Consider the following 111,315-nt stretch of genomic DNA (forward strand, 5'->3'; position numbering starts at 1 on the left):
CGCAGCCAGTGCCTGTACAGCACCTCGAAGTCGGCTGTCTCGCTGGGCCGGAAGACCTCAGCCGGATGATGTCCGTCCATCTGCGACTCCCCTGTTTCCGCCGACACTGATGCAACCCGCTGGCTGATAGCCGACTCGATCAAGGAAAGGCCCAGGTAATATGTTATTAGACAATTGCGCGTAACGCGGGCGTCGCGCAAGTCCCGCACTCCGGTTTCTCGATCTTTTCCACGGGTTCTCCCGTTTCCATCTCTCCGGTCGCCATCGGGTGGCCCGGAGGATGCCCGGAGCCGACGGTCGCGCCGCCCGGGGCACCGTCATGCACACGGTCCGGGACAGGCATGCCGGAAGCCCGCCGCTCCGCCGCGGTTTCCTGAACTCCCACAATTCTACACTTTCTTTCAAGTGCTTGGCCGCAGGCACCGGCTCTCCGGCGGCGCCGGTCCGGCCGTTGCGGGCAGGCAGCGCACCGCCCCCGGGAGCCGGCACGCTCGATTTGCGCCGCCGCCGGTGCTATGCCCTCCGCCGGCGTGTGTGTTAACGGATTATGGCAACGCGCAGGGCCTGATCGGTCACGGTCGTTGTTGTCAGTCGCGCATGCCTTCGTATTCTATGGCTCCTTGAGGCAGAGGTTCTGCGGCGTGCGGACAGCGACTGTCGGGACGGAACGGTCACCGCTGCGGCGGATTGCGCTGGTCACCGTGGCCTGCCTGCTGGCATTCGGTGCCGGCACCTGGGTTGCCGCCCGGCATGACGCCGGGCTGGACCTGATCCGCAGCGATGCCGACCGGGCCGCCACCATCGAGCGGACCATCTCCGCCATGCGTGAGGCCTTGCGCGACCTGGAAACGGGAGAGCGCGGCTATCTCGGCTCGCTCGATCCCTCCCGGCTGGAACTGGCTCGACGCGGCCATGAAACGCTCGACGCCCTGGCAGCCGACCTGGAAGCCAGCCTCGACGGCCGGCCGGGGCAGCAGGAGCAGGCGGCCGAGATCCCTGTTCTGACCGACCGGCAGGCCGCGGTGTTCGAAGCCGCGGCCGCGCTTGCCCGGGCCGGCCGGCTGACGGACGCGCTGGCCACGTTCGACGGGGAGGGTGACCGATCCTCGATCCACGCCATCCATGGCCGGCTGGACAGCCTGCTGGCGGACGCGCACGAGCACCTGCGCAACCGCCAGACGGAGGCGGTGACCTATGCGGAACTGCTGGTGGACTGGCTGTCGGCCGGGGTCGCCCTCTCCGGCCTGGGCTTCGCCGTCGCTGTCGCCGTGCTCCTGACGGCCAGACGGCAGGGCCGCGAGCTGGCCGCCGCGCAGCGCCGTGCCGCGGAGGCGGAGGAGCGGCTGCGTGCGGCCCTTGACGCCATGCCGGACGGCTTCGTCGTCTATGACGCCGAGGACCGGCTGGTGACCTGGAACGACCGCTTCCTGGAGCGCTATCCCAGCCTGCGCGGCGTGCCGGCGCTCAAGGGTATGCGGTTCGAGGATCTGCTGCGCATCTTCATCGCCAACCGGGAGATCGGAGACCCGGAGGCCTATGACGACACGGAGCGCTGGATCGCGGAGCGGCTCGCCTGGCGCCGGTCGGCCGACGGCCGGGCCTTCGAACGCCTGACGGCGCATGGACACTGGCTGCGGGTCAGCGAACACCCGATCTCCACCGGCGGCGTGCTGAGCCTCGCCACCGACATCACCGCGCAGAAGATGCGCGAGGAGGAGCTGCGCCGCGCCCTGGAGGATGTGGACGAGGCGCGCCGAGAGGCCGAACTGCAGGCGGCCGAGATGGTCGCCCTGGCCGAGGAACTGGCCGCGGCGCGCACCCGCGCGGATGAGGCCCGCGCGGAATCCGAAGCGGCCAACCGGGCCAAGTCCGATTTCGTGGCGGTGATGAGCCATGAGGTGAGGACGCCGCTGAACGCGCTGCTGGGCTTTGCCGACCTTCTGCTGCAGACCCCGTTGACGGCGGAACAGCGCGAATGGGTGACGCTCCAGCGCGAAGCGGGGGAGGCCCTGCTGACCGTCGTTTCCGACGTGCTGGATTTCTCCAAGCTGGAGGCCGGCCGGCTGGAGGTGGACCCGCATCCGTTCCAGCTCGCCCGGCTGGCCCGCAGCACTTCCGATCTCGTCCGCCCCACCGCGGAGGAGCGCGGCCTCGCGCTCCGCGTCGCGGTCGATCCGCGCCTGCCCGAGGTGGTGCAGGGCGATGCCAAGCGGGTGCGGCAGGTGCTGCTGAACCTGCTGAACAATGCGGTGAAGTTCACCGAGCGGGGGCATGTCGCGCTGGCCGTCTTCCCCGTGGCGGACGGGCGCGTGCGTTTCGAGGTGCTGGACACCGGCATCGGCATCGCGCCCGAGCAGCAGGAGCGGCTGTTCCAGGAGTTCGTGCAGGCCGACCGGGCCACGGCCCGGCGCTATGGCGGCACGGGTCTGGGGCTGGCGATCTGCCGCCGGCTGGTGGACCTGATGGGGGGCGCCATCGGGGTGGAGAGCGCGCCCGGCCGCGGCTCACTGTTCTGGTTCGAGCTGCCCCTGCCGGCCGACGAGTCCAGCCGGCCGCCGCCCTGTGCGCCGGAGCCCGTCCGGTCGGTGGACAGCGCCCGTATCCTGCTGGCGGAGGATGTGAAGGCCAACCAGGCTCTGGCGGTGGCCCTGCTGACCAAGGCCGGCCACCGCGTCACGGTCGTCGCCAACGGGCTGGACGCCGTGCAGGCGGTGGCGGCCACGCCGTTCGATCTGGTGCTGATGGATGTCCGCATGCCGCGGCTGGGCGGGCTGGAGGCGACGCGGCGCATCCGTGCGCTGGGCGGCCCCCGCGGCGCCATCCCTGTTGTCGCCCTGACGGCCGAGGCCGGCGCGCGCGAACAGGCCGCCTGTCTGGAGGCCGGCATGGACGAGGTGCTGACCAAGCCGTTGCAGCCGGCCCTGCTGCTGGACGCCATCGCCCGGCTGGCCGGGCGTGCACAGGCGGGCGAGGTTCCCCTTGCCATCAGCCCGCTGCCCATCGTCAGCGCCGGCACCTGGCGGCGCTTGCAGCACTCCGTCGGCCGGGACGAGCTGGACAGCCTGGTCGGCGATCTGGTGCTGGACCTGCCGACCTGGATCGGGCGCCTGCGCGGCACCAGCGATCCGGAGGGGCTGGGCGATCTGGCGCACGAACTGATCTCGGTACTGGGAAATTTCGGTCTGGAGCGGGCCGCCGCCGCTGCCGCCCGTCTGGACAGTGCGATCCGCGGCGGAACCGACCTGCGTCCCGCGGCCGAGGCCCTGGCGACGGAACTGGAGCAGGCGGCGGGGGAACTGTCGCTCTGGCTCTCCCACAGCGCGGGCGATCCCGCCTGAGCCGGACCACGTGACCGAGATGCCGGTTCCCCTTCGGGAACTTTCGGTCAACCTTGAGCGAATATCCAATTAACTGAACCAGGGTGCTGCACGGGACGCTGCAGGTGGGCGAGAGGAAGGCAACTGAGAGTGTGAGCCAACGTGCTCGCGTTCAGATGCTGCCGTTCTCCCTGCACAACAGATGTTCAGGCAGCAGGCGCCCCTCGGTCGATCCAGGCCCGCGCCTCGCCTACGCTGTTGAATGTTCGTCCACGGACCCACGCGCGGCCGCTCGGATGATGATAGATGGAATAGTCACCGTATCGGGACATGTTGGGGAAGGTGCTGTCCGGTGGACGCGCATTCTTCAGGTTCTGAATCATGCTTGACTTCTCCGACACGTCGAGTGGCGAAGTTTCTGCTGCCGGACCAGCGAGAATGGCTTTCTTTACAGCATCTCCCGCGATGAAGATTGCTCCGGCAACGAATGCCGTGCAACCGGTCCAGATCAAGGCTCCCTTGATGAACAGAGCATGCAGATTGACCACCGAATGTGGCAGTTCCAACAGGGAAGAACTATAAGCGGTCGATACCTCCCGGCTTGCATCCATCCCAAGACCGAGGGCAATCAGGACGACTCCGGCGACCATCAGCGCAATCCCGTAAAACTGCATTGTGGCACCTCCACGCAACCGTGACGGAGCGATTATGCATGCTCCAGACTACCGTTACCACATTCGGTTTGGGTCCGATCGCGCAGGGTGTCTTTCTCTGGCAGTCATGCACGCGCTGCCTCGCTTGGGCTGCGGCAGGCGGCTTTCAAATGCGACCAATGTCCACGGCTATGCGCCTGTGTCTGGTGACTGACAGGTGACCGGTTGCCGGTCACGCCATCTGGAATCCCTGTGCATAAAAAATCAGCCGGTAAGTCAGGGACTTACCGGCCGAGTTGAACAGGGAGGCTTCACGTCTGGGAGACGCAGGGCCCGAAGGCCCAACCGGGGACGGGCATCCCCGGTGAAGTGTCCGATGCTGCGTCGCAGCAGCGAACGCCCAAAACTTAATCACTCGGCTGCCCGATTCCAGGCATATTTGCTGAATCCGGTCATGCGCCAACCGCATGGCTCGCCGGGAAGGTTTCCTGCACCTTCCGCACCAGGAAATCGCGGAACACCGCGATCCGCTTGGAATGGCGCAGCTCCTCGGCATAGACGAAGTAGGCGTCGATCCGCGGCCCGCTGACATCGGGCAGCACGCGCACGATGTCGGGATTGCCGTCCACCACGTAGTCGGGCAGCGATGCGATGCCCAGTCCGCTCTCCACCGCCCGGTACATGGCGTAGAGACTGTTCACGCGCAGCACGGTCTGGCGCTCGCCGCCCGGCGGGTCGCCGACATGCAGCAGCCAGTTGATGTTCGACACGGGCGCCCGCGTCTCGCCCGGGTAGGCGATGATGTCGTGGTGGTCCAGCTCGTCCAGCGACTGCGGCAGGCCCCGCTTCTCCGCATAGGCGCGGTGGGCGTAGATGTGGACCCGCACCGTCATCAGGTGGCGCTGGATCAGGTCGGGCTGGCGCGGCGCGGACATGCGGATGGCGATGTCCGCCTCACGCATGGACAGATCCAGTTCCGTGTCGTCCAGCAGCAGGCTGAGCTGGACGTCCGGGTACAGGCTCAGGAACTCGCGCACCCGCGGCGTCAGCCACGTCGAGCCGAAGGCCATCGTCGTCGTGACCTTGAGGGGGCCCTTCGGATGCTCCTTGCTCTCCGACAGCATCGCCTCGGTCATCGAGAGCTTGGCGAACACCTCCCGCGCCGTGCGGTACAGCAGCTCGCCCTGCTCGGTCAGGATCAGGCCGCGGGCGTGCCGGTGGAACAGCGGCACATGGAGGCTTTCCTCCAGCGCGCTGATCTGGCGGCTGACAGCCGACTGACTGAGGTTGAGAGTCTCGCCCGCATGCGTGAAGCTGCCGGCCTCGGCGACGGCGTGAAAGACGCGAAGCTTGTCCCAGTCCATGCCCGTCCCTTCGGGAAGTGCGGCCGCCCGGCACCGACCGCGATGACATTGGCCGGCCCCGGATATGGGCCGGCACGATGATGATATACGCTTGCGGACCAGGGCGCTACAGGTTGTAGGTCAAGCTGATCCGATGGCTATACCCGGTCGCCACGCCGTCCCTCCAGTAGAGAACAGCGTCATTCCCGGCAGCCGGCGCCGGAACGACCTGGAAAGCGTGGTTCTGACAGAGATTTCGTGATGGCCGGCCTGATCCCGGCGGTCCGGCCTGACGTAAGGTCTTCGCCGTTCCACTAGGGATCGACGCTCCGGCGCTCTGCGCGCCGGCCGTTTCCGCATCCCGCACGGACGGGCCGCCGGGGGATCGTGCCACCCCTGGCTGTGGCCCGGATCCCCGTCGTCACTCCCAGGCGCCGATCATGTCGGGACGGGACGCCTCGGCCGCCGCGTCGGCGGGGGAGCCCTCCAGCGTCGCCAGCCACTTCTCGGCCTCCAGTGCCGCCATGCAGCCCATGCCGGCGGCGGTCACGGCCTGACGGAACACCTTGTCCTTCACGTCGCCGGCGGCGAACACGCCGGGCACGTCCGTGCGGGTGCTGTCCGGCGCCGTCAGGATATAACCTTCGTCGTCCATGGCGACCTTGCCGCGGAACACCCGGGTGGCGGGGTCGTGGCCGATGGCGACGAAGACACCCTCCAGGGCGATCTCCCGGGTCTCTCCGGTCTGCGCGTGCTTCAGCCGCACGCCGGTGACGCGCTTGGGATTCTCGAAGCTCTCGCCGCCCTCGCCCAGGATCTCGTCCACCACATGGTTCCAGACGACCTCGATCTTCGGGTTCTTCAGCACCCGGTCCTGCAGGATCCGCTCGCCGCGGAAGCTGTCGCGGCGGTGGACCAGCGTCACCTTGGAGGCATGGTGGGTCAGGTACAGCGCCTCCTCCATGGCGGAGTTGCCGCCGCCGATCACGGCCACGGGGCGGCCGCGGAAGAAGAAGCCGTCGCAGGTGGCGCAGGCCGACACACCGGCGCCCTGGTAGTGCTGCTCGCCCGCCACGCCCAGCCAGCGCGCCTGGGCGCCGGTGGCGATGATGACGGCGTCGGCCACATATTCGTCGCCGCTGTCACCCTTGCAGACGAAGGGCCGGCGGCTGAAGTCCACGTCCACGATCAGGTCGCCGATCATCCGCGTGCCGACATGCTCGGCCTGCTTCTGCATCTGTTCCATCAGCCACGGCCCCTGAACCGCGTGCTCGAAGCCCGGATAGTTCTCCACGTCCGTGGTGATGGTGAGCTGCCCGCCCGGCTGCATGCCCTGCACCAGAAGCGGTTCCAGGTTGGCGCGCGCCGTGTAGATGGCGGCGGTATAGCCAGCCGGGCCGGCGCCGATGATCAGGACCTTGGTGCGGTGGGTGGCCATGGGACAGTCCTCGGATGGTCTGGAAGCGGGGCCGCGCGCCTCACGGCGGGCGGGACGCCGACGGGGCCGCGACCCTAGCCGCAGCCCGCGCCGCCTTCAATATCTGGGAAGGGTCCCCCGGACGCTCCAGGGTGCCGGGATGTGACATACCGTTTCCGCCGGCCGGTTCCCCCGGCCGGTCCAGACGGCCGGTCTGCCGGGGTGGCGGTCGGGCACGGCAGGGCCTACATTCCCCCGGTCCCTCTGGCCGTCCGTGATGCCGCCATGCCGCGTCTTGCCCTGCTGCTGCCGTTCGTCCTTCTGCTGGCCCTGGCCGTCGGGCTCCCGACTCCGGCGGCGGCGAATCCGGTCCGCACCGACCATGTGGAGGCCGACCTGCGCGCCGAGCTGCCGGCCGCCGTGCCGGGCGAGCCGCTCTGGCTGGCGGTCACGCAGCGCATCCGGCCGGGCTGGCACACCTACTGGAAGAACCCCGGCGACTCCGGCATCGCCACCGAGGTGACATGGACCCTGCCGCCGGGCTGGCAGGCCGGCCCCCTGGTCTGGCCGGCGCCGGAGCGTTTCCCGGTCGGGCCGCTGGTGAATTTCGGCTACAAGGACGAGGTGCATCTGCTGACGCGGGTGGATGTGCCGGCCGACGCCGCCCCCGGCGGCACGGTGACCATCGTCGCCCAGGCGGACTGGCTGGTCTGCGAAGACATATGTATTCCCGAGTCGGCCCGGCTGGAGCTGACCCTGCCGGTAGCCGCCGGTCCCGTCGCGCCGACGCCGGAGCGGGCGGCCCTGTTCGCGCAGGCGCGGCGGTCGCTGCCGGTGCCCAGCCCGTTTCCGGCGACCTTCCTGGCCGGGGAGACGGCGCACCAGCTCGTTCTCTCCACCGGCGACCTTGCCGGGGCGGAGCTGGCGGACGCCTTCTTCTTCCCCGAGCACTGGTCCGTCACCCCCGCCGCGGCGCCGCAGGAGCTGCGGCTGGACGCGGACGGGGTGCGCCTCGTGCTGCCCCGGTCCGGGGCGCTGCCCGCAGAATCGGTGAAGGGCGTGCTGCTGCTGACCGAGCGGCTGGAGGGGCGGGAGATCCGGCAGGCGCTGGAGATCGACGCCCCGATCGAAGCGGTGCCCGCGAGCGGCTCCCCGGCTCCCGGCCGGGCCGCCGCCGACACCGCCGCGCTCGGCGTCGGGCTGGCGCTGCTGCTGGCGCTGGCCGGCGGCGCCATCCTGAACCTGATGCCCTGTGTCTTCCCGGTCCTGTCCATCAAGGTGCTGGCGCTGGTCAGCCACGCGCCGGGCCGGGCGCCCGTCCACGGCGCCGCCTATGCCGCCGGGGTGCTGGCCACCTTCGCCGCCGTGGCCGGGCTGCTGCTGGCCCTGCGCGCCGGCGGGGCGCAGATCGGCTGGGGCTTCCAGTTGCAGGACCCGCTGGTCGTGGCCGTGCTGGCCTATGTGATGTTCCTGCTCGGCCTCTGGCTCTCCGGCGTCTACGAACTGGGCGGCGGCGCGCAGGGGCTGGGGCAGGGGCTGGCGGCCCGCGGCGGCTATGCCGGCAGCTTCTTCACCGGCGTGCTGGCGACGGTGGTGGCGACGCCCTGCACCGCCCCATTCATGGGCACGGCCGTCGGGTTCGCGCTGTTGCAGCCCTGGCCGCTGGCGCTTTCCGTCTTCCTGGCGCTGGGGCTGGGCATGGCGCTGCCCTTCCTGCTGCTGACGCTCAGCCCGGCACTGCTGCGCCGGATGCCGCGACCGGGCCTCTGGATGGAGCGGTTGAAGCAGGCGCTGGCCTTTCCGCTCTACGCCACCGCCGTCTGGCTGGTCTGGGTGCTGTCGATCCAGGCCGGTCCCGATGCCGTCGCCTGGGTCCTGGGCGGCATGGTCCTGGTGGCCTTCGCCGCCTGGCTCTATGGCGTGACCCGGAGCAGCGGCACCGGCTGGCGCCTGGGCGCCTCGGTGTTCGGCGTGCTGGCGCTCGCCGGGGCCGTGGCGATGGCGCGGGTGCCGGCCCTGGCCGGCCCCGCCGTGCCGCCGCCTCCGTCCGGGACGGCCGCCGCCGCCGGCGACTCCGTTCCCTTCGACGAAGCGGCGCTGGCGGCGCTGCGGGCGGAAGGACGGCCGGTCTTCGTGAACTTCACGGCGGCCTGGTGCATCACCTGCCTGGTGAACGAGCGCACCTCGCTGTCCGCCGACGCGGTGAAGCAGGCCATGGCGGCCAAGGGCGTGGCCTACCTGAAGGGCGACTGGACCAACCGCGACGCCGGCATCGCCCGCGTGCTGGAGGGGTTCGGGCGCAGCGGCGTGCCGCTCTACCTGCTCTACCGCCCGGGCGAGGCGGAGCCGGAGGTGCTGCCGCAGATCCTCACCCCCGGTCTGGTCCTGGAGGCGCTGGAGGCGCTGCCCGACCGCGCCCCCTGACGCGCGACCCGGCACCGGACAGTCCTGGCCGGACAGTCCTGAAAAATCCCCACGGAAAGCAGGTTTCCGGGCGGGTTTGACAGGACGGACCCGGCATCCCATCTCCCCGGAGCCATACGGCTCCAGAGGAGGCAGAGACCATGACGTCCCCCGTTTCCCGCCGCCGTTTCCTTTCCCGCACCGCCCTGGCCGCCACTGCCCTGGCCGCCACCGGCGGCGGCGGCCTGCTTTCCGTGCTGCTGCCGCGGCCGGCCCGGGCGGCCCCCGTCCTCGGCAAGGCGGCTCCCGACTTCAGCGCCACCGACATCGCGGGGCGGGCCGTCCGCCTCGCCGACCTGCGCGGCAACACCGTCGTCCTGGAGTGGACCAACCATCTCTGTCCCTTCGTCATGAAGCACTATGGCGGCGGCAACATGCAGGCGCTGCAACGCGACTACACGGGCAAGGGGGTGGTCTGGATCACCGTCGTCAGCTCCGCCGAGGGCCAGCAGGGCCATGTCACGCCGGCGGAGGCGCAGCGGATCGTGGATGAGGCGAAGGCCGCGCCGACGCACAAGATCCTTGATCCCAAGGGCACGATCGGCCGTGCCTACGCTGCCAAGACCACGCCGCACATGTTCGTGATCGATCCCGCGGGCGTGCTGGTCTACGACGGCGCCATCGACGATCGCCCGACGGCAAGGCTGGAGGATCTGGACGGCGCCACCAGCTACGTCCGCGCGGCGCTGGATGCCACCCTGGCCGGCCGACCCGTAGCGGTTCCCGCCAGCCAGCCCTACGGCTGCACGATCAAGTACGCCAAGGACGCGGTCTGACCGCGCGGGCGCCGGCGGGAGCGGTCCAGACCCATCGGGCTTGCCCGGGGGCTGAAAATGCGGAAACGTCTTCGCCTGTTGGTTCGCAACGATAGGGGAAGTCCGTGCAGCGTCCGCTCCGCCTGTTCCTGTCAACCCTGGCCGTCGGCACCATCCTGGCCGCCGGCTGGTCGCCGCCCGCAGCCCTGGCGAAGTCGAAGGACGGACCCGGGACCGCGACGGCGGCCCCGGTCTCGCTGCCGTTCGAGAAGTTCACCCTGGGCAACGGGCTTCGGGTCATCGTCCACACCGACCGCAAGGCGCCGGTGGTCGCGGTCGGCATCTGGTACCATGTCGGCTCCAAGGACGAGCGGCCGGGCCGCACGGGCTTCGCGCACCTGTTCGAGCACCTGATGTTCCAGGGCACGGAGAACTACAAGGGCGAGTGGTTCCAGCCCTTCGAGGAGGTCGGCGCCACCGACCAGAACGGCACCACCTGGTTCGACCGCACCAACTATTTCCAGACCGTGCCGACGACGGCGCTGGAGATGACGCTCTGGCTCGAATCCGACCGCATGGGCCACTTCATCGACTCCGTGGACCAGGCCAAGCTGGACGAGCAGCGGGAGGTGGTGAAGAACGAGAAGCGCCAGGGCGACAACCAGCCCTACGGCCGGACGGAGTATCTGACCCTGGCCGGGCTGTTTCCCGCCGGGCACCCGTACAGCTGGTCCACCATCGGGTCCATGGAGGATCTGGAAGCCGCCTCGCTGGCGGACGTGAAGGACTGGTTCCGCACCTGGTACGGCCCGGACAACGCCGTCCTGGTCCTGGCCGGCGATATCGACGCCGCCACGGCCCGGCCGCTGGTGGAGAAGTACTTCGGCGACATCGCGGCCGGACCGCCGCTGCCGCGGCGCGCGGCGGCCGTTCCCGACCGCACGACCAACACCCGCGACGTGCTGGAAGACCGCGTGCCGCAGCCCATGATGGACCGCAACTGGGCGGTGCCGGGCCGTAATGAGCGCGATGCCGCGTTGCTGATGCTGGCCTCGCGCGTGCTGGGCGGGGGCAAGACATCGCGCCTGTTCAAGACCCTGGTCTACGACCGGCAGGTGGCGACGACCGCCTCCGCCTCGATGATGCCGCTCCAGCTCGCCTCCATCTTCTCCGTCACGGCGATGCCGCGGCCGGGCCAGTCGCCCGCGGCGGTCGAGGCGGAGGTGGACAAGGTGGTCGCGGAGTTCCTCGCCAAGGGACCGACCGAGGAGGAACTGCGCAACGCCCGGACCAGCCTGCGCGCCCGCTTCGTCCGCGGGCTGGAGAAGGTGGGCGGCTTCGCCGGCAAGGCCACCACGCTGGCGGAAGGGGAGCTGTACCACGGCGATCCCGCCTTCTACGCCACCTGGCTGGACTGGATCGAGACGGCCACCCCGGCGGACGTGACCGCCGCGGCGAATCGCTGGCTGTCCAAGGGCTGGCATCAGGTGGACGTGGTGCCGGTGCCGGCCTACACGACCGTCGCCGCGGGAGCCGACCGCTCGGCCCTTCCCAAGGTGGAGAGCACGCCGGCGCTCACCTTCCCGGCGCTGGAGACGGGCACGCTCGCCAACGGCATTCCGGTCACGCTGGCCCGCCGCCAGGGCGTTCCCACGGTGGAGGTGGCCTTGCAGTTCGATGCCGGCTACGCCGCCGACAGTGCTGAAAGGCCCGGCGTTGCCAGCTTTGCCCTGGACATGATGGACGAGGGCACGACCAGCCGGTCGGCGCTGAGGATCGCGGACGAGATGGAGGGGCTGGGCGCGCAGATCTCCGGCACCTCCACGGTCGATACCTCGGTGCTGCGGCTGTCGGCGCTGTCCGACAGGCTGGGACCGTCGATGCAGCTCTTCGCGGACGTCGTGCGCAATCCCGCCTTCGCTCCGCAGGAGATGGAGCGGCTGCGGCCGCGCCGGCTGGCCGCGATCCAGCAGGAGAAGGCCGAGCCGCGGCTGCTGGCCCTGCGCGTGCTGCCGCCGGCGCTCTACGGGGCGGACCATGCCTACGGCAAGCCCTTCACCGGCAGCGGCACGGAAGCGTCCGTGAAGGCGATCACGGTGGACGACCTGAAGGCGTTCCATGCCGCCTGGTTCCGGCCGGACAATGTCCGCATCTTTGCCGCCGGCGACGTCACCCTGCCGGCGCTGGTGGAAGCCCTCAACAAGGCGTTCGGCGACTGGAAGCCCGGCAAGGCCGCCCGGCCGGCGAAGCAGATCGCGGAGGTGAAGCGGCAGGGCACCCGCGTCGCCCTGATCGACCGCCCGGATTCACCGCAGACCATGATCATGGCCGGCCGCCTCGCCCCGTCCAGCACGGTCGAGAACGATACCGCCATCGAAATGGCGAACGATGTCTTCGGCGGCATGTTCACCTCCCGCGTGAACATGAACCTGCGCGAGGCCAAGGGCTGGTCCTACGGCGCCTTCAGCTTCCTCAGCGATGCCCGCGGACAGCGGCCCTGGATCATCATGGCGCCGGTGCAGAGCGACCGGACGGCCGAGGCGCTCTCGGAGATCCGCCGGGAACTGACCGACTATGCCGGCAGTCGCCCGGCCGACGCGGCGGAGACGGCGCGGGCCACCCGCTCGGCCGTGCGCTCGCTGCCCGGACGGTTCGAGACCAACGGCGCCGTGCTCAGCCAGATGCTAGCCGACGCCCGGTTCGACCGGCCGGCCGACCATATCGAGCAATACCAGAAGTCCATCGCCGCCCTCGGCGCGAAGGACCTCCAGGCGGCGACCCGCGACTTCGTCTCGGGGGACGACCTGCTCTGGGTCGTCATCGGCGACCGCCGGAAGATCGAGCAGGGCGTGCGCGCGCTGAACCTCGGTCCCGTGGAGATCTGGGACGCCGACGGCGTCAGGCTTGAATAGCGATCAGAGTCAGTGTGGCGCCGGGTTTCCGGCGCCACATGAAGAAACCCACCCGGCTGAAAGACCGGGTGGGCTTCTGAAATAAGAAGACTTCGGGGTCGAAATCCAACTTCTGAGAATGGTTAACTTCTAGCCTCGCCGGCACTGCGCGGCAGCCCCGCAAAGTGTCGCACAATTTTGCGTAGAGTTGCGCTGTACGGAGCGGATTTCGCTTTCCCGGTGTGGACGGCCCGCCGGCCTTCCTGTGATGGCCCTTCACATTATGGATTGCCCCGGGGCGGTCCATCAGGTGAAGGGCCGCTCCTCCCACCAGGGAAAGGCGTCCGGCATGTCGGCGGACGGCCGCAGCGGGAAGCGGGCCGGGCGCTTCTCCAGGAAGCTCACGACCCCCTCCGCCGCGTCGGGGGAGCGGCCCGTCTGCTGGATCAGGCGGCTGTCAACCTTGTGCGCTTCCATCGGGTGGTCGGCCCCCAGCATCCGCCAGAGAAGCTGCCGGGCCAGCGCGACGGAGACCGCACTGGTGCCGTCGGCGATCTCGTGCGCCAGTTCGTAGGCACGGGGCAGCAGGCGCTCCGGCGGCACCACCTCCGACACCAGCCCGCCGGCCTGCGCCTCCGTCGCGTCGAAGACCCGGCCGGAGAGAACCCAGCGCAGGGCCTGGGCGATCCCCACCAGCCGGGGCAGGAACCAGCTCGACGCCGCCTCCGGCACGATGCCGCGGCGCGTGAAGACGAAGCCGAAGCGCGCCTCGGCCGATGCGATGCGGATGTCCATGGGCAGCAGCATCGTCGCCCCGATGCCCACGGCCGGCCCGTTCACGGCCGCGATGACCGGCTTCTTCATCTCGAACACGCGCAGAGCGACGCGGCCGCCGCTGTCGCGCATCCCGTCGTCGGGGGCGAGCCGCCCCTGGGCGGCATAGTCGAAGGTCTTCGCCCCCTCCGCCAGATCGGCCCCGGCGCAGAAGGCCCGTCCGGCGCCGGTGACGACCACGGCGCGCACGGTGTCGTCGGCGTCGGCCCGGTCGAAGGCGGCGATCAGGTCCGCCATCATGGTGCCGGTGAAGGCGTTCAGCCGGTCCGGCCGGTCGAGTGTGACGGTGGCGATGCCATCCGCCACCGCATAGCGCAGGGTCTCGAAATCCGGGTCCGCCATGGTCTTCCTCCCTGTTCCCGGCCTGTTGCCGGCCGGTCTGCCGGTCAGGGTGCGGGCGGGGAGGGGGCCCGGCAAGCGGGCGGAAGGGACGGGGCGGGACGTGCGGACGCCCTGTCCGCGTTGCGGTGGGAACAGGCGGCTACAGCGCCAGCCGGCCCTGCCCGTCGGGCCGCGGCAGCAGTTCCGGCACCGCTTCCGCGATCAGCTCGCGCGCCGCCTCGTCCAGCAGATCGTCCAGGGCGCTGCCCTGCACCTGCTCCCGCCCGATCTCCAGCAGCACCGGCACCGCCAGGGGGGAGATGCGGTCCAGGTCGCGGTGGACGATGCGGCCGCGCACCCGCGCCAGCATGTCGCCCAGCCGGCGCACGTCCGTCAGGCCGGCGGCCGCATCGGCCCGGGTGGCGCGCAGCAGCACATGTCCCGGCTCGTGCCGGCGCAGCACGTCGTAGATCAGATCGCTGCTGAAGGTGACCTGCCGGCCGCTCTTCTCCTGCCCCGGATGCCGGCGCTCGATCAGCCCGGCGATGACCGCGACGTTGCGGAAGGTCCGCTTCAGCATGGAGGATTCCTCCATCCATGCCTCCAGATCGTCGCCCAGCATGTCCTCGTCGAACAGGGCGGGGATGTCGCCTGCGGCGGGTGCTCTCAGCGACCAGGTGGCCAGCACGTAGTCGGTGGCGACGAAGCCCAGCGGTGCCAGCCCGGCGCGCTCCATCCGGCGGGTCAGCAGCATGCCCAGCGTCTGGTGGGCGTTGCGTCCCTCGAAGCAGTAGGCGACCAGGAACTGCTTGCCGGCGCGCGGGAAGGTCTCGACCAGCAGCGAGCGCCGGTCCGGCAGGACGGAGCGGCAGCGTTGCAGCCGCAGCCATTCCTGCACCGCTCCGGGCAGGGCGGCCCAGCGCGCCGGATCGGCCAGCAGGTCGCGCACCCGGTCGGCCAGATGGGTGGAGAGCGGCAGCCGCCCGCCGGCATAGGCGGGCACCTTCGGTTCGCCCTGGCCTCCCTTGGCGACCTGCACCTCCATCTCCCGCACGCCCAGGAACTTCAGGAGTTGGCCCGCGAAGACGAAGGTGTCGCCCGGCGTCAGGGTGTTGACGAAATACTCCTCGATCTCGCCCAGCAGCGCCCGCCCCAGCCGGACCCGCAGCACCGTCGCTTCCACGATGGTGCCGACGTTCAGCCGGTACTGCCGCGCGACCAGGGGCGAGGCGGCGGCCCAGCGCCCGTCCTCCGTCTCCGCCAGCCGGCGGAACCGCTCGTAGGTGCCCAGGGCGTAGCCGCCGGTGGCGACGAAGTCGAAGACATCGTCGAATTCGTCGCGCGACAGGTCGGCGTAGGGGGCGGCCCGCACCACCTCGGCATACAGGCGGTCGGCGTCGAACGGCCCGGCGCAGGCCGTGCCGGTGATGTGCTGCGCCAGCACGTCCAGCGCCCCGGCCCGCGGTGGGTCGCCGTCCAGCGTGCCCTCCGCGATGGCCTCCAGCGCCGCGCGGCACTCCAGCACCTCGAAGCGGTTGGCCGGCACCAGCAGCGCCCGCGACGGCGCGTCCAGCCGGTGGTTGGCACGGCCGATCCGTTGCAGCAGGCGGGAGACGCCCTTCGGCGCCCCGACCTGCACCACCAGATCCACGGCCGCCCAGTCGATGCCGAGATCCAGCGAGGAGGTCGCCACCACCGCCCGCAGCCGGCCGGCGGCCATCGCCGCCTCCACCTTGCGGCGCTGCTCCGCCGCGAGGCTGCCATGGTGCAGGGCGATGGGCAGGTTGTCCTCGTTCAGCCGCCACAGTTCCTGGAACACCAGTTCGGCCTGGGCGCGGGTGTTGACGAAGACCAGGGTGGTGCCGGCTTCCCGGATCCGGTGGTAGACCTCGCCCAGGGCATGCAGCGCCATGTGCCCGGCCCAGGGCAGGGGTGCCTCCGTCCTCAGGATCTCCACCTCCGCCCGCGCGCCGCTGCGGCCGCTGACCAGCCGCACGGCCGCGTCGCCCGGCGCGGCATCGGTGCGGCCGGTGGGCGACAGCCACGCCGCCAGCGCCGCGGGATGCGCCACCGTGGCCGACAGCCCGACCCGGCGCAGCCCCGGCGCCAGCGTGGACAGGCGTGTCAGCCCCAGCGCCAGCAGATCGCCGCGCTTGGTTCCGGCCAGGGCGTGCAGTTCGTCCACCACGACGCGGCGCAGGCCCCCGAAGATGGCCGGCGCCTCCGGGTAGGACAGCATCAGCGCCAGGCTCTCCACCGTCGTCAGCAGGATGTGCGGCGGGTGGGCGCGCTGGCGCTGGCGCTTCGCCTCGGGCGTGTCGCCGGTGCGGGTCTCGGCCCGGACCGGCAGCCGGAGCGCCGCCAGCGGCAGTTCCAGGTTCCGCTGGATGTCCACCGCCAGCGCCTTCAAGGGCGAGATGTAGAGCGTGTGCAGCCCCTCGCGCGGGCGCTCCGCCAGTTCGATCAGGCTGGGCAGGAAGCCGGCCAGGGTCTTGCCGCCGCCGGTCGGCGCGATCAGCAGGGCGTCCACGCCGTCGCGCGCCGCCTGCACCAGGGCGAGCTGGTGGGCGTGCGGCGTCCAGCCGCGGCTGCGGAACCAGCCGGAAATGGCGGGCGGCAGCAGGTCGGCGGCGTCGGGGGCGCCGTCCGGACCGTCGAAGGGGGGGACATCGCTCATCGTGGCGGGATATATGAACCGGAAACGGCCCCGGTCCCAAGCGGGGTGTTCGCGTGGTGCATCCGGAGCGGGTGCGGGAGATCGGAATGACGGGTCTGGCGGAGCTTCTGGCGGCGGTAACGGCGGGGGATGCGGCGGGGGCGGCACGGATCGCCGGGGCCGATCCGGGACTGCTGGCGGAGCGTGGTCCCGACGGCGCCACGCCGATCCTGCTGGCGGCGTACCGGGGTGCCCGGCCCGTGCAGGAGGCGCTGCGGCCGCTGAAGCCCGCGCTCGACCTCTACGAGGCGGCGGCGCTGGGCGACCTCGACCGCGTCGTCGCGCTGGTGGAGGCCGAGCCCTCCGCCATCGACCGGCCGGCGCCGGACGGCCGCACGGCCCTGGGCCTCGCCGCCTTCTTCGGCCGGCAGGCGGTCGTGGACTGGCTGCTCGCCCGCGGCGCCGACGCGACCCCGCCGGCCATGGGGCCGACGGCGTTGCCGCCGCTGCACGCGGCGGCGGTCGGCCGGCATCTCGCCATCGCCCGCGCGCTGCTGGCGCACGGTGCCGCACCCGACGCGCCGCGGCACGGGGGCTATACCGCCCTGCACGCGGCGGCGCGGAACGGCCATCTGGAGCTGATCGCGCTGCTGCTGGAGCACGGCGCCGATCCGCACCGCGCCGCGGCGGACGGCGCCACCGCCCTGTCCCTGGCCCGGGCGGCCGGACATGCGCGCGCCGTCACCCTGCTGGAGGCCGGGGGTGGCCGCTCGGCCGACGCGCCGTTCGGCCTGCTCTGCGCCATCCCGGAGGAGATCGCCCATTTCGGTCCGCACTTCGTCGAATCGGAGGCGGAGACGATCGGCGGCTTCGTCTTCCGCCGTGGCCTGCTGGACGGCCGTCACGCCGTCGTCGTCGAGTGCGGCATCGGCAAGGTCAACGCGGCCGTCGTCTCCACCCTGCTGATCGAGCGGTTCGGCTGCCGCCTGCTGCTGTTCTCCGGCGTCGCCGGCGGCGTGGACCCGGCGCTGGGCATCGGCGACGTGGTGGTGGGTACGCGGCTGGTGCAGCACGATTACGGCGCCCTGGTCCGCGGCAACCTGCGCGTCTACCAGCCCGGCGTCACGCCGGTGCCGGGGGTCGCCGACACGCACGGCTATACCCTGGACCCGGCGGTCGAGGCGACGGTGCGGGCGGCGCTGGACGGGCTGGAGCTGCCGCCGATCCCGGCCGAGGCGACCGGCGGGGCGGAGCGGACGCCGCGCATCACCTTCGGCACCATCGCCACGGGCGACCAGTTCGTGAACTGCGAATCGACCCGCCAGCGGCTGCATGAACGCTTCGGCGCCGCGGCGGTGGAGATGGAAGGGGCGGCCGTGGCCCAGGTGGCGGAGCGCTTCGGCGTGCCCTGCCTGGTCATCCGCTCGCTCTCCGACCTTGCCGGGGCGGAGAGCCACATGGATTTCTACACCTTCGTGGCCGCGGCGGCACGCTGTGCCTCGCTGCTGCTGCGACGGGTGGCTTCGGCGCTGTAGGGGCGCTGTAACCGTCGGGGGATACGGGGCCGGGGCCGCGGCGGCCACTGCCCCGACCCTCCATTCCGTGGTAACCTCTCCGGGCTGCGGCGAACGGAGGGAGGCCCGGAATGTCCGATACCCACATGCTGAAGGGTGTCGTTCCCTATCTGACGGTGGGCGACGCGCAGAAGGCCATCGCCTTCTATGTCCACGCCCTGGACGCGCACGAGGTGGTGCGCCAGACGGAACCCGACGGGGTGCGCGTCACGCATTCGGTGCTGCTGATCAACGGCGGCACCTTCTTCGTCTCCGACGATTTTCCCGAGCACAATGGCGGGCAGTCGCGCGATCCGCTGACCCTGGCCGCCAGCCCCGTGACGCTGCACATGAACGTGCCGAACGTGGATACGCTGGTGCAGCGGGCGGTGGAGCACGGGGCGACCGTGCTGGTGCCGCCGCAGCCCGTGATCTGGGGCAGCCGCTTCGCCAAGATCCGCGATCCCTTCGGCCACGTCTGGACCCTGGTCACCCCGATTCCCGAATGAGGGCTTCCGCGCGGCGGTCCCACGGGACCGCCGCCGGGTGTCGGGTCCGTCTCAGAACGCCGCGGCGAACCAGAGGAAGGCCGCCCACAGCGGCAGGGACAGAAGCACGCCGTTGACCAGACCGATGGCGGCATCCATGCCGCCCGTCGCCGCGACCGCCCGATGATTCTGTCTGCGCATGAGTCCCTCCTCGCCTGACGAACGTCTGCGCCGGGAAAGGGGTTCCCAAGGCGGAGAGCGCGCCCGAAGGGCATCATGCGGTCGCTTTTCTTTACGAAGTCTTGCCGCCGCCGCGGCCGACCACCGCCTCAGTAGGTGGGACGCTTGCTCGGCGGCGGCTTCTTCGGCAGCGTCGTCTCCTGCTTCAGCCGGGCATAGGCCACCGCGATGCGGGCGCCCACGGCGGCATTGTTCAGCAGCAGCGCGCGGTTGGCGGTCAGGCTGGCGCCGCCCGTGAGGGTCTCCAGCCGGTGCAGCAGGAACGGCGTCAGTGCCTTGCCGCGGACCCCGCCGGTCGCCGCCTCGGCCACGGCCTGCTGCACGGCGGCCTCCGCCTGAGCCGCGTCCAGCGCCGCCTCGTCCGGAATCGGCACGGCGACGACGATGCCGCCCGCCAGTCCCAGGCGCCACTTGGCGTTCAGGACCCGCGCCGCGTCCTCGGGCGTGTCGCAGCGCCCGTCCACCGGCAGACCGCTGTCGCGGTGGTAGAAGGCGGGGAAGGCGTCGGTGCCGAACCCGACGACCGGCACGCCGCGCGTCTCCAGGTATTCCAGGGTGCGCGGCAGGTCCAGGATGGCCTTGGCCCCGGCGCAGACGACGGCGACGGACGTGGTGGCCAGCTCCTCCAGGTCGGCGGAGATGTCGCCCGTCGTCTCCACCCCGCGGTGGACGCCGCCGATCCCCCCCGTGGCGAAGACGGCGATGCCCGCCAGATCGGCGGCGATCATGGTGGCGGCCACGGTGGTCGCCCCGTCCGCCCCCTTCGCCAGCACCAGCGGCAGGTCGCGCCGGCTGACCTTGGCGGTGCCGGGGGCGGCGAGGCGCTGCATGTCCTCGGCGTCCAGCCCGACGCGGATGCGCCCGTCCAGCACGGCGATGGTCGCCGGCACGGCGCCGTTGGCGCGCACGGCCGCCTCGATCGCCTGCGCCGTCTCCAGGTTGGCGGGAGCGGGCAGGCCGTGGCTGATCAGCGTGCTTTCCAGGGCCACGACCGGGCGGCCGGCCTTCAGCGCCGCCGCCACCTCCGGGTGGATGGAAAGGAAATCGTGCATGGGATCGCCTCCGTGGGTGCGGCCGGAACATGCCCCCCGGCGCGGGCGGGCGCAACGGCGGCGGCGTGGCAGCGGGAGCGGGGCAGGCTATATTCCCTGCATGGCTGATCCGTCCACCCCTCACCCGGAAGGTCCCCCTCCGGCGTCTCCCCCTCTGGCGCCGCCCCCTCTGGCGCCGCCCCCTCTGGCGCCACCTCGTCCGGAAAGCTGGGTCCGCCCCTGTCCGCCGGAGCAGGGCGGCGGTCTCTGGGTCGAGCCCGGTGGCTTCCACATCGACCCCGTGCGGGCGGTGGAGCGTGCCGTCGTCACCCACGGCCATTCCGATCACGCAAGACCCGGCCATGCCCGCGTTCTGGCGACGCCGGACACGCTGGCGATCATGCGGGCACGGCTGGGGGATCAGGCGGGGGCCGCGCAGCAGCCGCTGCCCTACGGCGAGCCGCTCAGGATCGGGGAGGTGGTGCTGCGCCTGGTTCCGGCCGGGCATGTGCTGGGCAGCGCCCAGGTCGTGCTGGAGTGGCGGGGCAGCCGCGTCGTCGTCTCGGGAGACTACAAGCGCCGGCCCGACCCCACCTGCCTGCCGTTCGAGCCGGTCGCGTGCGATGCCTTCGTCACCGAGGCGACCTTCGGCCTGCCGGTCTTCCGCCACCCGCCGGACGCCGACGAGGTGGGCAGGCTGCTGCACAGCCTCGCCCTCTTCCCGGAGCGGGCGCATGTGGTCGGTGTCTATGCGCTGGGCAAGTGCCAGCGGCTGATCGCGCTCCTGCGCCGGGCCGGCTACGACCGGCCGGTCTGGCTGCACGGGGCGCTGATCCCGATGTGCGAGCTGTACCGGGCGCACGGGGTGGACCTGGGCGACCTGCGTCCCGTCACCGGCGCCGCGCGGGAGGATCTGCGGGGGCAGGTGGTGCTCGCCCCCCCGTCGGCGATCCAGGACAAGTGGTCCCGCCGGCTGCCGGACCCGGTGGTGGCCTGTGCCTCGGGCTGGATGCGGGTGCGCCAGCGCGCCCGCCAGCGCGGGGTGGAACTGCCGCTGGTGATCTCCGACCATGCCGACTGGGACGAACTGACCGCCACCCTCCGCGACGTGGACGCGCCGGAGGTCTGGGTCACGCACGGGCGGGAGGAGGCGCTGGTCCACTGGGCGGGAGCGCAGGGCTACCGGGCGCGGGCGCTGGCGCTGATCGGATTCGAGGACGAGGATGTCTGACCCGCGGCAGACGGGCGGCCGGGCATGAACCGCTTCGCCGCCCTGATCGACGCGCTGGCCTTCATGCCGTCGCGCACCGGCAAGGTCCGGCTGATCGCCGACCATTTCGCCACCACCCCGGACCCGGAGCGCGGCTGGACCCTGGCCGCCCTGACCGGAGCCCTGACCTTCGCCGCGGCGAAACCGGCGGCCGTGCGCGCCCTGGTGATGGAGCGGGTGGACCCGGAGCTGTTCGGCTGGTCCTACGACTTCGTCGGCGACCTTGCCGAGACCGTGGCCCTGATCTGGCCGGAGCGGCCGGGGACGGACAGCCCGCCGCCCACCCTGTCCGGGGTCGTCGCCGCTCTCGACCGGGCGACACGGGCGGAGGTGCCGCGCCTGATCGAGGGCTGGCTCGACGCGCTGGACGCCACCGGCCGCTGGGCGCTGCTGAAGCTCATCACCGGCGGGCTTCGTGTCGGCGTCTCCGCGCGGCTGGCGAAGACGGCGCTGGCCGAGTGGGGGGCGGGCAACGGGTCGGACATCGGCATCGATGCGGTGGAGGAGGTCTGGCACGGCCTGCGCCCGCCCTATGCCGAGCTGTTCGCCTGGGCGGAGGCGCGGGCACCCCGGCCGGACGTCTCGGCGGCGGGCGGCTTCCGCCCGCTGATGCTGGCGCACCCGCTGGAGGAGGCGGACATCGCCGCCCTCGATCCCGCGGCCTACCGGGCGGAATGGAAGTGGGACGGCATCCGGGTGCAGCTCGTCGGGCGCACCCTGGGGGAGGGCCGCCTCTACAGCCGCACCGGCGACGAGATCACGGCCGGCTTCCCCGACGTGGCGGCGCGGCTGGGTTTCGACGCCGTGCTGGACGGCGAGCTGCTGGTGGTGCGCGAGGGCGAGGTGCGCCCCTTCAACGATCTGCAGCAGCGCCTGAACCGCCGGCAGGTGACGGCGAAGATGCTGCGCGACTATCCCGCCTGGGTGCGGCTCTACGATCTGCTGGTCGAGGGCGGGGAGGATCTGCGCGGCCTGCCCTTCGATGCACGGCGACGGCGCCTGGAGGACTGGGTCGCGCGCGTCCGGCCGGCGGGCATGGACCTGTCCCCCCTGATCGCTTTCACGGACTGGGACGGGCTGGCGGCGCTGCGGGCGGGGGCGCGGGAGAACGCCATCGAAGGGCTGATGCTGAAGCGCGGCGACAGCCCCTACCTCGCCGGCCGGCCGAAGGGACCCTGGTTCAAGTGGAAGCGCGGTCCGCTGACGCTGGACTGCGTGATGATGTACGCCCAGCGCGGGCACGGGAAGCGGTCCAGCTACTACAGCGACTACACCTTCGGCGCCTGGACCGGCGATCCCGACGGGGGCGGGGAGCTGGTGCCGGTGGGCAAGGCCTATTCAGGCTTCACCGACGAGGAACTGGGCCGGCTGGACCGCTGGGTCCGCGCCAACACCGTGAACCGCTTCGGCCCCGTGCGGGAGGTGGCGCCGGCCCTGGTGCTGGAGGTGGCGTTCGACAGCGTTCACCCGTCCGGCCGGCACAGGTCGGGGCTGGCGATGCGCTTCCCCCGCATCGCCCGCATCCGCTGGGACAAGCCCGCACACGAGGCCGACCGGCTGGAGACGCTGCGGGCGCTGGTCGCGGGGTAGGGGCGGACCCACCCCAGGCGGCGTGGAGCTGCCCCCTGTCCCTATCCCTGTCCTGTGCCGCGCTGCCCGTCGCCACCGTCCGGACCCTTGCCGCGGCGACAGGCGTCGGAGCAGTAGCGCACCTCCTCCCACACCCGCGCCCACTTCTTCCGCCAGGTGAAGGGGCGGCCGCAGCGGGCGCAGATCCGGGTCGGCAGGTCCGCCTTCCTGCGCATCCGCCCCATGACGGAGCGGCCTCCCGCTCAGGCGTAGGCAGGGGGGCGGCGCGAGGCCAGGGTGCGGGCGAGCACCGCCCCCACTCCCATCGCCACGGCCGCGAACCAGATCCAGGCGCCGACCAGCGGCACCAGCCCGGCCAGGGTCAGCAGCAGGGCGAAGAAGGCGAAGCGCTTCAGCCGGGTGCCGCCGGTCATGCCGGCGGCCGGGCGGTTGCGGGTCATCAGTTCGGCCACGCCGAAGCCGGCGATCGCCAGCCCCAGCACGATGGCGATGCCGTAGAGCAGCAGCAGCAGCAGCCCGACCGGAATGCCGATGACGGTCAGCATCAGCAGGCCGACCAGCAGCGGCGTCGCCAGGAGGGCGACGACGCCCAGCAGCAGGGTGCGGCCGGGATTGCCGCCGACCTCCGCCGCCGCGGCCCCGACGAAACCGGGAAAGGCCAGATAGACGGCGGCGCCCAGCAGGAACAGGGCCAGCGCCCCGCCCAGCGTGCCCGCCAGGGTCGGGCCGAACTCCGTCTCCTCCACCGTCTCATCCTGCTGCTCGATGCCACCTTCCACCGTCACGCCGGCGGGGATGTCCGGACGGTCCGGCCCGGCATGGCGGAGCGTGCCCATGATCCGGGCGCCGGGCAGCAGCAGCAGCTCGCCTGCCGCCACGTCCAGGTCGCCCATGATGGCGCCTGAGATGGCGACGCGGCCACCGGCGACCCGGGCGTCGCCGGCCACGGTGCCGGCCAGATCCACCTCTCCGCCCGAGGCGTTGAGATCGCCGGCCACGGTACTGCCCGGGGTGAGGTGCAGTTCGGCCGCGACCAGCACGGCGTCGCCGGCCACGGTACTGGTGAGCTTCACATTCGCCCCGATGGCCAGAAGATCACCCGCCACCGGGCCGTCCAGGCTGACGTCGAAACCGGCGATCATCGCATCGTCGCTCACGGTCCCGACCTGCGCCACGTTCAGCCCGGCGGCGAACAGCGCGCCGTCGATGCTGGCGTCGATGCCGACGGTGCGGCCGGCGATGAACAGGTCGCTTTCGATCCGGCCCGTGGCCCGCGCCGTGTCGCCGGAGCGGAACTCCGCGGCACGGGCGTCGCCGATGGCGAGACCGAGCAAGAGGATGACGGCGGATCCCAGCACGGCCCGCAGCCGGGCGCAGGGAATCCCCGATCGCGGGGGGCGGGGTAAGGCGAGGTGCATGGCCGGGATCTCCTGGCGCAGAGTTCCATCTCGGACCCTGCCCGGAAAGGCGGGATCCGTTCAAGGGCCAGCCCCGCGGGCGGACGCGGCTGCCGCTGCCTCCGATATGGCGCCCGGCCGGCAGGCGGGGCAAGGTCCACCCTGCGTTGCCGCGGCGGGACCACCGGGTTAGCATGCTGCATCGCACTGCACCGCGCCGCGGCGGCTCCATGGTCGCCGGGTGGAAGGGGAACGCATGCTACCGATCACGCTCGAAGGAAAACGTGGCCTTGTCGTCGGCATCGCCAATGACAGCTCCATCGCCTATGGCTGCGCCCGCGCCTTCCGGTCGCTGGGGGCGGACCTGGCCGTCACCTACCTGAACGCCAAGGCCGAACCCTTCGTCCGGCCGCTGGCCGAGGGGCTGGACGCCAGCCTGATCCTGCCCTGCGACGTGCGCGAGCCCGGCCAGCTCGAGTCGGTCTTCGACGCCGTCAGCCAGCGCTGGGGCAAGCTGGACTTCCTGCTGCACTCCATCGCCTTCGCCCCGCGCGAGGATCTGCATGCGCGGGTGGTGGACTGCTCCCGTGAGGGGTTCCTTCAGGCGATGGACGTGTCCGTCCATTCCTTCATCCGCATGGCGCATCTGGCCGAACCGCTGATGGCCGCCGGCGGCTGCCTCCAGACGGTCAGCTTCTTCGGCTCGGAGAAGGTGGTCGAGCACTACAACCTGATGGGGCCGGTCAAGGCGGCGCTGGAGAGCGTCGTGCGCTATCTGGCCGTGGAACTGGGGCCGAAGGGAATCCGTGTCCATGCCCTGTCGCCGGGACCGCTGAAGACCCGGGCGGCCAGCGGCATCGACCGCTTCGACCAGCTTCTGGCCCGCGCGGCGGAGCGGGCGCCGGCCCGGCATCTGGTCACCATCGAGGATGTCGGCGCCTATGCCGCGTTCCTGGCCAGCGATGCGGCGCAGGCGGTCACCGGTTCGGTCGAGTATATCGACGGCGGCTACAACATCCTGGGCTAGACCGGCGCGGGCTCCGGGTCACGCCGTCAGCAGCGGCGTTCCCGGGGCTGCCAGCGGTTCCGTGCCGGCGATGCTCACCACGGTTTCGCCCGCAGCGACGAAGCGGTTCAGGTGCCGGGCCCAGACCGGACCCGCGACCCGCGCCCGGCAGGGATGGCGCACGCCGCTCTCCGGCTCCAGCACTTCCGCCACCACCTGGCCGGGCTCGACCCGCTCGCCCGGGGCCACCCGGAACAGCACGATGCCCGCTTCCGGCGCAGCCACCCGGTCCACCCCGGCCAGCGGGGTGGCGGTGCAGCGCGGGGCCGGTGCTGGGCCGGGATCGCCGGCCAGCACGCCGCGGTGGCGCAGATGGTCCAGGATGGCGGCGGCGTCCCGCGCTGCCGTCGCGTCGTCCACGGCAAGCTGGCCGCGCAGCTCGATGGTCGTGGCGGCGCAGGCGACGGGCAGGGCCTCGGCATCGACACCCAGCCGCTCCCGCAGCCGCCACCAGACGCCCGAACAGGCTTCGTCGAAGGGATGGCCGCCCGACTGGTCGGCAAGGAAGGCGGCCTCGCAACCCAGCCGGGCCGCAAGGTCGCGGAATTCCTCCCACAGCTCGGGTGCCGTGTAGAGGTGCATCACCGCCTCGAAGTCGCAGTGCAGATCCAGCATCAGGTCCGCATCCGTCGCCAGCGTCAGCAATGCCCGGCGCAGCGCGTCCGCCTGCGTCGCCGTCGGCAGGGCCTCCGCCGCCCGGCGCAGTTCCTGCCGGACCAGGGCAACGTCGGCCGCCCTGTCGCCCGACAACCGGCCGCGCACGGCGTCCGCCACGGCGCCGGACAGGTCGGCATAGCTGCGGTTGAAATTGACGCCGGTCGCCAGCTCGAACCGGCCCGACAGGGACTGGAGCACGATCTGGTCCAGTCCGATCGGGTTGGCGACGGGCACCAGCACGACCTCCCCGGTCACGGCGCCGGCCCCATCCAGGGCCTTGAGCGCGGCCAGCAGGTGCTGCGCGACCAGATGGCCCGGCGTCTCGTCGGCATGCAGGCCGGCCTGGATGTACGCCTTGGGCCGGGCGCCCGGGGTCCCGAAGCGGTGGACGCGCAGGACGCGCCGGGTGCCGGCGCGGCCGTGGGCGAGGGGCAGGTCGTCGATCGTGTGGGTCATCCGGCGATCAAGCCACAGCGGCGCGACCGCCGTCCAGGGGCTGCTCGGGGGCTGCTCGGGGGCTGGTCAGGACTGGCCCGTCCCGCCGGCCCCTGCCAGACTGGCGGCGCAGGGATCGGGGGAGGGCCGGAGGCGATGGCGACCCGGGGGGAACGGCGGGGCGGGGCAGGGACGGCTCTGCGGCTGGCGGCACTGGTCGCCGCCATCGTCGTCTACGGGGTCGCCAGCGCCCCGGCCCCTGCTTCCATCGGGCCGGCAGAACTGGCGGTGGGGCTGGGGTTGCTGGCCGCGGCCGGTGTGCGCGCCCCGCTCTGGCTGGGGACCGGCTACCTGCTGCGCGGTCCCGGCGCGACCCCGGCCGAAATCGTCGCCTGCCTGTGCCTGCCCCTGCTGCTCTGGTTGCCGCTGGTGCGGGGCAGCCTGATGGGCTGGCAGCCGACGGACATCGTGCGCGACGTCGTGCCGCTGGGCTTCCTGTTCCTGCCGCTGGTGCTGCGCCGCGGCCTCGCCGGTGTGGCCGGTGCCGGAACGGGCGCCGTGGCTGACCTGCTGGCGGCGGCGCTGGCCGCGGCGGGTCTCGCCTTCGCCGCCCGCTGGTGGGCGCATGCCGCCTTCGGGTTCGCCGCCGTCGGTGACCGCGCCCTCGCGGAAGGCGATCTCTACCTGCTGAACAGCGCCGCCGTGCCCTTCGCCGCCGTCTGGCTCATCCTCCAGGGGCTCCGCCGGCTGTTTCCGGCCCGCGGCACGGGGCCGGTGGTGCTCGGGCTGGCCCTCGGGGGCGCCGGGACTGCTCTGTACCGGGGCGCTGGCCGGGGCGGTCCACCGGGCCGCGCTAGGGCTGGTGCTGGGGGCGCTCGCGCTGGGTGTCGCCCTGCGCCTGCGCACCGCCCCGGGCGACTGGCGGCTGGTGCCGGTGGCCGGTGCCCTGCTGCTGGCAGTCTTCGGCTGGGCTGCGCTGGGGGCGCTGTCGCTGGTGGCGGAGAAGACGGGCGAGGTGGGGTGGAACAACCGGGCGGCCGAAGCGGGCGCCGTGCTGCGCCAGATCGGCCGCTCCCTGCCGGCCTTCCTCCTGGGCGATGGCTGGGGCGCTCTGGTCGCCAGCCCGGCCGTGGGCAACTGGCGCGTCTCCTTCACCCACAATGCGGCCAGCTACTTCCTGGTGAAGACGGGGGTCCTGGGCTTCGTGGCGGCCACCGGCTATCTGGCGGCGCTGCTGGTGGAGTCATGGCCCGCCCTGCGGCGGCGGGCCGACATCGCGCTGGCGGCGCTGCCGTCGCTCGCGGTCGCCCTGTTCCTGCACACCAGCTACAAGTATCTGTGTTTCGGTCTGCTCTGTACCGTCCTTCTGCTTGCATCCGCCGGGCGCGACGATCCAAAGGATTGAAATCAAACTTTACAGAACACCAGACTTCTCCCACTCTTCCCTCCTGCAAGTGTAGGGGGAAGCGGCGGGCGGGGCGCCACGGGCATGCGGCGGCAGGCATCCATCCTGTTCGTGAACCGGGTCTTTCCGCCCGACCGCGGCGCCACGGGCCGGCTGCTGCGCGACCTTGCCGGCCGCTTCGCCCTGGCCGGCTGGCGGGTCACGGTGGTGGCCGACGGTGCGGCCGCGGCGGACGGGGCTCCTCCGGGCGTGCGGGTCGTCCGCAGCGGCGGGCGCGGTGAGCGGCTTCCCGGTGCCGCCGGCTATCTGGGCGCGCTCGCCCGGCTGACGGCAACGGCCCTGGCGCAGCCCGCGCACGACGTGGCCGTGACCATGACCGACCCGCCGATGCTGGCCTGCCTGGGTCCGCTGCTGCGCCTGCGCCACGGCAGCCGTCTGATCCACTGGTGCCAGGACCTTTATCCGGAACTGTTCCCGGTGCTCGGTGTCGGGCTGCCGCGCCCCCTTCTGGCCGGGCTTTCCGCCGTCTCCACCGCGGCGCTCCGCCGGCACGACCGGATCGTCGCCATCGGTGGCTGCATGCGCCGGAGGCTGCTCGCGCGCGGCCTGCCCGCCACCCGGCTGGAGGTGCTGCCCAACTGGGGCCAGCCCGGCCTGCGCCCGCAGGAGCCCGATCCCGCTGTCCGCGAGGCCCTGGCCGGCGGCGCCCGTGTTCTGGCGCTCTACGCCGGCAATCTTGGCCGTGCCCATCCCGTGGCGGCGCTGGCCGAGGCGGCGGCGGAACTGGCTGTCACCGATCCGGGCGTGCGCATCCTGGTCGCTGGCGACGGCCGCCGCCGGGCTGCGCTGGAGGGGAGGGCGGCCGGGGGCACGCTGCACCTGCTGCCCTATCAGGACGAAGCCGCGCTGGCGCGGCTCTACGCCGCGGCGGACCTGCATCTCGCCCTGCTCGATCCGCGGGCGGAAGGGCTGATGCTGCCGTGCAAGGTGGCGGCCGGGCTGGCGGCGGGCTGTCCGGTCGTGCTGCACGGCCCGCCCGGCAGCGATGCGGCCCGGATGATCGGCGCGGCCGGGGCTGTCGCGCCGGCAGGGGGGCCGGGGGCCCTGGCAGCGGCGATCCGTGCCTTCGCCCGCGCGCCCGACCGACTGGCAGAGGCACGCGCCGCCGCCCGCCGGCAGGCCGAGGACCCGGCCGCGCGCTGGGACGCCGACCACGCGGCCGCCCGCTTCCTCGCCCTTGCCGGCTCCCTGCGGCCCGGTCCGAGCGTTCCGGCGGGGGCAGCCGTTCCCGCCGGACCCGCGCCGCCATGAGGGACGGTGGCCTGGAGGAGGTGGCGGCGGCTGCGCTGCGCCCGATGACGCCGCCGTCGGAACCGGCATTGACCCTGCGCGGTCTGGTGCTGGAGACGCTGCGCGGCTGGCGCCTCATCTCAGCCGGCGGGCTGCTCGGGCTTCTGACCGCCCTGGTGACGCTCTGGCTGGTGACACCCCGCTTCACGGTGGAGATGGTGGTCGGTCCCACGGCCCGCAGCGGCCCGGCCGCCATGGGACCGCGCGTTCCCGTGGGGGCGGGCGGTGCCTCACGCACCATCGTGGAACACGGCATCGGCGACGAGGCGCTGTCCGACTACGCCCGTTATGCCGAACTGCTGACGTCCGTTCCGGTGGCGGAGCGGATCGCCCGGCAGCCCGGCATCCTGCACACCCTGTTCGAAACGTCGGTGGCGCCGGATGGCGGCTGGCGTCCGCCGGGCGACCTGTTCTCCCGCACGAAGCGGCTGGTGCTCCGTCTGGCGGGCCGCGACCCCTGGCTGCCGCCCGACGCCCACCAGCTCGCGCTTCTGCTGGAGGAGGAGCTGATCGTCACCCCCGTGGGGGACGGCCCGATGCGGCGGCTGCGGTTCCGCCACGCGGACCGGGAGTTCGGCCGCGCCCTGCTGGCTGCCGTGCATGCCGCGGCCGAGGGGCTGCTCAGGGATGAAGCCGCACGGCGGACGGGGGCGGAGATCGACTATCTGCTTCGCCGCCTGCAGGAGGAGACCTCGGCCGAGAACCGCCGGGCCTTCGGCGGCCTGCTGGCGGAGCAGGAGCGCGTCCGGCAGATGATCGCGGTCGCGCTGCCCTTCGCCGCCGACGTGATCGAACCGCCGTCGGCCCCCGGCCTGCCGGACTGGCCGGACCCGCTGGTGCTGCTGGCGGTGGGGACGCTGGCGGGAGGGGCCATCGGTATGGTGGCCGTCTATGCCCGCGGCGCGTGGTGGCAGACGGGGCCATGAGCGGTTCCCTGCTGCCGTTGACCGTCATCGTCATGGTCCGCAACGAACGGACCAACCTGCCCGGTTGCCTTGCCAGCCTGGGGGGCGTGGCGGAGGTCGTCGTCGCCGACAGCGGCAGCGACGACGGCTCGGCCGATCTCGCCCGGGCGGCGGGCGCCCGGGTCGTGCCCTTTGTCTGGAACGGGGCCTATCCGAAGAAGAAGCAATGGTGCCTGGAACTGCCCGAGCTTGCCCATGACTGGGTGCTGTTCGTCGATGCGGACGAGCGTCTGACCCCGGCGCTCAGGGACGAGCTGCGAGATCTGTTCGCGTCCGGGCCGACGGCGGCGGCCTATTTCCTGGACAGCCGGCCGGTGGTGCTGGGGCGGATGCTCCGGTTCGGCACGCGCTACCGCAAGATCGCCCTGATGCACCGTCGCCGTGTCCGCTTCCCGCCCTGCGACGATCTGGCGGTCGCGGCCATGTGGGAGGTGGAGGGGCATTACCAGCCGCTTGTCGAGGGAGCGGTCGGGCGGCTGCGGGCGCCGCTGCTGCATGCGGACGCCAAGCCGCCCTTCGCCTGGGTCGAGCGGCACAACCGCTATTCCGACTGGGAGGCATGGCTGGACGCCGGCCCCGGCCGGGCGGCGATCCTCAGTACGGAGGGCAGGGGACGACAGCGGCTGAAGCGCCTGTTCGCGGCGCTGCCGGGGCGGCCGCTGGCCGTCTTCCTCTACGAGTACGGGGTCAGGCTGGGCTTCCTGGACGGTCGCGCCGGCCTGCATCATGCCCTGGGACGGGCCTTCTACTACTGGCTGATCGCCTACAAGCGCGACTGGATCGCGGCCGAGCGCAGCACGGGCCGGGACGCCGATCCCGGCCGGCTGCGCTGACCCGTCAGTCCTGGCCGGACATCTCCGGCTCGCCGGCCAAGGCCTTCACCAGATCGAAGGCGCGGCGACGCACCCCTTCGTCGGGGATGCGGTAGTAGGCGCGGACCAGTTCCAGCGTCTCCCGCCGGGCCATGGACTCGAATTCCTGTGTCTCGCTGCCACCGTCAAGCGGTGCTTCGGGACCACTGGCCGGCAGATCTTCGAAAAAGAAGGTCACCGGCACGCCCAAGACCTGCGACAGATTGAACAGACGACTCGCACTGATGCGATTGGCGCCGCGTTCGTACTTCTGAAGCTGCTGGAACGTGATCCCGACCGCCTCGCCAAGGGTTTCCTGGCTCAGGCCCAGCAGCGTGCGGCGCAGGCGCAGCCGTTGCCCGACGTGAATATCGATGGGATTCGGGCCTTCCCCTCGCTTGGACAGGGAATAGGCCTTCGCCAGCGTGGCCTTCTTCGAGCTCTTCTTAGCGCTCATTTCGATCTCCAAACCAGGAACGGCGCCCACGACGTATAGTGCAGAATGCTTAGCTGGCAAAAGGAATTGTGCCAAGCGCGGCAACTCCTCACCGTCAGCCGTTGCCGGAGCGGCCGGGAGGCGCCAAGAAGATCGCCGGGTGCATAGAAGAATCTTTCAGCAAGGTGTGGTTCGTAGTCACATCATCCCTGGCGGGTGTTCCTAAAGCGGATGCAAGCGTATGTTGCTGGGGCGAGTCGCCTCAGGCCGGAGCTTAGGTGTTGCATTGCCATGATCGCGCTGCGACTCACGGGTCCCATCCCCAGCAGGTCGCGCCGGATGCGGTCCTGCTCCCGCCGACCGAGTGCGGGATGGCGCCGCGACAACCCGCCCGGGGCGAACTCCGCCACCACCATCCGCAGGTGCCGAGGGTCCGGCACGCGGGCCAGGGCCGCCAGCGTGTAGGCGTAGTCGGCGGCAATGCGGTATCCGGCCGGGTAGGCCAGACCGGCAACGATGTCGCAGCGGTAGAAAAGGGCGCAGTGGTGGGCCGGCATCCCGTACCAGGCGTGGCGGACATCGCGGGCCGGCCGCAGCCGGGGCCGGCCGTCGCCCGGGTCCTCCAGCGTGTCGCCGTAGAGCAGGCCGGGACAGCCGTGCCCGAGCGCCTGTGCCGCCACGGCGGCCAACACCTCCGGGCCGGCCAGCCGGTCGCCGCCGTTCAGGAACAGCAGGTAGCGCCCCCGCGCCCGGGCGGCAGTCTCGTTCATCGCGGCGAAGGGGCCGCCGTCCGGCCCGCTGCGCCACCAGGCCAGCTCACCCGCCCAGCCGGCCAGCAGATCTGCCGTTCCGTCGGTCGAGCCGCCGTCGGCGCAGAGCCATTCGAAGTCACGCCAGCTCTGGGTCCACAGGGATTCCCGGGTCCGGATCAGGCCGGCCGCATCGTCCTTGACGACGGTGACGATGGAGAAGAAGGGCACGTCGGTCCGCCTCAATCGTCGTCGAGGATGGCGGTGACCGCCGCCGCCGTCAGGGCAAGCTGGCTGAGGATGGTGGTCACGCTCTGCGCCACCGGCAGGAACTCGAACGGCTCCGGGTCGCGCGGTACCACCAGGGTCGAGCCGGGCGGAATGGTCAGCAGCGCATAGCGGCCCCGGGGCGCCGCCAGCGGCTGGGAGCTGCCGTCGGGATACAGCACGAAGATCAGCCCACGGTCGGCGAAGCGGGTCAGCCCGCCCGCCTCGCGCAGATAGTCCGCCGCCTCCTTTCCCGGCACGAAGCGCAACGAGGCGGGCGACAGCACCTCGCCCGAGACGGTCACGGTCAGGGGCCGTTTCGGGAAGAGGATGCGGTCGCCCGGTTCCAGCAGGATATCGGCCGTCGGATCGGATGCCAGCGCCGCCGGGTCCGCCTCCACCGTGATGCGGCCGACAGCGCGGACCGCGCGGAGGGAATCGGCAAGCTGCCGGGTCAGTTCCACCTGTGCCGGCGAGGGCGGCGACTCGCGCAGCAGGGCCAGAGCCAGCCCCCGGTCCATCTCCGCAGCGACGCGGCGGAACCCCTCCTCCTCGGCGCGGCGGGCACTGTCGCGGGTGAAGACGGCCCCGTCCGGATAAGCGTCCGGTGTCAATCCGCCGGCCCGCGCGATCAGGGACGACAGCCGCTCGCCCGGCGCCAGATCGTAGCGGCCGGGCTGCCGGACCTCGCCTGCGATCTCCACCCAGCGGGGCTCGCGCGGGTGGAACCGGGCGGGAACGCGGATGCCGTCCCCGGGCCCCGCCCGTGCCGTCAGCCCGGCGGGTCCGGACAGATCGATCCGGTGCGGCCGGGCATCGCCGCCCTCACCGTCTGCGGGGGGCTTCCCCAGGGCGGGCACGATCTCCACGGCGGCGGCATCGGCCTCCAGCGCCAGCCCGCCGGCAGCGGCGACGAGGTCGCGCAGCGTTGCCGGTTGCGCCACCGGATAGGCGCCCGGCACGGTCACCGCGCCACGCACCTGCACGACCCTGTCGAGCGCCAGCCGTGCCAGATCGGCGTCGGGGCCGGTAAGCGCCGCCTCCGGCCCCGTTCCCAGGGCCAGGGACCGCACCCACCCGCTGTCCAGGATCACGACGCGGTCACCGTCGCGCAGGGCGCGGTCCAGGGTGCCGGCCAGCACGTCCACCGGCGCGAAGGGGATCAGGCTGCGGGCCACCCCGGCGCGATCGAACCGCTCCACCACCGCCAGCAGCCCGTAGGCGTCGGGGGCGAGCACATCGCCGTCACCCAGCAGCGCGCGCAGGGTCCGGGCGGCAGCCAGCGGGCGGACCCCGGGCCGGCGGACGGCGCCCGCCAGTTCCACCCCCGGCGGCCCGACATCCAGGATCCGGTCGGCCGGCAGGGCGGACGCCACCGCCGCCCCGGCCCCCACGACACCGCCCGCCGCCCGCACCAGCGCCGTCGGTGCCGCGCCGGGGGCGGCGGGATAGAGGCCCGGCCGCAGCACGCCGCGGCGCAGCAGGGCCGCATGCTCCAGCGCAAAGGGCAGCAGGTCGGGCTCCGCGGCGAACAGGGCGGGGCAGGGCAGATCGGGCCCCGACAGGGCCGCCGCCGTCCGGGCCGGTGCCCCGGCCGCCAGCGGTCCTGTCGGGTCCGCCGCCAGCCGGGCGGACAGGGCGCCGAGGGCGGGGCAGTCCCCGTCGTCCGCGGCGGGGCTCTCCCCGGCCAGCAGCGCCAGCACCCGCCGGCTGGAGAGGAAGGCCACGTCCGCCTCCCCCAGCACCAGCAGCCGGTCCCCGTCCGCCAGGGGCTGCCCCCGGTCAGGGTCCCCCGGCCGGCTCAGGTCCACCGGCAGCAGGGTACGGGCGCCGATGCGCTCGCTCCGCCGCACCAGCGCGGCGAAGGGCAGATAGGGGGCCGGGCCCAGTTCCGCCGGCGGCAGCAGGCGCTCCAGCGTGGGGGCCTCTCCCAGGCTGCGGGGGCCGGGCTGGCGGACATGGCCGCCGAGCGTCACCGTCCCCAGCCGGTCGGAGCGGGCCGGGGCATAGAGAAGCACGTCGCCGTCCCCGAACAGCGGTGCGCCGGGGTCCGCCACCGCGGTGGACCGCTCCGCCCCGTCATGGCCGAAGGAGAGGCGCAGGGCCCGTTCCGGGCCGGGGCGCAGGGGGCCGCCGGCCAGATCCAGCAGCGACTCCAGGGACAGCCGCGGCTCCCCCGGCGGCAGTTCATAGATGCCCGGCCGCTTCACCGCCCCGGCCACGGCCACCGTGGCGCCGAGCGTCGGCACGACGATGCGGCTGCCGTCCGGCAGGCGTCGGTCGGCCGTCCCGGTTCCGTCCCGCAGCAGGTCGTAGAGATCGACGGCCACGCCGCCCGGCGGCCCGCCCGGTTCCAGCACGCGGATGGCGCGCAGGCTGCCGGTTCCGGCCACCCCGCCGGCGGCGTAGAGCGCGTCGAGCACACTGGCGAAGGCCGGCAGATCGTGGCGTCCGGGGCGGGTGACCTCACCCAGCACCAGGGCCGTCAGGCGGCGGGGTCGGGACAGGCTGACGAACGCCTCTGTCTGCGGCAGAACCGCGGCGACCTCCGCCACGATCTGCCGACGCACCTCGCCCAGCGGGCGGCCGGCTGCGGCGATCGGGCGCAGATCGTCCGGCGCCAGCATTCCGTCGGTGCCAACCGCATATGTGCGGCTGCCGGAGGTCTGGCCCCGCAGGATGACGGTCACCTCGTCCCCTGCCTTCAGGGGGTGGTCATCCGCCACGGCACCCAGGACAGGTCCGGTCGGTGCGCTGCGTCCGTCGAACACGGTCGCGCCGAAGCGGCGCAGCGGCTCTCCCGCCCGCTCCGAATAGAGCGCCTCCAGCCGTGACGGCTCCTCCTCCTGGGCGGCGACGGCGACCGGGAGCAGCAGCAGGATGACCAGGAGGAGTAGCCGCATGGCAGGAAGCAGCCGGAACGGGTTGCCTGCCCATCATACACAAGCAGAAGGCGCCGTCAGCCCTGCTGCGTGTCAGCCCCTCCGCGTGTCCGGCGTCCGCAGGTCAGCCCCGGGCGGTGCGGCCGTCCAGGGTCAGCAGCGGGCCGTAAAGCTCGGGCCGGCGGTCGCGGAAGACGCCCCAGGCCGTGCGGGTCCGGGCCGCCTCGTCCAGATCGACGGTCGCGGTCAGCACCGTCTCCTCCTCCCGGCCGGCCTCGGCCAGCTTCTCCCCCTTCGGTCCGGCGATGAAGGAGGAGCCGTAGAAGGTGATGCCGCAGCTCTCCCCGTCCTCGCGGCCGATGCGGTTGCTGGCGATCAGCGGGATCAGGTTGGCGCCGGCATGGCCCTGCATCACCCGCTGCCAGTGGTCGCGGCTGTCGAGGGAAGCGTCCTGCGGTTCCGAGCCGATGGCGGTGGGATAGCAGAACACCTCCGCCCCCTGGAGGGCCATCACCCGCGCCGACTCCGGGAACCACTGGTCCCAGCAGATGGCGGCACCGACGCGGGCATAGCGGGTCTGGAAGACGCGGAACCCCGTATCGCCGGGGTTGAAATAGTACTTCTCCTGATAGCCCGGACCGTCGGGGATATGGCTCTTGCGGTAGATGCCCAGGACGGTCCCGTCGGCGTCGATCATGGCGAGAGAGTTGTAATGCGCCGTGTTCGCACGTTCGAAGAAGCTGACCGGCAGCACGACCTCAAGCTCACGGGCCAGCCGGCTCATCCGCTCCAGCACCGGATTGCCCTCGGCCGGCGCGGCAAGGTCGAACAGTTCCGCCTTCTGGTCCTTGCAGAAGTAGGGGGTCTCGAACAGCTCCTGCAGCAGGATGATCCGTGCCCCGGCTGCGTGCGCCCGGCGCACCATCTCCTCGGCCTTGGCGACATTCGCCGCGCGGTCCCGGCCGCAGGCGAACTGCGTGGCGGCAAGGGTCACGTTCCGCATCTCCAGGCTCCTCCAGGTCCAGTCCAGGTCCAGCAACTGATAAGCGACAGCGCTACCGCCTTCCATGGCGGCGATCCACGACCGATGATAGCCGTCCTCGGACGGGAAGGCACGGCGGATTGCCGCGCCGGGCGGGATGCCCCTGACATCGGCCCTTTCCCTGGTCCGCCCGGGTGTATCCGATCCTGCAGAAATGCGGCTGGCAGCGGTTCTGGCAGTACCTCTCCCGGAGAGTTCGCGCCCGCCAGACAAGCGAAACGGCGCCATGCCAAGGACATATTATTGCGCAAGTGAGCGGACTGATTTCGGCCGCGCAGGAAATCCATTGCCAAACGGCGCGCAAAAAACCATTTTTGACATAAATACTGTATCGGATCATGGTCACGGGACGCCGGTCGCGTGCGTTTACATACCGTTAGCACGCAAGGGGAAAGGCCGGTGCCGTTTTTCTGCCTGCGCCTGCCGCGCTAGGTAAGATTGCATGTGTCGGGGAAACAGATGGTCGATGCAGGTTACGTGGTCGAGCGTCGGGGGAGGGGGATGGCCCTGTCAACGCGAGGACCCCAGGAGCTGGGGCCGGTGCTGCGCGATGCGTACCGGGCCTTCTACCGTGCCCTCCAGCAGCGGATCGCGCCCCATGGGGTCACCATGGGACAGTGGTTCTTCCTGCGGGCCCTCTGGGAACTGGACGGTGTCACGCAGCGCGAACTGTCGCAGCGTGTCGGCATGATGGAGCCGACGACCGTGACCGCCCTGAACGGGATGGAACGCAGCGGTCTGGTCCGCCGTGTGCGCAATCCGCACGACCGGCGCAAGGTCAATGTCTATCTGACGGACCGGGGGCGGGAGCTGAAGACAGTCCTGCTGCCTTGTCTGGCGGATGTCTCCCGCGCTGCCGTCGTCGGTCTCGACCATGGCAGCATCGAACGGGCGACCCAGATCCTGAACCGGATGACCGCCAATCTGGACGGTGCGCATCTCGAACTGGATGCCTGACGGGGACCTCGCGGACGGCAGTGTCGCCCGTGCCCGGTCCAGGAAGCCGGGGATCAGGGTTGGTCGAGGCTGAACGCGACCGGCACCTCCACCACGGCGGCGACGGGCAGTCCGTCCCGGTGTGCCGGGTCGAAGCGCCAACCCTTCACTGTCTCCAGGGCGGCATCGTCCAGCAGGGCCCAGCCGCTGCTTTCCACCAGGGAGACCTGGACCGGCTCTCCCGAGGGGCCGACCGTGACCCGCAGCAGCACCTTGCCCTGGAGGCCCTGGCGCCGGGCCGCCTCCGGATAGGCCGGGGTCGGATTGTCCGGCCGTGCCCGGGCCGGCGACGGGGACGCCTCGCGGCCGGCGGGCACGCGCGGGATGAACGACTCCAGGTCCACCGGCTCCGGCGCCGGCAGGGGCGGGGGCGCGTCCGGCGCGCGCAGCGCCTGCGTCGCCTGCGCCGTCAGACGGGGCGGGGCGATGCGCACCGGCAGTTCCGGCCAGGCCAGATGCGGCAGCCCCTGGGGTGTCTCCGGCCCGGCGGCTGTCTCCGTTCCGTCCAGCGCGGTGGCGGGTGGCATCCCCGTCACCGTCGCCAGGGCCGCGGCGGCGGCCCGGCGCAGGGCGGCCCGCGACGGCTCCCCGCCCGCGGGGCGGACCAGCACCTCCACGGCGGTCTCCTCCAGGGGCGCGCGGCGCTGCGGGTCGGCGGCCAGTCCCGCCAGCAGGCCCAGCCCCAGCAGGTGCGCCGCGGCGGACAGGGTCAGCGCGCGGCGGGTGATCCGCGCCCTGCGGGCGGCGGGATCGGGGCTCAGGGGCGCGGGCGTGGCAGCGGCCAGGAGGGGCAACGGCGGTCCTTCTCGGGGGGCAGGCACCCGGCCGGGGATCAGGATTCCGGGTCCCGCCCCAGCCGTTCCCACGGAACGTAGGCGACCGCGCCGCCCGCTTCCAGCGTCAGCATCCGCACACCGTACACCGCCTCCAGCAGCGCCGGGCGCAGCACCTCCGCCGGCGGGCCGTCCGCGGCGACGCCGCCGCGCGACAGCAGCACCACCCGGTCGCAGTACCGGGCGGCCAGCGTCAGGTCGTGCAGCACGACCAGCGTCCCCATGCCCTGCGTGCTGCCCTGGCGCAGCACCTCCATCACCTGGAGCTGGTGGTAGGGGTCGAGCCCCGCCACCGGCTCATCCGCCAGCAGCAGGTCCGGCTCCACCGCCAGGGCACGGGCCAGCAGCACCCGGGCGCGTTCGCCGCCGGACAGCGTCGTCACGACGCGCTCGCGCAGATGGGCGACGCCGCACTGTGCGAGCGCCCGCTCGATGGCGGTCGCGTCGGCCGCGCCGGGGGCGCGCCAGGGGTCCAGGTGCGGCAGCCGGCCCAGCGCCACCACCCGCTCCACCGTCAGCGGCCAGTGGACGGCGGTGGACTGCGCCAGATAGGCCAGACGGCGGGCCAGCAGCCGGGGTGGTACCCGGTCCAGGGCGGCGCCGTCCAGGGTCACCGTCCCGGCATCGGCCCGCAACAGCCCGGCCAGACACTTCAGCAGGGTGGTCTTGCCGGCACCGTTGGGGCCGATCAGCCCGACCAGCTCACCGTGTCCCAGGGTGACGCCGGCTTCGGCCAGGACCGTCCGTCCGGAATAGGACAGGCGCAGGCCGCGCCCTTCGAGCAAGGGAGCGCTCATGCCACCCTCCGCCGTGTCCGCAGCACCAGGGCCAGGAAGAACGGTGCGCCCAGCAGGGCGGTGACGACCCCCAGCTTCAGTTCGGACGGTCCGGCCCCGCCCAGGCGGACGGCGACGTCGGCCGCCAGCGTCAGCGCCGCCCCGCCCAGGGCGGACAAGGGCAGCAGCCGGCTCGGCCGGTGTCCCACCAGCGGGCGCAGCAGGTGCGGCACGATCAGGCCGACGAAGCCGATGGTCCCCGCCACCGACACGGCGGCACCGACCGCCAGCGCCGTGCCGACGATCACCAGCGCCCCCAGCCGGCCGATGGCGAAGCCCAGGGAGCGTGCCGTCTCTTCCCCCAGGGTCAGGGCGTCCAGGCCGCGGCCGGTGCCCAGCAGCAGCAGCGCACCGGTCAGCATGAAGGGCGCCGCCAGATAGACATGGTCCAGGCTGCGGTCGGAGAGCGAGCCCAGCATCCAGAAGACGATCTCCGCCAGGGCGAAGGGGTTGGGCGAGAGCGACAGCGCGAGCGAGGTCAAGGCGCCCGCGAGGCTGCTGATGGCGACGCCGGCCAGGATCAGGGTCAGCACGCCGGCATCGCGCCCGGAAAGGGTATAGAGCAGGGCCACCGCCAGCAGGGCGCCGGCCATGCCGCCGACCGGCAGCGCCAGGGGAAAGGCCAGCGACAGGCCGCTGTAGAAGGTGACGACGGCCCCCAGTGCGGCGCTGGCCGACACGCCCAGCAGTCCTGGTTCGGCCAGCGGGTTGCGCAGCAGGCCCTGGAGAGCGGCGCCCGACAGTCCCAGGACCGCGCCGATCAGCAGGCCCAGAATGGCCCGCGGCAGCCGGATCTCCGCGAAGATCACGGCGGCGGTGCTGTCGCCGCCGGCCCACCAGTCGCTGACCGCCGTGGAAAGCGACACGGCGCTGGGTCCCACGGCGAGGGAGGCCACGAACAGCAGCGCGACCAGCAGGGTCAGGGCCGGGACCAGCAGTCCCGCGGAAAGCTCCCGCGTCATGGCCCGTCCGCCGCGGCGGGGGTCTGCGCCACCTGCGTGCCGGCGCCCAGGAGTGCCCGCCGCGCTTCGGCCAGCCGGACCACCGCGTCGGCGATGAAGGGAGCGCCGCAGCTCATCAGCGGGCCGGGGATGTCGGGCCGTGCCCGCGGCGGGACGCTGCGGGCCAGGGCGGGGTGGCGCAGCAACTGGTCGGCCAGCGACGGGTGCGCCTCCGGCCCCCGGTCGGCGACCAGCAGGTCCGGCGGGTCGGCGGCCACGCTCTCCACCGGCAGATAGCCGTATCCGCGCATGCCGTGGCCGGCGGCATAATTGGCGAAGCCCGCCGCCGTCAGCACCGCGTCCGAGAGGGTGCCGCCGCCCGCGGTGAAGCCGCCCGGCTCCAGCGTCAGGGCGGTGGGACGGGCGCTGTCGCGGGGGGCGGCGGCGGCCAGCTTCGCATCCATCTCCGCCAGCAGGGCCTCGCCGCGCTCAGGCACGCCCAGCGCCCGGGCGACCTCCCGCGTCTGGGTCCGGATGTCGTCGAAGCCGGAGGCCAGCCCCAGTTCCACCACGGGGATGCCGCGGGCCCGCAGCAGCGCCACGGTGGCGCGGGTCGTGTAGGTTCCGGCCAGCACGATGTCCGGCCGCAGCGGCAGGATCTCCTCTGCCACGCCCTGTACGACGGGCAGCGCCCTGGCCTCGGCTGCGACATGGGACAGGCCGGGATCGCGGGCCAGATGCGACAGGGCCGCGATCCGCTCCGGCGGCAGCAGCAGGACCGCAAGCTGGTCGGTGCAGAGGTTGAGCGACACCACCCGCTGCGGACCGTCGGCGGCGTGGGCTTGCCACGCCGCCAGCAGGGTCACGAGGGCTGCCAGGGCCCGCCGCATCAGTATGTCGCCCGGAGGCCGACGAGGATGCCCCGGTCCGGCTGTGCGAAGCCGTTGGGGTCCTCGATCGTCCGGTCGAACAGGTTGCTGCCGCGGGCGTAGAGCTGGAGGTCTTCGCGCGCCTGCCAGGTCAGCGACAGGTTCGCCAGCCAGTAGCCGCCGGCCGTACCCTCTGCACCGTAGCCGCTCCCGTCGGGATAGATGTAGTCACGCCGCCGCCCGATGAAGGAGACTTCCGGGGCCACGGTCAGGCCCGCGACGGGCTCCAGCGCCGCCGTGAAGGCCAGGGCATGCTCCGGCCGGCGCAGCAGGCGCGCGTCGGTCTGCTCGTTGCGGGCATCCGTCCAGGTCCAGCTCGCCGTCAGCTCGGCCCAGTCCGCGGGGCGCAGGGTGAGGATCGTCTCCACCCCCTTGGTGTGCGCCTCGTTGACGTTGACGACCGTGCTCGTGAAGTCCGGGTTGTAGCGGTAGGTGATCAGGTCGTCGATGTCGCTCTGGAACCAGGTCACCGACAGGGTGGCGAGGTTGCTGCGCCCCGCCCCCGGCAGGTCGGTCTCGAACCCGGCCTCCCAGCCGACGCTCTTCTCCGGGTCCAGGTCGGGATTGCCGCGGTAGCCGTAATTGTTCGTGCCGAAGCGGTCATACAGGGTGGGCGCCTTGAAGGCGCTGCCGGCCGCCGCCTTCAGGCGGGTGGCGAGGGAGGGCAGCGGCACGACCGCCCCCAGGCGCCAGGTCGTCGTGGTGCCGAAATCGTCCGGATGCTCGTTGCGCAGGCCGGCCGTCACGTCCACCGCGTCGAACAGGCGGGCCTGGGCGTGGACATAGAGGGCAAGGCTGTCGGCATCCGCGTCCACGGCGCTGGTGTAGGGACCGTAGGCGGAGACGGAGCGGGTGTCGAAATCCACCTCGTCCCGCACGAACGATGCGCCGAAGCCAAGCACCCCGTCCTTCACCGCCGCCGTCGCCGGCAGGGTCAGGTTGTTCTGCCAGTCGGCCTGGGTCCGCACACTGTCGTAGGTGTCGCGGCTGTAATCGGCGGAGACGCTGTCCGGATCGTTGCGGTAGGTGCGGTCGTAGCGGCTCTGCCCCACGCTCAGCCGGGAGTTCAGCGCCCCGCCGAAGAACAGCCGCTCGCCGGCAAGCTGCCAGGCCAGATGGTCGCTTTCGCCGGTGGAGTTCGGCTCGTCCTGCGGGACATTGTCGAGGTCGCTCTCCGCCCTGCGCCAGCGCAGCAGCGCCTCCAGCCGGCCGTTCTCCAGCCGGACCACGGCCTTGCCGGTGGCGGTCAGGGCGTCGAAGCCGTCATCCTCGCCCAGATTGCCGGCCATCCGCGAGGGCGTGGCATTGTCGCCGTCGGTGGTGAAGCCCTGGACGCTGACGCCGTAGTCCAGATTGTCGAGCGTGCCGTAGAGGCCGGCGCTGCCGCGCCAGGTCTTGTCCGTGCCGGCAGCGGCATCGACCTCGGCGGTGGCGGCGGTGGGGCCGCCGGCACGGGTGATCATGTTGATCACGCCGCCGATGGCGTTCGAGCCGTAGAGGGTGGAGGCGGGGCCGCGCACCACCTCGATCCGGCTGACACCCTCAAGCAGGTCGTCGCCGAAGTTGAAGGCGCCGGCGGTCATGGCCGGATCGTTCACCGGCAGGCCGTCCAGCAGCACCAGGACATGGTCGCTGTTCGTACCGCGCAGGAACAGAGAGCTGTTGCCGCCGGGGCCGCCGCTGCGGGTCAGGGCGGCACCGGGCAGGGTGCGCAGGGCATCCGGCAGGGTCTGCCAGGCGTTGCGCCGGATTTCCTCGCGGTCGATGACGCTGACGGAGGCGGGAATGCGGTCGATCGGCGTCGGCGTCCGGGTGGCGGTGACGACGATCTCCTCCACCGGGGAAGCGTCATCGGCCGCGGCCGTCGCGGGGAGTGCCGGCAGGAGGAAGGCCGCTGCCAGGAAAGGCAGCGGAAACCGGGGTTGCGGGAAGACGGTGGGTCGCTTGTGCATCGCTTGCGTGCCGGCTGGCGCCGCGACCGCGCAGGGCGCGGGTCGGGCGGTTGGGGACTCTGGGTCCCCGTGGACACGGCACGGCTCCGCCTCCGCCGGGAAACGACCGGCGCGGTACTGGCGGCAGACACGACTCGTCAGAGGACGCATGCGCGCACCCCCGTCCACGGCAACCCATCGGGCACGTCACCGCAAAACGGAGGACCGTCCCATCGATGCACCCCGCCCGATGGTTGCGTGACGCTTCATGCCGGCAGGTCTCCTGGCTCTCGGGTCCGCATCCGACGCCCGGCCTTCCCAGTTTCCCAGTGGCCTGTTCCCGTCCGTGCGGACGGGGGGCGGCGAACTCGCCGATCACAGTTGCGGGGGCAGCCACGGCGTTGGCCCCACCCGGTCACCCAGGCGCAGGCCGCACCGTCGTTCCCTTTTCACCCCTTCGGGGGGACCGACACATGTGCGGCACTGTAGGGAAAACGTCCGGACCCGACAAGGCGGCTCCATCGCCGCAGGGGGCAACCCTGGGACGGCGAGCGCCCCGTTCCCGACCCGGCCGCAAGGCTCTAGCATCGCCGGATGGATACCGCCCCGCACCACCACCCCCACCGCATCGGCATCACCGGCAGCGCCGGCGTCGGCAAGACGACACTGGCGGAGGCGTTGGGCGGCCGGCTGGACCTTCCGGTGATGGCGGAGGCGATGCGGCCGCTGCTGGAGGCCGGATTCGATCTCCACACCCTGACGCGCGAGGGGCACCGCGCCCTGATCCGCGCCCAGGCGGATGCGCTGGTGCGGGCGATGGCGCAGGCAGACGGCGGCTTCGTCACCGACCGCACGCCGCTGGATTTCGCCGCCCATTGGCTGTCCAACGGGTTCGGGGTGGACGATCCCGCCGCGACCGAGGCGCTGCTCGCCCGTGCGGTGGCGGCGATGGCGGACTACAGCGCCGTGCTGCTGCTGCCCTGGGGCTGCATTCCGCTGGAGGATGACGGCGTGCGCTTTCCCAATCCCTGGATGCAGCTCCATTTCCAGGAACTGGTGGCGGGGCTGTGCCGGCGCTGGGTCGATCCCGCCCGGCTGGTCATCGTGCCCGACCGGGCGATGGCGCCGGAAGCGCGGCTGGACTGGGTGCTGCGACGACTCGGCCCCGGCTGATACGGGAGGGGCGGGCCGGTCACGGAGGCGACCCGTCAGTCGTCCTCATCCTCGTCCGGCAGGGGCAGGGCGGCCCCGGTCAGCACGGCCTCGTCCAGCAGGGCGCCGCGTAGATTGGCATCGATCAGGTTGGCGCCGGTGAGGTCGGCCCCCCGCAGGTCGGCCCCGGAGAGGTTCGCGTTGCGCAGGTTCGCCCGCACGAGGCTGGCCTTCACGAGCTTCGCGCCGGACAGGTTCGCCGGCCACAGCCGGCCGGTGGGACGGCCGTCCGGTCCCTTTATGTCCACGGACCCGATCTCCGCCCCGTCCAGCCGGGCGCCCGTCAGATCGACGGCGCGGAGGTTCGACCCGTCCAGGGTGGCGCCGCAGAGATCGGCGTTCTGGAGGTTGGCCGAGACCAGATCGGTCATGATCAGCAGCGATTCACGCAGCTTGGCGCCGACCATGGTGCAGTGCTTCAGGCTGGCGCCGCTGAGATTCACCTTCTCCAGCCCGATATGGGACAGATCCTCCCCGTCCAGGGTGGCGCGCGTGCCCTTCGCCCCGTTGGAGTTGATCCAGGCGAAATGTGCGGACAGCGTGGCCTGGACCTTCTGCGAGAAGTTGTCCTGCGAGCGGGTGATGTTGGCGCCGGTCATGTCCACGCTGGCGAGGCTCACCCCGTCCAGGTTGGCGCCGTGCAGGTCGGCGTTGCGCAGGCTGGCGCCGGTCAGGTTCGCGCCCATCAGGTTGGCGCCGCGGAGCGAGGCGCCGGCGAGGTTCGCCCCGGCGAGGTTGGCGCCGCGCAGGTCGCTGTTGGAAAAGTTGGTCGATTTCAGCACGGCGTTGGAGAGGTTGCAGCCGGACATCTGCGCGCCCTGGCAGTCGGCGCCGACCATGCTGCACTCGCCCAGATCGGCGCCGGCCAGATTGGCGTTCGACAGCAGCGCATCGTCCAGGTCCGCACCGGACAGGTCGGACCGCTGCACGCTCATCTGGCTGGGGCTGCGCCGGTCCAGCAGGGCGCCGCCGCGCAAATCCGCCTCGCGCAGGATGGCGCCCTTCAGCTTGGCACCGCGCAGGTGTGCCCCGCGCAGATCGGCCTTGGTCAGATTGCAGCCGGTCAGCAGCGCCCGGGTCATCCGCGCCGCGAAAAGGTCTGCCTGGCTGAGGTTCGCCCGCGTGAAGTCGCAGTCCGAAAGGTTGGCCCCCGACAGCTTGGCCGATTGCAGGTTGGCGGCATTGAAGTTATGCCCCTGGAGGTCCACCAGCGGCATCATCGCCCGCGCGCCGCCCGTCACCCGCTTCAGCCAGCGTTCGTGCTTCTCCAGCGTGGCGATCAACTCGTGGGGCGTCATGGCCTGATCGCGGCGCAGCCGCTAGTCAGAGGTGGACATTCGTTTTCTTAGCGGATTATTGGCTCATGTGGAACCGTGCCGGCATGTCCGCGGCCAGGGTTCCCGAGGGGAGGTCCAGGATGCAGTCGCAGCACATCGTCAATGCCTATGACCAGGAGCTTCGCAAGCTCCACAGCTATATCGCTGAAATGGGGGGGCAGGCGGAGCAGCAACTCCGGGAGGCGATGCAGGCCATCGTCACCCGCGATTCCGATCTCGCCGGCAAGGTCGTGCGCGAGGACGGTCTGCTGGACGAGCTGGAGCGCAAGGTCGAGGCCCAGACCATCCGCCTGCTGGCACTCCGCCAGCCGGTCGCCTGCGACCTGCGCGAGGTGATCACGGCGCTCAAGGCGGCATCGAACCTGGAGCGCATCGGCGACTTCGCCGCCAATGTCGCCAAGCGGTCGCTGGCGTTGCAGCAGATGCCGGAGATCGGCCTCACCCGCTCCCTCGGCCCGCTGGGCCAGACGGCGGGGGAGATGCTGAACGCCGTGGTGCAGGCCTATCTGGACGACGACGTCGACGGGGCCCTGCGGGTGCGCGACCGCGACGAGGATCTGGACCGGGCCTACACGGCCCTGTTCCGCGAGCTGCTGACCTACATGATGGAGACGCCGCAGCGGATCACCGCCTGCACGCACCTGCTGTTCGCGGCGAAGAACCTGGAACGGATCGGCGACCACGCGACCAACATCGCCGAGGCGGTCTGCTTCCGCATCCGCGGCAGCCTGCCGGAGGAGGAGCGTCAGAAGGGCGACGAGACCAGTTTCGCCGTCGTTTCCCCCGGCATTCTCGGCGACGGCCCCACGCGCTGAGCCGCCACTCCGCCCCGTTCCTGTCCGGCGGGACCGGAACCCCGCCTGACGGGGACGGTTGGTTCCAGCGGGGGCTCTGCCTGCACATGGCAGCCCCCGGGAACCAGGAAGCGGGAGAGCGGGCCGGCATGATCGCGGAACAGATCCAGGCGGACCACGGGGCCGGGCGCGAGCTGCTGGCCCTCGTCGGCAACAGCGTCCAGTACGGCCCCGAGGAACGGGGCATCCCGTTGGAGCGCCTGCTCGACCTCTGGCGGGCGCACGGGGCCATGATGCGCGACGCGGTATCGCCGCTGCTGCCGGACGCGCCGACGGCGGAGATCGGGGCTCTGCAAGGGCAGGTGGAGGCGCTCTGCGGGGCGCTGCTTACCGCCCAGGCGGCGGACGCGCCGGGCTGGCGCACGGATCATGTCCGCCTCCGGGACCTCTTCGACCGCCAGTGTCTGCTGGAATCGGCGGAGATCACGCCCCGCCTGCTGGCGCTACCCGCAGCCCGGATCGCCGAGGCGTCGGCCCTGGCCGGGCAACTGCGCGGCCCCGGCGCCGTCGCCGGCTGACTTCCTGTCCGTCCCGCCCTTGTACCGCCGCTGCGGCACGCGCCTTGCTTGGGTCCTGTCAGCGTTCCAGACGCACCGACCGGGACCCGCCATGCCGATCCTCTGCCGCTTCTCCCCCGCCGTCCGCACGGCCCTTGCCCCCTCCCTGCTGCTTGCGGCCCTGCTCGGCCTGGCCGGCTGCGGCACCCGCCCGGTGGCGGTGGGCATGCTGGCCGAGCCGCAACCCCTGCTGAACTCGGCGGCGCACTGGCAGATCGTGGCCCGCGACGCCGCCTGGGCAGTTTCTGCCTATCTGGAGGAGAAGACGGGCAAGAAGGGTCCGGTCGCCGTCTACATGATGCGCAACGACGGCAGCCTGTTCGCCGATGCCTTCCTGGGCGCCATGCAGACGGAGTTCGTGGACCGGGGCCATCCGGTGGCGCTCGATCCGCGGCCCGACGTGACCTCGGTCGGGGTGGATGTGCTGATCGTGCCGCGCTCCCCCGGCTCCGATCCGGTGCATACGGTGCCGGGGCCGCTGACGGTGCTGGCATCGGGGGCGGCGGTGGGAACCTGGGTCGCGGACAAGTTTCCCTGGGGCATCTCCGCGGTGCTGGCCGGGCTGGGGCTGGACGCCGTGCGGGCGCTGCCCGACGCGGCGGACACCGAGATGGTGCTGACCGTCTCGCTGGAGCAGGACGGCTTCTTCACCTTCCGCACCAGCGCCGTCTACTACGTGGAGAGCCGCAACCTCTGGCACTACCGGCCCGACGGCGACTGGACCATGGCCCGATCCTTCAACGAGGTGCCGGCCAGCGCCATCGGCTACGACCTGGGCGGCGAGCCCTACGTGATCCAGCGGGGCGGCTCGCGGCGGAACCGCTGACGGCCACGGGGCCGGACCTCAGTAGACCAGTTCGTCCTCGCCCTTGCCCGACGCGATGACGATCTCCCCGCGCGCTGCCATGTCCTTGGCGATCTGCACCATGTACATCTGCGCCTCGTCCACGTCGCGCAGGCGCACCGGCCCCATGGCGGCCATGTCCTCGCGCATGATCTTGGCGGCGCGTTCGGACATGTTGGTGAAGAACATGTCCTTCAGCGTCTCCGACGCGCCCTTCAGCGCCGTCGCCAGCTTCTGCTTGTCCACGCTGCGCAGCAGGGTCTGGATGCCGCTGGGGTCCAGCTTGCTCAAATCCTCGAAGGTGAACATCAGCGCCCGGATGCGCTCCGCGCTGTCGCGGTTGCGCTCCTCCAGCGCGGCGAGGAACCGGCTCTCCGTGTTGCGGTCCAGGCTGTTGAAGATCTCCGCCATCATCTCGTGCGCGTCGCGGCGGTTGGTGCGGGCGAGGTTCGACATGAACTCCGTGCGCAGGGTGCGCTCGATGTCGTCGATGACCTCCTTCTGCACCGCCTCCATGCGCAGCATGCGCATGATGACCTCCATGGCGAAGCTCTCCGGCAGCAGCGCCAGGACGCGCGAGGAATGGTCGGGCTTGATCTTGGAGAGCACGACCGCGACGGTCTGCGGATATTCGTTCTTCAGGTAGTTCGCCAGCACCTGCTCGTTCACGTTGGCGAGCTTGTCCCACATGGTGCGGCCGGCGGGACCGCGGATCTCCTCCATGATGGAGTCGACCTTGTCCTTCGACATCACCTTCAGCAGCAGGCGCTCGGTGCTGTCGAAGGTGCCGACCAGCGAGCCGGTGGAGGAGATCTGCTCCGCGAACTCGACGAACAGGCGCTCGACCAGGTTGGCGCTGACGGTGCCCAGGTTGGCCATCGTCTGCGACAGCTCCTTGATCTCGTCGTCGCCCATCAGCGAGAACAGCTTGCTGGCGTGCTCCTCGCCCAACGCCAGCATCAGGATGGCCGCCTTCTCCGGCCCGGTCAGGCCGCGATAGTCCTCGCGCACTCGGATGGCCATGTCCGCCCCCAGTCCCGTCTCTTCCGCCGCGGCCGTCGCCGTCCCGCCGGGAACTCCCCTCCCGGGAACGGGGCCGACCGCGCCGTCTCCCCAAGAGATAGGGGATATTCCTTTCAGAATCGCACAAGGCCCGTGCGAAGGGAAGAGAGCGAGTCCGCGCCCCGGGGCGGGCCCTGCCTCAACAGGGCAGCGTCGGCGATCCGGTGTGGCAGACGTCGGAGCCGCCGGGGGCGGCACGCTCCGCCCACAGACCCGCGGCGATGGCGCGGGCCGCCTCCCGCCGCGAGAGGCGGGGGGCGAAGCGGCGGTAGGTCTCCACGGCCGCGGCGAAGGCGCTGGCCGTGTCCACGCCCAGGCTGCAATGGCGCCGGTACACGGCCGCCGCCACGTCCGTCGCGGTGACGTAGTCGCTGGAATGCCGGCTCATCCACACCTCCTTGCTGCGGCGATGGGGGACGGGGCTGTGCCCGGTGCCACACCGCATCGGTCGAAGCGGTAAGGGCAACGGCCTGACCCCGCCCCGGGACGCTTCGGACCGCGGTGAACGGACCGGCGGATGGCAACGGCCCGGGGCCCTGCCGATTCGAGCCATGGCCGTCGCCGGAAGACGTGCCGGGGGTGGCGGTCCTGCCGGTCGGGCGGATTAATGTCTGCCCAGGTGGCAGTTCCGCCCGTCTTCGGCAGCCCTCCGGTCGGGCAGCCCGCACCGCACCGGAAGGGGCGGGGCAGGATCAGGACAGGATCGGGACAGTGCGGAAAAGCGATGCCCCGCCGGGCGCTCGGGCGCGGCGGGGCATCGGGATCGGTTCAGCCGTGACGGCGACCGCTGCTCAGTCGTCGCCGCCGACCGGCCGCAGGCGCGGCAGCTCTGGTTCCTCCTTCGGCGTGAGGAAACGGCTGAACAGGGGGCCGACCCGGTGTTGCAGGTCGTCCATGAAGGTAAAGGCGACGGGAACGACGATCAGCGACAGCAGGGTGGAGGTGATCAGGCCGCCGATCACGGCCACCGCCATGGGCTGGCGGAACTCCGTATCGGCGCCCCAGCCGATGGCGATGGGGGCCATGCCGGCGATCATGGCGATCGACGTCATGATGATCGGCCGGGCGCGCTTGGCGCCGGCGTCCAGCAGGGCGGCGTGCCGGTCCAGGCCGTGATCGCGGATCGAGACGATGGCGTACTCGACCAGCAGGATCGAGTTCTTCGTCACGATCCCCATCAGCATCAGGATGCCGATCAGCGAGGACAGGCTGATGCTCATGCCGCAGAGCAGCAGCGCCCCCAGCGCCCCGCCCAGCGAGAGCGGCAGCGCCATCAGGATCGTCGGCGGCTGGAAGAAGTTGCGGAACAGCAGCAGCAGCACGGCGACGATCAGGGCCAGGGCGGTGCCCAGCGCCACGGCGAAGCCCTGGAACAGGATCGCCATCTGCTCCGCCCCGCCGACCGGCGGCTTGGAGATGCCGGGCGGGAGATGTGCCAGCGAGGGCAGGGCGTTGATGATCCGCATCGCATCGCCGAACTCCATGCCGCGCAGATCGGCCTGCACCGAGACGCGCCGCGCCCGGTCATAGCGCTGGATCTGCACCGGGCCGGAGCCCAGGCCGATCTCGGCGACCGACTTCAGCGGCACCGTCGTCCCGCTGGAAGTGCGGACCCGCAGATTCTCGATCATCTCCAGGTCCGCGCGGTATTCCGGGGCGAGCTGCACCCGGATCGGGATCTGGCGGTCGCCCAGGTTGAACTTGGCGGTGTTGCTGTCGATGTCGCCCAGCGTGGCGATGCGGGCTACCTGTCCGATGGCGGCGACGGAGACACCCTGTTCGGCGGCCCGGTCGAACAGCGGCCTGATGAGGATTTCCGGCCGTTGCAGCGCCGCCGTCGTCGTCACGTTGGAGACGAAGGGCAGGGTCCGCAGCTCCGCCGCGACCGTCTCGGCATGGCGGTCGAGCTGCTCGCCGTCGTTGCCGGTCAGCGCGATGGAGATGTCTCGCCCGCCGCCGCCCGGACCCTGCGCCTGGAAGTAGACGCGGGCCCCCGGCACCTGGGCGAACAGCGGCTGCACCTCCGTCTCGAACTCCTTCTGGGTCAGCTCGCGCTCGGAAGCGTCCTTCAGCATGACGATGATCTGGCCCTGGCGCACCTGGCCGCCCCGGCCGGCGCTGGTCCAGACCCCGGCCACCTCGGGCCGGTCCTTCAGCAGGCCACCGGCGCGCTGGACGGCCGCGTCCGTCTCCGCCAGCGTGGCACCGGGCGGCAGTTCCACCGACAGGATGGAGAAACCGATGTCCTGGTTCGGCACGAAGGTGCTGGGGATCATCAGGATCGGCAGCACCGAACCGACGAAGACCAGCCCCGTCAGGCCTGCCGTCTTCCAGCGGTTGCGCAGGCACCAGTCCAGCAGCCCCAGGTAACGGTCCGACCAGGGGCCGGGGCCGTGCTCCGCCCCCTGGTGGGGCTTCAGCAGGTAGGCGGCCATCATCGGGGTGATCAGGCGCGCGACCGCGAGGCTGAACAGCACCGATACGGCGACCGTGATGCCGAAGCTCTTGAAGAACTGCCCCGGGATGCCGGGCATGAAGCTGACCGGCAGGAACACCACGACGATGGTCATGGTCGTGGCGACGACCGCCAGCCCGATCTCGTCCGCCGCCTCCATGGCGGCGGCATAGGGGCGTTTGCCCATGCGGATGTGACGGACGATGTTCTCGATCTCGACGATGGCGTCGTCCACCAGGATGCCGACGACCAGCGCCAGCGCCAGCAGCGTGATCCCGTTCAGCGAGAAGCCCAGCCACTGCATCGCCAGAAAGGTGGGGATGGTGGAGAGCGGCATCGCCAGCGCCGAGATCATCGTGGCCCGCGCATCGCGCAGGAACCACCACACCACCAGGACGGCCAGCGCCGCGCCGATCACCAGCGCCTCGATGGACGCCAGGAAGGAGGCGCGGGTGAACTTCACGAGGTCGATGATCAGCTCGAAGCGGACGTCGGGGTGCTCCTTCTTGAGCTGCTCGATCACCTCGGCGATGCCGTCCGCCACCGTCACCTCGCTGGAGCCGGGAGCCCGCTTGATGGCGAAGGTGACGGCCGGTTCCCCGTTCAGCCGCGCGATGGAGCGCATCTCGGTGGTGCCGTCCACCACCTCGCCCAGCTCGCTCAGCCGGACCTTGCGACCGCCGGAGATGGCGATCTCGGTGTTGCCCAGATCCTCGACCGTGTGCGCCGCGCCCAGGGTGCGGATGGCCTGCTCGCTGGCACCGACATTGCCGCGGCCGCCGGGCAGGTCCACGTTCAGGGACCGGAGCTGGGCGTTCACCTCGTCCGCCGTGACGCCCAGCGCCATCAGCCGGACCGGGTCCAGCTTGACCTTGATCTCGCGTTCCAGACCGCCGCGCCGTTCGATCTCGCCGACGCCGCGTACCCGCTGGATGGCGCGGGTGATCTCGTTGTCCACCAGCCAGGACAGCTCCTCCACCGACCGCACCTGCGAGGCGACGGAGTAGTAGAGGATGGCGTCGCCGGTCACATCCAGACGGCGGACCTGCGGTTCATAGATGTCCTGCGGCAGGTCGGACCGGATACGGCTGACGGCATCGCGCACGTCGTTGACGGCGCGGTCGGTGTCGTAGCCGATCTTGAACTCGATCGTCGTGTTGGTGCTGCCGTCCGTCACCGTGGAGGAGATCTTGTCGATCCCGGTGATGCTGGCGACGGCGTCCTCGACCTTCTTGGTGACCTGGGTCTCCAGCTCCGACGGGGCCGCGCCGGGGCGCGAGACGGAGACGTTGACGACAGGGAAGTCGATGTCCGGGTCCTGCGCCACGTCCATCGTCAGGAAACTGACGATGCCGGCGAAGATCAGGATCATGAACAGGACGATGGGCGGGACCGGGTGGCGGATCGCCACCGCCGAAATGTTGCCGCGGCTCATGGGGGTCGCCTTGCGCTCTCGGGTTCCGGACCTGGCTCAGTTCTGCGCCGGCAGCGGCGCCACCGGCACGTCGGGCATCCTGTCCGCCACGGTGACGGTGTCGCCGTCCTTGAGATAGCCGGCGCCGGCCACCACCACCGTCTCGCCGGGGGTGACGCCTTTGAGCAGGGCGACCTGGCCGTTCTCGCGGGCGCCGGTCTCCACGGGACGCATCTCGACCGTGTTGCCGCCGCCCAGCACGAACACCAGCGGCCGTGCGTCCTTGTAGACCAGGGCGTTTTCCGGAACGGTCGGCGCGGTCATGCTGCCGAGCTGCACCATCCCGGTGACGAACATGCCCGGCCGCAGGTCGGGCGAGGCGGCGACGTCGATCTTGACGGTGCCCATGCGGGTCTTGGGATCGACCGTCGGGGCCACCAGCCGCACCGTACCCTCGTGCATCCGTCCGGCGGCGCCGTTGACGGAGAGCAGCACCTTCTGTCCGGGGGCGAGGCCCGTCAGATCCAGCTCCGGCACGTCGGCCGCCAGCTCGATCCGGTCGTCGCGGATCAGGCGGAACAGCTCCGTGCCGCCGGCCGACATGACCGCGCCCAGGCGCGCGTTGCGCAGCGAGATGGTGCCGTCCGCCGGAGCCTTGATCTCCGTCTGCTGGAGTCGGGCCAGCGCCTGTTCCCGGTTCGCCTGCGCGACGCCGACCCGTGCCGCGGCGGTGGCGGCGGTGGCGCGGCGGCTGTCCAGTTCACGGGCGCTGACGGCGTTGCTCTTGGACAGTTCCTCGGCGCGGCGGACGTTGGCCTTCGCTTCGGCTGACAGGGCTTCCGCCTCCTTCAACGCCGCATCCTTCTGCATCAGGTCGGCGCGCAGCACGCTGTCGTCGAAGCGGGCAAGGACCTGTCCGGCCTTCACCTTGTCGCCCTCGTCCACCAGCACCTGGATGATGGCGAGGCCGCTGGTCGAGGTGCCGATCGGCAGCTCGTCCCAGGCGGCCAGCGATCCGGTGAGCATCAGGCGACGGGTCATCACCATCGGCTGCACCGGCGCGGTCGTCACGGTCAGGCCGGAGCTGTTGCCGGTCGGGGCCGGCGGCGCGGGCGGCGCCTTGGCGCCGTCGCCGGGCAGGACCAGGATGGCGGTTCCCGCCGCACCGGCCAGCACCAGCGCGGTGACGCCCCAGCGCAGCCAGTGCCGTGGCCGCCGCGGTGCGGGAGGGGCGCTCCCTCCGGGCAGCGGGCGGGGCATGGGAGGGGCGATCGGCTGGACGCTCATGGGCGCGGACCTCGGGGCGGCCGGGACAGACAGGTCCGGACCGCGATGGGGATGACAGGATAAGGACGTCTCGGGGGCCGGCGGGGCAACCCGCCGGACGCAACCGACACCGATCCGGAGTTCTGGCCCGGAATCTACGCCGGGCCCGGGATGCCCGGAAGGGGAGTTTTGTTACTGCAGTGTACCGCTCCGGTGAGCGAGGTCTTTCTGCGGGGCGACCATTACGGGGGAAGGACGCCGCGACCCCAGTCACGGCGTCCTTCCCCCGGTCAAGGCGTGGCACTTTACTTGCGCGACTGCGAACAGGTCTTAGGGCCTCAGCCCAGGAAGGGAACGACGATGATCGCCAGGGTGAAGAGGCCCCCGATCAGCAGCGCGTCGTTACCCCATTCGACAAGACCGGCCTGCGGCTGGCGCAGGCGCACCACGGCCGCGACCAGCAGCGCGACGACGAACAGCAGGTGCGCGGCGAGATAGACCTGGAGCTGGAGCATCATTCCACCTCCCGCCGGGCCGGAGGGGGAGCGGAGTCGGCCGGCCGGCCGAGTTCGCGTTTGAAGGCCTTCAGGCCCTTGGCGAGGTCGCCCATCGCCGCCGGCAGCTTGCCGGTGCCGAAAATCAGCAGGACGACCAGAAGGATGACGGTCATCTCCCAGATGCCGAGACTCATGCTTTTTCCTCAGATGGCAGGGACCGGCCGGACACGGGGTATCGCGCGACCCGGGTGGGGGCGCGGCGAACAGGCGTGTCGGGCCGCCGTCTCCGGCCCGCGGGGCGGGGACCGGAACGGCCAGGGAAACGGCGGCGCGGTGCGCGGTGCCGTTTCCGGGTTCAGCCGCGGGAGGGCGGGCCGGTCGGGCAGAGACCGGAGGGAAGGGGGCGAGGGAGCGGCCCGCTGCGTGGGAACGACAACCGGGGCGGGCGCGTCTGCCGCGGCGGCGGGATGAGGAGAACGGCCGCCAGCAGAAGCAGCGGCAGCGGGCCGGGTCCCCCGTCGGGACGCGGCAGTCGCTTGGTGGCCAGATCAGGGCGACCGGCAGGGTCGATCGCTTTCGGAACCGCGACGGGAGTGGCGAGCAGACCGTCGCCGCCGGCCTGCGATGCCGACAGCGTATACCGCAACGACTCCAGCGCGCCACCGGGACGGGACAGCCCGCCGCCGAGCGCGATGGCGATACAGAGCAGCAGTCCGGAAACAATCCGGGCACAGAACCGCAACAGGGGCGGCGGGCTCGGCAGCACTCTCGTCGACTCCCACGGGGGGCCGGTTGCACCGGCCCGTGCCCGGACCATCGCGCAGAACCGGCACGGGCGCAATGGTGCCTGCGGACAGGGCGGGGTGCATGCTCTGGCGCTGCGATGCACCCTCGTCACATCCGGAACGGATCATTCTCCCTTGTCCGGACAGGAGCCATGCCGGACGAGGAACCAATGCCTTGGCCGCAGCCCATTCATTTCATGGTATGCAAAGCCCGCATTGCTCCGGCCCTTAGCCCTCGAATTGCACAGTTGTCGCAGGGGCGAAAAAGATGGCAGCTATGGGGCGGGACGGACTTTTTCGGTCTTTTGCAGGATTGTTACGCGATGCTGCGGCGCTGGGCCCACGGGCTCCTCGCATTTATCTTCTGCCTGACGCTGGTTGAGGGGCGATCCTCCTCCGCCCGTGCGGACGGCTGGGCATCCGCGGCAGCAACCCACGATACCGTCGTCATTTCGCTCGAAGACGGTCTGCCGAGTGCGTTCGAGAAGTTCCGCTCCGTCGATCCGCGGGCTCCGCGGGTCGAGACCGAGGTGAAGCGCGGGCGCGAGGGGGGGCCGGGTGACGGTCCCATCGGCGTGGCGCTGGTCGCCTTCTTCCTTTTCATCGCGGCCTTCTCCGCAGGCCCCTTCCGCGCGTCACGGCCGTCTCCGGTTGTCTGGCTCAGGCCCGCCAACCGGCCGCAGGCTGCCGGGCGCTGCCCGACGGGTCCGCCCGCCCTTCCGGCCTGAGGGCCACCGCCGCGCGGGAACCGTCTTCCGCCGGCCTGATCCCCGACCATCATCCTCGGACCCGGTACCCTGAGAGGGTGCTCCCGGACGGGCATGCGCTTGGTCGCCCCCTTTCGAACCGGCATTCCGTGCGCAACTGCCGTCCGTATCCGGCCCGTTTCGGGGCAGGGGGACGCGGCCGGCCTTGGACTGCCTCGCCGACCCAACTCAAGGCAAGCAGAGTCACCCCATGTCCCTTGACGTCTACAGGCCGCCCGAAGCGGACCCGCGCGGCCGGCTGATCGGCATCGGTTTCGTGATCGTCCTTCATATCCTGCTCGTCTACGCCCTGGTCACCGGCCTGGCCCGCAAGGCCGTGGAGATCGTGGCGGCGCCGATCAAGACGGAGATCATCGAGGAGCTGAAGCCGGAGCTGCCGGACGAGCCGCCGCCGCCCCCGCCGCCGCCGACCTTCGATACGCCGCCGCCGCCCTACATCCCGCCGCCGGAGATCCAGGTCGCTCAGCCGCCGCCGCAGACCCAGGCCATCGTCGCCACCACGACCGAGAAGCCCAAGGAGATGCCGCCGCCCCCGACCCGGTTCACCGAACCCAAGCGGGAGTCTGCGAAGCCGGATGCGCGTTCCTTCACCCGGCCCGAATACCCGGCCATGTCGGTCCGGCTGGAGGAAGAGGGCAGCACCGTGCTGCGCCTGTTCTGTGCCGAGAACGGCCGGATCACCGAGGCCGAGGTGCAGACCAGCAGCGGCCACCCGCGGCTGGACGACGCCACGCTGAAGGAGGCCAAGCGCGGCCGCTGGAAGTGCAAGCCCGGCACCGCGGACGGCAAGCCGGAAGGAAGCTGGTTCCTCTTCAAATACACCTGGCGGCTTGAGGACGCGCGCTGACGCGCCGACGCCGATACCCCCCATCCATGAGCACAGGATCTATCATGTCGAGCAAAGTCAGCCGCGCTGTGGCGGCAACCGCCCTGATCGCCGGAATCCTCGCCGGCACCACTGTCCCCGCTTTCGCCGCGAAGAAGGCCGCCGCCCCGGCGGAGACGGCCGCGCCGGCGCCGGCGCCGGCCGAAGCCGCTCCTCCGGCCGCTCCGGTCGAGGCGGCGGCTCCTGCCGTCGACACCGCGACCCCGGCCGCCGATGCCGCCGCCCCCGTTGACGGCGCCACGCCGCCTGAGGCCGGTGCGGACGCTGCCGTCCCGGGCGAGGCTGCCCCGCCGGTCGGCCTGCCGGGCCAGGTCACCGAGGTCGAGAACCCCTACGGCCTCTCGGCCCTGTGGGCCCAGGGCGACTTCGTCTCGAAGGGCACGCTCGTGGCCATGATCATCATGTCCATGGGCACCTGGTACATCATGCTGACCAAGCTGTTCGAGCAGTCCCGCCTGCTGCGCCAGGCCAAGGTCGCGCGCAAGGAGTTCTGGACCGCCGGCAGCATCACCGAGGGCGCCAAGCGTCTGGGCGACAAGAGCGTCTTCCGCAGCATCGTCGAGAGCGGCGTGCGTTCCGCCGAGCACCATGACGGCGCGCTGACCGATCAGATCGATCTGCACACCTGGGTGACCATGTCGCTGCAGCGGACGGTCGAGACCACCCAGAGCCGCCTCCAGGAGGGCCTGGCCTTCCTCGCCACCGTGGGGTCCACGGCTCCCTTCGTCGGTCTGTTCGGTACGGTGTGGGGCATCTACCACGCGCTGGTCGCCATCGGCCTCTCCGGTCAGGCCTCGATCGACAAGGTCGCCGGTCCGGTCGGTGAAGCGCTGATCATGACCGCCATCGGTCTGGCCGTCGCCGTGCCGGCGGTGCTCGGCTACAACTGGCTGGTCCGCCGCAACAAGGCCTGCACCGATGCGCTGCGGTCCTTCTCGGCCGACCTGCACGCTGTCCTGCTCGCCCAGACGCACCGCTCGCACATGGCCCGGAGCGCCTGACCATGGGGATGAGCGTCGGATCCCCGTCCGGCGACGATGATGAGGTGGTGTCGGCGATCAACACGACACCCCTCGTCGACGTGATGCTGGTGCTGCTGATCATCTTCCTGATCACGATCCCGGTGGCCATTCAGACGGTCCCCGTGGAGCTGCCGAAGGAGATGAACCAGCCCACCACCACGAAGCCGGAGAACATCACCATCGCCGTCGATGTGGATGGGAACATCTACTGGAACGCCCAGCTCGTCCCGGACTACAACGAGCTGTTCGAGCGGATGAAGGAGATCGCGGTCAAGAACCCGCAGCCCGAAATCCACATCCGCGGCGACCAGTCGGCCCGCTACGAGTATGTCGGCAAGGTCGTGCTCACCTGCCAGCGCGCCGGCATCTTCAAGATCGGCTTCATCACCGAGCCTCCGGCCGGCGCCATCATGGCCCGCTGACCCGTCGGAAAGGACCAACCCATGGGCATGAATGTTGGGGGGGGCGGAGCGCCCGAAGACGGCGAAGTCGCCCCCGAGATGAACACCACGCCGCTGATCGACGTGATGCTGGTCCTGCTGGTGATGCTGATCATCACCATCCCGATCCAGACCCACGCCGTGAAGCTGGACATGCCGGCGGGCAATCCGCCGCCGGTCACGGAACAGCCACAGGTCGTCACCATCGAAGTGGATTTCGACGGCACCGTGATCTGGTCCGGGGAGGTCCTGCCCGACCGTTCCACGCTGGAGGCCAAGCTCCAGGCCGTGGCGGCGATGCCGACCCAGCCCGAGGTGCATCTGCGCCCGAACAAGCTGGTGAAGTACCGCTACGTCGCCGCCGTGCTGGCGTCGGCGCAGCGCGTGGGCGTGTCGAAGATCGGCATCGTCGGTAACGAACAGTTCCTGGACTGACCCTCCGGTCGGGCCTGCCCGCCGGACCCATCGCCCTTCGGAAGACTGCAATGAAGCGACATCAGATCATCACCGCCGCCTTCCTGGGCAGCGCCATCGCCCTGGGCGGCCTGACCGTCGGTGCCGGCACTGCCCATGCCGCCGACCGGGCCGGCAAGGAGTCCGCGAAGAAGGAGGCCGGTCCCACCGTCCGGGCGGAGATCGGCAACCCCCTGAAGGCGGCGCAGGAACTGGTCAAGGCCAAGAAGTACAAGGAGGCCCTGGCCAAGGTGCGTGAGGCGGACGGCGTTGCCGACAAGACGCCTTACGAGACCTTCGTGATGGAGGAGACCCGGGGCTTCATCCTGATGAAGACCGGCGATCAGGGCGGCGCCGCCAAGGCCTTCGAGGCCGTGATCGGCACCGGCCAGCTCTCCGAGGAGGACCGCCTCAAGCGCGTGCAGGCGGTCGCTCAGCTCTACTACCAGGCCAAGGACTACGCCCGTTCGGCCTCGTGGACGCAGCGCTTCCTCAAGGAAGCCGGCCCCAATGAGGACATGCGGACCCTGCTGATCCAGGCGCTCTATCTCTCCGGCGACTTCGCCACCGCCGGCAAGGAGCTGACCGCCCTGGTCGCGGCCAAGGAGAAGGCCGGCCAGCCGATCGACGAGCAGAGCCTCCAGTTCCTGGCCAACATCGCCGTCAAGCAGAAGGACGAGGCCGGCTACGTGGCGGCGGTCGAGAAGCTGGTCCGCTACCATCCGAAGGCCGAGTACTGGCAGGATCTCATCCTGCGCATGCAGAAGAAGCCCGGCTTCAACCGGGACCGTCTCTCGCTGGACGTCTACCGGCTGATGCTCGCCGCCGGTGTGCTGACCCGGGGCGAGGATTATGTCGAGATGGCGCAGCTTGCCCTGGGCGACAACATTCCCGGTGAGGCCAAGGCCATTCTGAACAAGGGCTTCGCCGCCGGCCTGCTGGGCACCGGCGCGGATGCCGAGCGGCATAAGCGTCTGCTCGCCATGGCGGAGAAGCAGGCGGCGGAAGACCAGAAGACCCTCGCGGCCTCCGAGAAGGAGGTGGATGCCGCCGCCTCCGGCGGTCCGGCGGTCCGGCTGGGTGATGCCTATGCCGGTCATGGCCAGTACCAGAAGGCTGCGGCCTGGTTCGAGAAGGGTCTGAAGAAGGGCGGACTGAAGCAGCCGGAGGACGCCCGTCTGCATCTCGGCATCGCCTATCTGAAGGCTGGCGACGCTGCCCGCGCCAAGCAGACTCTGGGCGCCGTCAAGGGCGGGGACGGGCAGGCCGACCTCGCGCGTCTCTGGCAGCTCGTGAAGGCGGGCTGACCGGCGCGCCGGCTGCCGGCGCGACCATCTCCGTATCGTGATGCGGCCGGGTCCTTCTGAAGGGCCCGGCCGTTTTCTTTGGCCCATCACGAATGAGCCGACGTACCGGCGCGGGGGCGGTTCAGTCGTTGCCGGACATGCTCAGCCAGCCGGCGGCGATCGCCAGCAGCAGCAGGCCGAATCCGAACAGGCTGGTCGCCAGCGGCCCCTTGGGTGCCAGGGCGGGCGTCAGCCGGGCGACGCCGAACAGGTTATGGATGCCGGCGCCGAACAGCGCCCAGAAGCCGGCGGCCAGGGTGTAGAGACGCTCCTCCGGGCGGGCCCGCGGGCGCAGGCCGCGCAGGGCGACGGCCAGGATCAGCACGCCGGCCAGCAGCGCGGCGAGAGCGGGAATCAGGGGCATCGGTCCATGCCTCCCGTCGGTCCGGAAAGACCGGCAAGGCTGCATCCGACAGCAACGGGCCTCATTCGACCAGGGCCTGCCAGACACAGTAATAGAGGAAGCCGGCCAGCGGGGCGCCGCAGACCAGCACCAGGACCATCCAGACGACGTACATGCGGGATTCTCCGCTCGGTTCGGGATGCGGGGCAGCCTGCCCGTCCCGGCCCCACCGCCCTATGGCAGCACGATGAAATGCCTGTCAGATCCCGTGGCTTCCGTCGGCCCCCGCATGGCGTCGGTCCGGCATGAACGGAATTTCATCCGGGTGCCATCGGCGCGGCCGTCCCCTGGGGCTAGCTTCCGCCCGTGTGATCCGTCCGGATACCGCGACGGGCCACACTGCTCGGCTGCTGAAGCCGACTGCCCCACCACGACTCGCAACGACCGGGTACCGTCCCGGCACCCGGTCGTCCTTTCGCCACGGACTTTCTCGCTCCGCGGCCCTGGAGTAGCTTGCCGCCATGAAGATCCTGGTGATCGAAGACGACGCCGGCACGGCGGAGTACCTGACCAAGGGCCTGAAGGAGGCCGGCCACGTCGTCGATCATGCGGCGACGGGGAAGGACGGTCTGTTCCTGGCGGCGAGCGAGAGTTACGACGCGCTGGTGGTGGACAGGATGCTGCCCGGGCGCGACGGGCTGTCGGTGCTGGAGGTCTTGCGTGCCACCGGGAACGGCATTCCGGCTCTGGTCCTGAGTGCCCTGTCCAGCGTGGAGGACCGCGTGAAGGGCCTGCGTGCCGGCGCGGACGACTATCTTCCCAAGCCTTTCGCCTTCTCCGAACTGCTCGCGCGCCTGGACGCGCTGGAGCGGCGTGCCCGCGGCAGCGGGCCGGTGACGCGCCTGCAGGTGTCCGACCTGGAGATGGATCTGCTGGCGCGCAGCGTCTCGCGTGCCGGGCGGCCGGTCGATCTGCTGCCGCGGGAATTCCTGCTGCTGGAGTTCCTGATGCGCAACGCCGGCCATGTCGTGACCCGCACCATGCTGCTGGAGCGGGTCTGGGACTATCACTTCGACCCCCAGACGAACGTCATCGACGTCCATATCGCGCGGTTGCGCCAGAAGATCGACAAGGACCACCCGGCACCGCTGATTCATACGGTGCGCGGGGCGGGCTACGTGCTCCGTGCTCCGGGCTAACGTCCTGCGCACCACCGCCTTCAAGCTGGCGGGCTTCTATCTGGTGCTCTTCGTCTTTTCGACGGGGGCGGTGCTCGGTGTCGTCCACTGGTTCACCGCCGGCTTCATCCAGCGCCACACCGAGCAGACCATCCTGCTGGAACTGGGTGAACTGCGCGAGGCCGGGGCGTCGCGCGGGCGAGAGGCCCTGCTGGCGCTGCTGAAGGAGCGCGCCGATGTCCCCCGCACGGCGATGATCTACGCCGTGGCCGGCGCGGACGGCACCATCGCCGCGGGCAACCTTGCCGACTGGCCGGCCGGGGCGCGGCGGGGCTGGATCTCCTTCGAGATCCCGCAGACTTCCGATTCGGCGGCGCCGCATCCGGCCATCGCCTTCGCCGATCCGTTACCGGACGGGGGCACGCTGCTGGTCGGGCATGACATGACCGAGCGCTACCTGCTGCGCGACCAGCTTCTCTCGGCCTTCTTCCGGGCCGTGTTCCTGGCCGTGCTGGTCGGTGCCGCCGGGGCCGCCCTGGTCGGACGCCGGGCGGCGGACCGGGTCGAGGCGATCAACGCCGCCATCGACCGGATCGCCGAGGGCGCCTTCTCCGACCGCATGCCGCTGGCCGGCACCGACGACGAGATCGACCGGCTGGCCGGCAAGCTCAACCGCATGCTTGACGAGATCGCCCGGCTGATGCGCGAGCTGCGGGAGGTGACGGACAATGTCGCCCACGACCTGCGCACCCCGCTGGCCCGACTCCGGGCCCGGCTGGAGCTGGCAGCGGCGGAGCCCGGCCTGCCGGTCGGGCACCAGGCGCTGCTGGACCAGACCATGGCGGAGATCGACCGGCTGCTGGAAATCTTCGGCGCCATCCTCGCCATCGCGGCGGTGGAAGCCGGCGGGGCCCGGCGCGACTTCGCTCCGGTGGATCTGACCGCTCTCGTCCACGAGGTCGCGGACCTCTACGGTCCGGTGGCGGAGGCCGCGGGACTCGACCTCGCGGTGGAGAAGGTGGGGCGGCCCGTCGTCGCCGGCAGCCGCCAGCTCCTGGCCCAGGCTCTCAGCAACCTCGTGGACAATGCGGTGAAGTATACGCCGGCCGGCGGTCGCATCCGGATCACGGCCCGCGAGGGGCAGCAGGGGTGCGAACTGGTGGTCACCGATACCGGGCCAGGGATTCCTACCGACCAGCACGACCGGGTGCTGGAGCGATTCGTGCGCCTCGAATCGCACCGCGGCACGGCCGGGCACGGGCTCGGCCTCAGCCTCGTGGCTGCGGTCGTGCGTCTGCACGGCGCCACCCTGTCGCTGGAAGATGCGATGCCCGGACTGCGGGTCCGCCTGCGCCTCGGTCAACCGGGCTGGGGGAATGCGGACGCGACTCGGGAGGGGAAAGGGGCTGAACGCCCGGCGGCCGGAGGGATCGACCCGGCGCAGACCGGGCACCATGGTGCCGGCTGTCAGGATTGAACTGACGACCTACCGCTTACAAGGCGGTTGCTCTACCGCTGAGCTAAGCCGGCGCCGTGGCGGGGACCGGGGCGGCGTCTGGTCGCACGCCCCGGCCGGTGCCGGCAACACTAGCGTCGCCGCGCCACCTCGTAAAGCGCCACTGCCGCGGCGTTGGAGACGTTCAGGCTGCCGACGGGGCCGCCGGTGGGCAGCCGCGCGATCTCGTCGCAGCGCTCCCCCGTCAGCCGCCGCAGCCCCTCGCCCTCGGAGCCCAGCACCAGCGCCGTGCGTCCGGTCAGGTCAACCTCGTGCAGGGGGCGGGCGCCGCTCTCGTCCAGGCCGACGGTCCAGAACCCGGCCTGCTTCAGCGTGTCCAATGCGCGCGCCAGATTCGTCACCCGCACCAGCGGCACGGCGTCCACCGCACCGGAGGCGGTCTTCGCCAGCACGCCCGTGACCGGCGGGGCATGGCGGTCCTGCACGATCACGGCCCTGGCCCCGAAGGCGGCGGCCGAGCGCATGATGGCGCCGACATTGTGCGGGTCGGTCACCTGGTCCAGCACGATCACCAGCGCCTGCGGCTCCGATTCGGCGGCGATGCAGACATCCTCCACCGCGACCTCGGGCAACGGTGCGGTGTCCAGGGCCACGCCCTGATGCACGGCGCCGGGGGGCAGCAGCTTGTCCAGTTCCTCCTTCTCCAGGAAGGTCGGGTCCGGCCGCTCCAGTCCCAGCTCCGCCGCGCGCTGCACGGCGCCGTCCAGCGCGGCCAGGGCCGATTCGGTGACATAGAGGCCGCGGCAGCGCCGCTCCGGATTGATCCACGCCGCGGCGACGGGATGCAGCCCGTAGATCAGGTTGTGCCGGTTGACGCCCGGACGCACGCCAGCGCCGGCACCGGGGGCCGCGGGGGAATCGGCAGGCGTGCGGGGGGCGGGCTTGCCGGCCGGCCGCGCGCCGCGCTCGGGCGCGCCCGTGCGGGCCGGCTCCTTGGCGGGCCGAGGGGCGGCACCCGCGGGCTTGCCGGACCGGCGCACCGGCGTGCCGGCATCGGCGGATGATTCGGAACGGACGCCGGACGGGCGGCGGCCGGGCTGGCCGGGGGAGGGCGCGCGGCCCCCGGACCGACCGGAACGGGAGGGGGATCGGGTATTCTTCATGCGGCGCATCCTTGCCCAGCTTTAATGCTGTTGCCAGCCGTATCAGATGCTCGGGGGGCATGCGAGATTGCCGTTGACACGCCGAACTTTATTCGCATAGTGCGGCTTCTCCGTTTCCGGCCCCGGCCGGTTGCGCGGCCTTCGGAAGGGTGGCCGAGTGGTTAAAGGCAGCAGACTGTAAATCTGCCCGCGACAGCGTACGTAGGTTCGAATCCTACCCCTTCCACCAATTCCGGCGCGCCCCATCTCATCGGAGATCGATGGGATGGGCGCGCCGCTCCGCGCAGGCACCGGGTTCGGCGTGACTGTTCGGACGAGTTCTGGGTCGGAATCCTGTTGGGACGAGTTCAGGCGGGTGTAGCTCAATGGTAGAGCAGAAGCCTTCCAAGCTTACGACGGGGGTTCGATTCCCCTCACCCGCTCCAGAGTCGTGAACGTCATACGTCTCCGTCGGAACACACCTTAGGCAAGGGCGAACAAGGCTATGGCGAAGGCAAAATTCGAGCGGACGAAGCCGCACTGCAATGTCGGGACGATCGGTCACGTCGACCACGGCAAGACGTCGCTGACGGCGGCGATCACGAAGGTGCTGGCGAAGACGGGCGGAGCCACGTTCACGGCGTACGACCAGATCGACAAGGCGCCTGAAGAGAAGGCGCGCGGTATCACGATTTCGACGGCGCACGTTGAGTACGAGACGACGAACCGGCACTACGCGCACGTGGACTGCCCGGGCCACGCCGACTACGTGAAGAACATGATCACGGGCGCGGCGCAGATGGACGGTGCGATTCTGGTGGTTTCGGCGGCTGACGGCCCGATGCCGCAGACGCGCGAGCACATTCTTCTGGCGCGTCAGGTTGGTGTTCCGGCCCTGGTCGTGTTCCTGAACAAGATGGACATGGCGGATCCTGAGCTGGTCGAGCTTGTGGAGCTTGAGGTCCGTGAGCTTCTGTCGTCCTACGGTTTCCCGGGCGACGACATTCCGGTGGTGAAGGGCTCTGCGCTGTGCGCGCTGGAGGACCGGAACCCGGAGATCGGCGAGCAGGCGATCCTCGAGCTGATGCGCCATGTTGACGCCTACATTCCGCAGCCGGAGCGTCCGAAGGACCGTCCGTTCCTGATGCCGATCGAGGACGTTTTCTCGATCTCCGGCCGTGGCACGGTGGTGACGGGGCGCGTCGAGCGCGGGGTGATCAAGGTCGGTGAGGAAGTCGAGATCGTCGGCATGAAGCCGACGGTGAAGACGACGGTGACCGGCGTTGAGATGTTCCGCAAGCTGCTCGACCAGGGCGAGGCTGGCGACAACATCGGTGCGCTGCTGCGCGGCACGAAGCGCGAGGATGTGGAGCGCGGTCAGGTTCTGGCGAAGCCGGGCTCGATCACCCCGCACACGAAGTTCGAGGCCGAGACCTACATCCTGACCAAGGACGAGGGCGGGCGTCACACGCCGTTCTTCACGAACTACCGGCCGCAGTTCTACTTCCGCACCACCGACGTGACCGGCATGGTGACCCTGCCGGAGGGCACGGAGATGGTGATGCCGGGCGACAACGTCCGCATCCGGGTCGAGCTGATCGCCCCGATCGCCATGGACGAGGGCCTGCGCTTCGCCATCCGCGAGGGCGGCCGCACCGTCGGCGCCGGCGTCGTCTCCAAGATCATCGAGTAGTCCTGCGCGCCTCTGTGCGTCGGACAGCAAGGGCCGCCCATCGGGCGGCCCTTTGCTTTTTATAGAGAGTGTCGTTAAGATTTTCCGGGTTTGCGGCGATTCTGCCTGTTGCCTTCCGCGGCTACATGCGGTAGATACCCGCTCTCCCCGCAGCCTGACGGGGTGAGGGGCGTGTTGCCCGGCGGCTACCGCCGCGGGCGGGGCGCCACCGGACAGAGTTCCGTTTAGGAGTGTAGCTCAACTGGTAGAGCACCGGTCTCCAAAACCGGGGGTTGGGGGTTCGAGCCCCTCCACTCCTGCCACTCTTCGGCGACGCCCCTGCGGGTGGCGCCAGGGGCGGTAGGCTGATACGGATCGGCTGAAGCGGATCGAACGAAGCACGCAACCAGAGTGGTGGCTCAAGCCGACATGGCGAAGACCAGTCCCGCCGAATTCATGCGCGAGGTCCGCCGCGAGGTGGCCAAGGTCACGTGGCCGACGCGCAAGGAGACGACCGTGTCCACCGTGATGGTCTTCGTCATGGTGATCCTCGCGGCCGTCTTCTTCCTGCTGGCCGACCAGTTCATCTCGTTCGCCATCCGCCTCATCCTCGGGATCGGGGGCTGATCGATGGCGGCGCGTTGGTACGTGGTCCACGTCTACTCCGGCTTCGAGAAGAAGGTCGCCCAGGCGATCCGCGAGAAGGCCGGGCAGAAGGGGCTGGAAGAGAAGTTCGAGGAAATCCTCGTCCCGACGGAGGAGATCGTCGAGGTCCGTCGCGGCGCCAAGGTCAATGCCGAGCGCAAGTTCTTCCCCGGCTACGTGCTGGTGAAGATGGAGCTGCAGGACGAGACCTGGCACCTGGTCAAGAACACGCCGAAGGTCACGGGGTTCCTGGGTGGGGGCGGCAAGCCCCAGCCGATCTCCGAAGGCGAGGCGATGCGCATCCTGAACCAGGTCAAGGAAGGCATCGAGCGGCCGAAGCCGTCGATCCAGTTCGAGGTGGGCGAGCAGGTCCGTGTCACGGACGGTCCCTTCACCTCCTTCACCGGGTATGTCGAGGAAGTCGACGAGGACAAGGCGCGGGTCAAGGTCGCTGTGTCGATCTTCGGGCGCGCCACGCCGGTCGAACTCGAATATACGCAGGTCGAGAAAGTCTAGTTTCAAGTGTCGGCCCCGCTTCGGCGGGGCCGGCTTTTGCGCGTGGGAGGCAGGCCATAGCCGCACCACGCATCCCGGCGGCCCCGGAGCCCGGGGCCGGCAACTGAGGACGTATCATGGCGAAGAAAATCGTCGGTTACATCAAGCTCCAGGTTCCGGCCGGCAAGGCGAACCCGTCGCCGCCGATCGGTCCGGCGCTGGGTCAGCGCGGCCTGAACATCATGGAGTTCGTGAAGCAGTTCAACGCCAAGACGGCCGACCTGGAACAGGGGATGCCCATCCCCGTGGTCATTACGGCCTACGGCGACCGTACCTTCACCTTCGTCACCAAGACCCCGCCGATCACCTACTTCCTGAAGAAGGCGGCCGGCATCGACAAGGGCAGCGCGACCGTCGGCCGGTCCGGCCCGGTCGGTCGTGTGACCATGGAACAGGTCCGCGACATCGCGACCAAGAAGATGAAGGACCTGAACGCCAACGATGTGGAGGGCGCCGCCCGCATGATCGTCGGCTCCGCCCGTTCGATGGGCATCGAAGTGGTGGAGGGCTGATATCATGGCGAAGCTCGGCAAGCGCCTGAAGAAGGCCGTTTCGACCGTCGACCGCGACAAGTTCTACGCGCTGGACGAGGCCGTGAAGACGGTCAGGTCCAATGCCACCGCGAAGTTCGATGAGACCGTCGAGATTGCGATGAATCTCGGCATCGACCCGCGTCACGCCGACCAGATGGTCCGCGGCATGGTCCAGCTCCCGAACGGCACCGGCAAGACCGTGCGCGTCGCCGTGTTCGCCCGCGCCGGCAAGGCTGACGAAGCCCTGGCTGCAGGGGCCGACATCGTCGGCGCCGAGGATCTGGCGGACAAGATCCAGGCCGGTGAGTTCAACTTCGACCGCTGCATCGCCACCCCGGACATGATGGGCGTGGTCGGTCGGCTCGGTAAGATCCTCGGCCCGCGCGGCCTGATGCCGAACCCGAAGCTGGGCACCGTGACCCCGAACGTCGCCGAGGCCGTGAAGGCTGCCAAGGGCGGTGCGGTGGAGTTCCGGGCCGAGAAGACCGGCATCGTGCATGCCGGCGTCGGCAAGGCCAGCTTCTCCGAGCAGGCGCTCGAAGAGAACATCCGCGCCTTCGTCTCGGCCATCAACCGGGCGAAGCCGTCGGGTGCCAAGGGCACCTACATCGAGAAGGTCTCCCTCAGCTCCACCATGGGCCCGGGCATCAAGCTCGACATTCCGGCCCTGGTGGCGTCGCTGGGCGGCTGATCCGAATTTCCCGCGGGCGGGTGACCGTCCGCGGGACCGGGTGCTTGGGGGCGACCCCGGAGCACCCACCCTGTCCGAGATTGCGGGCGCCGCGGCGGGCGTCTTCCGGCAACGGAACCCCGCCAACGCTTAATCGCCCAGCCTGCATGAGACGGGAGCAGAGCACGGAGTTTCCGGGTCGGACGGGTTCCCCGCCTCGCCTGGGCATGATGGCTTGTCGCTTCTGGGACAGGTGAACCGGGACTCGATCCGGTCGCCAACCGGAAAAGGTCTCAAGCGTGAACCGGGACGGACGGCGTTCGCGCCGATCGTCCCAGTTTTGGAGGCGAACCGTGGACCGTACACAAAAGGAAGCGACGGTCGCGGCCCTTAATTCTTCCTTGCAGGAAGCCGGCCTTATCATCGTCACCAAGCAGAGCGGGATGACGGTGGCTGAGGTGACGGACCTGCGCCGGAAGATGCGGGCCGCGGGCTGCAGCTTCAAAGTGACCAAGAACCGGCTCGCCCGCATCGCCCTCAAGGGTACGCAGTTCGAGACGCTGGACGGCTTCTTCAAGGGCCCGACGGCGATCGCCTACTCGAAGGACCCGGTGGCGGCGGCCAAGGTGGCCGTCGACTATGCCAAGACCAACGACAAGTTCCAGATCGTCGGTGGCGGCCTGCCGGGGCTCAAGCTGGACAGCCAGGGCGTCGATGCCCTGTCCAAGCTGCCTTCGCTGAACGAACTGCGCGCCTCGCTGCTCGGCATGATCCAGACGCCCGCGACCCGTATCGCCGGCGTCCTTCAGGCCCCGGGCGGCCAGGTGGCCCGCGTTCTCGCGGCCTACGCCAAGAAGGACGAGGCGGCGTGAGCTGCCGATCCTGTACGACTCATACTGTGATTTCTGGAGACCATCATGTCCAAGCTTGAGAAGCTGGTTGAAGACCTGTCCGCCCTGACCGTCCTGGAGGCCGCCGAGCTCTCCAAGATGCTCGAGGAGAAGTGGGGCGTGTCCGCCGCTGCTCCGGTCGCCGTCGCCGCTGCTCCGGCCGCCGCTGCCGCCGCTGCCGCCCCGGTCGAGGAGCAGACCGAGTTCACCGTCATCCTCGTCGATGGCGGCGACAAGAAGATCAACGTGATCAAGGAAGTCCGCGCCATCACCAACCTCGGCCTGAAGGAAGCCAAGGATCTGGTCGAGGGTGCGCCGAAGACCGTCAAGGAAGGCGCGACCAAGGACGAAGCCGCCAAGATCAAGAAGCAGCTTGAAGAGGCGGGCGCCAAGGTCGACATTAAGTAAGTCCGATTTGAGCGACGTAGCGAACCACATTCCGACGCTGGACGGTGGCCGACCCGGAAGGGCGTGCCGCCGCCCGGCGTCGTCTGTCTTTTCCGGTGGGGGGCGCATCATCCCCGCCGGGCCCTTACCGCAGGCCGGGCCCGCGCCCAGCCCGCGGACCATAAGTCGCCGGAGCGGCCGCAGCCTGTGGCCATCGGGTGACCGATTGACGTACCCGGCGCGGGCGAGCGGCGGCCCTTCGAGGCCTGCCGCCCGCGCCGATTCGCGTTTCGACCGAAGCACCGGCCGGGCAGGGCAGTCCGGGCGGGGCTGCGGGCGCACTGAACCGGGCGAGTTCACGAGAGGCACTGATGGCCAAGTCGTTCACGGGACGTAAGCGAATCCGCAAGAGCTTCGGGCGCATCCCCGAAGTGACCCGCATGCCGAACCTCATCGAGGTGCAGCGGAGCTCGTACGACCACTTCCTCCAGATGGACGTGCCGCCCGAGAAGCGCGCCAACGTCGGGCTTCAGGAAGTCTTCCGGTCGGTCTTCCCGATCAAGGACTTCTCCGAACGTGCCGTGCTCGACTTCGTGCGCTACGAGCTGGAGCAGCCGAAGTACGACGTGGAAGAGTGCCAGCAGCGCGGGATGACCTTCGCCGCGCCGCTGAAGGTCACGCTGCGCCTGACCGTGTTCGACGTGGACGAGGATACCGGCCTCCGCTCCATCCGGGACATCAAGGAGCAGGACGTCTACATGGGCGACATGCCGCTCATGACGGCGAACGGCACCTTCATCATCAATGGAACCGAGCGGGTCATCGTTTCGCAGATGCACCGGTCTCCCGGTGTGTTCTTCGACCATGACAAGGGCAAAACCCACAGCTCGGGCAAGTACCTCTTTGCCGCACGGGTGATTCCGTACCGCGGCTCCTGGCTGGATTTCGAGTTCGACGCCAAGGACATCGTCTATGTCCGCATCGACCGGCGCCGCAAGCTGCCGGCGACGACGCTGCTGTACGCGCTCGATGGCGCCGACTCGGCCGAGCTGCGCGCCGAGCGCCGCGCGCTGGGCAAGGACCTGCTGCCCTACGAGGCGCAGGGCATGGCGAAGGAAGAGATCCTCGGCTACTTCTACGAGACCATCACCTACCAGCGTGCCGCCGACGGCTGGAAGACCGGTTTCGACGCCGAACGCATGAAGGGTCAGAAGCTTCTGACCGACCTCGTCGACGCCCGCACCGGCGAGGTGCTGGCCAGCCGCGACACGAAGCTGACCCCGCGCCTGATCCGCAAGCTCCAGGACCAGGGCCTGCAGGAGATCAAGGTCGCCATCGAGGACATCATCGGCCGCTATCTCGCCATCGACATCATCGACGAGAAGACCGGCGAGGTGATCTACGAGGCGGGCGACGAGCTGAGCGCCACCGCGCTGGAGCGGCTGGAGAAGATGGGCGTGGAGGAACTGCCCGTCCTCAACGTCGACCACCTGAACATCGGCGCCTACATCCGCAACACCATGGCGGCGGACCGCAACGCCAGCCGTGAGGATGCGCTTATCGACATCTACCGCGTCATGCGTCCGGGCGAGCCGCCCACGCTGGAGAGCGCGGAGGCCCTGTTCGCCGGCCTGTTCTTCGACCAGGAGCGCTACGACCTGTCCGCGGTCGGCCGCGTGAAGATGAACGCCCGTCTCGGCTTCGAGACGGACGATCAGATGCGCGTGCTCCGCAAGGAGGACATTCTCAAGATCCTCAAGATCCTGGTCGAGCTGAAGGACGGCCGCGGCGAGATCGACGACATCGACCATCTGGGCAACCGTCGCGTCCGCTCCGTCGGCGAGCTGATGGAGAACCAGTACCGCGTCGGTCTGCTGCGCATGGAGCGTGCGATCCGCGAGCGCATGAGCTCGGTCGAGATCGACACGGTGATGCCGCACGACCTGATCAACGCCAAGCCGGCCGCGGCGGCGGTGCGCGAGTTCTTCGGCTCGTCGCAGCTCTCGCAGTTCATGGACCAGACCAACCCGCTGTCCGAGATCACGCACAAGCGTCGTCTCTCGGCGCTCGGGCCGGGCGGTCTGACCCGTGAGCGCGCCGGCTTCGAGGTGCGCGACGTCCATCCCACCCACTACGGCCGCATCTGCCCGATCGAGACGCCGGAAGGCCCGAACATCGGTCTGATCAACAGCCTCGCCACCTATGCCCGGGTGAACCAGTACGGCTTCATCGAGAGCCCGTACCGCAAGGTGATCGACGGCCGCGTGACGGACGAGGTGGTCTACCTCTCCGCCATGGAGGAGGGGCGCTACACCGTTGCCGAGGCGAACGCCCCGCTGGACGCCGGCAACCGCTTCGCCGACCCGCTGGTGTCGTGCCGCAAGGGCGGCGAGTACCTGCTGGTCCGCCCCGACATGATCGACCTGATCGACGTGTCGCCGAAGCAGCTCGTCTCCGTCGCCGCGGCGCTGATCCCGTTCCTGGAGAACGACGACGCCAACCGCGCGCTGATGGGCTCGAACATGCAGCGGCAGGCCGTGCCGCTGATCAAGGCGGACAGCCCGCTGGTCGGCACCGGCATGGAAGCCACGGTGGCCCGCGACAGCGGCGTGACCATCGTGACCCGCCGCGCCGGCATCGTGGACCAGGTGGACGCGACCCGCATCGTCATCCGCGCGACCGAGGACACCGATCCCGCTGCGCCCGGCGTTGACATCTACAACCTGCTGAAGTTCCAGCGTTCCAACCAGAACACCTGCATCAACCAGAAGCCGCTGGTGAAGGTGGGCGACCGGGTCCAGAAGGGCGACATCATCGCCGACGGCCCCTCGACCGACCTGGGCGAGCTGGCCCTGGGCCGCAACGTGCTGGTCGCGTTCATGCCCTGGAACGGCTACAACTTCGAGGACTCCATCCTCATCTCCGAGCGGATCGTCCGCGACGACGTCTTCACCTCGATCCACATCGAGGAGTTCGAGGTCATGGCCCGCGACACCAAGCTGGGCCAGGAGGAGATCACCCGCGACATTCCGAACGTGGGTGAGGAGGCGCTGAAGAACCTCGACGAGGCCGGCATCGTCTATATCGGCGCCGAGGTCCGCCCGGGCGACATCCTGGTCGGCAAGGTCACGCCGAAGGGCGAAAGCCCGATGACCCCGGAAGAGAAGCTGCTGCGCGCCATCTTCGGCGAGAAGGCGTCCGACGTGCGCGACACCTCGTTGCGCCTGCCGCCCGGCGTCGCCGGCACGGTGGTGGAGGTGCGCGTCTTCAGCCGCCGCGGCGTGGACAAGGACGAGCGCGCCCTGGCCATCGAGCGTGCGGAGATCGAGAAGCTGGCCAAGGACCGCGACGACGAGAAGGCGATCCTGGAACGCTCCTTCTACACCCGCCTGAAGGAACTGCTGCTCGGCCAGACCAGCGTCAGCGGCCCCAAGGGCATGAAGGGCGGCGAGACGATCACCGACGAGACGCTGGCCGGCCTCACCCGCGGCCAGTGGCGGCATATCTCGGTCGAGAACGACCAGGTCATGGAGATCATCGAACAGACCGGCAAGGTCTTCGACGACTCCGTGCAGCGTCTGCAGGAGCGGTTCGAGAACAAGGTCGAGAAGCTGCAGCGCGGCGACGAGCTGCCGCCCGGCGTGATGAAGATGGTCAAGGTCTTCGTCGCGGTGAAGCGCAAGCTGCAGCCGGGCGACAAGATGGCCGGCCGTCACGGCAACAAGGGCGTCATCTCCCGCATCACCCCGATCGAGGACATGCCGTACCTGGAGGACGGGCGGAACGTCGACATCGTCCTGAACCCGCTGGGCGTGCCCTCGCGCATGAATGTCGGGCAGATCCTGGAAACGCATCTGGGCTGGGCCGCGGCCGGCATTGGCCGCCAGATCGGCGAGATGCTGGACCGGATGCGCGCCGCCACCGTGGAGGCGGCCGACAAGGCCAGGACCGCGGAGGATCTCAAGGAGCGTCTGCGCAGCATCTACGGTGAGGCCGTCTACGAGAGCGACATCGCCCCGATGTCCGAGGCCCAGCTGATGGAGCTGGCCGGCAACCTGCGGCGCGGCATCCCCTTCGCCACGCCCGTCTTCGACGGTGCGCGGGAGGATGACATCTGCCGCATGCTGGAGGCAGCCGGGCTCGACCGTTCCGGCCAGTCGACGCTGATCGACGGCCGCACGGGCGAGCCGTTCGACCGCAGGGTCACGGTCGGCTACATCTACATGCTGAAGCTGCACCACCTGGTCGACGACAAGATCCACGCCCGCTCCATCGGCCCTTACAGCCTGGTCACCCAGCAGCCGCTGGGCGGCAAGGCCCAGTTCGGCGGCCAGCGCTTCGGCGAAATGGAGGTGTGGGCCCTGGAGGCCTACGGTGCCGCGTACACGCTCCAGGAGATGCTGACGGTGAAGTCGGACGACGTGTCCGGCCGCACCAAGGTCTACGAAGCCATCGTCCGCGGGGACGACAACTTCGAGGCCGGCATCCCCGAGAGCTTCAACGTGCTGGTCAAGGAACTGCGGTCGCTCGGCCTGAACGTCGAGCTGAACCAGCGGACCTACTGATCGTCTGGATCGTCACGCGGGCGGGGTGGCTGACAGCGCCCCGCCCGACCCGAGTTTCGCCCCGATTTTTCGCCAGGGCGCTCAGCCCACCCCGAGGGGAGACGGCACATGAACGAATTGATGAACATCTTCGGCCAGCCGCAGGGGCCGCAGAGCTTCGATCAGATCCGCATTTCGATCGCCAGCCCGGAGCGCATCCGCTCCTGGTCCTTCGGTGAGATCAAGAAGCCCGAGACGATCAACTACCGGACCTTCAAGCCGGAGCGCGACGGCCTGTTCTGCGCCCGCATCTTCGGTCCGATCAAGGATTACGAGTGCTTGTGCGGCAAGTACAAGCGCATGAAGTACCGGGGCATCATCTGCGAGAAGTGCGGCGTCGAGGTCACCCTGTCCAAGGTGCGCCGCGAGCGCATGGGGCACATCGAGCTGGCCTCGCCCGTCGCGCACATCTGGTTCCTGAAGAGCCTGCCGTCGCGCATCGGCCTGCTGCTCGACATGACCCTGAAGGATCTGGAGCGGATCCTCTATTTCGAGAACTACGTCGTCATCGAGCCGGGTCTGACCGACCTGAAGCTCCATGAGCTCTTGTCCGAGGACCAGCTCCTGGACAAGCAGGACAAGTTCGGCGAGGACGCCTTCACCGCCAAGATCGGCGCGGAGGCCATGAAGGACCTCCTGGCCAACCTCGACCTGATCGAGGAGAAGGCCACCTGCCGCGAGGAGCTGAAGGAGACCGCCAGCGAGGCCAAGCGCAAGAAGCTGGTCAAGCGCCTGAAGCTGATCGAAGCGTTCCTCGGCCCGTCGCAGGAGGTCGAGGATGTCGCCGCCTATGAGCGCTTCGAGGGCTACAAGGAGCGGATCGAGCGGCCGGACGCCCGCCCGCTGTTCAAGATCTTCCCGGACGCGACCCGTCCGGAATGGATGATCCTGGAAGTCGTGCCGGTCATCCCGCCCGAGCTGCGCCCGCTGGTGCCGCTGGATGGCGGCCGCTTCGCCACGTCCGACCTGAACGACCTGTACCGGCGCGTCATCAACCGCAACAACCGTCTGAAGCGGCTGATCGAGCTGAAGGCGCCGGACATCATCGTGCGCAACGAGAAGCGCATGCTGCAGGAGGCCGTCGACGCGCTGTTCGACAACGGCCGCCGTGGCCGCGTCATCACCGGGGCGAACAAGCGTCCCCTGAAGTCCATCAGCGACATGCTGAAGGGCAAGCAGGGCCGCTTCCGTCAGAACCTGCTGGGCAAGCGCGTCGATTATTCCGGCCGTTCGGTCATCGTCGTCGGTCCGGAGCTGAAGCTGCACCAGTGCGGCCTGCCGAAGAAGATGGCGCTGGAGCTGTTCAAGCCCTTCATCTATGCCAAGCTGGAACTGTACGGCCTCGCCTCCACCATCAAGGCGGCCAAGCGCATGGTGGAGAAGGAGCGGCCGGAGGTCTGGGACATCCTGGAGGAGGTCATCCGCGAGCATCCGGTCATGCTGAACCGGGCGCCCACGCTGCACCGCCTCGGCATCCAGGCGTTCGAGCCGACCCTGATCGAGGGCAAGGCGATCCAGCTCCATCCGCTGGTCTGCACCGCCTTCAACGCGGATTTCGACGGCGACCAGATGGCCGTGCACGTCCCGCTGAGCCTTGAGGCCCAGTTGGAGGCGCGCGTCCTGATGATGTCCACGAACAACATCCTGTCGCCCGCCTCGGGCCGGCCGATCATCGTGCCCAGCCAGGACATCGTGCTGGGTCTCTACTACATCACGATGGAACTGCCGGGCATGGTCGGCGAGGGCATGGCCTTCGGCACCATCGGGGAGATCGAGCACGCGCTCGCCTCCAAGGCGGTCAGCCTGCACGCCAAGATCCAGTGCCGCTACAAGACGGTGGACGACGAAGGCAATCCGATCACCGTGCGCGTGACGACGACCCCGGGCCGCATGCTGCTGTCCGAGATCCTGCCGCGCCACAAGGCGATCAAGTTCGACCTGATCAACCGACTCCTCACCAAGAAGGAGATCGGCAACATCATCGACGTCGTCTACCGCCACTGCGGCCAGAAGGAGACGGTGATCTTCGCCGACCGGCTGATGAAGCTGGGCTTCTCCAACGCCTTCAAGGCCGGCATCTCCTTCGGCAAGGACGACATGGTCATCCCGGCCGAGAAGGAGATCCTGATCCGCGAGGCGCAGGACCGGGTGAAGGAGTACGAGCAGCAGTACCTCGACGGCCTGATCACCCAGGGCGAGAAGTACAACAAGGTGGTGGACGTCTGGTCGGAGACGACCGAGAAGGTCGCCTCGGCGATGATGAAGGTGATCGAGCAGCCGAAGCCCGGCTTCGGGGTGAACTCCGTCTACATGATGGCCCACTCCGGTGCGCGCGGTTCGGCGGCCCAGATCAAGCAGCTCGCCGGCATGCGCGGCCTGATGGCCAAGCCGTCGGGCGAGATCATCGAGACGCCGATCATCTCGAACTTCAAGGAAGGCCTGACCGTGCTGGAGTACTTCAACTCCACGCACGGCGCCCGTAAGGGTCTGGCCGACACGGCGCTGAAGACGGCGAACTCGGGCTACCTGACCCGCCGTCTCGTCGACGTGGCCCAGGACGCGATCATCGTCGAGAATGACTGCGGCACCACCCGCGGCATCACCATGAAGGCTGTCATCGACGGCGGCGAGATCGTGGTGCCGCTGGGCGAGCGCATCCTCGGCCGTACCGTGTCGGTGGACATCATCCACCCGCTGACGGGCGAGATGCTGGTCGCGGCCGGCGACATGATCACCGAGCGCGAGGTCGAGGTGATCGAGCGTGCCGGCATCGACAGCGTCCACATCCGTTCGGTGCTGACCTGCGAGACCCGCGACGGCGTCTGTGCCCAGTGCTACGGGCGTGACCTCGCCCGCGGTACCCGGGTCAACATGGGCGAGGCCGTGGGTGTCATCGCCGCGCAGTCGATCGGCGAGCCGGGCACGCAGCTCACCATGCGTACCTTCCACATCGGCGGCGCCGCCCAGCGCGGTGCGGAGCAGTCCTTCATCGAGGCGACCCTGGACGCCAAGGTGATGGTGAAGAACCGCAACCTCGTGATGAACTCCGAGGGCGTGCCGGTGGTCATGGGGCGCAACTGCGAACTGGCGCTGCTCGACGAGCAGGGCCGCGAGCGGGCGCGCCATCGTGTCCCCTACGGTGCCAAGCTGAACAAGGCGCTGGCGGCCGACGGGGCGATGATCAAGAAGGGCGACCGTCTGGCCGAGTGGGACCCGTACACCCTGCCGATCCTCACGGAGAGGGAGGGTATCGCCAACTACGTCGATCTGGTGGAGGGCGTGTCTGTCCGCGAGGTCGTCGACGAGGCGACGGGCATCAGCTCCAAGGTCGTGACCGACTGGCGCCAGCAGCCGCGCGGCGCGGACCTGCGTCCGCGCATCACCCTGCGCGACGAGACGGGCGAGGTGGTGAAGCTGCCGAACGGGCTGGAGGCACGCTACTACATGAGCGTGGACGCCATCCTGTCGGTGGAGAACGGGGCGAGGGTCCGGGCCGGCGACGTGCTGGCGCGTATCCCGCGCGAAAGCTCCAAGACCCGCGACATCACCGGCGGTCTGCCGCGTGTGGCCGAGCTGTTCGAGGCGCGCCGTCCGAAGGACTTCGCCATCATCTCGGACATCGACGGCCGGGTGGAGTTCGGCAAGGACTACAAGACCAAGCGCCGTATCGTCGTCCGCAACGACGAGACGGGCGAGGAGAAGGAGTACCTGATCCCGAAGGGCAAGCACATCTCCGTGCAGGAGGGTGACTATGTCCAGAAGGGCGACCTGCTGATGGACGGCAACCCGGTGCCGCACGACATCCTGGCCGTCATGGGGGTCGAGAGCCTGGCGAACTATCTCATCAACGAGATCCAGGACGTCTATCGACTGCAGGGCGTGAAGATCAACGACAAGCACATCGAAGTGATCGTCCGCCAGATGCTCCAGAAGGTCGAGATCACGGACCCGGGCGACACCACCCTGCTCGCCGGCGAGCAGGTGGACCGCACGGAGTTCGAGGAGGAGAACCGGCTGGTCCAGCAGCGGATGAACGAGGGCGAGCAGGATCTGCGCTTCGCCATCGCCAAGCCGGTGCTGCAGGGCATCACCAAGGCCTCGTTGCAGACCCGGTCGTTCATCTCGGCCGCGTCGTTCCAGGAGACCACCCGCGTCCTCACCGAAGCCGCGGTGCAGGGCAAGGTGGACAACCTGGAAGGCCTCAAGGAGAACGTCATCGTCGGCCGGCTCATCCCGGCGGGCACGGGCTCCGTGGTCAACCGGCTCAAGCAGATCGCGGCCGAGCGCGACAAGGCGCTCCAGCTTGCCGACGGGGTGGACGAAACGCCCGCCCTGGCGGATGGCGGCGAGGCCGCGGCCTGAGGCCGCCCCTGTCCACAGCATTGACGAAGGGCCGTCCCGCGAGGGGCGGCCCTTTTTCTTTCCGGTCTCTGGATCGACGACGATCGGCCGATCCCGGTTCGGCAGGGCGGGCGGTCCGCGCTGCTCTCTGAACAGGCCTATATAATTGCTCTTTAATGAGCTATTATGGCTCCGAGAGCGTATTAACTGTTCATGGTTGAGCAATGCTCTACACGGCGCCCGAGATCTGCCGCCGGGTCGGTGAGCGCGTCCGGACCCTCCGGCTCGCCCGAGGCTTGAGCCAGTCGGTTCTGGCCGAGCGCGCCGGCGTCAGCTTCTCCACCTACCGGCGGCTGGAGGCTACAGGCCAGGTCTCCTTCGCCGATATCGTCCGCACCGCCATCGCGCTACGGGCGGAGGACGCGCTGCTGGAGCTTTTCCCGGCCCCGGAGTACGCAACCCTGAACGAGGCCCTGAAGCAGACCGCGCCCGGACCCCGGCGCGCCCCACGGCGCCGCAAGGGGGCGGATGAATGCGCCTGAAGCCTGGAACCCCGCTGACCGTCTCCCTGCGCTGGTCCGCCGCGGAGAGCCTCGCCGTTGGCCGGTTGGCGGCTCTCCGCGGGACAGCGACCCTGGAGTTTGCGCCGGAGTTCGGAGCGACCGGCGTGCAGATCGACCCGCTACGCTATCCGGCAGGACCCGGCCTGCATCCCGCCCGCACGCGGCATTTCGGGGGGCTGCACGGTGTGTTCGCGGACAGTCTGCCCGATGGGTGGGGACGGCTGGTGCTCCACCGCCGGCTGGCCCGTGCCGGTATCCGGATCGACGATCTGGATCCTGTGGACCTGCTTGCCCTGGTGGGCGCTGGCGGTCGGGGGGCGCTGGTCTATGAACCCGCCATCGCTCCCGATGATGGGGGTGACGGCGGTTTCGACCTTGATCAGCTTGCCGCCGGGGCTGCGGCGGTCCTGGAGGGCAGCGAGAGCGACCTGATCGAGATTCTGGCCAGGCTGGGAGGCAGTTCTGGAGGCGCCCGGCCGAAGGTGCATGTGGGCTTCGATGGCACGGGCCGGATTGTCTGCGGGGAGGGCGATCTGCCCGGCGAGGCAGAGCCCTGGATCGTCAAATTCCGCGCGACCGAGGACCCGGAGGATATCGGCCCGATCGAAATGGTCTATGCGGAGATGGCGACCGCCGCGGGGCTGGAGATGGCCGAGTGCCGGCTGATCCCTGCGGAGAGGGGGGCGGGCTATTTCGCTACGCGGCGCTTCGATCGGGTGCCGGGCGGTGGACGGCTGCACATGCTGTCCCTGTGCGCTGCACTGGAGGCGCCCTATGGCGTGACCGCAGCCAGCTACGACACCTTTCTGCGCGCCACGCTCGCCCTCACGCGATCCGCAGCGGATGTGGCGATGGCATTCCGGCGCATGGTGTTCAATGTTCTGGCCCACAACCGCGACGACCATACCCGCCAGCACAGCTATCTGATGGACCGGCAGGGGCGCTGGCGGCTGGCCCCTGCCTACGACCTGACTTTCTCCCGCGGGCCCGGGGGGGAGCATTATCTGGACGTGGAGGGGGAAGCCCGGCAGCCGACGGTGGAGCACATGCTGGCCCTGGGGCGGCGGCATGGGCTGAAGGACCGTCAGATGGCCAGCATCCTGGACGAAGTGCGCGGAGGGGTGGCGCGCTGGTCCGGGCTTGCGGGGGTGTACGGGGTGGGAAGAGACATGCGGACCGAGATTCAGCGCGTCCTGTCACGCTGATGCGCCATCATCCGCCTTCCGCCCCGAAGCCCTTTCCGCCTGCGGTCGGGGCGGACGAGGGGAGAGGGATTGCAAATGATAATGGATCGCATTACAAGGGGGCCTGCGGGCCGCGGGACGGTCGCGGTGATCGGGGCCTGAAGGAGCCCAGGTCCTGAGGAGCCTCCGCGTGCCGGTCCGCCCGGGCTGTTCCGGAGTTCCGTGCCGCCGCGACGGCCGGCGGCGTCGAGGCCAGGAGACCGGGGGTGCGGCGGGCGGGCGCCACGCCGCAGCCCCACCGGGTCCGACGCTGCCGGCCGGGCGTCCGCGCCCGGCCACGGGGTCGTTGCGCCGCAGTGTCTCCGCCTGCGCGCGCTCGCTGCCGACCCCGCGGCCGGGCGCTTTTTTCTGCGAGCCCGTAACTCTGGGCGATCCCGTGACTCTGGCGGGTCAGTCGCGTTCGGCCCAGGCGTCGTAGGCGTCGGTGGCGAAGACGGTGGCCTTGACCAGATCGCCCTGCTTCAGGTCCGTCTCCCCGTTCAGGAAGACGTTGCCGTCGATCTCCGGCGCGTCGGCCCAGGACCGGCCGGTGGCGCCGTCCTCGTCCACTTCGTCGATCAGCACCTCGATGCTCCGCCCGATCCTGGCCTGCATGCGGGCGTCGCTGATCGCCTGCTGGTGCTGCATCAGCCGGTGCCAGCGCTCTTCCTTGACTTCATCGGGCACGGCTCCCGGAATCCCGTTGGCCTTGGCGCCGGTCACCGGCTCGTACTGGAAGCAGCCCAGCCGGTCGATCTGCGCCTCCGTCAGCCAGTCCAGCAGGAACTGGAAGTCCTCCTCCGTCTCGCCGGGGAAGCCGACGATGAAGGTGGAGCGCAGGGTCAGGTCGGGACAGCCGGCCCGCCAGCCCTTGATCCGCTCCAGGATGCGCTCGTGGTCGGCGGGGCGGCGCATGGCCTTCAGCACCCGCGGGGAGGCGTGCTGGAAGGGGATGTCCAGGTAGGGCAGGACCTTGCCCTCGGCCATCAGGGGGATGACCTCGTCCACATGCGGGTACGGGTAGACATAGTGCAGCCGCACCCAGGCGCCGAGCTGTCCCAGTTCCTGGCAGAGATCCAGGAAGCGGGCGCGGACAGGGCGGTTGCGGTGGCGCGACTCCGCGTATTTCAGGTCCACCCCGTAGGCCGAGGTGTCCTGCGACACCACCAGCAGTTCCTTGACGCCGGCCTTCACCAGCTTCTCCGCCTCGGCCAGCACCAGATTGGCCGGCCGGCTGACCAGGTCGCCGCGGATGGAGGGGATGATGCAGAAGGTGCAGCGGTTGTTGCAGCCCTCGGAAATCTTCAGATAGGCGTAGTGCCGCGGCGTCAGCCGCAGTCCCTGGGGCGGCACCAGATCCAGGTACGGGTCGTGCCGCGGCGGCACCACGTCATGCACGGCGGCTACGACCTGCTCGTACTGGTGCGGACCGGTGACGGCCAGCACCTGCGGGTGGGTCTCCCGGATCAGCTCGGCATCCTTGCCCAGGCAGCCGGTGACGATGACCCGGCCGTTCTCCTTGATCGCCTCGCCGATGGCGTCCAGGCTCTCGGTCTTGGCGCTGTCCAGGAAGCCGCAGGTGTTCACCAGGACGACGTCGGCCCCGTCGTAGGAGCCGGAGATCTCGTACCCCTCCGAGCGCAGCTTGGTGAGGATGCGCTCGCTGTCCACCAGCGCCTTCGGGCAGCCGAGGGAAACGATGCCCACCTTGGGGGCGGGGGCCAGGGTCTTGGCGGCCGGGGCGGCGGTCTCTGACATGGGGCGGTCACTCTGCTGGAAACCGGCGCTATATAATGCGGATCGCGCCCGCGTGCCATGCCGTGCCGTGCGGTCGTGATCATGCCTGACCCGCGGGCGGTGCCGGCGGACTCGGGACCCCGGGGCGTCCGCAGGACGGGCCGCCGGGTGGGGGAACGCCGTCGCGGACTGGACCCGGCATCCGCCATCGGGTAGGAGAAGGGCGGGGACATGGATTCTTGGCGTGCCGCCGACCTCCCTTCGGGTGTGGCGGACCCCGTTCCGGACAAGCCGGAACTGCCCGGGAAAACCGCGCCGCCGCTGGATCGGAACCCGGGCCGGAGCCCTGCGTCGCCGTGCGGCGACCCCTGCGGAAAACGGCGGCGTGCGGCCCCGGTTGCGCTTGACGCCCCCCTGTCACCCCAATATATTCCGCGGACCGTTTTCGGGGGGCAGGCTGTAGGCCGTCCCGGCCATCCGCAGACCGCGGTGGCTCGGGCGGGCTAGACGCTGCCCCAACGGACGTTCCGGTGCCCCGTGCCCGTGGAACGTATCCGCGCGGACCCCCCGAAAAAGTGAGATAGCCGACCCCGAGTCCTTGTTCGGACGGCGTTCGACAGATGCCCGCGCGAGGCTGGTTCGCTTCGCATGCGGGTGTTTTCGTCGTTCGGCAGGAATCGGGCCTGTGAATATGGGAAACACCCCCGTCTGGGGACAAAGTAAAGGGCGGTAGATGCCGACGATCAACCAGTTGATCCGCAAGCCCCGTGCGCCGCTTGTGGCTCGCGACAAGGTTCCGGCGCTCCAGGAGTGCCCGCAGAAGCGCGGCGTCTGCACGCGCGTCTACACCACTACGCCGAAGAAGCCGAACTCGGCGCTCCGCAAGGTCGCGCGCGTCCGGCTCACCAACGGCTACGAGGTGATCAGCTACATCCCCGGCGAGGGCCATAACCTCCAGGAGCACTCGGTCGTCATGATCCGTGGCGGCCGCGTGAAGGACCTTCCCGGCGTGCGTTACCACATCATCCGCGGCGTGCTCGACACGCAGGGCGTGAAGGACCGCAGGCAGCGCCGCTCGCTCTACGGCGCGAAGCGTCCGAAGTAAGGAGATTTTCAGATGTCTCGTCGTCGCAAGGCCGAGAAGCGCGAAGTTCTGCCCGACGCCAAGTTCGGCGATGTCGTGCTGACGAAGTTCATGAACTGCCTCATGTATGACGGCAAGAAGTCCGTCGCCGAGTCCATCGTCTACGGGGCGCTGGACCGGATCGAGGCGAAGGCGAAGCAGAACGCTCTGCAGCTCTTCCATGACGCGCTGAACAACGTCCGTCCGTACCTTGAGGTCCGCTCCCGCCGCGTCGGCGGTGCGACCTACCAGGTCCCGGTCGAGGTCCGCTCCGAGCGTGCCCAGGCCCTGGCGATCCGCTGGATCATCTCCGCCGCCCGCGGCCGGTCCGAGGACACCATGACCGAGCGCCTCTCCGCCGAGCTGCTGGACGCCGCCAACCAGCGCGGCACGGCGGTGAAGAAGCGCGAGGACACGCACCGCATGGCCGAGGCGAACAAGGCCTTCTCGCACTACCGCTGGTAACCGGCTGATCCCGCAATCCCGTCCGACCGGGTTGGTCGGCGCAGAGAACGCAATGTCCCGCTCCCATCCACTCGACTGCTATCGGAACATCGGCATTGCCGCGCACATCGATGCCGGCAAGACGACGACGACCGAGCGCATCCTGTACTACACAGGAAAGTCGTACAGGATCGGCGAGGTGCATGAAGGCACCGCGACGATGGACTGGATGGAGCAGGAGCAGGAGCGCGGGATCACCATTACCTCGGCGGCGACGACCTGCTTCTGGCGCGAACACCGCATCAACATCATCGACACCCCGGGCCACGTCGACTTCACCATCGAGGTGGAGCGCAGCCTGCGGGTGCTCGATGGTGCGATCGCGGTGTTCGACAGTGTCGCAGGTGTGGAACCGCAGTCGGAGACCGTGTGGCGGCAGGCGGACAAGTACCGCGTTCCGCGCATGTGCTTCGTCAACAAGATGGACCGGATCGGGGCGGATTTCTTCCGCACCGTCGAGATGATCCGCGAGCGGCTGGGGGCGAACGCTGCCGTGTTGCAGCTCCCGCTGGGCGTGGAGGCCGACTTCGCCGGCGTGATCGACCTGGTGAAGATGAAGGCCGTCATCTGGAAGGCCGAGACGCTCGGGGCCGAGTTCTACGAGACCGAGATCCCCGAGGGCATGCGCGCCCAGGCGGCCGAATACCGGGCGCGTCTGGTCGAGCAGGCGGTCGAACTGGACGATGCCGCGACCGAAGCCTTCCTGGAAGGCCGGGAACCGGACGAGGCGACCCTGCGGGCCCTGATCCGCAAGGGCACCATCGCCCTGCGGCTGGTTCCGGTGCTCTGCGGCTCCGCCTTCAAGAACAAGGGCGTGCAGCCGATGCTGGACGCGGTGGTGGATTATCTGCCGTCGCCGAAGGACATCGAGGCCGTGCGCGGCGTCACCCTGGACGGGGTGGCGGACGTGCGGCCGACCGACGATGCGGCGCCGTTCTCGGCGCTGGCGTTCAAGATCATGAACGACCCGTTCGTCGGCACGCTGACTTTCGTCCGGGTCTATTCGGGCGCGCTGCAGGGTGGGTCCTACGTACTGAACGCTGGCAAGGGTGAGCGCGAGCGCGTCGGCCGTATGCTGCTGATGCACGCCAACTCCCGGGAAGAGATCAAGGAGTGCTTCGCGGGCGACATCGTGGCGCTGGCGGCCCTCAAGGGGACGACCACCGGCGACACGCTGTGCGATCCTGCGCACCCGATCGTGCTGGAGCGGATGGAGTTCCCCGAGCCGGTGATCGAGGTGGCGGTCGAGCCGAAGACGAAGGCTGACCAGGAGAAGATGTCCACGGCGCTGCAACGGCTGGCCGCCGAGGACCCGTCCTTCCGTGTCGCCGTCGATCCCGAAAGCGGGCAGACGGTGATCAAGGGCATGGGCGAGCTGCACCTGGAGATCATCGTCGACCGCATGCGCCGTGAGTTCAAGGTGGACGCCAATGTCGGCGCGCCGCAGGTCGCCTACCGCGAGACGATCACGCAGCGCGCCGAGGTGGACTACACCCACAAGAAGCAGACCGGCGGGTCGGGCCAGTTCGCGCGGGTGAAGCTGGTGTTCGAGCCGCTGAAGCCCGGCGAGGGCTTCCGCTTCGAGAACAAGGTCGTCGGCGGAACGGTACCGAAGGAATTCGTCCCCGGTGTGCAGAAGGGTCTGGAGTCGTCCAAGGACAGCGGCGTCGTCGCCGGTTTCCCGGTGATCGACTTCCGGGTCGATCTGGTGGACGGTGCCTACCACGACGTGGACAGCTCGGTGCTGGCGTTCGAGATCGCCAGCCGTGCGGCGTTCCGGGAAGGCGTGCAGAAGGCCAGGCCGGCCCTGCTGGAGCCGATCATGCAGGTCGAGGTGGTGACGCCCGAGGATTACATGGGCGACATCATCGGCGATCTGAACAGTCGGCGCGGGCAGATCACCGGCATGGACCAGCGCGGCAACGCGCGCGTCATCGAGGCCATGGTCCCCCTGGCCAACATGTTCGGTTATGTCAACACCCTGCGCTCCATGAGCCAGGGGCGTGCGCAGTATACGATGCAGTTCGACCACTATGAGCAGGTGCCGCAGGCCGTCGCGGATACGATCCGCGCCAAGATGGCCTGAAGGGTCTTAACCGGATCACTGGGCGCCCACGGGATCAAAGAAGGACGAGAGAGCCATGGCGAAGGCAAAATTCGAGCGGACGAAGCCGCACTGCAATGTCGGGACGATCGGTCACGTCGACCACGGCAAGACGTCGCTGACGGCGGCGATCACGAAGGTGCTGGCGAAGACGGGCGGAGCCACGTTCACGGCGTACGACCAGATCGACAAGGCGCCTGAAGAGAAGGCGCGCGGTATCACGATTTCGACGGCGCACGTTGAGTACGAGACGACGAACCGGCACTACGCGCACGTGGACTGCCCGGGCCACGCCGACTACGTGAAGAACATGATCACGGGCGCGGCGCAGATGGACGGTGCGATTCTGGTGGTTTCGGCGGCTGACGGCCCGATGCCGCAGACGCGCGAGCACATTCTTCTGGCGCGTCAGGTTGGTGTTCCGGCCCTGGTCGTGTTCCTGAACAAGATGGACATGGCGGATCCTGAGCTGGTCGAGCTTGTGGAGCTTGAGGTCCGTGAGCTTCTGTCGTCCTACGGTTTTCCGGGCGACGACATTCCGGTGGTGAAGGGCTCTGCGCTGTGCGCGCTGGAGGACCGGAACCCGGAGATCGGCGAGCAGGCGATCCTCGAGCTGATGCGCCATGTTGACGCCTACATTCCGCAGCCGGAGCGTCCGAAGGACCGTCCGTTCCTGATGCCGATCGAGGACGTTTTCTCGATCTCCGGCCGTGGCACGGTGGTGACGGGGCGCGTCGAGCGCGGGGTGATCAAGGTCGGTGAGGAAGTCGAGATCGTCGGCATGAAGCCGACGGTGAAGACGACGGTGACCGGCGTTGAGATGTTCCGCAAGCTGCTCGACCAGGGCGAGGCTGGCGACAACATCGGTGCGCTGCTGCGCGGCACGAAGCGCGAGGATGTGGAGCGCGGTCAGGTTCTGGCGAAGCCGGGCTCGATCACCCCGCACACGAAGTTCGAGGCCGAGACCTACATCCTGACCAAGGACGAGGGCGGGCGTCACACGCCGTTCTTCACGAACTACCGGCCGCAGTTCTACTTCCGCACCACCGACGTGACCGGCATGGTGACCCTGCCGGAGGGCACGGAGATGGTGATGCCGGGCGACAACGTCCGCATCCGGGTCGAGCTGATCGCCCCGATCGCCATGGACGAGGGCCTGCGCTTCGCCATCCGCGAGGGCGGCCGCACCGTCGGCGCCGGCGTCGTCTCCAAGATCATCGAGTAACAGCCGGGAATGGTGGACGGCGCCGGGATCGCCCGGCGCCGCCCCGAAGAAGGGTATCGAAGATGGAAAGCCAGAACATCCGGATCCGCCTGAAGGCGTTCGATCACCGCGTGCTCGACCAGAGCACGAGCGAGATCGTCAACACCGCCAAGCGGACCGGTGCCCGGGTTCGCGGTCCGATCCCGCTTCCGACGCAGATCGAGAAGTTCACGGTCAACCGCAGCCCGCACATCGACAAGAAGTCGCGTGAGCAGTTCGAGATCCGCACCCACAAGCGTCTGCTGGACATCGTCGATCCGACGCCGCAGACCGTGGATGCGCTGATGAAGCTCGACCTCGCCGCCGGCGTCGACGTCGAGATCAAGATCTGAGTGAATGTGGCGTACGGGACCTCTCCCACAGAGGACGTCCCGCAGTAGGAGAAGAAAGACGATGCGATCCGGATTGATCGCGCAGAAACTGGGCATGACCCGCGTCTTCACGGACGAGGGCGAGCACGTTCCGGTGACTGTGCTGAAATTGGACCAGGTGCAGGTGGTCGCTCAGCGGACCGAGGACCGGGACGGCTATACCGCCCTGCAGCTCGGCGCCGGCAAGGCCAAGGTGAAGAACGTCGCCAAGGCCCAGCGTGAGCAGTTCGCCCGCGCCAAGGTCGAGCCGAAGAAGAAGCTCGTCGAGTTCCGGGTGACCCCCGACGCGCTGATCGAGGTGGGCGCCGAGATCACGGCCGACCACTTCGTCCCCGGTCAGTTCGTCGATGTGACGGGCACCACCATCGGCCGTGGCTTCACGGGTCCGATGCGGCGCTGGAACTTCGGCGGTCTGCGCGCGACCCACGGCGTGTCCGTGTCGCACCGCAGCCACGGTTCGACCGGCGGCCGTCAGGACCCCGGCAAGACCTTCAAGAACAAGAAGATGGCCGGTCACTACGGCGTCGAGAAGGTCACCGTGCAGAACCTGAAGGTCGTTCAGGTGGACGTCGAGCGTGGCCTGATCCTGGTCAAGGGCGCGATCCCCGGCCACGAGGGCGGCTGGGTCCTGATCCGGGACGCCGTGAAGAAGAAGCTGCCGGACGGCGCGCCGTTCCCGGGCGCGATCCGCGCGCCGGCGGCCGATACTCCTGCCGCGCAGGAGGGCTGAGCATCATGAAGACGACGGTCAAGAACCTGAACAACGAGACGGTCGGCGAGATCGAGCTGGCTGACGAGGTCTTCGGCCTGCCGACCCGGCAGGACATTCTGACCCGCATGGTGCTGTGGCAGCTCGCCAAGCGCCGGCAGGGCACGCACAAGACCAAGGGCATCAGCGAGATCGCCGGCACCACGAAGAAGCCGTGGCGCCAGAAGGGCACCGGCCGCGCCCGCCAGGGCTCGACCCGCTCGCCGCAGTTCCGCGGCGGCGCGCGCATCTTCGGGCCGGTCGTGCGCAGCCATGAGCACGATCTGACCAAGAAGGTCCGCAAGCTGGCCCTGAAGACCGCCCTGTCGACCAAGGCCGCCGAGGGCAAGCTCTTCGTGCTGGAGGCCGCCAAGGCCGACACGCACAAGACGAAGGCGCTGGCCGCCCAGCTCAAGACGCTGGGGCTGACCTCCGCCCTGATCATCGATGGCGCCAACCTGGACGAGACGTTCGTGCGGGCTGCCCGCAACATCCCGCACCTGGATGTGCTGCCGGAGCAGGGGGCCAACGTCTACGACATCCTGCGTCGCGATGTGCTGGTGCTCACCCGCAACGCGGTCGAGCAGCTGGAGGCCCGCCTGAAATGAGCAAGACCACGACGAAGCCGACGGTGAGCCAGGAGCGGATGTACGATCTGATCCTCGCTCCTGTCATCACCGAGAAGGCCACCATGGGCTCGGAGCACAACCAGGTCACCTTCAAGGTGCCCCTGGATGCCTCCAAGCCGGAGATCAAGGCGGCGGTCGAGGGCGTGTTCAAGGTCAAGGTCACGGCGGTCAACACCGTCGTGGTCAAGGGCAAGACCAAGCGCTTCCGCGGCACTGTCTACCGCCGGTCGGACTACAAGAAGGCCGTCGTCACCCTCGCCGAGGGACAGACGATCGACGTGACGACGGGCGTGTGAGGGTAGAGCGATGGCATTGAAGACGTTCCGTCCCATCACGCCGAGCCTGCGCCAGCTTGTGCTGGTCGACCGCTCGGAGCTGTGGAAGGGCAAGCCCGTCAAGGCTTTGACCGAGGGCCTCACCGGCTCCGGCGGCCGCAACAACACCGGCCGCATCACCGCGCGCCGCATGGGTGGTGGCCACAAGCGCCGCTACCGCCTGGTGGACTTCAAGCGCCGCATGAAGCCGGACATGCCGGCGACCGTGGAGCGGCTGGAGTACGATCCGAACCGGACGGCGTTCATCGCCCTGATCCGGTACACGGACGGCACCCTGGCCTACATCCTGGCGCCGCAGCGGCTGAAGGCCGGCGACACCGTCGTCTCCGGTGAGAAGGTCGACGTGAAGCCGGGCAACGCCATGCCGCTGCGGAACATCCCGGTCGGCACCATCGTGCACAATGTCGAGCTGAAGCCGGGCAAGGGCGGGCAGTTGGCGCGCGCCGCCGGTACCTACCTGCAGCTCGTCGGCCGCGACCAGGGCTACGCCCAGCTCAAGCTGCCCTCGGGCGAGCTGCGCGTCGTCCGCGGGGAATGCTTCGCCACCATCGGCGCGGTTTCGAACCCGGACCAGGCCAACGTCGTGATCGGCAAGGCCGGCCGCAACCGCTGGCTCGGGCGTCGCCCGTCCGTCCGCGGCGTGGTCATGAACCCGATCGACCACCCGCACGGCGGCGGCGAAGGCCGCACGTCCGGCGGCCGCCACCCGGTCACCCCGTGGGGCAAGCCGACCAAGGGTAAGAAGACGCGTCAAAACAAGGCGACGGACAAGTTCATCATCCGTCGTCGTGCGAAGTAAGGAGTGGAGCCGTGACCCGTTCCGTCTGGAAGGGGCCGTTCGTTGACGGCTACCTGTTGAAGAAGGCAGAGAAGGCGCGCGCGTCGGGCCGCAACGAGATCATCAAGATCTGGTCGCGCCGCTCCACCATCCTGCCGCAGTTCGTGGGCCTCACCTTCGGGGTGTACAACGGCCAGAAGTTCCTGCCGGTGCTGGTGACCGAGAACATGATCGGTCACAAGTTCGGAGAGTTCTCGCCGACGCGGACGTTCTACGGCCACGCGGCCGACAAGAAGGCGAAGAGGAAGTAACATGGGCAAGCCAGCGGCAGAGCGGCGCCTCTCCGAAAACGAGGCCCAGGCCTTCGCCCGGTTGATCCGGTCGAGCCCGCGTAAGCTGAACCTGGTCGCGCAGCTGATCCGGGGAAAGGCGGCCGGTGAGGCGCTGGCCCTGCTCACCTTCTCCAAGCGGCGTGTCGCCGGCGAGGTGAAGAAGGTGTTGCAGTCGGCCATCGCCAACGCCGAAAACAACCATCAGCTCGACGTCGACCGGCTGTACGTGTCCCACGCCACCGTGGGCCGTGCCCTGGTGATGAAGCGCTTCCACGCCCGGGCCCGCGGTCGCGGCGCCCGCGTCGAGAAGTGGTTCAGCAATCTCACCGTGGTGGTGCGTGAGCGCGCCGACGAGCCGGTCCAGGAGGCCGCCGAGTAATGGGTCAGAAAGTCAATCCCGTCGGGCTGCGGCTCGGCATCAACCGGACCTGGGACAGCCGCTGGTTCGCCGCGCGCGACTATGCGGTGCTGCTGCACCAGGATCTGAAGCTGCGCAAGTTCCTGCAGGGCAAGCTGCAGGCTGCCGGCGTGTCCCGCATCGTCATCGAGCGGCCGGCCAAGAAGGCCCGCGTCACCATCCACACGGCCCGTCCGGGTGTGGTGATCGGCAAGAAGGGCGCCGACATCGAGAAGCTGCGCGGTACGCTGGGCACCATGGCCGGCGGTGAGGTCAGCCTGAACATCGTCGAGATCCGCAAGCCGGAACTCGACGCCCGGCTGATCGCCGAGAACATCGCCAGCCAGCTCGAGCGCCGTGTCGCCTTCCGTCGCGCCATGAAGCGCGCCGTGCAGTCGGCCATGCGTCTGGGCGCCCAGGGCATCCGGATCAACTGCTCCGGCCGTCTGGGCGGGGCGGAGATCGCGCGTCTGGAGTGGTACCGCGAAGGCCGCGTGCCGCTGCACACCCTCCGCGCCGACATCGACTACGGGACGGCCACGGCCAAGACCACCTACGGCACCTGCGGCGTGAAGGTCTGGGTGTTCAAGGGTGAGATCCTGGCGCACGACCCCATGGCGCAGGACAAGCGCGCCATGGAGCAGGCGCCGGCCCGCTGACCGGTCGGATACTGGCAGGGATACGAAAGGCGATTGCCATGCTGAGTCCGAAGCGTACCAAGTACCGCAAGGCCCACAAGGGCCGTATCCACGGCACGGCCAAGGGCGGTACCTCCCTCAATTTCGGTGCCTACGGCCTGAAGGCCGTGGAGCCGATGCGCGTCACCGCGCGCCAGATCGAGAGCGCGCGCCGGGCCATCACCCGCCACCTGAAGCGTCAGGGGCGGGTCTGGATCCGGATTTTCCCCGACCTCCCGGTCTCGACCAAGCCGGCCGAAGTCCGAATGGGCTCCGGTAAGGGTTCGCCCGAATTCTGGGCGGCCCGGGTGCATCCGGGTCGTATCATGTTCGAGGTCGACGGCGTTCCGCTCGACCTCGCCAAGCGCGCCTTCGAGCTGGCGGCTGCCAAGCTGCCGATCAAGACGCGGTTCATCACCCGCCTGGGTGAGGGAGGTGAGGCATGACGAAGGCCACCGACATTCGCACCAAGAGCGCGGATGAGCTGAACGAGCAGCTCCTCCAGCTCAAGAAGGAGCAGTTCAACCTGCGCTTCCAGCGCGCCTCCGGGCAGTTGGAGAACACGGCGCGGGTCCGGGAGGTGCGTCGCGACATCGCGCGCATCAAGACCATCCTGGGCGAGCGGACCCGGTCCGCTCAGCCCGCGTCCTGAGTAGGGGGAGCCTGTTATGCCCCGGCGTATTTTGCAGGGCACGGTGGTGAGCGACAAGGGCGACAAGACGGTCATCGTCTTGGTAGAACGCCGCGTCATGCACCCCGTCTATAAGAAGTTCATCAAGCAGTCCAAGAAGTATGCCGCCCACGACGAGGCGAACGCGTTCAAGATCGGCGATGTCGTCCAGATCGAGGAATGCCGTCCGATCTCCAAGCGGAAGCGGTGGACCGTGGTTACCGGCGCGGCCGCCGAGGCCGGCGCTGCAAGCTGAGCATAAGGAAATCATCCCATGATCCAGATGCAAACCAACCTGGAGGTCGCGGACAACAGCGGCGCGCGCCGGGTGCAGTGCATCAAGGTGCTGGGCGGCGCGGGTCGCCGGTTCGCCTCCGTCGGCGACATCATCGTCGTCTCGGTGAAGGAGGCGATCCCGCGCGGCCGCGTGAAGAAGGGTGACGTGCATCGCGCCGTCATCGTCCGCACCGCCAAGGAGATCCGTCGTGAAGACGGCTCCTGCATCCGCTTCGACCGCAACGCGGCCGTGCTCATCAACAAGCAGGGCGAGCCGATCGGCACCCGCATCTTCGGGCCGGTGACGCGTGAGCTGCGCGCCAAGAAGTACATGAAGATCATTTCCCTGGCGCCGGAGGTGTTGTGATGGCCGCGAAGATCCGCAAGAACGACCGCGTGGTCGTCCTCACCGGCAAGGACAAGGGAAAGACGGGTGAGGTCATCGAGGTCCTGCCGAAGGAGAACCGGGTCAAGGTGCGGGGCGTCAATCTGGTGAAGAAGCACCAGCGCCCGACCCCGACCCAGCAGGGCGGCATTGTCGAGATCGAGGCGGCGCTGCACGTGTCCAACGTGGCGCACATCGACCCGAAGACCAGCAAGCCGACCCGCGTGGGGTTCAAGACGCTCGAAGACGGCCGCAAGGTGCGCGTCGCCAAGGCGTCCGGCGAAATCATCGACCTGTGAGGCGGACCATGGCTGCCCGACTGAAAGAGCGTTACGACACCGTGGTCCGGCCGAGTCTGAAGGCGGAGTTCAACTACGCCAACGACATGGAAGTGCCGCGCATCGAGAAGATCGTCATCAACATGGGCGTCGGCGAAGCGGCCGGCGACGGCAAGAAGATCCAGTCCGCCGTTGCCGATCTGACCGCGATCACCGGCCAGAAGCCCGTTGTGACGCGCGCCCGCAAGTCCATCGCCCAGTTCAAGCTGCGCGAGAACATGCCGATCGGCTGCAAGGTCACCCTGCGCCGCGACCGCATGTACGAGTTCCTCGACCGTCTGGTGACGATCGCCCTGCCGCGTGTCCGCGACTTCCGCGGCATCCCCGGCAACAGCTTCGATGGCCGTGGCAACTACGCCATGGGCCTGAAGGAGCAGTTGATCTTCCCGGAAATCGACTACGACAAGGTCGACGAGGTCCGGGGCATGGACATCATCATCGTGACGACGGCGAAGACCGACAAGGAGGCCAAGGCGCTCCTGAAGGGCTTCGACATGCCGTTCAGCAACTGAGCGGCGGGAGCGAGACCATGGCTAAGAAGAGCTCTGTCGAGAAGAACAAGCGCCGCCGCAAGATGGTGGCGCAGCAGGCGCCGAAGCGCGAAGCGCTGCGTGCCATCGCCCGCGACCGCACCCTCCCCCCGGAGGAGCGGTTCCAGGCGGTCCTGAAGCTGGCCGAGATGCCGCGCAACGGCAGCAAGGTCCGCATCCGGAACCGCTGCGAGCTGACGGGGCGCCCGCGCGCCTACTATCGCAAGTTCCGTCTCTCCCGCGTCACGCTGCGTGAGCTGGCCTCTACGGGCCAGATCCCCGGCATGACCAAGTCGAGCTGGTAAGGAGGGTCGGGTAATGAACCTGAGCGATCCCCTGGGCGATATGCTGACCCGTATCCGGAACGGTCAGAAGGCCCGTATGTCGGTCATCACGAGCCCGGCCTCGAAGCTGCGCACGAATGTCCTGGAAGTGCTGAAGCGTGAGGGCTACATCCGCGGCTACAATGTCGAGGACGTCCGTCCCGGTGTGCGCAATCTGCGCATCGAGCTGAAGTACCATGAAGGCGAGCCTGTGATTAAGGAGATCCACCGCGTCTCCAAGCCGGGCCGCCGCATCTACTCGAAGATCGCCGACCTGCCCCGTGTCTACAACGGGCTGGGTATTGCGATCCTGTCGACGCCGCGGGGCGTCATGTCCGATGCGGAGGCCCGCGCTGCCAATGTCGGCGGCGAGGTCCTCTGCAAGGTGTTCTAAGGAGAACGGACATGTCGCGTATCGGCAAGCATCCGGTTCCGGTGCCGGCCGGTGTGACCGTCACGGTCGCCGGCCAGAACCTCACCGCCAAGGGCAAGCTGGGTCAGCTCAGCCTGTCCCTCATCGACGACATCGCCGTCTCCATGGAGGATGGCAAGGTCGTCGTGCAGCCCCGCACCGAGACCAAGCGCGCCCGCCAGAACTGGGCCACCGCGCGGACCCTGGTGTTCAATCTGGTGAAGGGCGTCAATGACGGCTTCACCAAGAACCTCGAGATCAACGGCGTCGGCTACAAGGCTGCCGTCCAGGGCAAGGACCTGGTCCTGAACCTGGGCTACAGCCATGAGATCCGGTACCCCATCCCCGAGGGGATCACGATCAAGTGCGATAAGCCGACTTCGGTGTCGGTGAGTGGCACGGACAAGCAGCAGGTCGGCCAGGTGGCCGCGGAGATCCGCGCGTTCCGTGGGCCCGAGCCCTACAAGGGCAAGGGTGTGAAGTACGAGAACGAGGTGATCATCCGTAAGGAAGGCAAGAAGAAGTAGGGGCGCGGGACATGAGCAAGCAAAACGAACTCAACGCGCGGCGCAAGCAGCGCGTCCGGGCCCGGATCAAGAAGTACGGCAGCGGCCGTCCGCGTCTGTCCGTGTTCCGCTCCAGCAAGCACATCTATGCCCAGATCATCGACGACACGGCGGGCCATACGCTCGCCGCGGCGTCGAGCCTGGACAAGGATCTGCGCGAAGGCCTCAAGACGGGTGCCGATATCGACGCGGCCAAGGCGGTGGGCAAGCTCATCGCCGAGCGCGCCACGGCGAAGGGCGTCACCGCGGTCGTCTTCGACCGTGGCGCCTACCTGTTCCATGGCCGGGTGAAGGCTCTGGCCGACGCCGCGCGCGAAGCCGGCCTGCAGTTCTAAGGGGTATCGACCATGGCACGTAACGAGTCTGAAGCCGCGGGCGGCGAGCGGGAACGCCGGGGTCGTGACCGCGGCGAACGGCGCGAGCGCGGCGGCGACCGCGCCGAGCGGCGGGAGGATGGTGAGGAGCTTGTCGAAAAGCTCGTCGGCATCAACCGCGTGGCGAAGGTGGTGAAGGGCGGCCGGCGCTTCGGCTTCGCTGCCCTGGTGGTCGTGGGCGACGCGAAGGGCCGCGTTGGCGTCGGCGCCGGCAAGGCGCGCGAGGTTCCGGAGGCCATCCGCAAGGCCACCGATCAGGCCAAGCGCTCCATGATCCGCGTCCCCCTGCGGGAAGGCCGGACCCTGCATCATGACGTGTACGGCCACTTCGGTGCCGGCCGGGTCGTGCTGCGGGCCGCTCCTCCGGGCACCGGCATCATCGCCGGCGGTCCGATGCGCGCGATCCTCGAGGCGCTGGGCGTGGCCGACGTGGTGACCAAGTCGGTCGGCACGTCGAACCCGCACAACATGATCAAGGCGACGTTCGACGCGCTGAGCCGCTGCGTCAGCCCGCGGGCCGTCGCTGCCCGCCGCGGCCGCCGCGTCAGCGACATCCTCGGCAAGCGCGAGACGGGCGCTGGCGAGAGCAAGGAGGCCGCGGCATGAGCGAGAAGAACACCATCGTCGTCACACAGATCGGCAGCCCGATCGGTCGGAAGTCCGACCAGCGGGCCACTCTGGTCGGCCTCGGCCTGAACAAGCTGCACCGGACGCGCGAGCTGGAGGATACTCCGGCCGTGCGGGGCATGATCGCCAAGGTGCATCACCTCGTGCGCGTCGAGAAGGCCTCCTGAGGCCTTCCCGATACGGCTTGAAGGAACGCTCCCATGAAGTTGAATGAACTGAAGGACAACCCCGGCGCCCGCAAAGAGCGGATGCGCGTGGGGCGCGGTATCGGGTCCGGCAAGGGCAAGACCGGTGGCCGCGGCGTGAAGGGTCAGAAGTCCCGTACCGGCGTGTCGATCAAGGGGTTCGAGGGCGGTCAGATGCCCTTGCACCGCCGGCTGCCGAAGCGCGGCTTCCGCAACATCTTCGCCAAGGACTACGCGGTGGTGAACCTGGGCAAGATCCAGGCCGCCATCGAGGCGGGCCGTCTGGAGACGGGCGCCCCGGTCACGGTGGACGTGCTGCGCGCGGCCGGGCTGGTGAAGGCATCGCGTGACGGTGTCCGCCTGCTGGCGAAGGGCACCCTCACCGCTGCCGTCACCTTCGAGGTGGCGGGGGCTTCTGCCGCCGCCGTCGAGGCGGTCGAGAAGGCGGGTGGCAAGGTCGTCGTAATCGGCGCAGAGCCGGCGGCTGCGGCCGAGTGATCCGGAAGGCCGGCGCCTGTCGCCGGCCTTTCCGTTTCCAGGGTTCCCCCCGGCCTGAAGGGCTGGGCGGGAACCGACCGGCCCCGGACGCTCCGGCCCCGGACGCTCCGGACTGCCGGCCTCTCATCGGAACCGATCCGTCGGCCGCAGGGCCGGCATCCCGCGCCATCACGGCAACCCGGCGCGCCCGCTGCCGGAAGCCGGGGGGCGGCTTGATCCGCTGGACGCCACCGGCCATATCCGTCGGGTCACTGCGGCTCCGGGATCGCCGCATGCGCAGGACAACCGACGCTCACCGTTGATTCCTGTCGGCAGCATCCCTGTCGACACGACGCCGCGGTCGATGGATGTTGTCTGTCAACGTCGGGATCGCTACCTTTCCCGCGCGTCCGTCGGGCACTCTGAATTCAAGGGACTGAGAATGGCATCCGCCGCCGAGCAGCTTGCCGCCAACATCAATTTCGGTGCCTTCGCCAAGGCCACCGAGTTGAAGAAGCGCCTCTGGTTCACCCTGGGCGCCCTCCTCGTCTATCGGTTGGGCACCTACGTCCCGCTGCCCGGCATCAACGCCCAGGCCTTCGCCGACATCTTCAGCCAGGCGTCGGGCGGCATCCTGGGCATGTTCAACATGTTCGCGGGCGGCGCCATCGAGCGCATGAGCATCTTTGCCCTGAACATCATGCCGTACATCTCGGCGTCGATCATCATCCAGCTCATGACGGCCGTGTCGCCGTCGCTGGAGGCGCTGAAGAAGGAAGGCGAATCGGGCCGCAAGAAGCTGAACGAATACACCCGCTACCTGACCGTGGCGCTCGCCATCTTCCAGTCCTACGGCCTTGCGGCCGGTCTGGAAGGGCTCAGCACCAGCGCCGGCATCGGCGCGGTGCGGGACCCCGGCGTGTTCTTCCAGCTCAGCACCGTCATCACCATGGTGGGCGGTACCATGTTCCTGATGTGGCTGGGCGAGCAGATCACGGCGCGCGGCGTGGGCAACGGCATCTCGCTGATCATCTTCGCCGGCATCGTGGCGGCCCTGCCCGGTGCGCTGGCGCAGCTTCTGGAACTGGGCCGCACCGGGGCCATCGAGACCTGGTTCATCATCTTCATGATCGTGATGGCGGTTGCAGTCGTGACCTTCATCGTCTTCATGGAGCGGGCGCAGCGCCGCCTGATCGTCCAGTATCCGAAGCGTCAGGTCGGCAACAAGATGTTCGGCGGCGAGTCTTCGCACCTGCCGCTGAAGCTCAACACCTCGGGCGTCATCCCGCCGATCTTCGCGTCCTCGCTGCTGCTGCTGCCGCTGACGGCGGTGGGCTTCAGCGGTGGCCAGGGGCCGGAATGGCTGCGCACCCTGTCGGCCTATCTCGGCCATGGAACGCCCCTCTACATGTCGCTCTATGCGGCGCTGATCATCTTCTTCTGCTTCTTCTATACCGCCATCGTCTTCAACCCGACGGAGACGGCGGATAATCTGAAGAAGTATGGCGGGTTCATTCCGGGTATCCGTCCGGGCAAGAACACCGCCGACTATCTTGATTTCGTGCTGACGCGACTGACGGTGATCGGTGCGGCTTATCTCACCGTGGTCTGCCTGCTGCCGGAATTCCTGATCTCGCGGTATTCGATGCCCTTCTACTTCGGCGGCACCAGCCTGCTGATCGTCGTTACCGTCACCATGGACACCGTGGCGCAGATCCATTCCCACCTGTTGGCTCACCAGTACGAAGGCCTTATCAAGAAGGCCAAGCTTCGGGGGAGAAAGGGATGAATCTGATCCTGTTGGGGCCGCCGGGCGCCGGGAAGGGGACCCAGGCGCAGCGGCTCGAACGTACGCGGGGCATGGTCCAGCTTTCGACGGGCGACATGCTGCGGGCCCTGGTCCGCAGCGGCTCGCCTCTGGGCCAGCGGGCGGACGCGATCATGAAGGCGGGCCAGCTCGTGCCCGACGAGGTCATGATCGAGATGATCTCCGACCGTATCGAGCAGCCGGACTGTGCCAAAGGCTTTATCCTGGACGGCTTCCCCCGCACCGTGGTGCAGGCGGAGGCGCTGGACCGGATGCTGGCGGAGAAGGGCCTGCGCCTCGACCACGTGATCGAGATGGTGGTGGACGATGCCGCGCTGACCGAGCGCATCACCGGCCGCTTCACCTGCGCCAAGTGCGGCACGGGTTATCACGACACCTTCAAGCGTCCGGCCCAGGACGGGGTGTGCGATGTCTGTGGCTCGACGGAGTTCACCCGCCGGGCCGACGACAATGCCGAGACCGTGGGCAAGCGCCTGGAGGCCTATCACCGCCAGACCGCACCGATCCTGCCTTACTACGCCGACCGCGGCGTGCTGAAGAAGGTGGATGGCATGGCGGACATTGCGGAAGTCGCGCGCCAGATCGAGGCGATCATCGCCGGCTGATCCGGGGGAGTCTCCGTTCTGCTGCAAGCACCGGGGCCGGGGCGGAAACGCTGCCGGCCCCTTTCTTCGTCCGGGATCCGGGCAGGTGCGGCGGTGGGGTGCCGTGGGGGGAATGTGTTGACACGATGCACCCCGCGCGTATACTCGCGCGCCTTACGGATGCTGGCGGCGACGCCGCACCGTATGAGGTGGTGTCACCGGGCCGCAGCCGATCCAGCGCATCCTTTGATGGGGCGCGGGATGGCGTGCGGTCATCTTTGATTTGGGAATCCTGACACCCTCAGGGTTTCTTCGGATGAGATGCTCCGCCGCATCGCCCCGGTACGGGGTCGCGGCAGGCGGGGTGTGGACGAAGATCGCCCGACCTCTGCGGGAGGCGGGCAGGAGACGAGGAGAGAGCGCGTGGCGCGTATCGCTGGCGTCAATATTCCCACGCAGAAGCGCGTGGAGATCGCCCTTCAGTACATCCATGGTATCGGTGCGGCCAAGGCCAAGGAGATCTGCGGCAAGGTCGGCATCCCGGTCGAGCGCCGGGTGCACCAGCTCACCGATGACGAAGTGCTGCGCATCCGCGAAGTGATCGACAGCGACTACAAGGTCGAAGGCGATCTGCGGCGCGAAGTCGCGATGAACATCAAGCGCCTGATGGACATGGCCTGCTACCGCGGCCTGCGCCACCGCAAGGGCCTGCCGGTCCGCGGTCAGCGCACGCACACGAATGCGCGGACCCGCAAGGGGCCGGCCAAGCCGATCGCCGGCAAGAAGAAGTAATCGCGAGAGCAGGATCAGACCATGGCCAAGCCTTCAGCCTCCGCCGCGCGCCTGCGTCGCCGTGAGCGCAAGAACATCACCGCCGGTGTTGCGCATGTGAATGCGAGCTTCAACAACACCATGATCACGATCACCGATGCACAGGGCAACGCCATTGCCTGGTCGTCGGCCGGGACCATGGGGTTCAAGGGTTCGCGCAAGTCCACCCCGTATGCTGCCCAGGTGGCCGCCGAGGACGCCGGCCGCAAGGCGCAGGAGCACGGGATGAAGACCCTCGAGGTCGAGGTCAAGGGGCCGGGTTCGGGCCGCGAGTCCGCCCTGCGCGCGCTCCAGTCCATCGGCTTCCAGATCACGTCGATCCGCGACGTGACGCCGATCCCGCACAACGGCGTGCGTCCGCCGAAGAAGCGCCGCGTCTGACCGGCGCCCGCTGAAGCACTCCGGACACACCTCGCCCCGGGACAGACGGCCGCATGCCATCGCGGCCGTCCAAGCATTGGGGCGGGGTTCCGTGTCCGGGGATGCCCGTCCCCCGATGGCATGAGGTTATCCCGTGATCCAGAAGAACTGGCAGACCCTCGAAAAGCCCAGCAAGCTCGACATCACCCCGGGTTCCGATCCGAAGCGCGAGGCGACCATCGTCGCCGGTCCGCTGGAGCGGGGCTTCGGTCTGACGCTGGGCAACGCGATCCGTCGCGTGCTGCTGTCCTCGCTTCAGGGCGCCGCCGTCACCTCGATCCACATCGACGGTGTGCTGCACGAATTCTCCTCGATTCCCGGCGTGCGCGAGGACGTGACCGACATCGTCCTCAACATCAAGGCCATGGCGCTGAAGATGGGCGCCGAGGGCCCGCGCCGCATGCGCCTGCGGGCCGAGGGGCCGTGCGAGGTGACCGCCGGCATGATCGAGACCGGCGCGGATATCGAGGTGCTGGACCCCGGCCATGTCATCTGCACGCTGGATTCCGGCGCGCGGCTGAACATGGAACTGACGGTCGCCATGGGTAAGGGCTATGTCCCGGCCAGCCAGAACCGTCCGGAGGACGCGCCGATCGGGCTGATCCCGGTGGACGCGATCTTCTCTCCGGTCCGCAAGGTCGCCTACAAGGTGGAGAACACCCGCGTCGGCCAGACCACGGACTACGACAAGCTGCTGCTGAACGTGGAGACGAACGGGGCCGTCAGCCCGGAGGACGCGGTGGCCATCGCCGCCCGTATCCTCCAGGACCAGCTCCAGATGTTCATCAACTTCGAGGAGCCGCAGGCGGCCGTCGCCGAGACGAAGGCGGACGAGATCCCCTTCAACAAGAACCTGCTGCGCAAGGTGGACGAGCTGGAACTGTCGGTCCGCTCGGCCAACTGCCTCAAGAACGACAACATCGTCTATATCGGCGATCTGGTGCAGAAGACCGAGGCGGAGATGCTCCGGACCCCGAACTTCGGCCGCAAGTCGCTGAACGAGATCAAGGAAGTGCTGGCCCAGATGGGGCTGCACCTCGGTATGGAAATCCCGAACTGGCCGCCCGAGAACATCGAGGATCTGGCCAAGCGTCTGGAAGAGCCGTACTGAGCCATACTTTCCACCGGCCCCCGGGAGCTTCTCCCGGGGGCCGTTCCCTCCGGGCCGTCCGGGCCCGCCTCCGCCGTGCAGACCGTCAGGTCAGGGCGCGCGGGGATCACCATCGGGGACCTGCGGGGCCCCAAGCCATGAAGGAGAGCCGCCATGCGTCACGGTATCGCCGGGCGTAAGTTCAACCGCACCACCTCCCACCGCCTGGCCATGTTCTCCAACATGGCCAATGCGCTGATCAAGCACGAGCAGATCAAGACGACCCTGCCGAAGGCGAAGGACCTGCGTCCGATCGTCGAGCGTCTGATCACGCTGGGCAAGAAGGGCGGCCTCGCCAACAAGCGCCTCGCCTATGCCGAACTGCGCGACCACGACATGGTCGAGAAGCTGTTCACCACCCTGGCCGAGCGCTACAAGGGCCGCCCCGGCGGCTACACCCGCGTGCTGAAGGCCGGCTTTCGCTACGGCGACGCCGCCCCGATGGGCGTGATCGAGCTGGTGGACCGCGATCCGGAGGCCAAGGGCCAGGACAGCGGCCCGGTCGAGATCAAGGACGAGTCCGAGGAAGGCTGAGCCTTTCCGGTCACGAACGGTTCTGGAAGGGCGGCCCCGGCGGGCCGCCCTTTCTGCTTGAGGGACACGGTGGCCGTTTCCGCTCTGGGGTTGTTTCCGCCCGGCTCACTCCGGACGCGGAACGGGCGGCCGAAGCCGCCCGTCCTTCCTGCGTGCCGTCTTGGTCCGCAATGCGCGGATCACGGCTGCCCGTCGGGCTTGTCCGGCACGGTCCGGATGGCCTCGTCGGTCTGTTCCAGGGCCCCTTCGACCGGCTGGTCGGACGGCCCCGGTGTCGCCCCCGGCGGGGTCGGGGTGACCGGCTCCTCCTGCAATCCGACCTCCGGCTCCGTCTCGCCGCCCGCGGGCGGGGTGGTCGTCGTATCGGAGGCCGTGCCCGACGGAGGCACCGTGGTCGTGGTGCCCGGCTCCGCCGTCCCTGTGGTGGTCGGGGGCTGCTGCCCGGCCGGCTCCTGGGCGGACTGCTGGTCGTCGCCGCAGGCCGCCAGCAGGGGCAGGGCGACGGCGGTCACGGCAGCCAGCCGCAGCAGACGCGACGTTTCGTAGGTCATGCTCGGTCTCCCTCTGTTCGGTATGCCGGGGCCCACCGGAGGCACGCCGCCGCCGGGGGGCCTGATCGTTCGGCGGGAACGTGGCCGGGCTCTACTGCCCCTGGCCGGGCTGCTGTCCCTGAGCGGGCGGCTGCCCGGCGGAGGGCCGCTTCTCGCGTTCCTCGTCCGGGCCCAGCATCACCTGCCGCTGCCCGTCATAGCTGAAGTCGGGTGAGTCCCGAAGCGTCTCCGCGGACAGGGGCAGCCGCACCTGATCGCCGTCCGGACCGACGCGGACCGTGTTGAAGGGCACCGCCACCAGCCGTTCGTTCATGCCCAGGAAGCCCGTGCTGGTCTGCACGACCAGGCTTTCGATGCTGCCGCTTTTCGCCAGAACCAGGTCATGGACCTCGCCGACATCGTCGCCGCCCTGATCCACGACATCGAGACCGATCAGCTTCTGGCGGTCCAGCCCGGCGTCGTAGAGCGACGCCTCGTGCCGGTTCATGCGTTCGATCCGGACCTGCGGCTTCTCCTGGGCCTGTTCGACGACGACCTGGGGTTCCGCCGTCTCGACCTGGATGTTGGCCTCGGCCCGGCGGATCTGGATGTTCGCCTGTCCGCTCTGTGTCTCGGCCTTGACCGGCCCGCCGGGGGGCGGGGCGACCTGGACCTGCGGCTGCGGTTGCCGCACCTGGATCTCGGTTTCCTGCTGCGCCCGTGTCACGGTCTGGTTGCCCTGTCCCTGGTCCTGCGTGCGGTCCTGGGCGAAGGCCGCCGTGCCGGGCAGGGCCAGCAGCAGGGCGGCAGCGATGGGAAGTCTGGCCATGGTCATCTCGCTCCTCCTGTCCTGGCGCCCGCTCAGCGGGTCTGTCCGGCGGGTTCTGCCGTGGCTCGCTGCGTGCCGGTGAAGGCCGGGGCGTTCATCACCTCGTCCCGCGGCATCGGCAGGACGATCTCTTCCGCCTGGGGGTCGATCCGGGTGCCGGAGAAGGGGACCCGCACCAGGCGGCTGTCCTCCTCCAGCGCGATCACCAGTGCCTCGACGCCGCTGCCGTCCTGCGACAGCAGCACGTCGCGCACGGTGCCGACGCTCGTGCCCTGCGGGTCCACCGCCGCCCGTCCCACGATCCGGTGCATGGCACCGGTCATCGAGGTCGCGGCCATGCCGCCGGGCTGGTCGCCCTGCGCGACGGGCAGGGTCGAAGGCTCGCGCTGCGCCGAGCGCGGCACGGCCCCGACCTGGGCGCTGGGCGGGGGATCGATCCGGCGCGTCGGCGAGATCTGATCCGGCCCCGTGGCAGGGGCCTGGAGGGTTCCCTGCGGCTGCCCCTCCATTGCCGCCTTCTGCTGCGACTGGGGCTGCTGTCCGCCCGCCGCCTGCTGCCGGGGTTGCGCCTGCGGCTGTTCCTGCTGCGGCTGTTCCTGCTGCGTCTGTTGCCGGGCCTGCTGCTGTCCGCCCGCCGCCTGCTGCTGCGATCGCGTCTGCTGCGACTGATCCTGCCGGACCTGCTCGGGCTGCTCCTGCCGGGAGGTCCCGGTGGCTTCTGCCGACGGCGGCTGAGCCGACTGGGCCTGATCCGTCTGGGCCTGAGCCGACTGGACCTGATCCGTCTGGGCCTGAGCCGACTGGACCTGATCCGTCTGGGCCGGAGCTGGAGTCGGGGTCGGTGCCGGCAGCGTGGACGGAGCGCGCTGGGCCGACCGCGGCACGGTCCCGACCTGGGCGCTCGGCGGCGGTTCGTTCCGGGCCGGGGTGGCTTCCTGCGCGGGGGCCGGGCCGGCGGTTGCCTGCGACTGCGGTTGCGGGGTCTCCGGCGCCGTCGTGGCCTGTTCCGAGGGCTGTGTGGTCTGGACCCGCGGCTCCGGCTGGGCCACCTGGACCTGCGGTTCGGGCTGCCGCACGGTCACCTGCGGCGGGGCCTGCTGCACCTGGACCTCCGGCCGGGCCTGCTGCACCGCGACGCGGGGCTCGGCCTGCTGGATGGAGACCTCCGGATCGGGCTGCTCGATCGTCACCTCGGGGTCGCGCTGGCGGATGATGATTTCCGGCTCGAACTGGCGGACGGTGACCTCGGGCGGGAAGTAGCGGACAACGATGCGCGGCGGGTTCTGCGTCACCGTGACCTCCGGCGGCGCCTGCTCGACGACGACCTGCGGCGCCGGCTGCTGCACGCTGACCTCGGGCCTGACCTGCTGCACCTGAACTTCCGGCGCGCCCTGGTTCACGGCGACGGTGGCGGGTGGCTGCTCGGCCTGCACCTCCAGACCCGTGGCCTGCTGAATACCCCGGAAGGCGGCGAAGCTCTCCCTGTCGTCGTTCGCACCGGGACCCGAGAGGGCGAGCAGCGCCTCTTCGACCCGCTGGCCCGCTTCGGAGAAGGCGCGTCTGGCATCGGAGTCGCTCTGGATCGCCGGCAGTGCCTGGGCGCGGGCCAGGGACTGGCGCAACGCGGCCAGGGCGCGGTGGGTCTGGCGCCGGGCTTCGCCCAGTGCCCGCGGATCGTTCTGGCCACGGGCCTGCTGCAAGGAGCGGTAGGCCTCGCTCGCCGCCTGCTGGTGGCTGCGGAGTTCGGCCATCACCTGCTGCCGGGCGCCCTCGGGGCCTTTCGGCTGCTGCGCCTCCGTCTGCTCCTGCTGGAGCTGCTGGGCCACGGAATAACCGGGAACGGCCATGACCGTGAGCGCCACGGCCGCCGTCAACAGGTTCGCTCGCATCGACGATTCTCCCTCGTCTCGACGGGTGCCGGGATGCTGCCGATCGCCGGTCCCGTCCTTCCGGTCCGCCTCAGGGGGTTCGCTGTTCAAACCCGAGAAAGGGGGAGGCGTTCCGGGGGCGAATGGATATAACCGACGGGTCCTCCGGTGGACCGGCGCTGCCGGACCTGCTCCATCGGCCGGATACGCGGGCAGGAGGGCCGACACCAGGACGGGCTCCGCGCCGGCTCGCCAGACGCTCCGGTCGGGGTGGGGGCTCCTGCGGCGGGACCGGAATGGGGGCCGGCGGCTCCTCGATCGGGGGAGGGGCATCCGGGTCCGGGGGCGGTCGGTCGGGCTGCGGCTGGGGTGGCGTCGGATAGGGGCCGGCACGGCCCGGCCTGATGCCGGCCGGGGGCTCCCGGGCGGGGATCGCCGTGATCATGGTGTTCCTTCCGGTTACTGTCGGGCCGGTTACTGTCGGGCCGGTTGCCTTCGGGTCCGATGCCGTGACGCGCCGTCCCGAAGGGCAACGTCTGTCGCCCCGCCCGGTGTTCCGGACGCCGGGCGGGGCACGCTCAGCCTCTTCGCTGGCATGGTGGACCGGAAGCGTCGGGGGCAGGGCACCTGCCTGCCGGACGCTTCCGGTCGCCGGTGCGGGTATCAGCGACGCGTCAGAAGCGGTAGCCGAGCGTGGCGACCAGCTCGTGTGCGCTCAGGTCCTCGTCGAGGGCGCCGGTGGTGGAGGTGAGCTGCACCTTCCCCAGGTCCACGTAGCGGTAGCCCAGGTCGAAGAACAGGCCGTTGCCGGTCTCCACCTGCGCGCCGGCCATGAGCTGCCAGGAGAACTGGTCGTCGTCGCTGCCGAAGAACCGCTCCAGCCGGTTCTGGTCGGCGATGATCACGTCCACGTCGTCCACCTTGGTGGTGGACAGGCCGATTCCGGCCCCCAGATAGGGCCGCACCTGCTGGCGGTTGCCCATCAGATCGAAGGCACCGAAGTCGTAGTAGGCGTTGACCATCAGGGTCCGGTTATCGACCTCGCTGTTGATCGGCAGGCCACCTGCGGCGAAGCCGCGGCCGCCCTCGACAATGTAACGGTCGCGCCAGTCGGCGGTCAGATCGACGCGCAGGTTGGGATTGATCCGGTAGCCCGCGCCGATGCCCCAGAGCGGCGAATAGTCGATCTCGTCCTCCGAGGACCAGGAATAGCCCAGACTGCCGCGGATGTAGGGACCGCTGTCCCCGCTGCGGGTGCCCTGGGCGAGCGCCGGGACCGTGGCGACGAGAAGGACGAGTGCCGTAGCGCCGGCGAGACGATGCTTCATCGGATATCTCCGTGTTGTTGCGTGCCACGACGCCCCAACACTGCAGCGCAGCGAATCTGCATCCCCCGCCGGCCGGCCGGTCCCGGTTACCTATGTCTGTTGCCGATCTGCACCACTTCTATCGTTGCGACACAGAATGTCCCGACGCCTGCGACGGGCAGCGCGTCCGTCAGGCACGGAAAGTGCCGGGCGGCGGGCGCCGCGGCGGAGGGACGGGCTGCGGCTCCCCGGGCTGGGGCGGGATGTCCTGACCCGGCAGGTCGCGGCCCGGCACGTCCCGCCCCGGTCCGGGGATGCCCTGGCCGGGCAGGTCCTCGTTCGGCAGGGGCGGGTTGGTCGGGGGGATCGGTTGCGGCTGGTTCATGGGAGCGCTCCTGTGGGACCAGGGGGGGGCGGAAAGGAAGCCGGCCGTCACAGCCGGGCGATGCGCAGGTTGCGGAACTGGACCCGGGAGCCCGGGTGGTGGGCCTGCAGCCCGACATGGCCCTCCGGCCGGCGGTTGCCGCGGTCGAGCCGGCTGACCGGCGCACCGTTCAGCCAGACGCACAGGGTCGGGCCGCGGAAGGTGATGTCGAAGCGGTTCCATGCGCCCACGGGGCGGGACAGGCGCCCCTGGGCGGGGGCCTGCCGGTAGACCGCCCCCGTCAGGTGCAGCGGGCAGTCGGAGCGGTTCGCCTCCGGATCGATGCCGCGGTCGTCGATCTGCACCTCGTAGCCCAGCCGGAGGGCGGGGCCGAGATCGTGCGCCAGGGGCGGGAGGCGCAGGAAGACGCCGGAATTGTCCTCCGGCGTCCGGGTCCGCCAGTCTACCCGCAGCAGGAAGTCGGCATAGACCGAGTCGGCATACCAGAAGATGCCCGGCCCGCCCTCGCTCTCCAGGATGCCGTCAGCGGCCCAGAAGAAGCGGCCCTGGCCGGCCATCTGCCAGCCGTCCAGATCGGCCGCCAGCAGCGGCTCCAGATCGCTATCCGTGACCGGCGACGGGGCCGCGGCAGGTGAAATTTCCTCGGCCATGCGGACTCCTTCCGTTCCGACATGGCCGGACAACCGGAAAGGGACCGCAACGGTTCCTGACGGGGCGGCTTCCTGGCGTCAGTCGTAGTCGGGGATGTCGGGGAACTGGGCGGGGTCGCTGCGCCCGTCGCGGATCAGGCCGTTGCGCTGCTGCCGGTACAGCGACCGGCGGGCAGCGTAATAGTCGAAGCTGTTGGCCCGCAGATCGTCCACCACCTCAATGTAGCTGGCGCGGGCATCGATGGCGACCAGCCCGATACGGGTATAGTTGATCCATTCGCGGTCGGTGCCGTCGGCCAGACGCGCCACCGGATCAGCCCAGGACTCGGCGAACAGGGCCGGGCCGTCCCGCAGGGAGGACGGGCCCAGCAGCGGCAGCACGATGTAGGGTCCCTCCGGCAGGCCCCAGACGGCCAGCGTCTGGTCGAAACTCTCATACTCGTAGGGAAGCCCGTTCTTCGCCGCCACGTCGATCAGCCCGGCCAGCCCCACCGTGCTGTTGATGACGAACCGCTTGGTGACGGTGCCCGCCCCGTCCCAGTCGCCTTGCAGGATCTGGTTGGTCAGGTCCAGCGGGGCGCGCAGGTTCTGGAGCACGTTGCGCACGCCGACCTGCATCGGGTCCGGCACCACCGCCCGGTAGATCTCGGCCAGCGGCCGGAACAGAACCACGTCGAACGCCTCGTTGAACCAGAAGATGCCCCGGTTCAGCGGCTCCAGCGGATCGTTCACATCCTCCTCGGCCCCGACCGGCGCCATGCCGGCAGGAGGAACCGGCGCCGTCGGCACCGGCACGATCGGGGAGGTGCGAGGTGCCCACTGTTCGGCCTGCGCGGTGCCGTCGGGGCAGGGGGCCGCGGCCAGGAGAACCCCCAGGGCGGAGGCGAGGAGAGCGGAACGGAGCGCAGTGCGGAGGGAGGGCACGGAGGGAACCTCGGACATGTCTGGCGGACGCGGGCGGTCCGGCGGGAACGGCGCTGCCGACCGGAGCGCAGGCAGACCTTCTTCTCAGGATAGAAGTAGAATGCAGCAGAAACGCGAAAAGTGACATGGGTCACAAGGCGCGCTTCCGGCGGTCAGCCCTTCGTCCGGTGCAGGCCCGGGGCCGGGTCCGCGGTCCTCTGGCGGCGGTTGCGGCTTCCTGCTAGGTGATCCGCGATGACTACGCCCCCCGGTTCCGGTCCCTCCCCGTCCCATGGAAGCTGGCTGCGCGACACGCTGCTGCGCCGGTTGCTCGCCAACGCCTCAAAGCTGCTGGGCGGCAAGGCGCTGAACGCCGTCTTCGGGCTGGGCGCCCTGGCGGTGGCGGCGCGCGGGCTGGGGGTGGAACAGTTCGGGGTGCTGGTGCTGATCCACACCTTCACCCAGGCGGTGGGGGAGATCGCCAAATTCCAGTCCTGGCAGGCCGTGCTGCGCTACGGCACCCCGGCCCTGCGGGAGGAGAGGCGGGGCGACTTCCAGCGCCTGCTCCGCTTCACGGTGCTGCTGGACGGGATCAGCGCCGTGCTGGGCATGGCGCTGGCGGTGGCCGTGGCGGGGCTTGCGGGGCCGGCCTTCGGCTGGCCGGCCGAGACGGTGCCGGCGGCGATGCTGTACGTCACCTCCTGCCTGTTCATGGTGACGGCGACGCCGACGGGGGTGCTGCGCCTGGTCGACCGCTTCGACCTGCTGGCCTGGCAGAGCACGGTGGGCGCCGCCGTGCGCTGCCTGGCCGGAGCCCTGGTCTGGGCGGCGGGCGGGGGACTCGGCGCCTTCCTGGTGGCCTGGTATCTGGCGACCGCCGCGGCCGGCATCTTCCTGATTGCCGCAGGCTGGCGCGAGCTGTCCCGCGGCGGCCTGCTGGCGGGCTGGCGCTGGCGGGGCGGCGGGCTGACGGCGGGCTTCCCCGGCATCTGGGGCTTCGTCTGGACGACGAACCTGAACACGACGCTGGAGCTGGCCTTCACCCACATGGGCACGCTGGCGGCCGGCGCCTTCCTGGGCACGCGGGAGGCGGCGCTGTTCCGCATCGCGCGGCAGTTCGCCGACGCCCTGGCCAAGCCCGCAAAGCTGCTGGTGCCGGCCATCTACCCGGAACTGGCCCGGCTCTACGCCGCCGGCGACGTCGCCAGCATCCGGCGGCTGATGCAGCGGTCGGCCCTGCTGGCCGGGCTGGTGGCGACCGCCATGATGGCGGCGGTCTGGCTGCTGGGCGAATGGGTGCTGCGGGTCATCGTGGGGGCGGAGTTCGTGGCCGCGTTCCCGGTCATGCTCTGGCTGGTGGCGGGGGCGGTGGTCGGCATCTGGGCCTTCCCGCTGGAGCCGTTGCTGATCTCCACCGGCCATGCCGGCGCCGCCCTGCGGGTGCGGCTCTGGTCCACCGCGCTCTATGTGCCGCTGCTGCTGCTGCTGCTGGACACGGCGGGGCTGATCGGTGCCGGCTGGGCGGCGCTGGCGGCCTCCCTCTTCATCTTCGTCGCGCTGCTGCTGCCGGTCATCCGCTGGTTCGACCGCAGCGGCGGGCCGCCCGGGCAGCCGCGGTCCTGAGCGCGTCGCGGTAGGCGAGGGCGGCACCGGCGACGGAGAAGTCCCGCGCCCGCGCCATCAGCGCCCCCCGGTCCGCCGGGCGGTCCAGCAGCGTCTCGATCGCCTGGGCCAGCGCCAGATCGTCGCCCACCGGCACCAGCGGCCCGAGCCGCCCGTCCTCCAGGATCTCCCGGCTGCCGCCGGGGCAGTCCGTGCTGGCGACGGGGCAGCCGACGGCCATCGCTTCGATCAGGGCGCCGGGCATGCCCTCCCAGCGGGAGGACAGCACGAACCCCGCCGCTCCCGCCAGGGCGGGGAAGGGGTTCGGCACGAAGCCCGGCAGGGCCACGCTGCCGGCGATGCCGAGATCGTCCGCCAACCGGGTGAGCCAGCCGCGTTCCTCCCCTTCGCCCAGGATCAGCAGGCGCACCGGGCGCCGTGCCCAGACCCGGGCAACGGCGCGCAGCAGGGTGGGGAAGTCCTTCTGCCGGACCAGCCGGCCCAGCCCCAGGATCACCGGCGGGCCGCCGTCGGCCAGCCAGGGATGCGGCGGTGGCAGCGCCGCCCGCGCCGCCACGTCGTCCTCCACCACCGGGTTGGGGATCGCTGTCACGCGGTCCGCCAGCGCCGGCACCAGGGCCGCCGTCTCCCGCGCCAGATCGGCGGAGACGCAGAGGGCCGCGTCCACGGCGCCGTAGGTCCGGCGCACGGCCCAGCGCCGCAGCCGGTCGCGCAGGCGTTTGCGCCCGCCGACCATGGCGTTGCTGACCCGCACCGCCAGCGCCGTGCCGGGCACGCCGGCCAGCCGGTAGGCCAGCACGGTGGCCAGCGCCGAATGGTTGGCCGCGGCCATCAGCACGTCCGGCCGCTCCCGCCGGACCCAGGCGGCCAGGGCGGGAATCGCCGCGGCCATGCGCAGGGACCGGGCCGGCAGGCGGGCCGCCGGGCCGCCGATCACCGTCAGCCGGACTGTCGGCGGCAGCTCCGCCCGCAGGGGGCCGTCGGCGCGCACCACTAGCAGGTCGATGCGCGCGCCCAGCCCGGCCAGGGCGCCGGCCAGGGCGAGGGTGCGGCGTTGCGCCCCGCCGGCCTCGAATCCATGCAGGACCAGGGCGATCCGTTCCGCGTAGGGGCTGTCGGGTCCTGTGGAATCCATGATCATCGCTGGTCCGACGGTATGGCCCGGGCCGTTCCCCGGGTCGGCCGCGGGGACGACGATTGCCCGGCGCGGCGGTCGATGCTAACCAATCGCCTTCATCCTACGGGATCAACCCCTTTCCGCCTGCAAGGGCGGTGTGTTGCAGGCATGCAGAGTCCGACCCCGTCCGAGAGCGCCCTCCCCGCCCTGCGTCTGGCCGACTTCGACACCGTGACGGAGGCGTTGGACTACGCCGCGCGGGGGCGGAGCGGTCTCAACTTCTATTCGGGCAAGGGGGAGCTGACCGAGGTCCTGCCCTATGCGCTGCTGCGCGAGCAGGCGACCGACCTTGCCCGGCGGATGCTGAACGCGGGCCTGCGGCCGGGCGACACGGTCGCCATGATC

At 69.9% G+C, this 111,315-nt stretch carries 108 protein-coding genes, 4 tRNA genes and 1 riboswitch (2 of these 113 only partly in view); of the genes, 73 read left to right on the forward strand and 39 right to left on the reverse strand.

The window, feature by feature from the left end:
* On the reverse strand, positions 1-80 hold the beginning of the coding sequence (locus RC1_RS02985; protein ID WP_012565859.1) for a PAS domain-containing protein. Its footprint begins 391 nt before the window's first position; the window shows 80 of its 471 coding nt (coding positions 1-80); it begins with the start codon at positions 78-80; its stop codon lies beyond the left edge, outside the window.
* 561 nt (positions 81-641) lie between these two features.
* Between RC1_RS02985 and RC1_RS19810 the strand changes: the two genes are divergently transcribed.
* A complete protein-coding gene (locus RC1_RS19810; RefSeq protein WP_184446284.1) occupies positions 642-3,338 on the forward strand; it encodes an ATP-binding protein in 2,697 nt (898 codons plus the stop codon).
* A gap of 185 nt (positions 3,339-3,523) precedes the next feature.
* On the opposite strand, the gene RC1_RS21325 is transcribed toward RC1_RS19810, so the two are convergent.
* The 3 genes from RC1_RS21325 to trxB form a co-directional block, all read right to left on the reverse strand.
* Positions 3,524-3,991, reverse strand: coding sequence for a hypothetical protein (locus RC1_RS21325; protein WP_148213369.1), 468 nt, complete (start codon positions 3,989-3,991; stop codon positions 3,524-3,526).
* Positions 3,992-4,422: 431 nt separating this feature from the next.
* Positions 4,423-5,334, reverse strand: coding sequence for a LysR family transcriptional regulator (locus RC1_RS02995; protein WP_012565861.1), 912 nt, complete (start codon positions 5,332-5,334; stop codon positions 4,423-4,425).
* Positions 5,335-5,734: 400 nt separating this feature from the next.
* Entirely contained in the window at positions 5,735-6,751 is a 1,017-nt protein-coding gene (trxB, locus tag RC1_RS03000; RefSeq protein WP_012565862.1) for a thioredoxin-disulfide reductase, read from the reverse strand.
* Between the two features lie 264 nt (positions 6,752-7,015).
* Here trxB and RC1_RS03005 point away from each other — a divergent pair, with 264 nt between their 5' ends.
* From RC1_RS03005 to RC1_RS03015, 3 genes are all read left to right on the forward strand, one after another.
* Positions 7,016-9,154 (forward strand): protein-disulfide reductase DsbD family protein, encoded by a 2,139-nt coding sequence (locus RC1_RS03005; RefSeq protein ID WP_012565864.1) that lies wholly within the window; start codon positions 7,016-7,018, stop codon positions 9,152-9,154.
* 140 nt (positions 9,155-9,294) lie between these two features.
* Positions 9,295-9,969, forward strand: a complete 675-nt coding sequence (locus RC1_RS03010) for a redoxin domain-containing protein (protein ID WP_012565865.1) — start codon at positions 9,295-9,297, stop codon at positions 9,967-9,969.
* Between the two features lie 104 nt (positions 9,970-10,073).
* Positions 10,074-12,860 (forward strand): M16 family metallopeptidase, encoded by a 2,787-nt coding sequence (locus RC1_RS03015; protein ID WP_012565866.1) that lies wholly within the window; start codon positions 10,074-10,076, stop codon positions 12,858-12,860.
* Positions 12,861-13,145: 285 nt separating this feature from the next.
* Here the strand turns inward: RC1_RS03015 and RC1_RS03020 are convergent, their stop codons facing one another.
* Together RC1_RS03020 and RC1_RS03025 are read right to left on the reverse strand one after the other, a co-directional pair.
* Positions 13,146-14,015, reverse strand: coding sequence for a crotonase/enoyl-CoA hydratase family protein (locus RC1_RS03020; RefSeq protein ID WP_012565867.1), 870 nt, complete (start codon positions 14,013-14,015; stop codon positions 13,146-13,148).
* Positions 14,016-14,154: 139 nt separating this feature from the next.
* Entirely contained in the window at positions 14,155-16,671 is a 2,517-nt protein-coding gene (locus RC1_RS03025; protein WP_012565868.1) for a ligase-associated DNA damage response DEXH box helicase, read from the reverse strand.
* Positions 16,672-16,757: 86 nt separating this feature from the next.
* Between RC1_RS03025 and RC1_RS20645 the strand changes: the two genes are divergently transcribed.
* Together RC1_RS20645 and RC1_RS03035 are read left to right on the forward strand one after the other, a co-directional pair.
* Complete coding sequence (locus RC1_RS20645) at positions 16,758-18,185, forward strand: 5'-methylthioadenosine/adenosylhomocysteine nucleosidase (RefSeq protein ID WP_148213370.1); 1,428 nt, start codon at positions 16,758-16,760, stop codon at positions 18,183-18,185.
* A gap of 110 nt (positions 18,186-18,295) precedes the next feature.
* Positions 18,296-18,712 (forward strand): VOC family protein, encoded by a 417-nt coding sequence (locus RC1_RS03035; RefSeq protein ID WP_012565870.1) that lies wholly within the window; start codon positions 18,296-18,298, stop codon positions 18,710-18,712.
* 51 nt (positions 18,713-18,763) lie between these two features.
* Here RC1_RS03035 and RC1_RS22425 read toward each other — a convergent pair whose 3' ends face one another.
* A complete protein-coding gene (locus RC1_RS22425) occupies positions 18,764-18,892 on the reverse strand; it encodes a hypothetical protein (protein ID WP_012565871.1) in 129 nt (42 codons plus the stop codon).
* A 128-nt stretch (positions 18,893-19,020) separates the two neighbouring features.
* Complete coding sequence (locus RC1_RS03040; RefSeq protein WP_012565872.1) at positions 19,021-19,983, reverse strand: pseudouridine-5'-phosphate glycosidase; 963 nt, start codon at positions 19,981-19,983, stop codon at positions 19,021-19,023.
* A 100-nt stretch (positions 19,984-20,083) separates the two neighbouring features.
* Here RC1_RS03040 and RC1_RS03045 point away from each other — a divergent pair, with 100 nt between their 5' ends.
* Together RC1_RS03045 and RC1_RS03050 are read left to right on the forward strand one after the other, a co-directional pair.
* Positions 20,084-21,193 carry a ligase-associated DNA damage response exonuclease gene (locus RC1_RS03045; protein WP_083759238.1) on the forward strand — a complete coding sequence of 370 codons (1,110 nt, stop codon included), beginning with the start codon at positions 20,084-20,086 and terminating at the stop codon, positions 21,191-21,193.
* Positions 21,194-21,217: 24 nt separating this feature from the next.
* The gene (locus tag RC1_RS03050) at positions 21,218-22,822 is read left to right on the forward strand and encodes a cisplatin damage response ATP-dependent DNA ligase (protein ID WP_012565874.1); all 1,605 of its coding nucleotides are present in this window, start codon (positions 21,218-21,220) and stop codon (positions 22,820-22,822) included.
* Positions 22,823-22,863: 41 nt separating this feature from the next.
* On the opposite strand, the gene RC1_RS03055 is transcribed toward RC1_RS03050, so the two are convergent.
* Entirely contained in the window at positions 22,864-23,046 is a 183-nt protein-coding gene (locus RC1_RS03055) for a DUF2256 domain-containing protein (RefSeq protein WP_012565875.1), read from the reverse strand.
* An 18-nt stretch (positions 23,047-23,064) separates the two neighbouring features.
* Positions 23,065-24,180: a DUF8173 domain-containing protein gene (locus RC1_RS03060; protein WP_041785107.1), complete on the reverse strand. Its 1,116-nt coding sequence runs from the start codon at positions 24,178-24,180 to the stop codon at positions 23,065-23,067.
* Positions 24,181-24,475: 295 nt separating this feature from the next.
* On the opposite strand from RC1_RS03060, the gene fabI reads away from it, so the two are divergent.
* A complete protein-coding gene (fabI, locus tag RC1_RS03065) occupies positions 24,476-25,246 on the forward strand; it encodes an enoyl-ACP reductase FabI (RefSeq protein ID WP_012565877.1) in 771 nt (256 codons plus the stop codon).
* A gap of 18 nt (positions 25,247-25,264) precedes the next feature.
* Here fabI and RC1_RS03070 read toward each other — a convergent pair whose 3' ends face one another.
* A complete protein-coding gene (locus RC1_RS03070; protein ID WP_012565878.1) occupies positions 25,265-26,398 on the reverse strand; it encodes a succinylglutamate desuccinylase/aspartoacylase family protein in 1,134 nt (377 codons plus the stop codon).
* Positions 26,399-27,239: 841 nt separating this feature from the next.
* Between RC1_RS03070 and RC1_RS03080 the strand changes: the two genes are divergently transcribed.
* From RC1_RS03080 to RC1_RS03095, 4 genes are all read left to right on the forward strand, one after another.
* Positions 27,240-27,782, forward strand: a complete 543-nt coding sequence (locus tag RC1_RS03080; RefSeq protein ID WP_012565879.1) for a hypothetical protein — start codon at positions 27,240-27,242, stop codon at positions 27,780-27,782.
* A gap of 84 nt (positions 27,783-27,866) precedes the next feature.
* Positions 27,867-29,093 (forward strand): glycosyltransferase, encoded by a 1,227-nt coding sequence (locus RC1_RS03085; RefSeq protein WP_012565880.1) that lies wholly within the window; start codon positions 27,867-27,869, stop codon positions 29,091-29,093.
* On the forward strand, positions 29,090-30,058 hold the full coding sequence (locus tag RC1_RS03090) for a hypothetical protein (protein WP_012565881.1): 969 nt from the start codon (positions 29,090-29,092) through the stop codon (positions 30,056-30,058). Before RC1_RS03085 ends, RC1_RS03090 begins: the two co-directional genes overlap by 4 nt.
* Positions 30,055-30,930 (forward strand): glycosyltransferase family 2 protein, encoded by an 876-nt coding sequence (locus tag RC1_RS03095; RefSeq protein WP_012565882.1) that lies wholly within the window; start codon positions 30,055-30,057, stop codon positions 30,928-30,930. Before RC1_RS03090 ends, RC1_RS03095 begins: the two co-directional genes overlap by 4 nt.
* A gap of 4 nt (positions 30,931-30,934) precedes the next feature.
* Here RC1_RS03095 and RC1_RS03100 read toward each other — a convergent pair whose 3' ends face one another.
* The 4 genes from RC1_RS03100 to aguB form a co-directional block, all read right to left on the reverse strand.
* The gene (locus tag RC1_RS03100) at positions 30,935-31,405 is read right to left on the reverse strand and encodes a helix-turn-helix domain-containing protein (protein ID WP_012565883.1); all 471 of its coding nucleotides are present in this window, start codon (positions 31,403-31,405) and stop codon (positions 30,935-30,937) included.
* A 182-nt stretch (positions 31,406-31,587) separates the two neighbouring features.
* Positions 31,588-32,379 (reverse strand): glycosyltransferase, encoded by a 792-nt coding sequence (locus RC1_RS03105; RefSeq protein WP_041785110.1) that lies wholly within the window; start codon positions 32,377-32,379, stop codon positions 31,588-31,590.
* Positions 32,376-35,303, reverse strand: coding sequence for an SLBB domain-containing protein (locus tag RC1_RS22430; RefSeq protein WP_012565885.1), 2,928 nt, complete (start codon positions 35,301-35,303; stop codon positions 32,376-32,378). The genes RC1_RS03105 and RC1_RS22430 overlap by 4 nt, the downstream gene beginning before the upstream one ends.
* A gap of 103 nt (positions 35,304-35,406) precedes the next feature.
* The gene (gene aguB / locus RC1_RS03115; RefSeq protein WP_012565886.1) at positions 35,407-36,285 is read right to left on the reverse strand and encodes an N-carbamoylputrescine amidase; all 879 of its coding nucleotides are present in this window, start codon (positions 36,283-36,285) and stop codon (positions 35,407-35,409) included.
* Between the two features lie 540 nt (positions 36,286-36,825).
* Between aguB and RC1_RS03120 the strand changes: the two genes are divergently transcribed.
* Positions 36,826-37,281 carry a MarR family winged helix-turn-helix transcriptional regulator gene (locus tag RC1_RS03120; protein ID WP_012565887.1) on the forward strand — a complete coding sequence of 152 codons (456 nt, stop codon included), beginning with the start codon at positions 36,826-36,828 and terminating at the stop codon, positions 37,279-37,281.
* A gap of 53 nt (positions 37,282-37,334) precedes the next feature.
* Here the strand turns inward: RC1_RS03120 and RC1_RS19815 are convergent, their stop codons facing one another.
* Genes RC1_RS19815 through RC1_RS03145 form a run of 5 tightly spaced genes read right to left on the reverse strand, consistent with a single transcriptional unit; the run spans position 37,335 to position 42,811 of the window.
* Positions 37,335-38,114, reverse strand: a complete 780-nt coding sequence (locus RC1_RS19815; RefSeq protein ID WP_049766632.1) for an energy transducer TonB — start codon at positions 38,112-38,114, stop codon at positions 37,335-37,337.
* Between the two features lie 38 nt (positions 38,115-38,152).
* Complete coding sequence (locus tag RC1_RS03130; protein WP_012565889.1) at positions 38,153-38,950, reverse strand: ABC transporter ATP-binding protein; 798 nt, start codon at positions 38,948-38,950, stop codon at positions 38,153-38,155.
* The gene (locus tag RC1_RS03135) at positions 38,947-39,951 is read right to left on the reverse strand and encodes a FecCD family ABC transporter permease (protein ID WP_012565890.1); all 1,005 of its coding nucleotides are present in this window, start codon (positions 39,949-39,951) and stop codon (positions 38,947-38,949) included. The genes RC1_RS03130 and RC1_RS03135 overlap by 4 nt, the downstream gene beginning before the upstream one ends.
* The gene (locus tag RC1_RS03140; protein ID WP_012565891.1) at positions 39,948-40,820 is read right to left on the reverse strand and encodes an ABC transporter substrate-binding protein; all 873 of its coding nucleotides are present in this window, start codon (positions 40,818-40,820) and stop codon (positions 39,948-39,950) included. The genes RC1_RS03135 and RC1_RS03140 overlap by 4 nt, the downstream gene beginning before the upstream one ends.
* Positions 40,820-42,811 (reverse strand): TonB-dependent receptor plug domain-containing protein, encoded by a 1,992-nt coding sequence (locus RC1_RS03145; RefSeq protein ID WP_012565892.1) that lies wholly within the window; start codon positions 42,809-42,811, stop codon positions 40,820-40,822. Before RC1_RS03145 ends, RC1_RS03140 begins: the two co-directional genes overlap by 1 nt.
* A 235-nt stretch (positions 42,812-43,046) precedes the next feature.
* Positions 43,047-43,276: riboswitch (cobalamin riboswitch) on the reverse strand.
* 108 nt (positions 43,277-43,384) lie between these two features.
* Between RC1_RS03145 and RC1_RS03155 the strand changes: the two genes are divergently transcribed.
* On the forward strand, positions 43,385-43,963 hold the full coding sequence (locus tag RC1_RS03155) for an AAA family ATPase (RefSeq protein WP_012565894.1): 579 nt from the start codon (positions 43,385-43,387) through the stop codon (positions 43,961-43,963).
* A gap of 35 nt (positions 43,964-43,998) precedes the next feature.
* Here RC1_RS03155 and RC1_RS03160 read toward each other — a convergent pair whose 3' ends face one another.
* Complete coding sequence (locus RC1_RS03160) at positions 43,999-45,300, reverse strand: pentapeptide repeat-containing protein (protein WP_012565895.1); 1,302 nt, start codon at positions 45,298-45,300, stop codon at positions 43,999-44,001.
* Between the two features lie 119 nt (positions 45,301-45,419).
* Here RC1_RS03160 and phoU point away from each other — a divergent pair, with 119 nt between their 5' ends.
* From phoU to RC1_RS03175, 3 genes are all read left to right on the forward strand, one after another.
* Positions 45,420-46,154, forward strand: a complete 735-nt coding sequence (phoU, locus tag RC1_RS03165) for a phosphate signaling complex protein PhoU (RefSeq protein ID WP_012565896.1) — start codon at positions 45,420-45,422, stop codon at positions 46,152-46,154.
* 128 nt (positions 46,155-46,282) lie between these two features.
* Positions 46,283-46,711, forward strand: a complete 429-nt coding sequence (locus RC1_RS03170; RefSeq protein ID WP_012565897.1) for a hypothetical protein — start codon at positions 46,283-46,285, stop codon at positions 46,709-46,711.
* Positions 46,712-46,802: 91 nt separating this feature from the next.
* Positions 46,803-47,576 (forward strand): hypothetical protein, encoded by a 774-nt coding sequence (locus tag RC1_RS03175; RefSeq protein WP_012565898.1) that lies wholly within the window; start codon positions 46,803-46,805, stop codon positions 47,574-47,576.
* Positions 47,577-47,594: 18 nt separating this feature from the next.
* On the opposite strand, the gene fliG is transcribed toward RC1_RS03175, so the two are convergent.
* The 6 genes from fliG to tatA all read right to left on the reverse strand — a co-directional run bounded on the left by fliG (position 47,595) and on the right by tatA (position 54,482).
* Positions 47,595-48,617 (reverse strand): flagellar motor switch protein FliG, encoded by a 1,023-nt coding sequence (fliG, locus tag RC1_RS03180; protein ID WP_012565899.1) that lies wholly within the window; start codon positions 48,615-48,617, stop codon positions 47,595-47,597.
* Positions 48,618-48,795: 178 nt separating this feature from the next.
* Positions 48,796-49,044, reverse strand: coding sequence for a hypothetical protein (locus tag RC1_RS03185; protein ID WP_012565900.1), 249 nt, complete (start codon positions 49,042-49,044; stop codon positions 48,796-48,798).
* A gap of 403 nt (positions 49,045-49,447) precedes the next feature.
* Positions 49,448-52,546, reverse strand: coding sequence for an efflux RND transporter permease subunit (locus tag RC1_RS03190; RefSeq protein WP_012565901.1), 3,099 nt, complete (start codon positions 52,544-52,546; stop codon positions 49,448-49,450).
* A gap of 36 nt (positions 52,547-52,582) precedes the next feature.
* Positions 52,583-53,812: an efflux RND transporter periplasmic adaptor subunit gene (locus tag RC1_RS03195; protein ID WP_049766633.1), complete on the reverse strand. Its 1,230-nt coding sequence runs from the start codon at positions 53,810-53,812 to the stop codon at positions 52,583-52,585.
* A gap of 317 nt (positions 53,813-54,129) precedes the next feature.
* A complete protein-coding gene (locus RC1_RS21330; RefSeq protein ID WP_148213372.1) occupies positions 54,130-54,309 on the reverse strand; it encodes a hypothetical protein in 180 nt (59 codons plus the stop codon).
* The gene (tatA, locus tag RC1_RS20650; RefSeq protein WP_012565904.1) at positions 54,306-54,482 is read right to left on the reverse strand and encodes a twin-arginine translocase TatA/TatE family subunit; all 177 of its coding nucleotides are present in this window, start codon (positions 54,480-54,482) and stop codon (positions 54,306-54,308) included. The genes RC1_RS21330 and tatA overlap by 4 nt, the downstream gene beginning before the upstream one ends.
* A 914-nt stretch (positions 54,483-55,396) precedes the next feature.
* Here tatA and RC1_RS03200 point away from each other — a divergent pair.
* The 6 genes from RC1_RS03200 to RC1_RS03225 all read left to right on the forward strand — a co-directional run bounded on the left by RC1_RS03200 (position 55,397) and on the right by RC1_RS03225 (position 59,948).
* Complete coding sequence (locus RC1_RS03200; protein WP_012565906.1) at positions 55,397-55,801, forward strand: hypothetical protein; 405 nt, start codon at positions 55,397-55,399, stop codon at positions 55,799-55,801.
* A gap of 229 nt (positions 55,802-56,030) precedes the next feature.
* On the forward strand, positions 56,031-56,687 hold the full coding sequence (locus RC1_RS03205) for an energy transducer TonB (RefSeq protein WP_012565907.1): 657 nt from the start codon (positions 56,031-56,033) through the stop codon (positions 56,685-56,687).
* Positions 56,688-56,731: 44 nt separating this feature from the next.
* The gene (locus tag RC1_RS03210; protein WP_148213373.1) at positions 56,732-57,727 is read left to right on the forward strand and encodes a MotA/TolQ/ExbB proton channel family protein; all 996 of its coding nucleotides are present in this window, start codon (positions 56,732-56,734) and stop codon (positions 57,725-57,727) included.
* 8 nt (positions 57,728-57,735) lie between these two features.
* Positions 57,736-58,170 (forward strand): ExbD/TolR family protein, encoded by a 435-nt coding sequence (locus RC1_RS03215; protein WP_419760917.1) that lies wholly within the window; start codon positions 57,736-57,738, stop codon positions 58,168-58,170.
* A 78-nt stretch (positions 58,171-58,248) separates the two neighbouring features.
* Positions 58,249-58,623 (forward strand): ExbD/TolR family protein, encoded by a 375-nt coding sequence (locus RC1_RS03220; protein WP_417715205.1) that lies wholly within the window; start codon positions 58,249-58,251, stop codon positions 58,621-58,623.
* Between the two features lie 50 nt (positions 58,624-58,673).
* The gene (locus tag RC1_RS03225) at positions 58,674-59,948 is read left to right on the forward strand and encodes a tetratricopeptide repeat protein (RefSeq protein WP_012565911.1); all 1,275 of its coding nucleotides are present in this window, start codon (positions 58,674-58,676) and stop codon (positions 59,946-59,948) included.
* Between the two features lie 121 nt (positions 59,949-60,069).
* Here the strand turns inward: RC1_RS03225 and RC1_RS03230 are convergent, their stop codons facing one another.
* Entirely contained in the window at positions 60,070-60,351 is a 282-nt protein-coding gene (locus tag RC1_RS03230; RefSeq protein ID WP_012565912.1) for a hypothetical protein, read from the reverse strand.
* A 500-nt stretch (positions 60,352-60,851) separates the two neighbouring features.
* Between RC1_RS03230 and RC1_RS03235 the strand changes: the two genes are divergently transcribed.
* Positions 60,852-61,529, forward strand: a complete 678-nt coding sequence (locus RC1_RS03235) for a winged helix-turn-helix domain-containing protein (protein ID WP_012565913.1) — start codon at positions 60,852-60,854, stop codon at positions 61,527-61,529.
* Entirely contained in the window at positions 61,516-62,985 is a 1,470-nt protein-coding gene (locus RC1_RS20655) for a sensor histidine kinase (protein ID WP_012565914.1), read from the forward strand. Before RC1_RS03235 ends, RC1_RS20655 begins: the two co-directional genes overlap by 14 nt.
* On the opposite strand, the gene RC1_RS03245 is transcribed toward RC1_RS20655, so the two are convergent.
* Positions 62,964-63,038 (reverse strand) — tRNA-Thr (locus tag RC1_RS03245). The genes RC1_RS20655 and RC1_RS03245 overlap by 22 nt on opposite strands.
* 57 nt (positions 63,039-63,095) lie before the next feature.
* Positions 63,096-64,127: a 23S rRNA (guanosine(2251)-2'-O)-methyltransferase RlmB gene (gene rlmB, locus RC1_RS03250; RefSeq protein ID WP_083759239.1), complete on the reverse strand. Its 1,032-nt coding sequence runs from the start codon at positions 64,125-64,127 to the stop codon at positions 63,096-63,098.
* Positions 64,128-64,270: 143 nt separating this feature from the next.
* Between rlmB and RC1_RS03255 the strand changes: the two genes are divergently transcribed.
* The 14 genes from RC1_RS03255 to RC1_RS03320 all read left to right on the forward strand — a co-directional run bounded on the left by RC1_RS03255 (position 64,271) and on the right by RC1_RS03320 (position 80,171).
* Positions 64,271-64,356, forward strand: a tRNA-Tyr gene (locus tag RC1_RS03255).
* Positions 64,357-64,478: 122 nt separating this feature from the next.
* A tRNA-Gly gene (locus RC1_RS03260) sits at positions 64,479-64,552 on the forward strand.
* Positions 64,553-64,611: 59 nt separating this feature from the next.
* On the forward strand, positions 64,612-65,799 hold the full coding sequence (tuf, locus tag RC1_RS03265) for an elongation factor Tu (protein WP_012565917.1): 1,188 nt from the start codon (positions 64,612-64,614) through the stop codon (positions 65,797-65,799).
* Between the two features lie 226 nt (positions 65,800-66,025).
* Positions 66,026-66,101 (forward strand) — tRNA-Trp (locus tag RC1_RS03270).
* Between the two features lie 106 nt (positions 66,102-66,207).
* Positions 66,208-66,405 carry a preprotein translocase subunit SecE gene (gene secE / locus RC1_RS03275; RefSeq protein ID WP_041785114.1) on the forward strand — a complete coding sequence of 66 codons (198 nt, stop codon included), beginning with the start codon at positions 66,208-66,210 and terminating at the stop codon, positions 66,403-66,405.
* Positions 66,406-66,408: 3 nt separating this feature from the next.
* Entirely contained in the window at positions 66,409-66,939 is a 531-nt protein-coding gene (gene nusG / locus RC1_RS03280; protein ID WP_012565919.1) for a transcription termination/antitermination protein NusG, read from the forward strand.
* Between the two features lie 116 nt (positions 66,940-67,055).
* Positions 67,056-67,490 (forward strand): 50S ribosomal protein L11, encoded by a 435-nt coding sequence (rplK, locus tag RC1_RS03285; RefSeq protein WP_012565920.1) that lies wholly within the window; start codon positions 67,056-67,058, stop codon positions 67,488-67,490.
* Between the two features lie 4 nt (positions 67,491-67,494).
* Positions 67,495-68,202 carry a 50S ribosomal protein L1 gene (gene rplA / locus RC1_RS03290; protein ID WP_012565921.1) on the forward strand — a complete coding sequence of 236 codons (708 nt, stop codon included), beginning with the start codon at positions 67,495-67,497 and terminating at the stop codon, positions 68,200-68,202.
* Positions 68,203-68,534: 332 nt separating this feature from the next.
* Complete coding sequence (rplJ, locus tag RC1_RS03295; protein ID WP_012565922.1) at positions 68,535-69,053, forward strand: 50S ribosomal protein L10; 519 nt, start codon at positions 68,535-68,537, stop codon at positions 69,051-69,053.
* Positions 69,054-69,098: 45 nt separating this feature from the next.
* Positions 69,099-69,479: a 50S ribosomal protein L7/L12 gene (gene rplL / locus RC1_RS03300; RefSeq protein ID WP_012565923.1), complete on the forward strand. Its 381-nt coding sequence runs from the start codon at positions 69,099-69,101 to the stop codon at positions 69,477-69,479.
* 350 nt (positions 69,480-69,829) lie between these two features.
* Entirely contained in the window at positions 69,830-74,023 is a 4,194-nt protein-coding gene (gene rpoB / locus RC1_RS03305) for a DNA-directed RNA polymerase subunit beta (protein ID WP_012565924.1), read from the forward strand.
* A 108-nt stretch (positions 74,024-74,131) separates the two neighbouring features.
* Entirely contained in the window at positions 74,132-78,424 is a 4,293-nt protein-coding gene (gene rpoC / locus RC1_RS03310) for a DNA-directed RNA polymerase subunit beta' (protein ID WP_012565925.1), read from the forward strand.
* A gap of 203 nt (positions 78,425-78,627) precedes the next feature.
* Complete coding sequence (locus RC1_RS03315) at positions 78,628-78,945, forward strand: helix-turn-helix domain-containing protein (RefSeq protein ID WP_012565926.1); 318 nt, start codon at positions 78,628-78,630, stop codon at positions 78,943-78,945.
* Positions 78,936-80,171 carry a type II toxin-antitoxin system HipA family toxin gene (locus RC1_RS03320; RefSeq protein ID WP_012565927.1) on the forward strand — a complete coding sequence of 412 codons (1,236 nt, stop codon included), beginning with the start codon at positions 78,936-78,938 and terminating at the stop codon, positions 80,169-80,171. Before RC1_RS03315 ends, RC1_RS03320 begins: the two co-directional genes overlap by 10 nt.
* Positions 80,172-80,600: 429 nt before the next feature.
* Here RC1_RS03320 and rimO read toward each other — a convergent pair whose 3' ends face one another.
* Positions 80,601-81,947, reverse strand: a complete 1,347-nt coding sequence (gene rimO, locus RC1_RS03325) for a 30S ribosomal protein S12 methylthiotransferase RimO (RefSeq protein ID WP_012565928.1) — start codon at positions 81,945-81,947, stop codon at positions 80,601-80,603.
* Positions 81,948-82,659: 712 nt separating this feature from the next.
* On the opposite strand from rimO, the gene rpsL reads away from it, so the two are divergent.
* From rpsL to rplQ, 31 genes are all read left to right on the forward strand, one after another.
* Positions 82,660-83,031 carry a 30S ribosomal protein S12 gene (rpsL, locus tag RC1_RS03330; protein WP_012565929.1) on the forward strand — a complete coding sequence of 124 codons (372 nt, stop codon included), beginning with the start codon at positions 82,660-82,662 and terminating at the stop codon, positions 83,029-83,031.
* Positions 83,032-83,043: 12 nt separating this feature from the next.
* Positions 83,044-83,514: a 30S ribosomal protein S7 gene (rpsG, locus tag RC1_RS03335; RefSeq protein WP_012565930.1), complete on the forward strand. Its 471-nt coding sequence runs from the start codon at positions 83,044-83,046 to the stop codon at positions 83,512-83,514.
* A gap of 52 nt (positions 83,515-83,566) precedes the next feature.
* Positions 83,567-85,639, forward strand: coding sequence for an elongation factor G (gene fusA, locus RC1_RS03340; RefSeq protein WP_012565931.1), 2,073 nt, complete (start codon positions 83,567-83,569; stop codon positions 85,637-85,639).
* A 55-nt stretch (positions 85,640-85,694) separates the two neighbouring features.
* Positions 85,695-86,882, forward strand: coding sequence for an elongation factor Tu (tuf, locus tag RC1_RS03345; protein ID WP_012565917.1), 1,188 nt, complete (start codon positions 85,695-85,697; stop codon positions 86,880-86,882).
* A gap of 62 nt (positions 86,883-86,944) precedes the next feature.
* A complete protein-coding gene (gene rpsJ, locus RC1_RS03350; RefSeq protein WP_012565932.1) occupies positions 86,945-87,253 on the forward strand; it encodes a 30S ribosomal protein S10 in 309 nt (102 codons plus the stop codon).
* A gap of 61 nt (positions 87,254-87,314) precedes the next feature.
* Positions 87,315-88,022: a 50S ribosomal protein L3 gene (gene rplC / locus RC1_RS03355; RefSeq protein ID WP_012565933.1), complete on the forward strand. Its 708-nt coding sequence runs from the start codon at positions 87,315-87,317 to the stop codon at positions 88,020-88,022.
* A 5-nt stretch (positions 88,023-88,027) separates the two neighbouring features.
* Positions 88,028-88,648 (forward strand): 50S ribosomal protein L4, encoded by a 621-nt coding sequence (rplD, locus tag RC1_RS03360; RefSeq protein WP_012565934.1) that lies wholly within the window; start codon positions 88,028-88,030, stop codon positions 88,646-88,648.
* The gene (locus tag RC1_RS03365) at positions 88,645-88,965 is read left to right on the forward strand and encodes a 50S ribosomal protein L23 (RefSeq protein WP_012565935.1); all 321 of its coding nucleotides are present in this window, start codon (positions 88,645-88,647) and stop codon (positions 88,963-88,965) included. Before rplD ends, RC1_RS03365 begins: the two co-directional genes overlap by 4 nt.
* A gap of 10 nt (positions 88,966-88,975) precedes the next feature.
* Complete coding sequence (gene rplB / locus RC1_RS03370) at positions 88,976-89,803, forward strand: 50S ribosomal protein L2 (RefSeq protein ID WP_012565936.1); 828 nt, start codon at positions 88,976-88,978, stop codon at positions 89,801-89,803.
* Between the two features lie 11 nt (positions 89,804-89,814).
* Positions 89,815-90,093, forward strand: a complete 279-nt coding sequence (gene rpsS, locus RC1_RS03375; protein ID WP_012565937.1) for a 30S ribosomal protein S19 — start codon at positions 89,815-89,817, stop codon at positions 90,091-90,093.
* A 1-nt stretch (position 90,094) separates the two neighbouring features.
* Positions 90,095-90,493, forward strand: a complete 399-nt coding sequence (gene rplV / locus RC1_RS03380) for a 50S ribosomal protein L22 (RefSeq protein ID WP_012565938.1) — start codon at positions 90,095-90,097, stop codon at positions 90,491-90,493.
* Positions 90,493-91,170 carry a 30S ribosomal protein S3 gene (gene rpsC / locus RC1_RS03385; protein ID WP_012565939.1) on the forward strand — a complete coding sequence of 226 codons (678 nt, stop codon included), beginning with the start codon at positions 90,493-90,495 and terminating at the stop codon, positions 91,168-91,170. The genes rplV and rpsC overlap by 1 nt, the downstream gene beginning before the upstream one ends.
* A 38-nt stretch (positions 91,171-91,208) precedes the next feature.
* A complete protein-coding gene (gene rplP / locus RC1_RS03390) occupies positions 91,209-91,634 on the forward strand; it encodes a 50S ribosomal protein L16 (protein ID WP_012565940.1) in 426 nt (141 codons plus the stop codon).
* Positions 91,631-91,840, forward strand: a complete 210-nt coding sequence (gene rpmC / locus RC1_RS03395; RefSeq protein WP_012565941.1) for a 50S ribosomal protein L29 — start codon at positions 91,631-91,633, stop codon at positions 91,838-91,840. The genes rplP and rpmC overlap by 4 nt, the downstream gene beginning before the upstream one ends.
* Before the next feature lie 16 nt (positions 91,841-91,856).
* Positions 91,857-92,114: a 30S ribosomal protein S17 gene (gene rpsQ / locus RC1_RS03400; RefSeq protein ID WP_012565942.1), complete on the forward strand. Its 258-nt coding sequence runs from the start codon at positions 91,857-91,859 to the stop codon at positions 92,112-92,114.
* Positions 92,115-92,132: 18 nt separating this feature from the next.
* Positions 92,133-92,501, forward strand: coding sequence for a 50S ribosomal protein L14 (rplN, locus tag RC1_RS03405; protein ID WP_012565943.1), 369 nt, complete (start codon positions 92,133-92,135; stop codon positions 92,499-92,501).
* The gene (gene rplX / locus RC1_RS03410) at positions 92,501-92,818 is read left to right on the forward strand and encodes a 50S ribosomal protein L24 (protein WP_012565944.1); all 318 of its coding nucleotides are present in this window, start codon (positions 92,501-92,503) and stop codon (positions 92,816-92,818) included. Before rplN ends, rplX begins: the two co-directional genes overlap by 1 nt.
* An 8-nt stretch (positions 92,819-92,826) precedes the next feature.
* Positions 92,827-93,369 (forward strand): 50S ribosomal protein L5, encoded by a 543-nt coding sequence (gene rplE, locus RC1_RS03415; protein WP_012565945.1) that lies wholly within the window; start codon positions 92,827-92,829, stop codon positions 93,367-93,369.
* A gap of 17 nt (positions 93,370-93,386) precedes the next feature.
* A complete protein-coding gene (gene rpsN / locus RC1_RS03420; RefSeq protein ID WP_012565946.1) occupies positions 93,387-93,692 on the forward strand; it encodes a 30S ribosomal protein S14 in 306 nt (101 codons plus the stop codon).
* A gap of 13 nt (positions 93,693-93,705) precedes the next feature.
* Complete coding sequence (rpsH, locus tag RC1_RS03425) at positions 93,706-94,104, forward strand: 30S ribosomal protein S8 (RefSeq protein ID WP_012565947.1); 399 nt, start codon at positions 93,706-93,708, stop codon at positions 94,102-94,104.
* 11 nt (positions 94,105-94,115) lie between these two features.
* A complete protein-coding gene (gene rplF, locus RC1_RS03430) occupies positions 94,116-94,649 on the forward strand; it encodes a 50S ribosomal protein L6 (protein WP_012565948.1) in 534 nt (177 codons plus the stop codon).
* 11 nt (positions 94,650-94,660) lie between these two features.
* Positions 94,661-95,023, forward strand: a complete 363-nt coding sequence (gene rplR / locus RC1_RS03435; RefSeq protein ID WP_012565949.1) for a 50S ribosomal protein L18 — start codon at positions 94,661-94,663, stop codon at positions 95,021-95,023.
* A gap of 12 nt (positions 95,024-95,035) precedes the next feature.
* Entirely contained in the window at positions 95,036-95,668 is a 633-nt protein-coding gene (rpsE, locus tag RC1_RS03440) for a 30S ribosomal protein S5 (protein ID WP_012565950.1), read from the forward strand.
* Positions 95,665-95,856 carry a 50S ribosomal protein L30 gene (gene rpmD, locus RC1_RS03445; RefSeq protein WP_012565951.1) on the forward strand — a complete coding sequence of 64 codons (192 nt, stop codon included), beginning with the start codon at positions 95,665-95,667 and terminating at the stop codon, positions 95,854-95,856. The genes rpsE and rpmD overlap by 4 nt, the downstream gene beginning before the upstream one ends.
* A 33-nt stretch (positions 95,857-95,889) precedes the next feature.
* A complete protein-coding gene (gene rplO / locus RC1_RS03450; RefSeq protein ID WP_012565952.1) occupies positions 95,890-96,372 on the forward strand; it encodes a 50S ribosomal protein L15 in 483 nt (160 codons plus the stop codon).
* Positions 96,373-96,793: 421 nt separating this feature from the next.
* Positions 96,794-98,140 (forward strand): preprotein translocase subunit SecY, encoded by a 1,347-nt coding sequence (secY, locus tag RC1_RS03455; RefSeq protein ID WP_012565953.1) that lies wholly within the window; start codon positions 96,794-96,796, stop codon positions 98,138-98,140.
* A complete protein-coding gene (locus RC1_RS03460; RefSeq protein WP_012565954.1) occupies positions 98,137-98,784 on the forward strand; it encodes an adenylate kinase in 648 nt (215 codons plus the stop codon). The genes secY and RC1_RS03460 overlap by 4 nt, the downstream gene beginning before the upstream one ends.
* Before the next feature lie 402 nt (positions 98,785-99,186).
* Positions 99,187-99,555 (forward strand): 30S ribosomal protein S13, encoded by a 369-nt coding sequence (rpsM, locus tag RC1_RS03465; protein WP_012565955.1) that lies wholly within the window; start codon positions 99,187-99,189, stop codon positions 99,553-99,555.
* 21 nt (positions 99,556-99,576) lie between these two features.
* Positions 99,577-99,975: a 30S ribosomal protein S11 gene (gene rpsK / locus RC1_RS03470; RefSeq protein ID WP_012565956.1), complete on the forward strand. Its 399-nt coding sequence runs from the start codon at positions 99,577-99,579 to the stop codon at positions 99,973-99,975.
* Positions 99,976-100,108: 133 nt separating this feature from the next.
* Positions 100,109-101,125 carry a DNA-directed RNA polymerase subunit alpha gene (locus tag RC1_RS03475; protein ID WP_012565957.1) on the forward strand — a complete coding sequence of 339 codons (1,017 nt, stop codon included), beginning with the start codon at positions 100,109-100,111 and terminating at the stop codon, positions 101,123-101,125.
* A gap of 153 nt (positions 101,126-101,278) precedes the next feature.
* Positions 101,279-101,698 carry a 50S ribosomal protein L17 gene (gene rplQ / locus RC1_RS03480; protein WP_012565958.1) on the forward strand — a complete coding sequence of 140 codons (420 nt, stop codon included), beginning with the start codon at positions 101,279-101,281 and terminating at the stop codon, positions 101,696-101,698.
* Positions 101,699-101,877: 179 nt separating this feature from the next.
* Here rplQ and RC1_RS03485 read toward each other — a convergent pair whose 3' ends face one another.
* From RC1_RS03485 to RC1_RS03515, 7 genes are all read right to left on the reverse strand, one after another.
* Positions 101,878-102,249: a hypothetical protein gene (locus RC1_RS03485; RefSeq protein ID WP_012565959.1), complete on the reverse strand. Its 372-nt coding sequence runs from the start codon at positions 102,247-102,249 to the stop codon at positions 101,878-101,880.
* 91 nt (positions 102,250-102,340) lie between these two features.
* Positions 102,341-103,063 carry a PRC-barrel domain-containing protein gene (locus RC1_RS19820; protein ID WP_012565960.1) on the reverse strand — a complete coding sequence of 241 codons (723 nt, stop codon included), beginning with the start codon at positions 103,061-103,063 and terminating at the stop codon, positions 102,341-102,343.
* Positions 103,064-103,089: 26 nt separating this feature from the next.
* Entirely contained in the window at positions 103,090-104,946 is a 1,857-nt protein-coding gene (locus RC1_RS19825) for a PRC-barrel domain-containing protein (RefSeq protein WP_012565961.1), read from the reverse strand.
* A 653-nt stretch (positions 104,947-105,599) separates the two neighbouring features.
* Positions 105,600-106,253, reverse strand: a complete 654-nt coding sequence (locus RC1_RS03500; protein ID WP_012565962.1) for a porin family protein — start codon at positions 106,251-106,253, stop codon at positions 105,600-105,602.
* Between the two features lie 169 nt (positions 106,254-106,422).
* Positions 106,423-106,617: a hypothetical protein gene (locus RC1_RS03505; RefSeq protein ID WP_012565963.1), complete on the reverse strand. Its 195-nt coding sequence runs from the start codon at positions 106,615-106,617 to the stop codon at positions 106,423-106,425.
* A 47-nt stretch (positions 106,618-106,664) separates the two neighbouring features.
* Positions 106,665-107,267: a 3-keto-disaccharide hydrolase gene (locus RC1_RS03510; RefSeq protein WP_012565964.1), complete on the reverse strand. Its 603-nt coding sequence runs from the start codon at positions 107,265-107,267 to the stop codon at positions 106,665-106,667.
* A 78-nt stretch (positions 107,268-107,345) separates the two neighbouring features.
* Positions 107,346-108,191 carry an MlaA family lipoprotein gene (locus tag RC1_RS03515; protein ID WP_234703821.1) on the reverse strand — a complete coding sequence of 282 codons (846 nt, stop codon included), beginning with the start codon at positions 108,189-108,191 and terminating at the stop codon, positions 107,346-107,348.
* A 234-nt stretch (positions 108,192-108,425) separates the two neighbouring features.
* On the opposite strand from RC1_RS03515, the gene RC1_RS03520 reads away from it, so the two are divergent.
* Positions 108,426-109,793 (forward strand): lipopolysaccharide biosynthesis protein, encoded by a 1,368-nt coding sequence (locus RC1_RS03520; RefSeq protein ID WP_012565966.1) that lies wholly within the window; start codon positions 108,426-108,428, stop codon positions 109,791-109,793.
* Here the strand turns inward: RC1_RS03520 and RC1_RS22435 are convergent.
* A complete protein-coding gene (locus RC1_RS22435; RefSeq protein ID WP_184446437.1) occupies positions 109,741-110,928 on the reverse strand; it encodes a glycosyltransferase in 1,188 nt (395 codons plus the stop codon). The two genes, RC1_RS03520 and RC1_RS22435, sit on opposite strands and share 53 nt — an antisense overlap.
* 150 nt (positions 110,929-111,078) lie before the next feature.
* On the opposite strand from RC1_RS22435, the gene RC1_RS03530 reads away from it, so the two are divergent.
* Positions 111,079-111,315, forward strand: the 5' portion of a protein-coding gene (locus RC1_RS03530; RefSeq protein WP_012565967.1) for a fatty acyl-AMP ligase. 1,533 nt of this gene lie beyond the right edge of the window; 237 of the gene's 1,770 nt are visible here — the first part of the coding sequence; its start codon is at positions 111,079-111,081; its stop codon lies off the right edge, out of view.

Origin of the sequence: Rhodospirillum centenum SW (assembly GCF_000016185.1) — a bacterium.
Classification (GTDB): Bacteria; Pseudomonadota; Alphaproteobacteria; order Azospirillales; family Azospirillaceae; genus Rhodocista; species Rhodocista centena.

Excerpts from the sequence above, each read along its gene's own strand:
- RC1_RS03190 (WP_012565901.1), bottom strand. The coding sequence starts at position 52,546 with ATGAGCCGCGGCAACATTTCGGCGGTGGCGATCCGCCACCCGGTCCCG.
- rpsK (WP_012565956.1), top strand. The coding sequence starts at position 99,577 with ATGGCCAAGCCTTCAGCCTCCGCCGCGCGCCTGCGTCGCCGTGAGCGC.
- rplL (WP_012565923.1), top strand. The coding sequence starts at position 69,099 with ATGTCCAAGCTTGAGAAGCTGGTTGAAGACCTGTCCGCCCTGACCGTC.
- RC1_RS03025 (WP_012565868.1), bottom strand. The coding sequence starts at position 16,671 with ATGAGCGATGTCCCCCCCTTCGACGGTCCGGACGGCGCCCCCGACGCC.
- RC1_RS03205 (WP_012565907.1), top strand. The coding sequence starts at position 56,031 with ATGTCCCTTGACGTCTACAGGCCGCCCGAAGCGGACCCGCGCGGCCGG.
- RC1_RS03135 (WP_012565890.1), bottom strand. The coding sequence starts at position 39,951 with ATGACGCGGGAGCTTTCCGCGGGACTGCTGGTCCCGGCCCTGACCCTG.
- RC1_RS03130 (WP_012565889.1), bottom strand. The coding sequence starts at position 38,950 with ATGAGCGCTCCCTTGCTCGAAGGGCGCGGCCTGCGCCTGTCCTATTCC.
- RC1_RS03155 (WP_012565894.1), top strand. The coding sequence starts at position 43,385 with ATGGATACCGCCCCGCACCACCACCCCCACCGCATCGGCATCACCGGC.
- RC1_RS03045 (WP_083759238.1), top strand. The coding sequence starts at position 20,084 with ATGGCTGATCCGTCCACCCCTCACCCGGAAGGTCCCCCTCCGGCGTCT.
- RC1_RS03140 (WP_012565891.1), bottom strand. The coding sequence starts at position 40,820 with ATGCGGCGGGCCCTGGCAGCCCTCGTGACCCTGCTGGCGGCGTGGCAA.
- tuf (WP_012565917.1), top strand. The coding sequence starts at position 64,612 with ATGGCGAAGGCAAAATTCGAGCGGACGAAGCCGCACTGCAATGTCGGG.
- RC1_RS19825 (WP_012565961.1), bottom strand. The coding sequence starts at position 104,946 with ATGCGAGCGAACCTGTTGACGGCGGCCGTGGCGCTCACGGTCATGGCC.
- RC1_RS03160 (WP_012565895.1), bottom strand. The coding sequence starts at position 45,300 with ATGACGCCCCACGAGTTGATCGCCACGCTGGAGAAGCACGAACGCTGG.
- RC1_RS03230 (WP_012565912.1), bottom strand. The coding sequence starts at position 60,351 with ATGCCCCTGATTCCCGCTCTCGCCGCGCTGCTGGCCGGCGTGCTGATC.
- rplO (WP_012565952.1), top strand. The coding sequence starts at position 95,890 with ATGAAGTTGAATGAACTGAAGGACAACCCCGGCGCCCGCAAAGAGCGG.
- RC1_RS20645 (WP_148213370.1), top strand. The coding sequence starts at position 16,758 with ATGACGGGTCTGGCGGAGCTTCTGGCGGCGGTAACGGCGGGGGATGCG.
- fliG (WP_012565899.1), bottom strand. The coding sequence starts at position 48,617 with ATGGCCATCCGAGTGCGCGAGGACTATCGCGGCCTGACCGGGCCGGAG.
- RC1_RS21330 (WP_148213372.1), bottom strand. The coding sequence starts at position 54,309 with ATGATGCTCCAGCTCCAGGTCTATCTCGCCGCGCACCTGCTGTTCGTC.
- nusG (WP_012565919.1), top strand. The coding sequence starts at position 66,409 with ATGGCGGCGCGTTGGTACGTGGTCCACGTCTACTCCGGCTTCGAGAAG.
- rplQ (WP_012565958.1), top strand. The coding sequence starts at position 101,279 with ATGCGTCACGGTATCGCCGGGCGTAAGTTCAACCGCACCACCTCCCAC.
- rplD (WP_012565934.1), top strand. The coding sequence starts at position 88,028 with ATGAAGACGACGGTCAAGAACCTGAACAACGAGACGGTCGGCGAGATC.
- RC1_RS03085 (WP_012565880.1), top strand. The coding sequence starts at position 27,867 with ATGCGGCGGCAGGCATCCATCCTGTTCGTGAACCGGGTCTTTCCGCCC.
- rpsG (WP_012565930.1), top strand. The coding sequence starts at position 83,044 with ATGTCTCGTCGTCGCAAGGCCGAGAAGCGCGAAGTTCTGCCCGACGCC.
- RC1_RS22435 (WP_184446437.1), bottom strand. The coding sequence starts at position 110,928 with ATGGATTCCACAGGACCCGACAGCCCCTACGCGGAACGGATCGCCCTG.
- RC1_RS03055 (WP_012565875.1), bottom strand. The coding sequence starts at position 23,046 with ATGGGGCGGATGCGCAGGAAGGCGGACCTGCCGACCCGGATCTGCGCC.
- rplP (WP_012565940.1), top strand. The coding sequence starts at position 91,209 with ATGCTGAGTCCGAAGCGTACCAAGTACCGCAAGGCCCACAAGGGCCGT.
- trxB (WP_012565862.1), bottom strand. The coding sequence starts at position 6,751 with ATGGCCACCCACCGCACCAAGGTCCTGATCATCGGCGCCGGCCCGGCT.
- fabI (WP_012565877.1), top strand. The coding sequence starts at position 24,476 with ATGCTACCGATCACGCTCGAAGGAAAACGTGGCCTTGTCGTCGGCATC.
- RC1_RS03145 (WP_012565892.1), bottom strand. The coding sequence starts at position 42,811 with ATGCACAAGCGACCCACCGTCTTCCCGCAACCCCGGTTTCCGCTGCCT.
- RC1_RS22430 (WP_012565885.1), bottom strand. The coding sequence starts at position 35,303 with ATGCGGCTACTCCTCCTGGTCATCCTGCTGCTGCTCCCGGTCGCCGTC.
- RC1_RS03235 (WP_012565913.1), top strand. The coding sequence starts at position 60,852 with ATGAAGATCCTGGTGATCGAAGACGACGCCGGCACGGCGGAGTACCTG.
- RC1_RS03005 (WP_012565864.1), top strand. The coding sequence starts at position 7,016 with ATGCCGCGTCTTGCCCTGCTGCTGCCGTTCGTCCTTCTGCTGGCCCTG.
- RC1_RS03070 (WP_012565878.1), bottom strand. The coding sequence starts at position 26,398 with ATGACCCACACGATCGACGACCTGCCCCTCGCCCACGGCCGCGCCGGC.
- rpmD (WP_012565951.1), top strand. The coding sequence starts at position 95,665 with ATGAGCGAGAAGAACACCATCGTCGTCACACAGATCGGCAGCCCGATC.
- RC1_RS03460 (WP_012565954.1), top strand. The coding sequence starts at position 98,137 with ATGAATCTGATCCTGTTGGGGCCGCCGGGCGCCGGGAAGGGGACCCAG.
- RC1_RS03175 (WP_012565898.1), top strand. The coding sequence starts at position 46,803 with ATGCCGATCCTCTGCCGCTTCTCCCCCGCCGTCCGCACGGCCCTTGCC.
- rplR (WP_012565949.1), top strand. The coding sequence starts at position 94,661 with ATGAGCAAGCAAAACGAACTCAACGCGCGGCGCAAGCAGCGCGTCCGG.
- rpsE (WP_012565950.1), top strand. The coding sequence starts at position 95,036 with ATGGCACGTAACGAGTCTGAAGCCGCGGGCGGCGAGCGGGAACGCCGG.
- rplE (WP_012565945.1), top strand. The coding sequence starts at position 92,827 with ATGGCTGCCCGACTGAAAGAGCGTTACGACACCGTGGTCCGGCCGAGT.
- RC1_RS03195 (WP_049766633.1), bottom strand. The coding sequence starts at position 53,812 with ATGAGCGTCCAGCCGATCGCCCCTCCCATGCCCCGCCCGCTGCCCGGA.
- rpoC (WP_012565925.1), top strand. The coding sequence starts at position 74,132 with ATGAACGAATTGATGAACATCTTCGGCCAGCCGCAGGGGCCGCAGAGC.
- RC1_RS03020 (WP_012565867.1), bottom strand. The coding sequence starts at position 14,015 with ATGGCGGACCCGGATTTCGAGACCCTGCGCTATGCGGTGGCGGATGGC.
- rplC (WP_012565933.1), top strand. The coding sequence starts at position 87,315 with ATGCGATCCGGATTGATCGCGCAGAAACTGGGCATGACCCGCGTCTTC.
- RC1_RS03315 (WP_012565926.1), top strand. The coding sequence starts at position 78,628 with ATGCTCTACACGGCGCCCGAGATCTGCCGCCGGGTCGGTGAGCGCGTC.
- rpmC (WP_012565941.1), top strand. The coding sequence starts at position 91,631 with ATGACGAAGGCCACCGACATTCGCACCAAGAGCGCGGATGAGCTGAAC.
- RC1_RS19820 (WP_012565960.1), bottom strand. The coding sequence starts at position 103,063 with ATGACCATGGCCAGACTTCCCATCGCTGCCGCCCTGCTGCTGGCCCTG.
- RC1_RS21325 (WP_148213369.1), bottom strand. The coding sequence starts at position 3,991 with ATGCAGTTTTACGGGATTGCGCTGATGGTCGCCGGAGTCGTCCTGATT.
- RC1_RS22425 (WP_012565871.1), bottom strand. The coding sequence starts at position 18,892 with ATGCGCAGACAGAATCATCGGGCGGTCGCGGCGACGGGCGGCATGGAT.
- rplN (WP_012565943.1), top strand. The coding sequence starts at position 92,133 with ATGATCCAGATGCAAACCAACCTGGAGGTCGCGGACAACAGCGGCGCG.
- RC1_RS03035 (WP_012565870.1), top strand. The coding sequence starts at position 18,296 with ATGTCCGATACCCACATGCTGAAGGGTGTCGTTCCCTATCTGACGGTG.
- RC1_RS03225 (WP_012565911.1), top strand. The coding sequence starts at position 58,674 with ATGAAGCGACATCAGATCATCACCGCCGCCTTCCTGGGCAGCGCCATC.
- rpsN (WP_012565946.1), top strand. The coding sequence starts at position 93,387 with ATGGCTAAGAAGAGCTCTGTCGAGAAGAACAAGCGCCGCCGCAAGATG.
- RC1_RS03010 (WP_012565865.1), top strand. The coding sequence starts at position 9,295 with ATGACGTCCCCCGTTTCCCGCCGCCGTTTCCTTTCCCGCACCGCCCTG.
- rpsJ (WP_012565932.1), top strand. The coding sequence starts at position 86,945 with ATGGAAAGCCAGAACATCCGGATCCGCCTGAAGGCGTTCGATCACCGC.
- RC1_RS03500 (WP_012565962.1), bottom strand. The coding sequence starts at position 106,253 with ATGAAGCATCGTCTCGCCGGCGCTACGGCACTCGTCCTTCTCGTCGCC.
- fusA (WP_012565931.1), top strand. The coding sequence starts at position 83,567 with ATGTCCCGCTCCCATCCACTCGACTGCTATCGGAACATCGGCATTGCC.
- RC1_RS03095 (WP_012565882.1), top strand. The coding sequence starts at position 30,055 with ATGAGCGGTTCCCTGCTGCCGTTGACCGTCATCGTCATGGTCCGCAAC.
- RC1_RS03200 (WP_012565906.1), top strand. The coding sequence starts at position 55,397 with ATGCTGCGGCGCTGGGCCCACGGGCTCCTCGCATTTATCTTCTGCCTG.
- RC1_RS03220 (WP_417715205.1), top strand. The coding sequence starts at position 58,249 with ATGAACACCACGCCGCTGATCGACGTGATGCTGGTCCTGCTGGTGATG.
- RC1_RS03185 (WP_012565900.1), bottom strand. The coding sequence starts at position 49,044 with ATGAGCCGGCATTCCAGCGACTACGTCACCGCGACGGACGTGGCGGCG.
- aguB (WP_012565886.1), bottom strand. The coding sequence starts at position 36,285 with ATGCGGAACGTGACCCTTGCCGCCACGCAGTTCGCCTGCGGCCGGGAC.
- rplX (WP_012565944.1), top strand. The coding sequence starts at position 92,501 with ATGGCCGCGAAGATCCGCAAGAACGACCGCGTGGTCGTCCTCACCGGC.
- RC1_RS02995 (WP_012565861.1), bottom strand. The coding sequence starts at position 5,334 with ATGGACTGGGACAAGCTTCGCGTCTTTCACGCCGTCGCCGAGGCCGGC.
- rpsQ (WP_012565942.1), top strand. The coding sequence starts at position 91,857 with ATGCCCCGGCGTATTTTGCAGGGCACGGTGGTGAGCGACAAGGGCGAC.
- rpsL (WP_012565929.1), top strand. The coding sequence starts at position 82,660 with ATGCCGACGATCAACCAGTTGATCCGCAAGCCCCGTGCGCCGCTTGTG.
- RC1_RS03365 (WP_012565935.1), top strand. The coding sequence starts at position 88,645 with ATGAGCAAGACCACGACGAAGCCGACGGTGAGCCAGGAGCGGATGTAC.
- phoU (WP_012565896.1), top strand. The coding sequence starts at position 45,420 with ATGCAGTCGCAGCACATCGTCAATGCCTATGACCAGGAGCTTCGCAAG.
- RC1_RS03320 (WP_012565927.1), top strand. The coding sequence starts at position 78,936 with ATGCGCCTGAAGCCTGGAACCCCGCTGACCGTCTCCCTGCGCTGGTCC.
- RC1_RS03100 (WP_012565883.1), bottom strand. The coding sequence starts at position 31,405 with ATGAGCGCTAAGAAGAGCTCGAAGAAGGCCACGCTGGCGAAGGCCTAT.
- RC1_RS03215 (WP_419760917.1), top strand. The coding sequence starts at position 57,736 with ATGAGCGTCGGATCCCCGTCCGGCGACGATGATGAGGTGGTGTCGGCG.
- secE (WP_041785114.1), top strand. The coding sequence starts at position 66,208 with ATGGCGAAGACCAGTCCCGCCGAATTCATGCGCGAGGTCCGCCGCGAG.
- rimO (WP_012565928.1), bottom strand. The coding sequence starts at position 81,947 with ATGTCAGAGACCGCCGCCCCGGCCGCCAAGACCCTGGCCCCCGCCCCC.
- tuf (WP_012565917.1), top strand. The coding sequence starts at position 85,695 with ATGGCGAAGGCAAAATTCGAGCGGACGAAGCCGCACTGCAATGTCGGG.
- RC1_RS03050 (WP_012565874.1), top strand. The coding sequence starts at position 21,218 with ATGAACCGCTTCGCCGCCCTGATCGACGCGCTGGCCTTCATGCCGTCG.
- rplV (WP_012565938.1), top strand. The coding sequence starts at position 90,095 with ATGGGCAAGCCAGCGGCAGAGCGGCGCCTCTCCGAAAACGAGGCCCAG.
- RC1_RS03090 (WP_012565881.1), top strand. The coding sequence starts at position 29,090 with ATGAGGGACGGTGGCCTGGAGGAGGTGGCGGCGGCTGCGCTGCGCCCG.
- rlmB (WP_083759239.1), bottom strand. The coding sequence starts at position 64,127 with ATGAAGAATACCCGATCCCCCTCCCGTTCCGGTCGGTCCGGGGGCCGC.
- RC1_RS03170 (WP_012565897.1), top strand. The coding sequence starts at position 46,283 with ATGATCGCGGAACAGATCCAGGCGGACCACGGGGCCGGGCGCGAGCTG.
- RC1_RS03040 (WP_012565872.1), bottom strand. The coding sequence starts at position 19,983 with ATGCACGATTTCCTTTCCATCCACCCGGAGGTGGCGGCGGCGCTGAAG.
- rpsH (WP_012565947.1), top strand. The coding sequence starts at position 93,706 with ATGAACCTGAGCGATCCCCTGGGCGATATGCTGACCCGTATCCGGAAC.
- RC1_RS03510 (WP_012565964.1), bottom strand. The coding sequence starts at position 107,267 with ATGGCCGAGGAAATTTCACCTGCCGCGGCCCCGTCGCCGGTCACGGAT.
- RC1_RS03485 (WP_012565959.1), bottom strand. The coding sequence starts at position 102,249 with ATGACCTACGAAACGTCGCGTCTGCTGCGGCTGGCTGCCGTGACCGCC.
- RC1_RS03210 (WP_148213373.1), top strand. The coding sequence starts at position 56,732 with ATGTCGAGCAAAGTCAGCCGCGCTGTGGCGGCAACCGCCCTGATCGCC.
- secY (WP_012565953.1), top strand. The coding sequence starts at position 96,794 with ATGGCATCCGCCGCCGAGCAGCTTGCCGCCAACATCAATTTCGGTGCC.
- rplK (WP_012565920.1), top strand. The coding sequence starts at position 67,056 with ATGGCGAAGAAAATCGTCGGTTACATCAAGCTCCAGGTTCCGGCCGGC.
- RC1_RS03120 (WP_012565887.1), top strand. The coding sequence starts at position 36,826 with ATGGCCCTGTCAACGCGAGGACCCCAGGAGCTGGGGCCGGTGCTGCGC.
- tatA (WP_012565904.1), bottom strand. The coding sequence starts at position 54,482 with ATGAGTCTCGGCATCTGGGAGATGACCGTCATCCTTCTGGTCGTCCTG.
- rplB (WP_012565936.1), top strand. The coding sequence starts at position 88,976 with ATGGCATTGAAGACGTTCCGTCCCATCACGCCGAGCCTGCGCCAGCTT.
- RC1_RS03520 (WP_012565966.1), top strand. The coding sequence starts at position 108,426 with ATGACTACGCCCCCCGGTTCCGGTCCCTCCCCGTCCCATGGAAGCTGG.
- rplA (WP_012565921.1), top strand. The coding sequence starts at position 67,495 with ATGGCGAAGCTCGGCAAGCGCCTGAAGAAGGCCGTTTCGACCGTCGAC.
- rpoB (WP_012565924.1), top strand. The coding sequence starts at position 69,830 with ATGGCCAAGTCGTTCACGGGACGTAAGCGAATCCGCAAGAGCTTCGGG.
- RC1_RS03505 (WP_012565963.1), bottom strand. The coding sequence starts at position 106,617 with ATGAACCAGCCGCAACCGATCCCCCCGACCAACCCGCCCCTGCCGAAC.
- rplF (WP_012565948.1), top strand. The coding sequence starts at position 94,116 with ATGTCGCGTATCGGCAAGCATCCGGTTCCGGTGCCGGCCGGTGTGACC.
- rpsC (WP_012565939.1), top strand. The coding sequence starts at position 90,493 with ATGGGTCAGAAAGTCAATCCCGTCGGGCTGCGGCTCGGCATCAACCGG.